Genomic DNA, 115,343 nt, shown 5'->3' with positions numbered 1-115,343 from the left:
ATAGCGATAACGGGTAGCATTTGTTGACCATCTCGATTAGGTATAACGAGAAGAAAGACGATTTTTTCTATGTAGAAAAGTTCGTCTTTTTTTCATACCCAGTAATAGCTGATCTCATCGTACATGTGGGATGAACACTATCTGCTCCAGTTCTTTGACCACGAATGTCCTCCACAATTTCTGCATAATTAATTGGTAGGATGGATGTAAATGTTAAAGGAGGTTTTATCGATGATGAAAAAAAGAACCAAAATCCCGATGATTTTCTCATTATTAGCTGCCCTGCTTTTGGTCCTCGGCGCATGTTCCAACACCGATGATAAAGAAGAAAAGGAACATCATGAAATGGACATGGACCATTCTAGCTCAGGGGATGTTCCTAGCGGCTTAAAAGCTGCAGAAAACCCAACCTATGAAGTTGGAAGTCATGTGATTATCGAATCAGGTCATATGGAAAGTATGAAGGGAGCGAAAGCAACGATAGTGGGTGCCTTTGATACGACTGCATATGCTATTTCGTATACGCCAACGACTGGCGGAGAAAAAGTGGGAAATCATAAATGGATCATTCACGAAGAGATTAAAGATGCAGGTGAGAAAACGTTTGAGCCTGGAGCGGAGGTTATAGTAAATGCCTCACATATGAAAGGGATGAATGATGCAACCGCTGTAATTGAATCAGCTGAGAAAACGACTGTTTATATGGTTGATTTCACACCGACTAATGGTGGAGAAGAAGTTAAAAACCATAAATGGGTAACAGAAAGTGAGTTATCAGCAGCTGAATGATTTAAGAAGAATCAAAAGGAGTGGCAAACCAAGCCATTCCTTTTTTGTATACTATGTTTTCTTTGTAAAACTTTAATATCTGTTAATATAGAATCATCCGTTGAGAGGTATGAAAAACATAAGCAAAATCATGGGTTGGTTACGATAAATGGTTTATTTTTGACAAATCTCTAGCGAGGATAGAGGTCCAGATTATAAATGATGGTGGTGAAGGTATGGTAACTGGATTACATATTAGACCTTTTATGAAAAAAGATTATGCAGCGCTGAACAACTATTGTTTACCTATAGAACAAGCAATCTATACTTCTTTACCCATGAAAGTTATCGAAGACTTCAGGAAGGATCAATATAATCTCCCCATGGTCATATATGTAGATGATGATTTGATTGGTTGTTTTGCTTGATATACGGATAAAGCGGGAAATCAATATACTAGTAATGAGCATGCCATTCTTCTAAAATCATTCTATTGGATTCACGTCATCAAAAAAAGGGGTTAGCTTTTAAAGCTTTAAAAGTCTTGCCTGATATGATCAAACGAGATCATCCTGATAAAGATGAGATAATTCTAACGGTGCACCATACGAATATTCCAGCGATCAACTTATATAAAAAAGCTGGATTCGTTGATAATGGATACAGATTTAATGGGGAGGACGGGGAAGAATTGGTTTTCCATTATGCTCTGGATTAAGGCAGCTTTAGTTAATTTCCGGAATAAATAGTGGTAAGGATCCAGACGTGGCATCTTTCATTGATTGTCATGAAATAGGTTTGTTACTAAAGCTCCCGGACAGCCCGCGGAAAGCGAGTGCCCTATGTTCCAACCAACGTTCGAATTCTTACAATCCCTCAAAAAGACGGTAGACAAACTCGATTTAAGTTTGTCTACCGTCTGAAATAAGCATCTTAAAGATGCCTTTTTTTTAAAATCCAAACCTATCATGCCGGAGAGTTTTCCCCAAATCGTCTCAAAGACAATGAGAGTCACAGTTATCCATTCACCGAAAAGTCCCCTGCTCGAAAGAAATGATATGGGCTGAAAACTCCTTTATTGTGCGTAATTATTGAAGACAATGCTGCCAAAGGAAAAAACATAGTTCTTTAAGCTCCGTTTTTTTTATACAGCTAAGGGGGGCAGGTTTTCAAATAACCAATATTCCATAAATTTCTTCAGACGGAATATGGATAAAAGATGAAAGTTTCGTAGAGATGTCATGAACATAAATCCCGCAATCTAGCAATACGTTCGTATGTTTTTTTAATAATATCGATATGTGTCTACTCTCACTTTGGCCGATAAACATCGTTTGATTCTTAACTGCTAAACCGCGAGTATAACCAAGGCCTTTAAAAATATCTTCCTCATTTCTTTTTACTAGGAACTCACCTGAAACACAATAATACAGGTTATTATCATGATGTAGTACACTGTGAGGTTGAAATAATTTATCATGACAAATCTTAACCACTTTTCTTTCCTGTAAAGAATATTCTAGAATCACACCTGGGCGGATTGTTTTAGGAGGGAAATAGCTTCCGAAAGAGGTCAATTTTTTCCTTTGAGGATTTGAAAACATTGATACATGTAACGTGTCATTTACTATATACAAATCGTTGACGTGGGAAACATCGTCATTTTTCGGTGAAAATCTAATTTCATCCATTCTTTCCAAATCGTTCTTTAAATCATAAATACCAATTGAGTTAGTTTTGGTTTCAACAATATAAGCTTTATCGTTGTCTATTGCTATACCATGTAAATCTAATTCTGTAGATAATACTTTATTTTTTATAACCTTTAAGTTTTCATCCAAAATAAAGATTCCATGAGAATTTGAAATTACGACGAAAGAGCTGCCGTATTTAGTAATACCTGTGCATCCAACATGTAAAACCTTTATTATTTCATATTGTTGTTGTATTATTTGGACTAAATAAAGACCACCTTTATGATTGCAGCATGAAATTAATAATTTACAATCGTCTATGGGTATCATGTAAGGTCAAACCACCTTTATGGATAATTCCTTTTTAATATAGTATGAATTTTTTTTGTCATGGTATAGACAAGCTATGTAGGAAAATAGTGGACTTTTTATACCAGTTTATAAAGGTTGTTCAGTTCACAAAAAATACAATAGATTATATGTACGAGGACGGTTCCGTTAATATGGATCGTTCTTTCTTTTTTTGTTAAGATTATCATCCTCTATTAAGGTAAATGCTTGAAATATTCCCATACTTGAAATAATTTTTAAAAATAGGTTCTATATTGCCCATTTCCTATACAAAAATATATAAAAGTTCATGAAAACTTTACTTTTATTTACATACTTCTCGTATTGATGTCAATATTCAGTAATACATGTTTGTTATAATCGATTCACAGTTTTAAAAGGAGAATGGACTTGGGAAAGATGTCTTATAAATCCTTTATTTACAGATGAATAAGCAGGCTGATTGAAGATGACTGAAAAAAGTAGGAGTGAACAAAAATGGAGCAATCTATAAACCTAAATGATCTTACATTTAGCGAAAAAGATAGATATGTAATCATTACGAATGCTTATCCACATGAAAAGCAGTTATATCGGAATGGGTTTATCCACCGAAGAGTCAAGGCTTATCAAGCAGAGGGTTTGAAGATTGATGTCTTTGTTTTACATCCTGCTTATAAAAAAGCAGAAAAGTATACCTATGAAGATGTGCCTGTTTATCGAGGAACTGAACAGCATCTGCGCATGTTCTTAAATCATAAAGTACATAAAAAAGCGCTCATTCATTTTGTTAATTCTACAATGGTACAAGCGATAAAAGAAACAAGCAAAGATTTACCGATTATTACATGGATACATGGATTTGAAACGGAGGCTTGGCATAGAAGATGGTTTAATTTTCTTGAAAGCCCTGAAAGCTTACGAAAGATACTTGAAATGGCGGACGACTATTATGTAGCACAGCTTTCTTTTATGAATTGGTTTTATCAAACGAATGAACTGAATACTACTTTTGTTCATATTTCCAAATGGTTCAAAGAACATATAGCGGAATGTGACGCGAGGGCTGAATCGGAAAATTCAGTAATCATTCCCAATGTAATAGATGATAATCTGTTTACCTTTATAGAAAAGCCAGTTGATATGCGGACAAAAGTCCTTTCAATCAGGCCATACGCTTCTCGAAAATATGCCAATGATTTATCGGTGAAAGCTGTGCTGGAACTTTCAAAAAGACCCTATTTCGATAAACTGGAATTTGCTTTTTATGGTGATGGGAAGTTGTTCGATCAAACAGTTGAGCCAATATGTAATTTTGAGAATGTAACGATTCATAAAGGCTTCATATCACAAGAGCAAATCGCTGCTCTACATAAGGAGTATGGAATTTTCCTTTGCCCAACCCGTTTGGACTCTCAAGGGGTTTCAATGTGTGAGGCCATGTCCAGTGGGCTAGTGCCGATTTCAACGGATATCACGGCAATCCCGGAATTTGTTAAACACGATGTTTCTGGCCTTCTTACAAAGCCTGAGTCTCCTATTGAAATTGCGGATGCAATAGAACGTTTATATTATAATCCGGACGTATTCTTAAGGGTATCAAAACAAGCATCGCAATCGATTCGAGATAAATGCGCCGTAGATGTTGTTATTAAAAGAGAATTAGAGATAATCCAAGGTTAATGGAGGGGAGTTTTTTCAATATGGACGATCGAAACGAATATTGGAAAACTATGTATGAAGAACTGGAATTACAAATGAAAGACATGATGTCCATGACATTAGAACTCATAGAAAGCAATGGTACTGAAAAACAAAACATCATTGAGAATCTTACAAAAGAAAATGCTAGGTTGCGAGAAGAATTAGAAAAAAGTAAGTTTGCCCAAAAAGAAAACATTCAGTTGAACAAAGAGATACGTAGACTTAAGTCATTAGAACATAAATTCAACGTTACTTATATAGGGAAATTCACGTTAAAATACCTTGCACTCAAATCATCTATGAAAGAACAAATGAAAAAATAGAAATTCATATAACATTTCAATCATTGGAGTGAATACTTTTGAGTTCACATGAATTAGTGCAAAACAGAAAAATGAAGGTGCTTCTATTTGGCTTTATTGACATGAATTCAATGGATGGTTCTGCAGTATTTTTATCTTCCTTAGCTTCGACTCTTGCGTTAGATTCCAATATCGAGATAGACTTACTTTTAGCTAGTCCAGTTAAGCGAGATATATTAATTCGTCCTCTTGAGAAATGTGACAATATAAAGATTCTTAATCCATTTGTTGATCCTTTTTTTAATGCCACCGATGAAGAATGGGTAAAAAAAGGTGTGATGAATTTTGATATTGCTGAAATGCTCATTTCTCATTATTGGAGCCAAAATGAATATGATTGGCTATTTGTAAGAAGCATTGAAACTGTTGAAAAAATAGCAAGGCATAAGCATATCATAAGGAATACATTAGTGTATGCTACAGGATTGACTCATATAGGTCAGGATGTTAATGGAGAAAAGTTTGAGAGCATCAAAAATATATACAATCAATGTGCCTATTTCTTATGTCAAACAGAAGAGATGTGCGAATTTGTCATCGAGATTCTTAATTTAGATAAAGAAAAAAACAAAGTTTCCCTGCTTACCCCGATGATACCAAACGTTGAATCAGCAGGAGGGGACGCCAAGTTAAAACATAAACTCGTATATACAGGGAAGTTTGATCCTGATTGGAAGACGATTCCTATCATTACGGCTTTTAAAGAATTAAAACGCGAGATTCCGAAACTTTCACTTAATGTTGCCGGGGATAAATTCAAATGGGTTCAAGGTGATTCTCAGTTTAAAGAAGAAGCTAAATATCTCCTGGAAAATACAGAAGGGCTTGACTGGTACGGGGCATTGACCAGGGAGGACGCACAACAATTAATCGTGAACAGTGATGTTGGGATAACCTGGAGAAGTGAGGAAATGGACAGCAGTCTGGAACTGTCCACGAAGCTATTGGAATACGGAATTTTAAGAAAGGCCGTAATAATGAATCCAACCAAAATGCATGTAAAGCTTTTTGGCGAAGATTACCCGTTATATGCAGTTACAGAGAAGGATTTCCGTGATGCAGTCAAATTAGCTTTATGCAATAAGGATATATATGAGTTTGCAGCCAAACGAATGTATCATGTTAGCAGGCAGTTTTTGTTTTCGGAAGCAATAAAAAAACTGCAAGGGCTATTATGGAGCAGGCATATTACTGATTATTTAGATGAAAGTGGAAACGTGTATTATATGGATGAAGATGACTTTTATGAGCTGAATAAGCATGTACGATCACATCAGGTAAAAAAATTGCCTGCAGATTTACATGACGAAGAAGTTTTCAACTATATTTTTAATAACATGCCTGAAGAATTAAAAAAAGTAGAAAAACTAGTCAAACTATCTGGCTTTGGTCAAATCATTCAAGCAGAAAAAGCAGGATGCTTCACTTTCCTACAAATCCATAAAAGTGATCAAAGTTTTGAACAAAATTTTCAAAATAACTTGCCATATCTAAAAACTATAGGATTTGAAACAAATAGCAGTCCGAAATTAAGACCAAAAGACATGGAAATTCCATTGAAAGAACGGATAATTGTCGATAATAAAAACAATGAAATAAAAGTGAAAAACAAAGAATTGGTTAAAGAAGTAAAGCAATTAAAAAAATTGAACGCAGTGCAACTTAAACAAATGAGCAAGTTAGAAAAACAAAACCTGGCGATTGGACGTAAATACGATTCACTTTCGAAGTCAAAAATGGGTAAGATGACATTTAAATATTGGGATTTAAGAAAAAGGCTTAATTTTTAACAAGAGGGGAAGACTTCAGCATACCTATTAAAATCAAAATCAACTCTTTTCCAGACAAAAGCCCCTGAATGCTATTGAGCGTTCAGGGGCTTTTGTCAGCAGGATAATTCACTAAAGAAATAGAATAAAATATATATCGATTATATTTAGAGATGAATTATGGGGATTGAAAAAGCAAAGATAGAGGATTGGAATTCATTTCAGAGTTGCTAAACCAGCTGGAATCCAGATACTGAAACCTTATATTCCTTAGGGGAATTGGACATGAGATTGAAGAAATTTATACGGATTTAGCTAAGAAAAGTGTAACACACTTGAAGTTCATTGCCATTCAAGAAGAATGGATGTACATAGTATTAATACTCACTGAATCACCAAATACTTTAGAAAATTAAGGGGGAGAAATGATGGAGGAGAAAGTGCTAAAAGCGATTCAAGATGATTATCCAGATGCATTTGCATGGTGTTATGGATGCGGTCGATTAAATAAAGAGGGTCATCATTTTCGAACAGGTTGGCAAGGAGAACAAACAAGGACAATTTATACGCCACTCCCAGAACATATAGCGATTCCAGGCTTCGTTTATGGCGGTATAATTGCATCATTAATTGATTGTCACGGAACAGGTTCTGCCGCTATTGCATTGCATCGGAAAAATGGGCATGAAGTTGGGGATGGTGTCGAGCCACCCAGGTTTGTAACTGCTTCATTAAAAGTGGAATTTGTAAGGCCAACCCCAAATGATGTTCCATTAATAGCGATTGGGAAGATTCAAGAGATTCATCCTAAAAAGTGGAAAGTTGAAACAGAGGTATTTGCAAATGATACACTTTGTGCTCGTGGAGAAGTTGTTGCTGTGGTGATGCCAAGTACTTTTACAACTAAGAAGTAAATGTAACTGTAAAAAAGGTAAAGGTGTAAACGCATCCATCGTATGCATTAAGGTTTTTCATATTGAAAAGACAAGGGACCGTCCAGCTATCTGGACGGTTATTTAGTGTATTTGAGTGCTCATTTCAAACAAGTTAGAGCTGTTTAGTAACATGTGGCTGGAAATTACAAGCGAAATTCCAGTTTTTCAATATACTTAAACTATAAGCAAAGGGAGGTCGCAAAGATGAAAATACAGGTAGAGATAGATGAGGAGGTCCAAGCGATAGAGGTGCTTATCCGAAATCATGAATGGAATGAAGAAGTCCAGGAACTGATGGAGCGCTTAAAAGAGAGGAAAAGACCGTATTTTGTTGGCAAGAAAGGAGAGATGCAGCATGTTTTCCGGCCAGAAGAAATAATCTGTTTGTTCACAGAGCAGGATTCCATAATGGTACGAACGAAACAGGGGACTTTCGAAATGAAAGAAAGATTATATGAGCTTGAAAGGGATCTTCCTGGTAATCAGTTCGTTCGATTATCCAAGTCAGTGATAGCCAACCTTGATGAGTTAAGCAGATTTGAGGCATCTTTCAACGGGACGTTATGTGTGTATTTCCGATCGGGAGAAAAAGAATATGTTTCTCGGCACTATGTTCAAGGAATCAAGAAAGCATTTCAATGGAAAAGGAAGGGATTATGATGAAAACACTTTTATTCCGTAGCTTTGTAGGGATTTGCTTTGGTGCACTCGTGATGGTGTTGACGTGTTTTGGGGTCATTGGCTTTGGGGAGGTCCCATCATTAGACAGTGGAATATTCGTGAAAAATGCGATAGGATGCCTAATATGTGGCTGGTTTTTCAGCACAGCAACCATTTTATTCGAAATGGATAAATGGAGCTTATTATTTCAGACCATCCTGCACTTCCTGACTGTCAGTATCCTATACTTCCTGCTATCTTTTTTTGTTGGTTGGATTCCATTCAGTGCAAAAGGATTAATGACTGGAATAGCGATTTTCGTGCCATTCTATATGATCATCTGGTTCATTTTCTATCTCTATTTCCGCTATCAAGTGAAAATATTGAATGATGGACTTGATAAAAGAGGGAACTGAGGGGGAATGGCCAGTAATTTTTTTAGGTAAGAGAGGTAGAGCGTTTCAGATAGCAAATGCATAGAAAATATGATCAACGAAATGCCTCTAAATAGAGAATGAAGGAAAGGTGCTGTAGCTTTAATAGAAGAAAAAGAACCAGGCCCAGCGAAAAAATCAGCTGATGCCTGGTTGGAAAGGTTGTTTATATACTTATGAATTGGTCTTTCCACTATTACTTGCTTCACTAAGTGATAGTGATTTAGTTTCAGGAGCCCAAGCCATTGATACAATTGCTCCAATAATAAGTACACCTGTGAGACAGAGCATGGTAAATTGAATTCCAATACTTGCAATACCAATTGGAAGTAGGAACGTACCGATTGCTGATCCTAATCTGCTTATGGCTGTCGCAAGTCCAACGCCGGAAGATCGAATCTCTGTTGGAAAGCTTTCGGCTGGAAATACGCCAACCAAGTTGCTAACAGCAGACATAATCAAGGTGAAGATGGCAAAGGAAAGAATCATTAATACTGTTGCACTGCTAGGTAAAACACTTAAAAGAGTAAGAGCGACGATCAATATCACGAATGAGCTGATCAAAAATCCTCGGCGAGTAAATTTAACCGTAAACCAAATACCTAAAAGGGCACCTATAATGAGCAGCCCATTTAATAGAAAATCGGTTCCATAACCTTCACTCAGTCCGATTGCATCTAGAATGCTTGGCAAAAAGGTGTAAATGGCGAAGTAGGGGATAACGAGACAAACGAAAAATATACAATTGAAAGCCGTGCGTTTTCTTATATCTTTACTGAATAAAGTGGCAAAACTGCTATTCGTTTGTACAGGTTTTTCATCATCAAGCACTATATTGGGACCGACATGTTTCTTGACAATTTCCCTGGCTTCTTTAACCCTGCCTTTACTAATTAGCCATCTAGGTGACTCAGGTGTACCCATTCGCAAAACCAAAATGATGACAGCTGGAATCGCAGATGAAGCAAGCATCCACCGCCAAGCGTCCGGAGCGGAGTCAACCGCAAGAATACCGATCAAGTTTGCCACTACGTAGCCAAACGTCCAGACTACACTGAATGATCCTAATAAAACACCCCGATGTTTACGCGGTGAAAATTCAGCTAACATCGTGTGTCCTACGCTATAGTCGCCTCCAAGCCCAATTCCAAGTAAAATTCTATATAATACAAGCTCTGTGGGGCTGTCTGCGAAAAACTGTAAAATGGATGCCGTGGTAATGAGGACGAAACTAAAGACAAATATTTTTTGCCTTCCAACATAATCAGATACCCATCCTAATACCAAACTGCCTAGAAAAAGCCCTATTAAAGCAGAACTTCCGATTAATCCTATCCAAAGTGGAGTTAAATCCATTTGCGGTGTCAGCAGGGATAGCGCAAATGCAATGATCCCTAAAATATATCCGTCAGTGAAATGTGCCCCGAACGTAAGTCCTGCAATTTTAATATGGAATTTATTTAATGGTGCATCATCTAATTTAATTGTATGGCTACCGACATTATCATTACGTGCTACATTCTTATTTTCCATTGAATCTCCTCCTGATTGATGCTGCTAAACCTCGACGGTTACTTGTAGATGAAAAAAGGTGTATATGAAGCCGCTTATAGAGGGAAGCGTTTTCATTGTGGAGAATAAATGATGTTCATAATATGAACTCTAAGTACGTTATATGAATATATGAATTATAATTGCGTATTTGAGTTTTTGTCAAACTTTTATAATAAATTAAAAATCTTCAGTTTAAAGGATTAAAATGAGAAAACCAAACAAAAAGAAAACGATGCAGCCATTTACCATCAGTAATTGGCTGTATCGTTTATTTTGTTTCAAATGCGATTGTTTAGCCCTTTTTAGTTCAATCTAACTGCTCTTCAATTTTTTTAGCGGCTTCTAGCATTCGATCACTTAAAAGTAAGAGATCTTTTTCTGTTAGGCGAAAACTCGGACCACCTAGCGTGATGAAAGCGACTAGATTCTTTTTCCTGTCAAAAATAGGAGCTGAAATGGCATTTTCATTTTCATCTAGTTCACCAATCGATGTTCCAACCTTTTGAACGGAAATTTTATCAAGTTCTTTACGCAGTTCTTCTGGATCAGTAATTGTATATTTGGAAAATGGTGTAAGAGTCTGCTCTAAAAAAATATTCAACTCCTTCTTGGGTAGCAAACTTAATAAAATTTTTCCGTTGGATGTGCAGTGTAAAGGTGACATGGTATGGGTATAGTCGACTAATCTTACGCTATGGTCGGTATCTATTTGATCAATGGTAAGAGTCCCATCATGCTTAGGGACACTAAGTAAAACCGTTTCCCCCACTTCTTTTTTCAATTCTTCCAGCGTTCTTCTAGCTCTTCGTATAAGTGAACCATATGGATCATGTTGTGAAGTTAAACGATAAAGGGCATATCCGAGCTGGTACCCTTTTGAGACAGGATCCTTTTCTACAAAGCCCTGATTTTCGAGTGTGCCAATCAAACGCCAGGCTGTTGTACGATTCAAATCAGCTTGTTTGGCCAAATCACCGACTGAAATGGGTGAGGGGCTCTCTCCGATAAACTTCAAAAGCGATAAAGCACGTTCAACGGCCTGTACAGAAGAACTTTCTTTATTATTGGTTTGTTTAGTTGTGGTCTGATTATTATTTTCCATCTTTTTATTATAGCGTAAGGGAACGAAGGAGTGTCAATCATTTCAATTTGAAAAAGAGGGCATTTAATTCACCCTAATCAAAAATATTTAGAAAAATTCATTAATTGTCATTGACTGATAAATTCCCTGGTCATATAATAGCTATAAGTTCTCAATATGAACTTTATGTTCGTTATATGAACAAAAGGACGATTGTGGTCATCTTGTAGAATAGAGGCTGCATCGATGACATCGCTTATAGAATAAAAGAAGTTTTGTAGGAGGGATTTCAATCAGTCAGAGTGACAAGTTTGAAAAACGGACAGAAAGAGATAACTTCGGCAAGGTAGATATTCCTAAAAATGCTTTATACGGCATCCAAACAATGAGAACAGTTAAGAACCTGTCTTTCTCGGGTCAATTATTAAAGAATTATCCTGAATATATTGTGTCACTAGCCATGGTAAAGAAAGCGGCAACATTAGCTAATCTGGAGGCTGGCATTTTAGCTCCATCTATTGGAAGCGCAATTGTAAACGCTTGTAATCAATTAATTCAAGGGAATTATCATGACCACTTTATTGTAGATATTTTGCATGGAGGAGGTGGGATTGGTACGAATATGAATGTAAATGAAGTGTTAGCTAATCTAGCAAATCAATCTTTAGAAGGATCTTTAGAAGGATCTTTAGGTATATATACGCCAGTTCACCCTATAGAACATGTAAACGCTTCCCAGTCTACATCTGATGTATGTCATACATCTATCCGGCTGGCAATCGTACGCGGATTTGAACGGTTGGATCAAGAATTAATAAAAATGCACGATACGATGGATAAAAAATCACAAGAGTTTATGGGGGTTACTACCATTTCGAGAACTTGTCTACAGGATGCGATGCGTGTTCAGCTGGGCGAGGTTTTCAGTGGTTTTGCATCTGTCCTCAAAAGACGTCACCATTCTTTGAAAGAATCCGTCCTATCATTACTCACTGTTAATCTTGGAGCGACGGTTATTGGAAATGGTGTAGGGGCGTCGGGGAAATATAAAGAAGTGGTAATCCGGAAATTGCATGAAGTCACAACTTTGAATGTAAAACTGCGTGACAATTTATTTGATGCAGCGCAAAACATCGATGACTTGGCTCACATGTCGAAACAATTAAGCTTATTAGCAACATCTCTAATTAAAGTTGCCAAAGATTTAAGATTACTTTCATCTGGGCCGGAAGCGGGATTTTCAGAAATTACCTTACCATCTGTTCAGGCTGGTTCTTCCTTTTTTCCAGGAAAAGTGAATCCAGTCATCCCTGAAACGATGATTCAAAGCTGTTTTCAAGTCCTAGGGTGTGACCGGGTCGTTCAAGCAGCATTGGAACATGGTGAGCTTGATTTGAATGTTTTTGAAGGAATGGCCGGTGCCAATATATTGAATGGGTTACAAATGCTGACGAACTCTGCTCATTCCTTTACGGAGCTATGCCTTAAGGACATAGCATCCAATGAAGAAAGGTGTACAGAGCTTTCAAATACATTTATTCCAGTCATCACGGAATTGAAGGAGAGATTGGGATATTCGGCAGTTTCTAAATTAATGTTAGAGCATGATCGGGAATCTATAAAAAACTTACTAAAAAAAATGGAGGTCTAGACACATGATACAAGAAAACAAACAGTTTGAAGGAATTGAACAGCCTAAACTAGAGTGGGCATATGAGTGGCTTAAAACAACGAAAAAACTTTATATCAATGGAAAATGGATGGATAGCTCAGGCAATAAAGTGATTGAATCGATCAACCCGGCTAATGGAGAAATTTTAGGTGATTTTCAACAAGCAGAAGTACAGGATGTAGATACAGCTATACAAGCGGCTAAAGCAGCGTTAGAACAAGGTTCATGGAAAGAAATGAGCCGTAAGGAAAGAGGAAGGGCCTTACTGAAAATCTCAAAGCTTATTCATGAGCATCATGCAGAGCTTGCAACACTGGAAGCTCTTGATAACGGAAAATTATATACAGAAGCTTATAACGATGATGTGCAAGAAGCAGCGGATTTATTTGAATATTATGCAGGATGGACTGATAAGTATTATGGTGAAAATAATCCAGTAGAAGGTAATTTTCTAAGCGTCACTACGAGAGATCCAATCGGTGTATGCGGACAAATTGTACCATTCAACTTTCCAATTCAAATGGCTGTCTTAAAACTATCACCTGCCTTATCGATGGGGAATACGGTTATTTTAAAACCAGCCGATAAAACCTCTTATTCTGCTATTCGCTTGTTTGAGATTATTGATGAAGCAGGCGTATTGCCAAAAGGAGTTATTAATCTAGTCCTTGGAGATGGTGAGGTTGGTTCTTATATTAGCCGTCATATGGATATTGATAAACTATCATTCACCGGCAGCACAAATATCGGGAAAAAGTTAATCCACGACTCTGCAGATAGCAATTTAAAACCGGTGACATTAGAACTTGGCGGTAAGTCACCAAACATCATTTTTAGTGATTTTCAAGATTTGGATGCAGCGATCGAGCGTTCTTTTTATGGGCTATTTACACATAAAGGGGAGAAATGTTCAGCACCAACCCGGTTATTTGCCCAACGTGAAATCTATGATGAAGTTGTGGGGAAAATTGCCGAATACGCAAAAAATTATAAGTGTGGTGATCCATTCGATCCAGAAAGCGATCAAGGTGCACAAGTGTCCGAACAGCATATGGAGTCAATTTTAAATTACATTGAAAGCGGCAAGGAGCAAGGCGCACGAATAGTAGCTGGTGGTGAACGGGATACAACTGGATCAAATGCGAAGGGCTATTTTATCAAACCAACCATTTTCGCTGATGTTGATAATAATATGAAAATTGCACAGGAAGAGATTTTTGGACCTGTCCTTTGCATCATCCCATTTGAAACAGAAGAAGAAGTTGTCAAGAAAGCAAATGACACGATTTATGGTCTTGGTGCCGGACTCTGGACAGGTGATGCTTCCCGTGCGCATCGTGTAGCTAATCAGCTTGAAGCGGGTATGGTGTTCGTTAATAAATATGGATGCTATGACTTTGCAAGTCCATTTGGCGGGTTGAAGCAAAGTGGATGGGGCAAAGAATATGCCATTCATTCATTACAAGCATTTACAAAAACAAAAGCTATTTGGTTCGCATATTAAAAAATACACATAAAAGAGGGATACGACAATGAAAATAAAAGCAGCTATCATGACTGAAGTGGGCAAACCATTATCGATTCAACAAGTAGATCTAAATGAACCAAAAGCGAATGAAGTTCTGGTGAAAATAAAAGCAACTGGGGTTTGCCATAGTGATTTAAATGCTCTAAATGATCAAACGACCCCAACACCGACTATACTTGGTCATGAAGGTTCAGGAATTGTTGAAGCGGTTGGTTTTAATGTAACAAGTGTCAAAGCAGGTGATAAAGTAGCCTTGAGCTGGGTTCCATATTGCGGGAAATGTGAGTTTTGTGTAACAGGAGATGTGCATTTATGCGAGGCGGCATTTGGCCCAATGTTCGAAGGAACACTGCTTGACGGTACTTCAAGGCTTAGTAAAGATGGTAAGCAAATATACCACAACTCTTTATTGTCAACGTTTGCAGAATATGCCGTTGTTCCCGAAATGGCATGTGTAAAGCTGCCGGATGAAATGCCTTTGGCACAAGCCTCCTTAATCGGATGCGGAGTGGCGACAGGATATGGAGCCGCTGTGAATGCAGCACGTGTAACACCTGGTTCTACAGTCGCCATCTTCGGTATTGGCGGAGTAGGGGTAAATGCAATTCAAGGAGCGCATATAGCTGGTGCCTCTAAGATTATAGCCTGTGATGTAAAACCTGCCAATCTGGAAATTGCTAAACAGTTTGGTGCTACGCATACGATCAATTCAGCTGAAGTGGATGTAGAAGCAGCGCTAAAAGAGCTGACAAAAGGTTTAGGGGTTCATTTTGCTATTGATTGTTCGGGGCATACTGCTGCGACCGAAAGTGCTTGGAAGAGTACGAGAAAAGGCGGTACTGTCGTTGTCGTTGGCGCATTTAATCCTGAAAAAACTTTGAATCTTCCAGCGGGAGGTTTTCATAGAGTCGGGAAGATATTAAAAGGAAGTTTTTATGGAGATACGCAGCCATTCCGTGATTTCCCGATGATTGCACAAATGTATTTGGATGGGAAATTTAAATTGGATGAGCTTGTGTTAGATCGTATTGAATTAGATAATATCAATCAAGCTTTTGATTCTTTCCATGACTGCAGTTGTGTCAATGTGGGAAGAGCAGTGATCGAGTTTAACGATTAATTTTAATACGTAATTCCTTAATTAATTCCATAAAAGTGAAGGGTGTTTAAATTGCTGTCATGAATCAATTTAAACAACCTTCTTTTTTTTCTAAAAGAAAATGAAGGGATGTTGAAAAATGCGTGTAGAAAAAGATTTAATGGGAGAATTGGAAATTGATGAGGATGTTTATTATGGAATACAAACGGTTCGTGCCTGCCAAAACTTCTCAATTTCTGGTCGGACGATTGAATCATATCCTCACTTAATTAGAAGTATGGCTTATATAAAAAAAGCAGCAGCGATTTCTAATCACAGTGTAGGGGTTCTTGATCAAGAAAAGAAAGACGTAATTTGCAAAACTGTAGATGAAATAGTAAATGGGGAAATGAAAAATCAATTTCCTGTCGATATTTATCAAGCTGGTGGCGGAGTCTCCATAAATATGAACGTTAACGAAGTCATTGCTAACCGGGCAAATGAATTACTGACTGGTCATAAAGGGTATAATTTCATCCATCCGAATGAACATGTTAACATGTCTCAATCCACGAACGATGTGCTTCCAAGCGCAATGAAGATGGCTTGCTTTTCCTATATAGATGATTTATTAATCAGTTTGGATAAAATCGAATGCTCATTGGCGAATAAAACGAATGAATTTTCGAGCGTTGTAAAAATGGCAAGAACATGTCTTCAAGATGCTGTACCCATTACTCTAGGTCAACAATTTAGCGGGTATCATACTTTTATCAAGAGACAGATAGTAGAAATGAAAAAACTACAAAAAGAATGCTTATCTATCGTAATTGGTGCAACGGCAGTAGGCACTGGTATCGGGGCTGCTCCTGGTTACACAGAGAAGATGTATGAATATTTGCCAGAGGTATCAGATTTAGCTGTTATCAAAGAGGATAATTTCTTTGATGCACTGCAAAATGCAGATTTTTATTTAAAAGTATCTTCTTGCTTAAAAGGATTATCGAGTGGATTATCGAAAATGGCCAGCGATTTAAGATTACTTTCATCAGGACCAAGGGCAGGATTTGCTGAAATCAATTTGCCAGCGGTACAGCCGGGTTCTTCCATTATGCCAGGTAAAATCAATCCATGTATACCCGAAATGATGATCCAGGTTTGTTTTGATGTATATGGAAATGATCAAGCGATTACTTTCGCTGTAGATCGAGGTGAACTGGATTTGAACATCTGGGAACCGATTATTTTGAAAAATATCTTTGACTCGTTTTCTATTTTGACAAATTGTATTACGCTGTTTACTGAAAAGTGCCTAAACGGTATTGAAGCGAATAAGGCGGTTTGTTTGAAAAACGCTGAGAATTCGTTATCTTTGTCCGTCGTTATTTCTTCTAGATTCGGGTATCAAGCAGCCAATAATATAGCCCTGGAGGCCTACGAAAGAAATCTAACAGTAAAAGAAGTAGCAGTAGAAAAAGGTTTATTAAATGAGGCGGAAGCGGCTGAGTTGCTTAATCCTGAAAACTTAACTGATCCCGTAAAAATGAATCAAGTATTAAACCCAAAACCACATTAGTGGGACTATGACCACGTTTCATGACAGGCTAAATGAAGACGAAAAAGAAATGGAGCAGCCGTATTGGTTGCTTCTAATTGGAAGAATAAGGATCCTATCTAAATTTCAAAACAAACTTGATTGGAACGGGTGTACGAGACTCCTGCTTAGAAAAGCGCGTCTACGGGAGATCCAGGCAGGCGAAAGCCGAGGGCGGACCGCCCGCGGAAAGCGAGTGCCCTACGTTCCAATCAACGTCCAAATTGTACAAGCCATAAAAAAATGTAGACAAACTCGATTTTGATCGAGTTTGTCTACAGTCTGGAGCAGCCATTAGGCTGCTTTTTTGATTTAATCCCCAGTTCCTTGGCATTAAAAAGGATTTCCTCCATGTGTCTTTTAATTTTCAGTTGGTGGTCCTTTTCATTATGAAAATTATGTTATGTGAGTTTCAGGACTTTCTGTATAAAATACCCTTAATGAAGAAACATAGAAAAATGGAGTTAGAGCGACCTGCAAAAAAATGGGGGTAACCGGCTTGATTCGTAATGTGGGCAAATTGTTAAGAAAAACGAAAGAAAAAAAATCCTTGATACAAAATGATTACCAAGATTCTAAGCCTGCAGATGAACTGGATGTGAGCTTCAGTCAAAATGTAGAAACACTTCGTTCTGTTTATGATAATTGCTCGGATGTCATGTTCCGCTCGTTCTTACTTTTTGGAAAGACGCGGGCGATGCTTATTTACATTGCGGGACTTTCAGACATCGAGGCGATAGAGCAATATGTGCTATCTCCACTCATGCAAGAGGCATCAAAAGAACCACAACCATTAAATGAGTTTATTGAACATAAAATGCCCGTCCCTAAAGTGGTGAAAGTGAATATGTTGGCGGATTGCATTGAATCGATTTCCTCTGGAAACCCGATTCTTCTATATGAAGGGGAAAGCGATGGATTTTCTTTAGGATTGTCCAAATGGGAAAAGCGGGCGATTGAAGAACCTGTGGCAGAGGGTGGAGTTAGGGGGTCACGAGAGGGATTTATTGAATCGCTAGAGGTAAATACGTCCCAATTGCGACGTATTATTAAAAGTCCTGCCCTTAAAATACAATCGATGAAGATCGGAACTCTCACCAGGACGAATGTTTCAATTGCTTATATTGATGGACTTGTGGATAAATCACTGATTGAAGAGATTACAACTCGGTTGGAACGAATTAAAATAGACGGTATTTTAGAAAGCGAATACATCGAGGAAATGATTGAGGACAATCCGTTTTCACCTTTCCCTCAGATCATGTCGACAGAACGGCCGGATGTAGCCTGTTCTAGTTTGCTGGAGGGACGGGCTGTCATTCTTGTAGAAGGAACCCCTTTTACTTTAATTGCACCAATTTCCTTCTTTTCTTTGATTCAATCACAAGAGGATTATGCTCAACGTTTTATGGCAGGCACTTTTATCCGTTGGTTACGTTATTTTTTTATGGGATTATCTCTTTTGCTTCCTTCCCTTTATGTTGCTATTTTGACGTTCCATCATGAGGCGGTCCCAACCGCACTCCTGCTAAGCGTAGCAGCATCACGGGAATCGGTCCCTTTTCCTGCAATAGTAGAGGCATTGGCCATGGAAATTACGTTTGAAGCACTAAGAGAGGCAGGGGTTCGATTGCCGAAGCAGGTAGGTTCTGCTGTCAGCATTGTTGGAGCGCTAGTGATTGGTCAAGCTTCCGTACAAGCGGGGTTGGTTTCAGCGCCAATGGTCATTGTGGTTGCAATTACGGGAATCGCTTCTTTTATGATGCCTCGTTATATTGCCGGAATTACTTTTCGGATGCTTCGTTTTCCAATGATGCTGCTTGCCGGTACCTTAGGATTGCTTGGCATCATGATGGGGATTATCGCCATAGTCATTCACTTATGCAGCTTGCGTTCCTTTGGCGTTCCATACTTAGCGCCACTGGCACCGTTAAAAGGTAAAGAGCTGAAAGATGTGCTGTGGAGAGCTCCTTGGTGGATGATGGATACACGCCCGAGTTTCACAGGAGATTCTAATGTATACCGTCAAGCGCCGGAACAAGGACCAAATCCAAAAAGGGGGAGTGAAACGGAGTGAATAATAGCTGGAGGCAAACAAGGATACTATGGAAAGTAAAGAGGCGTCATTTCACGAAAAGTGTCCTTCTTTTGCTCGGTATTTGTGGAGCGGCCCCTTTTCTAAGCGGTTGTTGGGACCGAACAGAAATCACTGATTTGGCGATTGTCACAGCAGCCGCCATCGATAAGAAGGATAGTAATCAAATCGAACTATCCGTCCAAGTCTTTATTCCAAGTTCAATAAGTAGTGGTGGCGGTCAAGGCGGGACCAGTCAAGAAGGGGGTGGGGTTACGACATTGGTGAGATCTGAAAAAGGCTCCAATATTTCAGATGCATTGTCTAAGCTTCAAAGCAAGCTTCCTCGAAAAATATTTTGGGGACATTGTAAAGTATTTGTATTCGGTGAAAAGTTAGCGAAGGAAGGAATTCAAGAGCAGCTGGATTTTTTGCTGCGCCATCCGCAGCCAAGAGAGAAAGCAAATATGTATGTCAGCAAAGGGAAAGCAAAGCCCATCCTTGAATCTTTGCCACCTCTAGAAAACTATTCAGGGGAAGTGCTTAGAGAACTATCTGATTTACATATTGGGATGCTGGTCACATTACAGGATTTAGATGAAATGTTAACGGGTAAACCTCAAGCTGCCGCACTTCCAGTCGTTAAAATTTTACCACCTGGAAAAGGGCAAAAAAAGTTACAGGGAATTCCTTACATTGTCGGGACAGCCGTACTAAAAAAAGATAAGATGACCGGGACGATGACGGAAAAAGAAACAAGAGGGCTATTGTGGTTAAGAGATGAAATGGAATCATACACTGTGACCTTCCAACCAAAAGGTGTGAAAGGGGAGATATCTTTAAATCCAGTGACAGCCCAAGTCAAGATCATTCCGCAAATTATCAATGAAAAATGGAAAGTATTGGTGAAGGTAAAAACAGAAGGAGCAGTTATACAAAATGGAACGAATTTAAACCTTTCAAGTCCAAAATCTTTAAAAGCTGCCGAACGAGCATATCAAAAAGATATAGAAAAACGTATCGAGATGGCTTTTCTGCATACTCAGGATAAGAAAGCGGACATTTTAGGGTTGGGTAAAGATTTCTATAGGAAATATCCTAAACAGTTTAATCAAATCGAAAACCACTGGAATGATATATTCGCGAAAATGGAAGTGGAAATCGATGTTGTGGCCCATATTCGAAGACAGGGCTATATAAACAAACCGGCGGGTTTGTCTGAAAATGAGGTGAAGGACAAGTGAGATGGGGGGCTTTTTTGTGTACATCCGTGATTGTAATTCTAATCATTTTGTATGAATGGCCGAAAATGAAAAAAAATCCTAAAAAAGATAAAGTGGCTTTTCTTACACTGCTCCTCACTGGCTTGGTTCTGGCCATGTTCAATCTCCCACAGATGGCAGGACCGACTCAATGGATGGTAACTCTTTTCAGGCCGTTTGGAGAGTTTATGGAAAAGTGAGTCTATTAGTGAGTGTTGCGTAATTCAATTCATACTATTAAAGAAAGGGGGAAGATGATGGAGAAAGGGAAAATTTCATCCCTACAGATGGCATTCATGATGTATCCGACGATTGTGGCAACGGCTCTTCTCGGGGTTCCAAGCATCACAGCGAAATATGCCAAAACCGATTTATGGCTTTCCCCCATTTTTGCTGCGCTCATAGGGTATCTGACGGTGTATATCGCTATTAAACTGCACAAGCTTTATCCGAAACAAACGGTGATCCAATTCAGTGAACAGATCATTGGTCGGATTCCGGGGAAAATTCTCGGTTTTTTATTCTTGTTTTTTTATATCCAGAACACGGGGCTAATCCTTAGAGGTTACGGAGAATTTGTTGTCGGCTCTTTTCTGGTCAATACCCCGATTAGTGTGATCATGGCATCAATGGTGCTACTGTGTGCTTTCATCGTACGCGGGGGAATAGAGGTGCTGGGGAGAGCTGCTGAATTATTTGTACCTATTTTTATTTTTCCAATCTGTATCTTAATCCTCTTACTGATCCCTGATTTTGAATATAAGAATATATTCCCGATATTGGGGGATGGAATTATGCCTCCAATCAAGGGTGCGATTGTACCGGGGGGATGGTTCAGCGAGTTTTTCCTGATCATTTTTCTTCTTCCTTTTTTGGCGGATATGAAAAAAGGGATGAAATCCGGGATGATGTCTGTGTTTGCTGTGATGATGACGTTAATTGTGGTGAATCTTTTGGTTCTATTTGTACTTGGGTCAACCACATCCACAAAGCTTTATCCCCTGATGAGTGCATCTCGATACATCAGTTTGGCAGACTTTTTTGAACATGTAGAGTCCGCCGTCATGGCGGTATGGATAGTAGGGGCGTTTGTGAAAATTTCCGTTTTCTATTATGCAACTGCTTTAGGTACAGCGCAGTGGCTGAATCTCTCCGACTATCGCCCTGTTGTATGGCCGATAGGGATTTTGATTGTCATATTCAGTTTTTGGTCGTTGCCTAGCTCTATGGATGTCAGTCGTAATGATATCAACGTCTTTCCTTTTCAAGGAACTTTGATGCAAACGATTATTCCTCTGTTATTGTTGGTGATTGCTATTGTTAGGAAAAGAAATCATAAAGGAACCGAAACCAGCTGAATGGATTGAATAAAGCCGTTTGAAGAGTTTATGAAAAAGTAAATCTATCAGTGGGTTGCGTGATTTCAAATTTACATACTATCACAGAAAGGAGGAAGATGATGGAGAAAGGTAAAATTTCGTCTCTACAGATGGCGTTCTTGATGTATCCGACGATTGTGGCAACGGCTGTTCTCGGTGTTCCAAGCATCACAGCCAAATATGCCAAAACTGATTTATGGCTTTCCCCCATTTTGGCGTCTCTCATCGGGTTTGCGACGGTGTATATCGCTTATAAACTGCACAAACTTTATCCGAAACAAACGGTTATCCAATTCAGTGAACAGATCATTGGTCGGGTTCCGGGAAAAATTCTCAGCTTTTTATTCTTGTTTTTTTATATCCCGATCACAGGGCAAATCCTAAGAAGTTATGGGGAATTTATTGTCGACTCTTTTCTGGTCAAAACCCCGATTAGCGTGATCATGGCATCAATGGTACTCCTCTGTGCCTTTATCGTACGCGGAGGAATAGAGGTGTTGGGGAGAGCTGCCCAATTGTTTGTTCCTGTTTTTATCCTTCCACTCCTCCTCTTAATCATCTTACTGGGCGCTGACCTTGAATTTAAGAATATATTCCCGATATTGGGGAATGGAATTATGCCTCCAATCAAGGGGTCAATTATACCGGGTGGATGGTTCAGCGAGTTTTTTCTGATGATTTTTCTCCTCCCTTTTTTAACGGATATGAAAAAAGGAATGAAATATGGGATGATGACTGTGTTTGCCGTGATGATGACGTTAGTTGTGGTGAATCTTATCGTTCTTTTTGTACTCGGATCAACAACATCCACAAAGATTTATCCCATGATGAATGTATCTCGGTACATCAGTTTGGCCGACTTTTTTGAACATTTGGAGTCCGCCATCATGGCCGTATGGATAGTAGGAGCGTTTGTCAAAATTTCTGTGTTTTATTATGCGGCTGCTTTGGGTACTGCGCAGTGGCTGAATCTCTCCGACTATCGTCCTGTTGTATGGCCTATAGGGATTTTGATTGTAGAGTTCAGCTTTTGGTCGTATCCTAGCTCTATGGATGTCAGTCGATATGATATCGTCGCCTTCCCTTTTCATGGAGTTTTGATGCAAACGATTATTCCTCTGTTATTGTTGGTGATTGCTTTGATTGGTAAAAGAAATAGACAGAGAAAGGGAAGCAATTCAAGCTAACCTTTTCTGCCACTGCTTTGATTTAAGAGGCTTAAAAAAGTAGATTAGAACGGAAGGTACGAGACTTCTGCTTAGAAAAGCGCGTCCAAGGGAGTACCCCGCAGGCGGTAAGCGAGTGCCTGGAGGGAATGCAACATTCAAATTAAATACACCTCAAAAAACTGTAGACAAACTCAATTATTAGCGAGTTTGTCTACAGTCTGCAACCATTCCGTTTTCGAATGGTTTTTTTGTTGAGAAAAAATAGAAAAGCTTAAGATCATCAGATGTATTTTGCAGCATGTTAAAAAAATTATCAATTTTTTTCAAACCGTTTTGAGGTTTGTCCCGTTATCTATAGTACAAAGGTTTTTAGAAAGGAGTGAAGAAGGAAGTGAGGAAAAGGGTCATTTTTGTTGGGTGGATATCATTGATGGTAGTACTGTTAGGATTTTCACCGGAAATGGGTTCGAAACGGGGGCAAGCTGTTAACGACATCGTAAAAGTATATGGACCAGGTGGACCTCTTGGACCTATTAAGGAAGTGGCGGAACAATTCACCAAAGAAACGGGGATAAAAATTGAAGTAACAGCAGGACCCGAGGAAAAATGGATTGATCAAGCCAAACAGGATGCGGATATCATTTATGGAGGGTCAGAGTATATGTTAACTGAATTTATGCATGATCATCCGGATATCCTTGAAGAAAAAAACCGTACAGAATTGTATGTACGGTCAGCTGGAATTCTGGTTAGAAAAGGAAACCCAAAGAACATACGGTCTTTGGAGGATTTAACGAAAAGGGGTGTAAAGATTGTGGATGTTAATGGAGCAGGGCAACTGGGGCTTTGGGAAGATTTGGCGGGAAGAAAAGGATTGATTCCTGGAATTAGCAGGAATATTGACATTTCAGTGAAGTCCAGTGCAGAAGCTATCGATCTATGGAAGACAAATTCTAAATTAGACGCCTGGATTACATATGAATCCTGGCATTACCGCCTGTCGGATGTGACGGACCTGGTTCAACTCCCTGAAGAAGAAAAGCTCTATAGAGGAACCCCGATAAGCATAACAAGTAAGAGTGAAAACAAGAAAAAGGCAAAACAATTCATTGATTATCTTAAAACGGAAAAATCCCATCAAGTGTTTCAAAAATGGGGATGGAAGTAAATTGACGAGGAGTGAGAGTATATGAAAAAGTGGATGTTTTTTTCGGTAATTATGATGGTATTAGTTTTGGCGGCTTGTGGAAATGAAGCTAAGGATTCACCCGAAAAGGATCAGGCTGTTAGTGGTACTTCCGATGAAAAAGCAGTAACCCTAAAATTATTGGAAAGTGAAAAAACAGGCGAATACTTGGCTGATTCTAAAGGAATGACGCTTTACTTTTTCAAAAACGATAAATCCGGAAAAAGCAATTGTGCGGATGAATGTTTGGAAAAGTGGCCGCCGTTCATGGATAGGGATTTTGCTGTTCCTGAAGGATTTGAGGAAAAAGAATTTGGAACCATCAAAAGGGAAGATACAGGGGAAGAGCAGGTAACGTACAAAGGATTTCCGCTCTACTATTTTGCGAATGATAAGGCAACGGGAGATGTCAATGGTGAAGGTGTGAAAAATGTTTGGTATATTGTGAATAATGAGACGGTTTTTCCAAAATAAGAAAAAGGGACGATCAGTGATGGTCGTTCCTGTTATTCGTTTTCCAAATTTACTTGGTGAGGAGTTGCAGGTGCGATTGAAAGAAAAACTTGATAAGGAATTGATGGGATTAGTAATGAAAAAGCATCGTCCTGCTCTGGAAGAACTTTATGACAGGCATATTAAATTAATCTATGGTTTTATTTTTAAGTTCACGAATGGAAATACTGAAAAAACTAAAGAGATTGTTCAGTTGGTTTTTTTAAAGCTCTGGACCACAAAAAGCAGTTATAATTCCGAAAAGGGGCACTTTGTAAGCTGGCTTTTGACCGTTACACGGAATGTGTGTGTGGATTATGTCCGTAAAGACAGCGTTCATATTCGGAATAACAAACACATGGACATGAGCCATCCAATTGACATGGAAGATCCGAATAATGATATAGAAAATGGGCTATTATACAGTGAAATTGCCAATGCCAAAAGTAAGTTAAGCAAGCCGCAAAAAAGGCTGATTGATTTACTGTATTGGAAAGGGTATTCGTTAACGGAAATTGCCAAAATTGAAAATGAACCGATTGGTACCATCAAGAGCAGACTTCATCAGTCGCTTAAATTGTTGAAAAAGTATTTGGAAGTAGGTGGTTTGTAAATGAATACAGAGTGCGCTAACCTGCTTTCATTTTTATCGGGTGAACTGGGAGAAAAAGAAAAAAAGGCATTCGCGGAACACTTAATTCATTGCCCTGAATGCGCTAGGGAGTATGAACAAATGACGGAAGCCTGGAATTCATTGAAATGGGATTTCGAAGAAATGGAACCTTCTTCTTCCCTGAAAGCAGAGGTTATGAATTTTGTCTTTGAGCCTGATGATGAAGTTCCGATGAGAAAGGAAAAGAATTGGAGTAGTTTTTTCTTTAAGCAGTTTACACCAGTAACTTCAGGTCTCGTGCTGGCCTTTCTAGTTTTGGCTGTTGCGCTGTTATATTCCAATATTCAACTAAAAAAAGAACTTGCAGCTATCAATCTCCCAATGGAGGTTAAAACGTCACTATCATTGCAGCCTGCTCACAAGACCGCTGTAAATATGAATACGGACGGTGCTGCATACATTTTGCAGCAAGGGGAAGAAAGAAGGTTAGTCGTTCAGATTCAGAATTTGCCTAGCCTTCAAGAGTCCGAGGTGTATCAGGTGTGGTTGCTGAAAGATGGAAAACGGACAAATGCAGGAACTTTCAAGCCTGATGAAACAGGCACAGGATCATTGACATACAAACTGTCAATGAATGATCAATTCAATCAAATTGGCATCACAAAAGAACCAGATTCAAATAGTACAAAGCCGAGAGGCGAGAAAATAGTTGGATCTTCATAAAAATAAGAGACTTGCCCGCAGTGGGGAAGTCTCTTATTCGTTTCGTATTTGGAATGATAGCTAAATTAGTGAAAATGGAATATCTCATGAATTTGAATATCAATGTTTGTCTTTTGCTTTTCGTTCTATCAAAAGCAACGTAAAACCCCCAGCAGGATAAGAGTGCTGGGGGTTTTACAAAATATCATGATCGTATACCTATTTATTCATTAAATCCTCACAGTACTCCCGGATCAATGCCGAGGCTTTCGTTTGGCTGATAGAGAGGTCCTTCGCTACTTTCCTGGATGATTTGTAGGTTTGGAAAGATTTCCTTATCAATATCCGCTTCGTTTCATCAACCGCTTTATCGAGCGAAGTGGGGAGATCGATCTGGGTCACTTGTTCAACATTTTCGGTAATCATTTCAGGCAAGTCGGCCATTAGGATAACGGAGTCACTTACTAACACTAACCGTTCAATCAAGTTTTCAAGCTGGCGGACATTGCCTGGCCATGAATAATGAATTAATAGGTTCAAGCATTCTTCCGAAATGACTTTATTTTCATGATATCTTTCATTGAACTTATTTAAAAAATTGTACGTAAGGGGAATGATATCTTCTTTACGTTCTCGCAATGGAGGCAATTGAATATCAATCACATTCAAGCGGTAAAATAAATCTTCCCGGAATCTTTTATCATTGACCATTTCTATTAAGTTCTGATTGGTTGCAGCGACGATGCGGATGTCGACTTTTTTCATTTCACTGCCCCCGACGGGAATGAATTGTTTGTCCTGGATTACTTGGAGAAGCTTTGCCTGCAGAGCGAGCGGTATTTCCCCAATTTCATCAAGAAAGACAGTGCCACCGTCTGCGGATTCAATCAATCCGCGTTTTCCAGTTTTGTTCGCACCCGTAAATGCACCTTTTGAATAGCCGAATAGTTCGGATTCGAGCAGCTCTTCCGGAATGGCAGCACAGTTGATTGTCAGGAAAGGTTTGCTTTTCCGTTTACTGATCCGGTGGATGAAATGGGCAAGCACTCCTTTTCCTGTTCCAGATTCCCCCTGGATTAAAATCGTGGAATCGGTCGGTGCCACCTTTTCACAAAAAGTGAGGATGCGGTTGATTTTACCGCTATTAGTAATGAATCTCCCCGTTTCATCTTCGTTATGAGTCGATTTTGACTCACTACTCGCTTCATTTGCTTTTAACATTTTATACGTTTGGGTTTCTGTGGATGTAGTGACGACCAGTTCAATTTCCCCCGCATCATTTAAAATCGGAATCGCTGATGTCATCAATTCTGCGCCAATATACGTTTGTTGTTTAATGTAGCAAGGCTTTTTTCTTTTAAATACTTCAGGCACGATGGAGGGTGTCCAGTACCCTTTTTCAAATAAGTCCACATTATATTTGCCAATGACTTCAGTAGGTTTTAGCCCATAATGGCGCTCACATGCCTTGTTGACGTAAAGAATCCGCTTTTCGCCGTCAAGGACGAAAATCTCATCTGAGGAATGATCAAGAATCTTTAATAGAGTTTGGAGAGTCATTTCCACACTTTCAGTAGAATCCGGACTTTTCATAAGGTAATCCTCTCTTTTCAAAAGGGAATGAGTGAATTTTGAATACTGTTCTATCAATTTCGAGTTAATTATAACTCGATATGATAACGTTTTCAAAACTAATTTTGAATATTTCGTTTATTTAGGCTGGTTTCCAAGGTTGGCACACATTTTGCATTATATTAAATTGACAGTTGGTTAAATTGTCAGTTGGTTAAATTGTCAGTTGGCTAAATTATCAATTGGTTAAATGAACAATTGGCTATGTTTGCATGTCGATAATTATTGCATGAATGGACACGTTGGCCTAGCAGAATTCTAGTCAATAGAATTATCTAAAAGCAAGTCATCTAGGGGGGAATGAGTATGGAAGGTAGGTATGAAATCTTTGACATTACTATTATCGGGGGAGGACCGGTTGGTTTGTTCACCGCTTTTTATGCGGGAATGCGCCAAGCTTCAGTGAAAATTATCGAAAGTCTCCCTCAACTGGGAGGACAGCTGTCTGCTTTGTACCCTGAAAAATATATTTATGATATTGCGGGCTTTCCGAAAATTCAGGCCCAAGAGCTCATCGATCGATTACTGGAACAAATGGGTCAATTCAAAACGGATATTTGTCTTAATCAATCTGTAGAGACCATTGTTCGTACTTCGGATGGGATGTTTGCCATAACGACACCCGAAGAAACACATTATACGAAAGCGATAATCATCACTGCTGGAAACGGGGCGTTTCAGCCACGGAAACTGAAAATCGAAGGCGAAGAAAGGTTTGAAAAAGCCAACCTTCATTATTTCGTCCAGAATATGAGCCAATTCGCTGATAAGAGAGTTGTTGTGTTTGGTGGCGGTGATTCAGCGGTCGACTGGTCGCTAATGCTTGAACCGATAGCGGAAAAAGTGACACTTATCCACCGCAGGGATAAATTTCGTGCACATGAACACAGTGTAGAGCGTTTGAAACAATCCAAGGTGGAGGTCTTGACTCCTTATCTCCCAGCCGGACTGATCGGAGATGAAAATATAGAAAAAGTGATTGTGACGGATGCGAAGAGTGGAAAGCCGCTTGAAATGGAAGTCGATGACGTTCTTGTCAATTATGGATTCGTATCATCAATAGGCCCAATAAAGGATTGGGGTCTTGAACTTGAAAATAATTCCATCGTTGTCAACTCTAAAATGGAAACGAATATCAAGGGCATATACGCGGCAGGAGATATTTGCACGTACGAAGGGAAGGTGAAGCTGATTGCTAGCGGGTTCGGTGAAGCGCCAACAGCTGTGAGTAATGCGAAAGTTTATATCGATCCAAGAGCGAAAGTTCAGCCTCTTCACAGTACGAGCACAATGGGGGGAAAAGAGAAAAGCACCTCGACCGTTTAATTATGTAAAAAGGGGGAATCCACATGGTTAAATACACAGTGGTTGACCAGGAGACATGTATCGCTTGCGGGGCTTGTGGAGCGACGGCACCGGAAATTTTTGATTATGACGATGAAGGTATCGCTTTTTCAATCCTGGATGCAAACAGAGGGATAACGGAAGTATCGGAAGAATTGGAAGAGGACTTGGAAGACGCCTTTGATGGTTGTCCGACAGATTCGATTAAGTTGGGTGCGGAACCATTTACCAATATACCAGTGACAGCCGGTTAACTCGGCGGAAATGAATCCATTAAGAAATAACCGTTTCTATTAAGTTCAGGAAAGCTTGTAATCATATTTTATTTTAGGGGGAAATGAATGATGGCTTTTAACAAGGTGGAAAATTTAGCAAATCGTAGTTTTGAAAGAACATTGACATATGACAAATACACGGATCCTAAAGTACTCGAAAAGGAAATCGATCTAGTATTCTCTAAAACTTGGCAGCTTGTGGGACACGTCAGCCAATTGGAAAAAGTGGGAGCTTTCTTTACGACAGAAGTAGCTAACGAGCCGATCATCGTGACCCGCGGACAAGATGAGGTGATCCGCGCCTTTTATAACGTTTGTCCCCATCGTGCGACTAAGCTTGAAAAAAGTGACTCAGGCAAGAAGAAAATTCTACAATGCAGTTATCATGGTTGGACATTTAAATTGGATGGGAAATTGAACAAAGCGCCGAATTTTAAAGGCGAAGATGCGGCCTGTGTACAAGATGCCTGTTTACGCTCCGTTCGCATGGAAATCCTGGAATCTTTAATTTTTGTCAACTTGGATGATAATGCAAAACCGCTTAGCGAATCGTACGGTGATTTCTTTGACCGTTTAAGTAAATATCCATTTTTAAGTGAGTTAAAAAGAACAGGCCAAAAAACCAGGGTGATTAAGGCAAACTGGAAAGCGTTCATAGATAACTATTTAGAATGTGACCATTGCCATGTAGCTCATCCAAGCTTTGTTGCAGCACTCGATATGGAAGATTACCAAATCATTACATGTGATAACTATTCACTGCAAGGCTCAATGGTAAAACCGGATAAAAATTACGGAACGGTCGATTTAAATAAGGCGGAAATGCAAGGCGGCTCTTTTTTCTGGCTGTGGCCTAACCTGATGTTGACCATTTATCCGGGTCCCGGAAATATGGCTACCATTCAAATGGTGCCGATTGATCACGAAACGACTTTGGCTGTTTACACCTATTATTTCCGCGATGAGAATTTGACTCAGGAAGAGAAAGACCTTGTTGCTTTTGCCGAACAAGTCCGACAGGAAGATGTGGAACTTGTAGAGCTGGAACAAATAGGTTTCCGTTCCCGTGCCTTTAACAAAGGTAGATATTCCTCTTCGGAAATAGCAATTGTTCAATTTCATGAAATGGTATTGGAGGCCCTAAATGAGTAGAGTAGAGAATCAAGTGAAATCGATGAAACAATTTTTGATGATCAATGGTGAAAAAGTGGAAACGGAAAGCTATGCTCCTCTATTTTCCCCTTATTCCGGGGAAGAAATCGCCCAAATAGCCATGGCGGATAAAGAGCTGACGGAAAAGGCGATTGGAGCTGCCTACAACGCTCGCGAAGTCATGGCAAAAATGCCCGCTTATCAAAGGGCGGATATATTGGAGAAGGTTGCCACGTTATTAATGGAGAATGCGGAAGAAGCGGCAGAAATCATATCCCGTGAATCAGCCAAACCGATCATGTTCGCAAAAGCGGAAGTTGGGAGAACCATTGAGACGTATAAGTTCTCGGCTGAAGAAGCTAAAAGGATTCACGGTGAAACGATTCCTTTTGATGCAGCCACTGGCGGGGTTGGCCGAATTGGTTACACGTTAAGAGAGCCGATCGGGGTCATTGGTGCCATCACTCCGTTCAACTTCCCGATGAATTTGGTGGCGCATAAAGTCGGTCCGGCCATTGCTGCTGGAAACACCATCGTTTTGAAACCAGCTTCGCAAACTCCGCTGTCCGCACTTTTCATCGCAGATATTTTTGAAAAAGCGGGTCTGCCGGCTGGCGCATTAAATGTAGTGACAGGTCCCGGCAGCACGGTCGGAGAAGTGATTGTTGAAAACGACCAAGTAAGCATGGTGACATTCACCGGAAGCCCAAGTGTTGGAATCGGCATCCGGAGCAAAGCCGGCCTGAAAAAGACGACTCTGGAGCTTGGCTCGAACTCTGCTTTAATCATTGATAAAGACATTGAAGTTGATCAAATTATCGATCGTTGCATCATGGGTGCCTTCTCCAATCAGGGGCAAGTTTGTATTTCACTGCAACGTGTATATGCACATGAAGAAGTGTATGAAGAGTTTGTAGCGAAATTCACTGCAGCTGCGAAAAAGCTTAGAATTGGCGACCCATTGGATCCGGATACGTATATTTCCGCCCTGATCTCCAAAGGAGAAGCGACCCGTGTACTGGGCTGGATTGATGAAACTAAAGGAAGCAAGGCAACAATTGCAGCAGGTGGAAAATTGCAAGGCGACATTCTTGAACCGACCATAATTACCGATGCGGATCATCGGCTAAAAGTTTCATGCCAGGAAGCATTTGCTCCGGTTGTCATTGTAAATAAAGTGAGTTCAGTGAAGGAAGCGATTGATTCTGTGAATGATTCCCGCTTTGGCTTGCAGGCAGGAATATACACAAACAATGTGAAAAACGCTTTGTACGCATCACGTGAATTACACGTAGGCGGTGTAATCATCAATGACGTGCCAACCTATCGTGTCGATCAAATGCCATACGGCGGTGTAAAAGAAAGCGGGACTGGTCGTGAAGGCATAAAATACGCCGTGGAAGAAATGACTGAAATGAAATTGGTCGTTTGGAACCAAGACTAAAAATCGAGGAGATCATTTATGAAACAATTCAAAATAGCGGTCATCGCAGGAGATGGCATTGGACCTGAAGTGATTAATGAAGGGATAAAAGTATTAAAAAAAGTGGCTGAACTGGATTCCAGTTTTCAATTGGATTTCACATACTTCCCATGGGGCTGCGAATTTTATGCCGAAAATGGTAGAATGATGGATGATGATGGGATCGATAAGCTGAAAGCGTTTGACGCGATTTATTTGGGGGCGGTCGGATTTCCGGGCGTTCCAGACCATATTTCACTATGGGAGCTATTGTTGAAAATCCGTAAAAGCTTTAATCAGTATGTCAATATCAGACCTGTGACACTGTTAAAAGGGGCTCACTTGCCTCTCGTAGATGTGCAACGTGAAGATATTGATATGCTGTTCATCCGCGAAAACAGTGAAGGCGAGTATTCAGGCGCAGGAGACTGGCTGTTTAAAGGGCAGGAACATGAAGTGGTTTTGCAAAATGGGGTGTTTTCACGTAAAGGCACGGAAAGGATCATCCGTTATGCTTTTGAAACCGCGAAAAAAGAAGGCAGATCGCTGACGAGCATTTCTAAAGCGAACGCCCTTAATTATTCGATGGTTTTCTGGGATCAGGTATTTGAAGAAGTGAGCAGGGACTATCCTGGAGTTGAAACGGCTTCATATCTTGTCGACGCAGCGGCGATGTTGATGATCAAAGACCCGAAACGCTTTGAAGTCGTTGTGACTTCGAACCTGTTCGGTGATATTTTAACGGATTTAGGGGCTGCACTTGCTGGGGGAATCGGGCTTGCAGCCGGTGCCAATATTAATCCTGAGAGGGAATATCCTTCGATGTTCGAGCCAATTCACGGTTCAGCTCCAGACATTGCAGGCATGGGTATTGGAAACCCGCTCGCCTCCATTTGGTCAGCAAGTCAAATGCTCGATTTTTTTGGCTATGAATCTCTTGGAAAGACTGTTCTTGAGGCGATTGAGCAACTTCTGCTGGAAAATCAGGTGCTCACCCCCGATATGAATGGCACGGCCTCCACTTCCGAAGTGGGAGACAGGGTAGCGGAAATCATCGAGTCAATCATTATATCCAAAGGTATGACGGTGAAAAGATAAATGATCGACCAAGGTGATTGAATGGTCATAATAAAAGAATGCACCAAGTATGAAGCCGATACCAGAACCCATTAGGTATATACAAAAGGAAGAGGCCAAGGCTTGGAATGAAAAGCACTTGGTCTCTTTGTTTTACAGTATGAAGAAGATTGTTGTTAATCATTGTAATGAGTCTAAAGTAACTCAAATCCATGATAGAGCTAAGGAGCAGTCAGATGAAACAAGTTGAAATAATTGTTAAAAAAAATGTTCCATGCACTATGAGGGACGGTACCGTACTTTATGCGGATGTATACAGACCTAATTCTACTGGACAATTTCCAGTGTTATTGACAAGGCTTCCGTACAGTAAGGACTTACCGCTTTATTCCCATCGTTATTTGGACACCCACCGTCTTGTTGAAAATGGATTCGTCGTCATCATTCAGGATGTGAGAGGACGCTTTAAGTCAGAAGGGGAGTTCCAGCCATTCAGCCAGGAAGCAAATGATGGATATGACACGGTGGAATGGGCAGCTTCACTCTCGTATTCCAGCGGAAAAGTGGGTATGTTTGGCCTATCGTATTATGGATATACACAGCTGCTGGCTGCAGAAAAAAAGCCTCCGCATTTAGTCGCCATCTTTCCGGCAATGACACTGAATGATCAAAGAAATGGAACGGTTTACCGTAATGGTGCCTTTGCTCTCGGACTATTTGAAACGTGGACATTGGAATCGATTTTGCCTGATTTGCTGAAGCGGAAATTTGAAAAAAGTGTGGACATGACTTCAGCTGTCCGGGAGCTTGCTGACTCCCTCAATAATATTGAGGATTGGTATTCGTATGCACCAATTAATGATTGGCCGCCATTAAAAGTTCTGGAAGAAGATAATTTTTTCTTTGAACATTTGAAGCGCCCAATTGAAGACGAATCCTACTGGCAAGATTCCAGTATTGCTGATAAATATGATAGGTTACAGCTTCCTGCTTATCATATGGGTGGTTGGTATGATTGTTTTATCGGCCCTACTCTGGAGAATTACGTGGAAATGAACAAGGTGAATGACCAATCAAGCAATAAACAAAAACTTATTGTTGGACCCTGGGGCCATGGCCACTTTTCCTCTATCCAGGGTGAACGTTCTTTTGGTGTGCACGCATCTGGGGAGTGGATGAACCTTGAAGAAGATATGACCAACCTACATATTCGCTGGTTTGATCACTGGTTGAAAGGAGTCAGCAATGGCATTGAGAAGGAACCACCCGTGAAAATTTTTGTAATGGGGATTAATGAGTGGCGCAATGAAATGGAATGGCCGCTTGAACGGACTGAATATACGAGTTACTATTTGCACAGTATGGGAAAAGCGAATACGAAAACAGGCGATGGTTGCTTACGAAAAGGTATGCAAGCGGAGGATACGGCTGATTCATATATATATGATCCCAAAAAACCTGTCCCCACAAAAGGTGGAGCCACGCTTTTTTCCGGTCCACTTACAATGGGGCCATATGATCAGAGCGTAATCGAAAAGAGGAACGACGTGCTCGTTTATACTTCTGATCCGTTGCAAGAAGCACTCGAAGTAACTGGACCGGTTAAAGTGAAGTTGTTTGCATCAACTGATGCAGTGGACACCGATTTTACGGCAAAGCTTGTGGATGAATCGCCGGATGGCACCGCGATTATCTTAACCGAGGGAATCGTCAACGCCAAATACCGGAACGGCAATCAGGCAGAAAAGGAACTGAGAGGCGAAATCGTTGAATACGAAATTAACTTGTGGGCGACAAGCAATGTTTTTCTTCCAGGACATCGAATCTTGCTTGAGGTTTCATCAAGCAGTTTTCCACAATATGCACCAAATCCGAATACAGGGAAATCAATGATTGAAAGCAGTGAAACAAAAACCGCCAGGCAAACGATCTATCATAGCCAGGAATTTCCGTCTCATATTCTTTTGCCAATCATACCTACAAGGAAAAATTCATGATAAGTGAAGGGGGAGAAAATGCTCGAAGAATTACATTTTTACCATTACAACCAGTTCTATGAGTGAATTACAGTTCGGGTGAGGTGATTAAAACTCAAAAAGCAGATGATTAAAGCCTTACTTCTCTAGTATTTATAAGAATAGTAGTAGGTGGAGTTCTTGTCTTTACGTCTGAAATCCTTGGCATAAAACTTGCAATTAATAAAATGAAGGGGGATCGTTAATCCATTAGATGGATTCAGGCATCCTTGATGTAATTGTGAGCCGAGAAGTAGAAGCTTGTACTGGAAATGGATCTGTAACCTTGGACTATTAAAAACCGTTATTAATAGTTTGAAATTTCTTAATGTTTTTTCTATTGAATGGTATAGTAGCGAAGGTTAATGTCGCGATGGAGTTGTTTTTAGGAACGAGATTATTGCAACCATAATTTAAAGCGCCTTCAATGGATCGTTTCATTAACATAAGAGGGGGAATTCAATTGAAAAAAATCATTGTGCTGCTCAGCATCATACCCGCAATTGGCTCATTATCTGTGGTTAACCGTGTGGAACCGTATATATTCGGTTTACCTTTCATTATTTTTTGGGCTGCAGCCTGGCTTATTTTAACATCCATCTGCCTTTATATTAGCAGTGTGATCTTTGATAGACAGGAGGAGAATAAATGAACAGTTCCATATTAATCATCATCATGACCCTTGTCTTGGCTTTTTACTTAGGTATCCGCGCAAAGAAAGGGAGGGAGATGAAGCTTGATGAGTGGGCTGTCGGGGGGAGGAGCTTCGGTTCTTTAATCATGTTTGTCCTGATGGCGGGAGAGATGTTTTCGACTTTTGTGTTTCTTGGAGCCAGCGGAGCTGCCTACCGTATGGGTGGCCCCACTATTTATATATTTTGCGCTCTTACTTATATCGTCCCTTTTTGGATTTTGCCCCCTATTTGGCGCTATGCGAAAAAACATAACGTGCTGACGCAATCTGACTTTTTTACAAAAAAGTATAACAGCAAGTCATTGGGACTACTGGTTGCTGTTATTGGAGTCCTTTCAATGATTCCCTACATCGTTTTACAATTAAAAGGCTTTCAGATCATCGTTTCCGAAGCGTCATATGGATTGATTCCCCCCACGGTTGCTGTTTGGATCGGAATGCTCTGCGTAACTGTTTTCGTATATGTGTCAGGAATTCACGGTTCGGCGTGGACGGCTGTATTGAAAGATATCCTCATTCTTGTCGTTATTCTATTTATGGGCATTTATTTGCCAATACATTACTTCGGCGGTATACAACCGATGTTTGAAACTCTGGAAGCAACAAAACCGGGATTCTTATTGCTTCCGGATGAAGGGCTTAGCATCTCTTGGTATATTTCCCTTTGCTTGATCATCGCATTGGGTCAATATATGTGGCCACATTGCTTTGGGGCGAGTTTATCTTCCCAAAACGAATCAGCTCTGCGCAGGAACTCTGCCATTTTACCACTGTACCAAATCATTCTAGTATTTATTCTTTTTATCGGTTTCACGGCCGTTTTACAGATACCGAATTTACAAGGCGGAGATACGGACCTTGCCTTATTTAAAATCGCGAAAGACGCTTTCCCTCCTTGGATTGTCGGAGTTGTCGGAGCGGCAGGTATGCTTGCAGCACTTGTACCATGTTCGATGTTGATTCTGACGGCAGCCACTATTTTATCAAAGAATATTTATAAAGCGGTCAAGCCTGATACATCGAATGAGCAGCTTGCCAAACTAACCCGTATATTTGTTCCAATCGTATCATTAGTCTCCTTAATCTTTACCTTTTATGGAGGTAATACGATGATAGCGTTATTAACCATGGCTTACAGTTTTGTCCTGCAACTTTTCCCACCTTTAGCATTCAGTTTGCTTAAGAGAAATCCGGTCAGCAAAGCTGGAGCTTCTGTAGGGATGATTTTAGGGGTGGTTTTGGTTGCTTACTTTACGCTGGCAGAGGCAACAATGGCCACTTTATTTCCGAAGGCACCACACTTCATACAAGATCTTGATATAGGAATTGTTGCCATTACTTTGAACCTTATCGTGATGCTTGCTGTCAGTGCTTTCACAAGAAAAGATCAACAAACGATTCAGGAAGAAGAACCGGTCAAACGAATCATCATCTCATGATCATTAGGAAGCAAGTGCCAGGTTTATAGCCCTCTAGGGAGGCAGCCTCTGAAAATGATACAAAGCACTACAAAAAGGATAGCGTATGAAGCTATCCTTTTTGTAGTGGACCAAGCATGAAAGAGAAATGGAGAAGCAGATAGTAATCACTTTTTACCCTTACGATAGTGACATTATCTGTGTGAACGTAGTGACGAAAAAAATAGATTTGTGTTAAGTTGGACTAAACTGATTATTGGAGGCAGCGATGAAATACGAGATTATCTTTTTTGATGTGGATGATACATTGCTAGACTTTGGCATATCGGAAAAAAGGGCACTGCACAATACCTTTCTAGAGTTTGGGTTGCCAACAGGGGTCGAGGAGTATGAGGGAAGTTATCAAGAAATCAGTAGGGTATTATGGAGAGATTTGGAACAGGGCATTATTCATTTAACAGATTTGGGAGTGGAAAGATTCAAACGGTTGTTCCTGAAGCATGAGCTTAAAATCCATGCGGATGCGTTCAGCCAAGCGTATCTAAGATATTTGAGCAAGGAAATCCACCTAGTACCAGGGGCTGCAGAAGTTTGCAGGAATCTTGAAGGATGCCGGCTGGCGATTATCACCAATGGCTTTACGACTGTGCAGACGGCAAGAATCGGGGGTTCCCCTCTCTGCCAGACTTTTGAGCATTTGATTGTTTCCCAAGAGGCTGGGTTTCAGAAGCCGGAAAGAGGGATTTTTGATTATGCATTTTCAAAGTTAATGATTACAGAAAAATCGAAAGCGTTGATCGTGGGTGATTCCTTGACCTCTGATATACAGGGGGGATTGAATTATGGAATGGATACATGCTGGTACAATCCCCATCAAAAGGATAATAATTCGGGTATCAAGCCAACCTATGAAATCAGCAAGCTGACAGATCTTTTAGAGGTTGTAGGATGTAAGGTTTAAGGATTAACAAGCATTTGAATATGTTCAAGCCATTCTAACAAACCATAGGCTGCATATCCCGGTGATGGGAACATGCAGCCTATGGTTTTATTTATTTCATAGTTTGAGTATCAGTTCAAATCCAGCTCGTTGGGTTTTAGAGTTTGATCTTTTTCGATGATTCTACTGGATTGCGGTATTAATAGACAAAGCGCTAGGGAGATTGCGAGACCAGCCATCATGAATCCGCCAAATACCAAAGGGGATGGACCATATGAATCCGCCATGGTGGTCCAAATGAGAGGACCGAAACCGGCAATGGCTGCCGCGACCTGATATCCGACAGATAATCCCGTATAACGGACTTTTGCTGGAAAGAGCTCTGAGAATAATGTTCCTTGTGTAGAAAAAATCGCTCCCCAAACAACGCCGAGTACAACTGCCTGCATAAAGTAGAACCAGCCTATCCCTTGTCCGATCATAGTGAAGTAGGGGATAGACAAGACGAAAAGGAGTATCAGGCCACACACATAGATGATTTTTCGACCGATGAAATCAGAAATGTAACCAATGACGGGAATGGTAATGAGCATTGTAGCGCAGCCAATCGTTAAAGCGGTCAGGGCTGAATCTCGTGAATATCCAAAATACATTGTGGTAAAGACGAGAACATAGGACATGATGAATACATTGAAGAACCCGTCCCCGATTTTTAGTCCGATCACCTGCATTACACTTCTCCAATCATGCTTCAACGTGTCAATAATGGGAATCTTCGCAAGATCACCGCTATCTTTCTGCGCTTGAAATTCTTCCGTTTCTTCAATTCCACTCCTTACCCAGATTGCCAATGCGATCAGTACACCACTTAAAAGGAAAGGAATCCGCCAACCCCAAGATAAAAATTGGGCATCGGTAGTCAAAGAACTAATAAGGGTAAGGCTGAACGAACCGGCAACTAAACCAATGGGTACCCCTAGTTGGGGAATGGATCCATATAACCCACGGACCCCCTTTGGGGCAGATTCCGTTGCCAATAGGATGGCCCCGCCCCATTCACCTCCCAAGGAAATCCCTTGAATCAATCTCAGCACCACCAAGATGGCGGGGGCTGCCAGACCAACCTGGGCATAGGTGGGCAGAACCCCGATAAGCATTGAACTTCCGCCCATACCAATGAGGGTGAACATGAGTGCCGCCTTCCGTCCAATGCGATCACCCATATGTCCGAATAGGATGCTCCCGATTGGACGGGCCGCGTAACCTGCCCCGAAAGTGACAAAGGCAAGAAGAAGTGATATCGCTGGATCTTGATTGGGGAAGAATAGTGTTGTAAAAACTAATCCCGTCGCTGTCCCATATAAATAGAAATCATACCACTCAATAACGGAACCAGCTAAACTAGCGAAAAGAACTCGGCTTTTTTTCATGGGAAATGCTCCTTTAATATTGTTTTCATTTGTAAAAAAACGCTTACATCGAAGAGTGTACATTTACATGAACAAAATGGATGGCTGGTGAATATAAGTAAAAAAATGGATTATTTAGATTATTTTAGAGAGGTTATCCATATCCGTCAATATATATCTGATTTTTCTGAAAAAATGAAACGTTTAACATAGCTTATTTCACCTGTATTGGAATATAATTAATTCTAAAGTAATGGAAAAATGAGATCAGCGCTCACGGATAAAATAAGTGTAGTTTTAAGTAAAAGGAAAAAGTTTTAACTCCTGAGGATCATAAGATTCAATTTGATCATTTAGTATTTTTTATGTATAGAAGAGTGGCGATGTGGGAATCATGTGAATAAGGAAATGAAAAAAGTGGAAAGGATAACATTTTAATAAATAGATAATAATCTCCAAGTTACTTAGTATAATAGAAAAAAGGTTAAGGAGTTGGTTTCGTATGGAGAAGCAATTGCCTGGAACATCACTGGAACCTGAAGAGATGGCTGAGATGGTTTTAAAAAAGGCGCTTAGTGATTACCGAAAAGCACAAATCGAAAAAGCCATCGATGACTCATTGAAGAATCGTGATAAGGAAGAGTTCATACGTTTAACTGAAATATTGAAGAGCATTTCATGAAATTTTGCACACTGCAAAAAAGACAAGTAGTTATGATGTAAACGAAAAGCTCCCGTGCACGAAAAGCCAGTGAAGCTTGATAATATATGTAAGATGAAGATGAAATTTTTTTAGCTGAAACATTCTTCGTTAATAGGAATCTATAGTATTATAATATTTTACATTGTAAGCGCTTTCTTGTATAATAGTCAGATAAAGAGAACGACGGAGAGAAGATCCAAGAGATTTTTAATGTAAGGGCGCCAATGTCAAAAGCTATAGGCATAAGAGGCAAAAGGTTTATGCATCAGGATGAAATGCTAAAAGGGGGAAAAGAAATGAAAAAGAATGGAGTGTCGTTAGCAGAATTTGTTCAGGAGGATCGATTCGAACTCAACTCCTACATTACTTCTTTATTTAACAAACTGAATGACTATGTTCCCAAAAGTCGTAAAGATAAAAAGTAATCAAAGAAAATAAAAGATGAATCAGGAAGAGCTGTATAACTTCCTGATTCATTTTTATTTTGTTTTGGCATTTTAGTTTTAATTCCGAGAGGGCCCTTATGAAAAACTTCAATTATTGACAATTGGAGCTGTCTCGATTGATAAGATGGCAATGCAGACAAAGTGGTGAAACAGGGAAGGGGTCATGGAGAGGAAGGATGGTGAAAAAAAGTGGTTATCGTCATTTCAATTATCGTGCCGCATAGAGAAGCGGAATCGTGGCGGTTCACATACAATAGCTTTACCTTCACTAAAATTCAGGCTCCCATTATGGGTGCCTCTTTTTGTTGATGAATTCATCTCGGAATAGGTTATGTAATTCCTAGTCTGTTGGTATAGTAAAATATCTTTTGTTTTTTAGAATGGAGACAGGAAGATCGTTTAGAAATTAAAGGGGCGTAGCTCTAAGAATAGCTGGAATACCAATGCCAAAGTCCATTAAGACAAGAAATATTAATATTCAAAAATATCGTTAACGATATCTTTAAAGTAGTGGTTAGTTCATATAGAACCAAGATTGGTTTATATGTTTATATCTTAGCTGGGATTTCGATTACACGAAGAGGTAATCACTTGTCGAAAAAACATTAATTGAATTTCTAGTCCATTTCCATACCCATCCATGTTTTAAAGTGCGAAGAAGATAGAATATTATAAAAAATCCGAAAAAAAGTGTTTACAAGGAAAAAAGCTTGAATGCATAAAAATTTTCGGCAAGATTGCCATGTTAGTAAATGAAGGCTTCCTTTTATGGGAGCCTTTTTGTATGTGAAAAATAATTAAAAAAACCTGATTTATTTTTGGCTACCGTTGTTTTAACAGGTAGGGAAGGGGCATCACTTACAATCATTCGTTTGAATTAATGTAAGCTTTAACATTAATAATATGGAAATGTGATATTTGTGAATCCCATTCAACTTGAATATGGATTTTTTTATCGATTGAAGTATTTTGACCGCGAGCATACATAGTTTTATAATCGCCCTTAGCTTGAATGGTAACTATTACTAAAAGCCAAGGTCCATGCATGGTTTCGAGGGGACCTCAAGCCGAATCTAAAAATATTTTTTGTATTTCTTTAATTTATAGATGACTGTTGGCTGACTGATTCCCAAATGATCTGCCATTTCGTATGTGGTTTTACATTGTTTCCATGCTTTTGCAATCAGTTGCATTTCAATTTTTTCCAGTGTCTGCTTTAAATCGAATTTCTCCTCACATTCCTGTTCGATTTCAAGGAAAGTGGAATCTTCAGGCTGTTCCATTTGCCCAGTGATGGATTGGGGAAGGTGATCAGGATATATATTGGTTTCTTCAATTGTGAGGATTAATCGTTCAATTAAGTTTTCTAATTCTCGAATATTTCCTGGCCAATTATAATGAGTCAATACTTCATAAGTCGTTGGATGGAATTTTTTAAATTTCCGGTATTTATCATTGATCTTCTGTAAGTAATGCTGTATTAAGAGAGGTATATCTTCTTTACGTTCATGTAGAGCCGGAATTTGGATGGGAATCACATTCAATCGATAATATAAGTCTAGCCTAAACTTGCCTTCACTTACCATTTTCTTTAAATCTTGATTTGTTGCGGCAACCAGACGGAAATTAATATGGTTTTCTTTTTTTCCACCGATACGCTTTATCTTTTTTTCCTGCAATACATTCAGTAATTTGGCTTGCATGGCAAGTGGGAGTTCCCCGATTTCATCTAAGAAAAGAGTTCCGCTATCAGCCTGTTCAATCAGGCCCTGCCGTCCTTGTTTGTTTGCCCCTGTAAATGAACCAGGTTCATAGCCGAATATTTCTGATTCGAACAAGCTATCAGGTATCGTGCTGCAATTCACTTCAATAAAAGGTTCTTTCTTTCGGTTGCTCTGATCATGAACGGCGCGAGCAAATGTACTTTTCCCTACACCAGATGGTCCTAATAAGAGAATCGTCGCATCGGTTTTTGCAACATTATGGATCGTTTTTAAGAGATGCTTTGTTTCATAACTTCTAGCATTCATGTCATGGTAATCCAATTCCTTTTCTCTTAAATCCTCGACTTCCGTTTGATAGCCCTTTACCTTTCGTTGTAATTGCGCAAATTGATCTTGCAATTGCAGGATCTCGGTTTGATCCTGACCATAGCTGATTACCCTAACGAGAATGCCTTCCTTATTAAAAATGGGATAGCCTGTCGACATGACAACATGACCCGTTTTTGTTTGTTGCATGATCCGCTGCGCTTTCTTTTCTTTTAAAACCAGTGCGTTAATGGAAGGAGTTAGAAGTCCTTCTTTTTCTAATTGATAGACGGATTTTCCGATGTAAGAGTCACTTTCCATACCATAAATCTCCCAAAGCTTTGGATTGGAATACAGAATGATTCCATCCTGATCGGTAATGAGGATGTTATTATTCGATGTTTCAATGATCTTATTTAATTCTTCCTCGAGCATTCCGTCGTACATGAATTCCACTCCTTTGGATATAGGGATATTGCTTAATTAAAATATAAATCAAAAAGTCGGAATAATCAAAAATTAAATCAAAAAATATGAAATTGATTAAGTTTTTAATCAAATGATGTAAAAGGATAACGACAATCCTCATTAATGGCAGGGAAATAGTTGGCGCGAATCTTGCTTAAGTAAAAGGTATGATTAAAAATTCCGAACGCTTATTCAAAGCTTTGGAATGAATAAAGAAAATTTAGGAGGATGTAACATGATGAAGTATCAACCGAAAGACTCATTCAAATCGCCCCGCTTTTGCGGAGTTCGTACGTTCATGCGGCTTCCATTTGTTGAACAGGTAGATGAACATATGGATTTTGTCATTACGGGTATTCCATTTGATTCCGGGCAATCATTTAGAACGGGTGCGAGATTCGGACCGGAAGCCATTCGCGATTTTTCCATCCTTTTACGCCCTTATAATCCAGAACAAGATATTAATATTTTTGATTATATATCAGGGATTGATTATGGGGATATTCCGATCATACCGGGCTATATTTCAGAAACGTATAAAAAGATCGAGGAAGAGCTTACTCCTGTCATTGAAAAAGGGATCATTCCCATTTCATTAGGAGGCGATCATTCTATCACTCTAGGGGAGCTGCGTGCAATCGCAAAAAAACATGGACCGGTTGCCCTGCTTCAATTCGATGCTCACTCAGATACGTGGGATAGTTATTTCGATCAAAAGTACAATCATGGAACCGTTTTTCGCCGCGCAATAGAAGAGGGTCTCATCGATGTATCGCGATCTCTCCAAATTGGTATGAGGGGCGGTCTGTACGGGCCGGAAGACCTTCAGGACGCTCGGGATTTAGGCTTGGGTGTTTATACGACGAACGATTATAAACGAATCGGTGTCGAAAAAATGCTAGAGGTCATTCACGAGCGAGTTGCGGACGGCCCTGTCTTTTTATCTTTTGATATTGATTTTTTAGATCCCGTTTATGCACCGGGAACGGGGACACCGGAAGTTTCAGGGGCCAGCATTGATGATGCTTTAAGCTTTGTAAGAGGATTGACGAATATAAATTTTGTCGGATTCGATCTTGTTGAGGTTTTACCTGCATACGATCATGGACAAATCACCGCTGCCGCCGCGGCTAATATTGTCTATGAATTCATTACACTAATCGCTCTCGCCAAAAAAGGAAAACTGGAGGGGAAACAGAAAGTGGAAGATTTGGAAATGCAGCTTAACAACTAGTTTTCATTCAAGTGGAAGGGGTTGGAGAAAAACCTCTTCCTTCCATCTTTTAACAAAAAAAGGGATATAAAATAAAACAACCTTAAAAGGAGATGTGTACATGCATATTTTGGATATATCGATCATGATTCTATACTTTTCTGTTTTAATCATAGTGGGAGTAATTGGATCTAGACGGGCAAAAACAGCAGATGATTTCATTGTAGCAGGGCGTAATCTCGGTCATTTTATGTATTTATCCTGTTTGGCTGCTGTGATATTAGGGGGCGCTTCTACACTTGGAACAGCAAAGTTAGGTTATCAGTTTGGGATATCCGGTATTTGGTTAGTAGTGATGATCGGACTCGGGATTATCGCAATCGGATTGTTTTTAACAAATAAGATCTTTGATTTAAAAGTACTGACGATCAGTGAAATGCTTGAGAAGCGTTACAATTCTCAAACGCGATTAATCAGTGCATTGGTCTCGGTTATCTATACATTCATGCTGACTGTAACGCAAGTGATTGGGATGGGGACGATATTACATGTTTTGGCTGGTTGGAATTTAACGGTTTCCATGATAGTCGGGGGTGGGATCGTTTTATTTTATACAATATTAGGAGGAATGTGGTCAGTCACCATGACCGATGTCGTGCAATTCGTCATCATGACGATCGGGATTTTCTTTATCATGCTTCCAATGAGCATCTCTAAAGCAGGAGGGTGGAGTTCAATTCAAGAAAATCTCCCAGCCTCACATTTTGAGTTAGGCAACATTGGCGGAGAGACAATTTTTCAATATTTTTTACTATTTACCTTAGGGGTAGTCGTAGGACAAGATATTTGGCAGCGACTTTTTACCGCACGAACCAAAGCGGTTTCTCGAGGAGGAACGGTTGGAGCTGGAATATATAGCGTTTTTTACGCGATTGCAATCAGTATCATTGGAATGTGTGCTTTCATTATCCTTCCTAATTTAGGCGATCCACAAACTGCATTTACTAGTATAGCGATGGAAACCCTGCCTGTAGGTCTACTGGGCATTGTCATTGCAAGTGTAGTCTCAGCCCTAATGTCCACTGCTTCAGGAACATTGCTCGCTTCATCCACTTTAGTTGTTAATGACATCATTAAAAAATATTTCGGTTCAGGGATGAGTGAACGTCAATTTTTAAGAACTTCTAGGATTACAACTTTAACGATTGGTGTATTGGCCATAATCGTTTCGATATGGATTCAAGATATTTTAGTTGCACTGGATGTGGCTTACGCAATCTTATCCGGAGCTGTGTTCTTTCCAATCATTCTTGGATTCTTTTGGAAGAGAGTTACGGCTACAGCCGCTTTCTACTCCATTCTGGCTAGCATGATCGCTATTATTGTGGGATTGGTCATTAATGGGCCTTCCTCCACTCAACCCATTCTATACGGACTCGCTACTAGTTTTGTCGTCATCACTACCCTTACTTTCCTAAGTCCCAATAATGAGGTAAAGCAAGAGGTAAAGGAGAAAACGGATATGGACACCTTGGCTAATTGATGGTTCACCTAAAAAAGCAGAAAAAGAATCGAGGAGGAAAGAAATATGACAAAGATAATTTCCCTGCAACCCGCGACATTCGATACAATGGAAGAAGAGCGTAATCACAGGAAAGAACGGTTGGCAGCTTCCTTCCGTCTTTTTTCAAAGTTTGGTTTCGATGAAGGGATAGCTGGCCATATTACGGTCCGCGATCCTAAATATACAGACCATTTCTGGGTCAATCCGTTTGGGATGCATTTTAGTCAAATTTCGGTTTCCGATCTTATATTGGTTAATCATAAAGGTGATATTGTAGAGGGGGAACATTCGGTGAATGGTGCTGCCTTTGCCATTCATTCGGAAATCCATAAAGCACGACCGGATGCCATTGCAGCGGCACATGCACATTCGGTATATGGAAAGACATGGTCTTCTTTAGGGAGACTGCTAGATCCGATTACGCAAGATGCCTGCCAATTCTATAAAGACCATGCATTGTTCGATGATTTTACTGGTGTGGTTTATGCATCTGAAGAAGGGAAACGCATCGCTAGGGCTTTAGGTCAACACAAAGCAGTCATCCTCCGCAACCATGGTCTGCTTACGGTGGGCCAATCTGTAGATTCAGCTGCTTGGTGGTTCATAACGATGGAACGTTCATGTCAAGCGCAGATTATGGCCGAATCTGTCGGTAAGCCTATTTTTATAGAGGAGGAGTATGCAAAATTAACAGCAGAACAAACGGGCACGGAATATGAAGGCTGGCTGAGTTTTCAACCACTTTGGGATAGAATTAGAAAAGAGCAACCAGATTTCTTGAATTGATCATAAAGCACAGCATGGCATTTCGACTTGACATCTCATTAATTAAAGAAAAAGGAATCGTAGGTTCTTGAGGAGGTATTATCATGTCAGAATCAAAGAAAGCAGCTCCTTCACTTTATATAAGGGTCGATATACCCGAGAAATACATCAATGAGTTGAAGGAGTTTTGTTCTGATGTCGTTGTCGAACCATGGGAATTCGGCGAACCTGAACCACAGCCAGCCGTAGATCTATCTAAGTTTGATGTTCTTTATACGATGGGACTTCATGATAACCTCAGCATTCTTAAAAAGGCTCCAAAGATTGAATGGGTCCATTCAGACAGTGCGGGAGTGGAGGCCATGCTTAATGAAGATATTCAAAACAGAGATGTCACCATCACCAATGTCAAGGGTTGCACATCTGTCCCGATTGCCGAGCATACAATTGCCATGCTATTTTCGTTAGCAAGAGGTATGCCGACAATGATCAGAAATCAAATGAATAAAAAATGGGTTGAAATTCCTGTGACAGACCTTGAGAATTCGACAGTGGGGATAATTGGGTATGGTGACATTGGCTTTGAGATAGCAAAGCGATGTAAAGCACTTGGAATGACCGTTATTGGCTGTCGCCGAAATCCCGCCAAGAGGAACGAAGGATATGAGCCTGCTGATTTGATAATGGGTATGGATCAAGTGGATGAGGTCCTTTCACGGTCCGATTTTGTCGTCTTGGCTCTCCCGTTTACGAAAGAGACATCATATTTTTTAAATGAAGAACGATTAAATAGAATGAAAAAAGGCAGTTATTTAATTAATGTCGGCCGTGGCAATACGATTGTGGACGAAGATTTAATTGAATCATTGAGCAACGGGCACATAGCAGGGGCCGCGCTCGATGTGTTCGAAGTAGAACCATTACCTGAAGATCATCCTTTCTGGCAGCTGGAAAATGTCATCGTTTCCCCACATAATGCCTACAACTCTGCCAAACACCTAGATCGTGTGATGCAATTATTCTTGAAAAATTTAAAGCTTTTTTCTGAGGGTAAACCATTAATGAATGTTGTTGAAAAAAAACTTGGTTATTAACAGCAATGGGATATGTTAAAAAGAAAGATTCAACTGAATGGGGAATTTCGATTTTCCAAGAATATGATGAGTACGAGGGCAGACTCTAATTGGGTTTGCTTTTTTTATGGTTTAAATGCCACTGCATCATGTTTTTCTTGTATAGGACAATCTCTGATCAGGAAAAGCTGAATGTAAGGAGGCGATGTATGAATGGGTACTTTCGAAGTTATTTCCCTGATGCTAAGCTTTGGCATGTTTGTAATTGCTATTCTTGATTTTAAAAATCAAGACAAGAATCCTTGAAGATAACGAAATATGATTATGAAAAGTTTGATTAATGGAGCGTTTTTAAAAAGAAGGTAATGAATTCTGATTTCCAATTTGCAGAGAACACCAGTTATGAGGTGTTCTTTTTGTTGTATAAGTATTTAAGCCAGCCAACTTTGACAAAACAATGAAATGCCAGTATAGTACTAATAGACCAGTTGGTATAATGATGAGGAGTGATCAAGCTATGGCCGATAAAAGAAACTCTAAAGACATTCTTATTGAAGTTGCTTCCCGACTTTTTCGAATACGTGGATATTATGGGGTAGGGCTTAAGGACATTATTGAAGAAAGTGGCATTCCAAAAGGTTCGCTGTATCATTATTTTCCGAAAGGCAAAGAAGAATTGGCGATTGAAGCGATCAATCATACTAAAGAATTCGTCATTAATGAAATTAAACGGGGATTTGATGAGATCGATGACCCTATTAAAGCCATTCAGGCTCATATTTTTCAATTATCCGAGGTCTTTGGTGAAAGTGAAAATCTATTAGGACTGCCGATCGGTACGATAGCGGCTGAAACATATACGACAAGTGAGCCGATAAGAACGGCCTGTCAAGAAGCGATAGAAGAATGGCAATCCATTTATGTGAAAAAATTGCTTGAGGCGAAATATAGTGAGAAACGGTCAAAGGAATTGAGTATTGTAATAAATGCTTTAATTGAAGGGGGCATCCTGTTATCTTTAACGGCGAAAAATGGGGAACCTCTCCAAGCCATTGCGGAACAAATACCTTTATTGTTGATAAATAAATAAGTCATACGGAAACATTATTATAAGCTTTGGTCGATACGGTTAATTGGAGGAATTATTTTATGTCTACAAATGCAACACAGCAACAAAGCCCAGTCATAAGAACGACCCCTATATTAATTTCATTTTTAATTGCGGGGTTCATTGGGTTATTCAGTGAGACGGCCTTAAATATGGCGCTAGGGGACTTAATACAGGAATTCACTATCAGCCCATCCACTGTACAATGGCTGACAACAGGTTATTTATTAACCTTGGGGATACTGGTTCCCGTTTCCGGGCTCTTGATCCAGTGGTTCAATACTCGTCAATTATTCATTGCCTCAATGGTGTTCTCGATCTTCGGTACACTCCTTGCAGCCATAGCACCTGGGTTCGGACTCTTGATGCTGGCTCGCGTCATCCAGGCAGTCGGAACGGGTCTTTTACTGCCGCTTATGTTCAATACCATTTTGGTTATTTTCCCGATCCATAAAAGGGGAGCGACGATGGGATTGATGGGACTTGTAATCATGTTTGCACCTGCCATCGGACCGACAGTTTCAGGTCTGATCATCGAAAATCTGAAGTGGAATTACATCTTCTGGGTGACTTTACCGTTCTTTGTGATCGCATTATTATTTGGTCTCAAGTATATGCAAAACGTTTCTACGATCACCAAACCAAAAATCGATGTACCATCCATCATTTTATCGACAATCGGGTTTGGGGGAATCGTTTATGGCTTTAGTATTGTAGGAGAATCAGGATGGAGGAATGCCATTGTTTTATCCTCTATCATTGTTGGCCTTATCGCGTTATTCCTGTTTGCAGTAAGACAATTCAATATGGAGAGACCGATGATTGACTTGCGCGTTTTTAAATATCCCATGTTCACGTTAGGGTTAATTACCGTTTTCATTACCTTCATGATCATCATGTCTTCCATGATTCTCTTACCGTTATACCTGCAAACTGGGCTGGCATTAGCTGCATTTTCAGCTGGGCTTGTACTATTACCGGGAGGAGTGCTTAATGGTATCATGTCCCCGTTTACGGGACGCATTTTTGATAAGTTCGGACCAAGAGGATTAGTGATCCCGGGCTTCATTATCATGATTGTAATGTTATGGTCTTTGACGAACGTGACGACCGAGACTTCTATCATGATGGTAGTCGTCATGCATACTTTCCTTATGATTGGTGTTTCGATGGTCATGATGCCCGCACAGACAAACGGCTTGAATCAACTGCCGAAAAATCTTTATCCGGATGGAACGGCTCTTATGAATACATTGCAACAAGTGTCGGGAGCCATTGGTACGACGGTTGCGATTACCATCATGTCAACAACACAAAAAAATTATATGGCAAATGCGAAGGATCCGTTAGATCCATCCGTCATTAGCGGATCATTGACTGCAGGCGTTCAAGATGCCTTTATTTTCGGCCTACTCCTTGCAATCATAGGTTTGATCGCGTCGTTCTTTATCAGAACAGCACGAGATTAATAGGAACATATATATAGAAAAGATAAGTCCAGCAGGGAAAAGGTTTTCCCTGTCTGGCTTTTTTTGTGTAGAATTATCTCGTTGAAGGCCGGAATAGATGGGTTGCAGGCCGAATTAGATGGCAGTCCGCCAACAAATTGGAATTTTGAATAGTTTTGTTGGTCTTTTTTACCATTTTTACGAAATGACGTAATTACAAGAGTGAATTATTTGTAAATTAACCCTTTATCGGATAGTCTTACAAAATGATAGTTACCAAAAGTTAGTTTGTTCTCAAAAAAAACAAAGTTTAACAGGAGGAATTTTAATGAAGCAAATTAAAACTAAAATTTTTGAACCTGTAACAGTTGGTGCATGGAATTTAAAAACGAGAACAGCGATGGCTCCTATGACACGGGCGTTTGCTGATAAAGAAACTGGTGTTGTGAATGACCTGACCGTAGAATATTACCGTAAACGGGCAAAGGATGGAATCGGACTTATCATTACAGAAGGTGTTGTGATTTCTCCAAGAGCAAAGGGGAATCCAGGAGTTCCGGGGATTCACACTCAAGAGCAAATCAACGGGTGGAAAAAAGTAACGGAAGCTGTTCACGCTGAAGGCGGAACGATCATTGCACAAATCTGGCATGTCGGCCGTGCAAGCCACAACGAACTTGCAGGAGGACTTCCACCGCAGGCTCCGTCTCCTATCGCTGCTGAAGGAAAGGTTTCACGATTCGGGAAACCCTTTGATATTCCTGAAGAAATGACTGAAGCGGAGATTGCAGAAGTAGTGAGCCAATACAAACAAGCTGCACAAAATGCAATGAATGCCGGCTTTGACGGTGTGGAAATTCATGGTGCACATGGCTACTTAATAGATCAGTTTAATTCTGACACTTCCAATAAAAGGACGGATCGGTACGGCGGTGATTTAAAACAGCGTCTGACATTTATGAAGGAAGTGTTAAAAGCGGTCATCGACGCGGTTGGAGCGGACCGTACCCTTATTCGTTTCTCGGCTTTGAAGATTGACCAGCCAGCTTACATGTGGGATGACCCTGAAGCAGCGATCGAAACATTTATTGAGGCTTTCCATGAAGCAGGAGTCAAAATGATTCACCCTTCCACGATGGAATTTACCAAGCCGATTGCCAAAGGATTGACCATGCATGAATTGGTACGCAGTCATTGGGATGGAGTTATAGTTGGTGTAGGTGGGCTTGATGTGAAAACAGCAGAAGCCGCACTCGAAAAAGGCATCATTGACGTTGCTGCAATTGGACGTCCGCTTATTGCCAATCCGGATTATCTGGCACGAATTAAGCAGGATGAAAAACTTGTTGAATATGATGCAAAGAAACATTTAGGGCAATTGATTTAAAAAGCAAATAAGACTATCGCTTGTTTCTGTAAGTATACCGTCTTGACCATCATTAACTGATGCGATTCTTCAATAAGAAGGATCGCCTTTTCCTTATGGAGCAATTGGGAAGAAAGGAAATATATTTTGCAAATCTACTAGAAAGAGAGGGGATACCAATGGAGCGTATTATGGTTATAGGAGTGTCCGCGGGTGTTGGAAAATCTACTTTTGCAAGAGGGCTTGGAGAATATTTAAATATCGAAGTACATCATTTGGATACATTCTACTGGAGACCTGGCTGGGTGGAAGCTCCTTTAAATGATTTCATTTCTGCTCAGAAGGAAGTATTGAGTCATAGCAAGTGGATAATAGAAGGAAATTATAGTGATTCTTTTGCTTTACGTTCGGAGCATGCCGATACGATCATTTATTTAGAACTACCTCTACATGTTTGTCTTTACCGTGTTGTAAAACGTCGATTGTCTTATATAGGTAAAACACGACCTGATATGTCTGTAGGCTGCAATGAAAAATTAGACTGGCAGTTTGTTAAATTTATAATGATCACCTATTTTCCTCGCAAGAAAAAAATGAAAAACATACTTGGAGAACTTCAAAGGACGAAGCCGGAAAAGCTAATAGTCATTTTAAAAAGTAAGCAGGAAATTGAAGGATATTTGCTAAATAGGAAGGATTAAGCCCTAAGGTTGTCTTGGGGCCATTTTCATTTCATCGTAACCACCGTTTTCTGACCCGGCTGCAACAGCCCTTTTTGTTTTTTTTGAAAGTCGCGATCATTTTGACTTCAGTTAGTGTCACATTCATAAATCTTATACATATTATGTAAGCTTGTACATACATATTTATTAAATAACTTTGGGACAGGAGGACACTGGTTAAAATATATTTGAATTTGGGTGATGGATAAAAATGTTTAAAACACGAAAGGTTAGATCCGATAAAAAATATACTATTAAACCAACGATTCCAGTAAAACTTAAAGAAACATTAATTAAAATATCATATATCACGACTACACCGGTTAAAGATGTTGGAGCGTTTATTTGTGAATCAGGTTTATATTCAAAACAAGTCATTGAAATGTTATCCGTACATTTCAGAAGAACGTATCAATTTAATAATACGGTGTATTTTGGAGAACTTGAAAGAAGGTCACTTCAAAGAGAAAAGTATAATGTACCAACGGATAGAGCTACAATTCGTTTCATCGAATCTACTAATGAACAAATTAATGCTTTGGCATACTCCTTAGATGTTACTCCATCTAAAGCAACCGCCCTGTTATTGGAAACAAGCATCAAGAATCCAATCATAATCAACGAGTGTTTTAACTATTATTTACAGAAAAAGATAGATCCATCAAGAATTATAGAGTTAAAGAAACTTATAAAGTTTATCAATGATAATAATCCTTATGAGGAAGAAATTTCTTGGTCCGAGATATTATCCACTGAAGTACAACAACGATGATGTTGTTTGAAAAAATAAATAGGTGAAATCAAGTATAAGAATTTAATAGAGTGGATAGACTAATAAAAAAGGAGTGGGATATTATGGAAACTAAAACTAAAGAAGAAACGAAAGAAATGTGGAGCGAAATTAATCAATGCATAACGCGATTAATTGATGAAAAACATGACTTGTCCTTTCAGAAGAAAAGCAATGATAATTATATCAATCTATATATTCAAACAGCCGTATTACACACCTTATTTGGACTCTCGGATGAACTTAGGAGAATTGAAAGGAAATATACTGACTTGTGATGTTAACTAGAAAGGTCTCGTGATTGTGAAACAGTAACCCCCCTAGGTTAAATGTCTGACAGACAGTCACCTAAGGGCTAGGAGCAGGAGTATACCTGACTCTATGTCCAGTATACTCTTATCACTTCCAAGTGGAGTAAATGCAAAAACTTTCATGCGTGCATAGAACATAGCACACCTGTTTTTCCAAACAATGGCTTTTTAAAGAAACAAAATCATATGCTCTTCATCATAATAGGTATGATCTATCTTCAATGCTCTTTTCTCTTTTCCAAAAACCTCAAAACCCAAATCAGAATAGAGTTTTTTTGCTGCCTCATTAGTTGTCACGACAGATAAATAGATCTGCTCGATTCCTTCCGTATTTTTGGCCTTCTTAATGACTTCTGCCATCAAGCGCATTCCAATTCCATTACCACGTTTTTCAGGAGAAACGTACACGGCAAAGATAGTGGCTTTATGCTTTAGTTTAAGCTTATTTTCTTTAACTAAAGTAACTACACCGATAAGTTTTTCGTTTTCAAATGCACCTAAAGTAAAAGACTCGTCCGATTGAAACCTGCTCTTATATGTTTCTAAAGGATTTTTCTTTTCCTCCTCAAAGCTTGAACCGAATGACTCAGGATTGTTTTGTAAAGCTTCTAATCTTAATTTTCGGTAATTTTCAGCATCCAGTGGATTCAAGATTCTTATATTCATTATTTCCTCCTATTTAAATGAAAAGTAATTCGTTCTATTTTTTTATCTACCGAGGGAGACCAAAAGGAAAATCATAGACAGTTTTCGGTATCATTTTAAAGGATTCAATAAATCCTGTTAATCTTCCTTCACAAAAAAATTACGTCTTTGAAGAGAGGGAATGCTGAGACGTTGTATTAAATTGAAAAGAAGCTCTTAGTGCTTTGCTGGTACTATAAAAAAATAAGAACAGATCCTCAGATGGATTTGTTCTTATTTTGGTTGGCTATTCGGTTATCCTAATCCTTTTTTTGAATGAAAAAAATGGCACATAATAGGTAATAATAAGTTTGGGATTTTCAGTAAGAGGATACATACAGAGTGTTAATGGAAGCATTAGGAAATCTTAATCTTTGACCGATGAACTTCATCAGTGATACGCTTACTTTTCGATATTACATATTCAAAATCAAGGAGGAATGAAGGATGACACAATCCAAACAACAAAAAATCACCTTGGCAAACCGTCCAAAAGGTATGCCTTCGAAAGAGGATTTTAACTTTGTGGAGAGTGAAGTTCCCACACCAAAAGATAATGAGATTTTAGTACGGACGCTATATTTATCTGTCGATCCATACATGCGTGGAAGAATGCAAAATACTAAATCATATATTGCTCCATTTGAATTGAATAAGGTCATCACAGGCGGCGTTGTTGCTGAAGTGGTAGACTCCAAATCGAATTCCTTTAAACAAGGGGATGTCGTGGTTGGGAATATAGACTGGGCAGAATATACAGTGGTCACTGAAAAAGAAATTCGAGTAATTGATCCTAAGGTGGCTCCGGTCACAACTCATTTAGGGGTTCTTGGAATGACCGGTTTAACAGCTTATTTTGGTTTGCTTGATATTGGCAAGCCTCAAGAGGGTGAAACGGTCGTAGTATCCGGAGCAGCTGGGGCTGTTGGTTCAGTTGTTGGACAAATAGCTAAGATTAAAGGTGCTAGGGTTGTCGGTATCGCTGGTTCAGATGAAAAACTTGAGTACTTAACGAAAGAACTTGGCTTTGATGGTGCCGTAAATTATAAAAAAGATAGTTTTGCGACAGATTTAAAAAATGCCGTTCCTGATGGTGTCGATGTTTATTTCGATAATGTGGGTGGCGAGGTGACTGATGCTGTTTTCACACTTTTGAATACAAATGCCCGAATTCCATTATGCGGGGCGATTTCATCATATAATGCAGAAGGAAAAGATTTAGGACCGCGTTTGCAATCAGCCATGATCAAAACGAGTGCACTAATGAAAGGTTTCACAGTTGGAAATTATGCCGCTCGTTTCCAAGAAGGCGCAACGGATTTAGGGAAATGGCTCCAAGAAGGAAGACTGAAGTATGAGGAAACCATAATTGAAGGGTTTGAAAACACACCTGATGCCTTTCTAGGCTTGTTTAAAGGAACGAACCTCGGTAAACAACTTGTAAAAGTTGCGGAACCCGAATTCGCTCAACTATAAGTTTATGGGAACATAGTGGAGGCGAGATCTTGTTTGATCTTAGAAAATGAGGGTGTATTAAAAGAGCGTCATTTCAAAAAAATCTCGTCAAACCAATAATAATAGAGGTCGAAGCACATCTTCCAGCTAAATCGATGTGCTTCGACCTTTTTTTTGATTGGATATAGGGTTGTCCATTCAGGAACAATTACAAAGCATGTCCTTCATGAGAGATAATCAACCATAGGAATAAAATATGCAGTGGAATTCTCTGGATTTTCATATGTTGGGATCAATGTCGTTTTGGGAGTTTTTGTCGCTTGAATAACAAACGAGATAAGATAGTTATATAGATCATCAATAATTTCGATGCAAGTCACTGACACAAGAATCGATGTGCAGATATGGGCCATGTTTGTCTACATATTTGTTGAAGTCATGACAGTGATGTTCCTTCGTGAAAGTCATACGAAAAGTAGGTGAAAAACAAAGGCATTCAAGAATTACTTACCCTTTACGGTATCTTTTGTTCCATATGAAGGATATTAAAAAAGGGTCTCCTTAAACATAGAACTCAGCATAATGTTATGATAAAGTAAATATAATAGTTACCTAGGTAATCATTTAATGAAAGGATAAATCTGAAATGAATGAAAAGCAAAGGACATCTTCAAAATCTCTGAAGTTGGATGTAATACATACGACATTTAAACAGGCTTTTGAATTAAAAAAGAATCCATTTCCATGGATAAAAGCATTAAGTGCAGGGATAGCGGCTGCCTTACCCGTTTTCATTGGCTTATTATTCGGCAATTTAGCGTACGGTTTATTGGCAGGAATAGGCGGTTTCACTTATTTATACGTATTTAACCAACCGTATCACCAAAGAGCTAAAAAGATTTTCTGTGTGATGGTGGGTCTTGCATTATCTGTTGTATTAGGGACGCTTTTGGCTCCATACCAATTGGGAACAGCCATAATGATGGGGATCATCGGGGCAAGTGTTTTTTTTATTTTTGGTGCATTAAAGATTCCCGGTCCTTCGGCGGTTTTCTTCGTCTTGAGTTTTGCGCTAGCGACAGGTATGCCCATTGATCAGACTCTTGCGCCGTTGCGTGGAGGCCTAGTTTTATTGGGTGGGGCACTGTCTTGGATAATCTGTATGTTAGGTTGGTTCTTCAATCCTCATGGACCAGAAAAGCTTGCGGTGGAAAAGGTATACAGAGAATTGGGGGCTTTCTTTGATTCACTAGGCACCGGGAGATTCAATGCAGCAAGACAAAGAACGGTATTGGCGATGAAACAGGCGGAAGATACATTGTTAGCAGGATTTTCAAACAGGCGAAGTCCAGACATGTTAAAGCGGTTGTTTCTATTGAACGACCATGCGAATGTCATTTTCTTGGAAGCATTGGAAATATCCTTGCGTAAAAAGGTTGTACTAACGCCAGAATTAGGACAATCGGTACGTGCCTTGGCTGACTCCATTGCATCTAAAACTAAAAATGAATCAAAGATTCTCCAGCCGGACCAAATGGAACTAGAGGTGGAAAAGCTATTCGTTGAAATTTACAATGCAGATGCCATCATGAATGAACCGGTTAGTAAAATCCACCAAGAAGCATCAATCTCAAAGCCTTCTTTAAAAACGATTTTTCTTGGGGCGTTCGATAAGAACTCAATTGTCTTTCTCTCTTCCATTCGATATGGAACAATCCTTACCATTGCAGCAATCATAGCCTATTCCGCTGATTTTAACCGTTCGTACTGGATTCCCTTATCCTGTGCAGCCGTTATGTCTGGTGCGTCCATCGTTGCCACATTTCATCGGGCGGTCCAAAGGACTTTCGGGACAATCATGGGACTCCTAATAGCAAGCTTAATTCTTGCATCCGTTCATAACGAGTTCATTATCGTTCTGATCATTTTGTGTTTGACAATCATTACTGAGCTTTTCATCGTACGGAATTATGGATTGGCGGCGATGTTTTTTACCCCTTCAGCTTTAATCATGGCGGAATATTCAACTCAAAGCTATGATTTTAGTTTTTTTGCGACCGTAAGAATAACCGATATCGTCGTTGGGAGCATGATAGGTCTTCTTGGATCGCTGTTAATCGGCAGTCGATCGGCATCAAGTCTTCTCAATCATTTGATGGCCAAAACGATTCGAAGCCAGGGTCAATTTCTATTGGTGGCGTTCTCAGAACATGATAATGAACTTGCAATCGATGAAAGCAGTGAAAGGAACAAAATGCAAACCAATATGGTAAATCTATTAACGGTCTACAATACGGCTCTTGGTGAGATATTCAAAAACAAGGACAGGCTGGAATCACTGTGGCCCGTCATATTTTCGATAGAACAGTTGGGATATTTATTAAATGCAAGCTTGAAATTCTCTGATAGGTCGGTACTTTCAGAGCGTGAACTTGCTCAATTACTGTATGTTTTTGAAACGATGGCAATCGCTGCAGATAAGGGGCGGTCACTTACTAACAAAGAGGTTCCGGAAATTGAAGGGTACTCAAAAATCCGCCATGAAATTTTGGATCTTCAAAAAGCACTTCGGTTTAGCGGTGAAGCAACGAGCTAATCAATCTCCTCAGGGAGTTTTTATTATGGGCTTCCATTCATTAAACGAAGTGGTTCATTCCCTTAATTAAAAGACGGAAAATAAAATGTATATAGAAAAGTCTGTGAAAATGCCAATTTTCATTATAAAATGTACTTACATACAGAAAGGTGATGAACCATGTCAAACATTGCAAAATTTCGTGATTTTTTAACTAGTGAGAAAATCTATATGAATGAGTTGAATGAAGATGGCACCACCTTTTTTAGAGCTGAGCAGAAGTTAAAGGATGGGTGGAAGGTTCTTTTAGTTTTTGCATTCAATCAAGATGAAAATGTGGCGGACTTATTTTGCTTTAATGTCGCCGAGTTGAAGAATCCTGATAAAAAGCAAGATGTACATACACTGTTGAATGAATATAATGCTAATTTTAGGTATTCAAAGCTGTATGAAGAAAAAGGGACCATTTCCATTCGTTATTCATACTCCCTAGAGGGGGATTTTGTACCGGATCTAGCGTTCAGGAAGTTAATCATGTTGCTTGAAACGGCACAGCAGGTTTACCCTCGGCTAATGGAAGTCATTTGGTCTTAAATCATGCTATAGGTTGAAAAAGTTCTCTGATTCAGGGGACTTTTTAACATCTTTGCTAGAGTGAATGAATATATTATCGTTACTATCCATAAATTTAATTTTTTTTAAAAACAACTATTGCATTTTTTCACATAAAACTATATAATTAATTTTGTTGGTAATACGATTCGACAAAGTTCTACAAGGATATGCGGGTGTAGTTTAGTGGTAAAACCTCAGCCTTCCAAGCTGATGATGAGGGTTCGATTCCCTTCACCCGCTCCAATACATACTCATAACGTAGGGTTTCGTTACCTGGAGAACGAAGCTTTGCGTTTAAATATTATAATGAGAATTCTACTGTTTACAGTGGGATTTTTTTATTGTCCAAATTTGTATATCTATCTCTTTTACCTTTAATTTAAGGAAGTAACAGTCTGGGAAGCAAAGGAGCTGGGACACATATAGGTGGCAGTAACGATAACTTGCCAGCCCGCGATTGCAGCTGTAAGAATGAACTCGGGGATATAGTGTGAATCTCAGGTGAATCCAAACTGGAGCATCTATAATTATGTTTAAACGGATCATGTAATAACCCCTTCCGAATTTGAAAGGGGTTTATTTCTGGTCAATTTTGATCATCCTTCTACAATTGAGTAAGTCCCTTCACCACCGTGGATTTCAAGGAACATGTCCATCAACGATTTTGTTAGCTGATGGGCTTCCGTGATAGGTGTGTTGGGTTGTAAATAAATGATTTGGATGGCCTTTTTCGTTTCTTCGGTGACTTTCGTTCGGTTTGAATCAACGTAAGGACTTCCGAATGTGCCATCACGATCAGCTGAAGTAATCATATGTTCCATGGAATTCAATCGGCCGTTCAAGCCTTCATAACCGTCAGAACCATCGCCAATTTTAATCGAGATGTCACCTGCTAATTTATCCCCGTCATAAATGCCGATCGGCACTTCATATAAAAGGGAGAAGAAGTTATTCAAATCGATGGCGGAATGGACGGGGGTTAAGTAATTTTGTTTTTTTACACGGCGGTAAAGGGCTTCAACGGAAGGGCGATAACGAGAAGGGTTGGTTCCTGTCGTCTTGAAAATCTCTCGCCATACTTTAATGCCGGAAAAGTCGGTCAATTCCTTTTCTTCAAGGTCGAAGTAAAGAGCTTCCTGAAATAATTGAAGTCTTCCTTTCACCATTTGTGGGGAGGGACCTACTTCGATGTTTTCATATGTAATGATACCAACTTTGAATTCAGGGATTTTACTGCTAAGATTAGCCGATATGGTAATTTCCAAGCGTTTCACCTCCAAAAATGATTGCAATTAGTTTATCATAGATAGCAATGGTTTGAAATGGATACAAGCCTGGGAATACTGAATGAACGAAGGTGATAAACATGGATATGAATACATTCAAGCAAGAAGTGATTATATATAGTAAAGAAATCGGCATCGATAAAATCGGTTTTACATCGGCCACGACTTTTACCGATTTGAAAAGTCGGCTGATACGTCAACAGGAACTGGATTATCAATCAGGGTTTGAAGAAGCCGATATTGAAAAAAGGGTCAGGCCTGAATTGATTTTCGATAAACCGCAGTCCATCATTTCCATTGCGCTGGCATATCCTTCGAAATTGAAGGATGCCCCGCAAAGTACAAAAAGTGAGCGGCGTGGGATTTTTTGCCGGGCTTCTTGGGGAACGGATTATCATACCGTTCTTCGTAATAAATTGCAGTTACTTGAGGATTTCATAAAAGATAAAGTACCAGGTGCAATGACGAAGTCCATGGTTGATACGGGTGAGTTATCAGATCGAGCAGTGGCAGAACGTGCAGGAATCGGGTGGAGTGCAAAAAATAGTATGATCATCACTCCGGAATTCGGGTCTTATGTATACTTGGGAGACATGATTACCAACTTGCCATTTGAACCGGATCAGCCGATGGAAGATCAATGCGGGACATGCAACAAATGTGTGGATGTTTGCCCAACAGGTGCGCTCGTACAGGGTGGCCAACTGAATTCCAAACGTTGTATCGCGTTCTTGACGCAAACAAAAGGGTTCCTGCCGGATGAATTCAGGACGAAAATAGGCAACCGTTTGTATGGATGTGATACCTGCCAGACCGTTTGTCCGAAAAACAAAGGAATGGATTTTCATTTTCATGAAGAGATGGAACCCGACCCTGAGTTAGCGAAACCGCTGCTGAAACCTCTGCTTACCATCTCGAATCGGGAATTCAAAGACGCATATGGCCATGTATCCGGCTCTTGGCGCGGTAAAAAACCAATCCAACGAAATGCCATTTTAGCATTGGCCCACTTCAAAGATGAAACGGCATTGCCCCAATTGATCCAGGTCATGAAGGATGATCCAAGGCCTGTGATTAGGGGAACGGCCGCCTGGGCGGTTGGGAAAATTGGTCGGGAACAGGTTGTTTCCATTTTGGAAGAAGCACGAATGAAGGAAACGGATAAAGAGGTACTGACAGAAATCGAGAAAGGACTGCAGTTTTCCTTGGAACTACAATGATATATATAAAGCAGCCGCTCCGTGAATCATTATGGGGCGGTTTTTTTGTGTGGGCTTGGTGTGTCCCTTTTGAGTATTTGATTGATTAGGAGTCTCCGTATATTTTTAATAATAGAAAGGATTGATACTCCACTTTTAATGAAGTTGTGTTTTGTCCATGCCCTCACACATACACATTAGCATAGATGGAAAGAAGGAGGGCATGAACTTGAAGGAACAGTTGCAACGCCTTTTACAAGAAAGAGTAGAGTTTTATACTTCCGATAATCAGGAACGGAGTGAAAGGAAATTACATCTGAAAAAGGAATTGATGAGGAACCGTGCTGCGGAAATCGTTCGAGTGAATGCTGCAGGCAAGGTTCATTCAAAGAAAAAGGAAGACAATGATACAGTCCTAACTTATCAGGTGCACCTGCAGTATTTATTGAAACAGGAGGATTCATTTTATATAGAAGAAGAAATGGAAGAAAGGGAGGCAAGGTTTCGAAATGGGTACATGGTGGATGAACGTGAACTTGTGCCCAGCTTTGAAACGGAAGAGGGAACACCAAAGTGGGATGCAGGCGCAGAGCGTCTCGGATATAAGTATGAGCGGATGAAGGCCGTTCAATACGCCGAGCGTTGGTGGAATGAATTCAATCCGGGATACCATAAATTCACTGATGACTGTACGAATTTCATTTCACAATGTTTACATGCGGGAGGAATTCCAATGTGGGGGGCGCCGAACAAAAATAAAGGCTGGTGGATTAGAGGAAAAAGCTGGAGCTACACTTGGACGACTGCCCATTCTTTATATCATCTGCTAAAAGCCGGGAATCTCATCAGGACGAAGCAAGTGGAATCGGCATATGAATTGAATTTAGGTGATATCCTCTGTATAGATTTCGAAGGGGATGGTCGGTTTGATCACAACTTGATCGTAACGGCAAAGGATCAGGATGGGATGCCGCTTGTGAACGCACATACGATGAACAGCCGGCACAGGTATTGGACATATGAGGATTCGACTAGGTATACACCGAACATCGTTTATAAATTCTTTGTGATTTTAGATGGGAGGTGATAGGTTTTTAGTCTTTTTTGTTTAATGCTATAATTAAGGTGAAATTTAAACTAGAGGTGAAAATGAAGTGGCAATACATGTAGTTTTATATCAACCACAGATTCCAGCAAATACAGGCAATATCGCAAGAACGTGTGCAGGGACGGATACGTCTTTACATCTCATTCGCCCGCTTGGTTTTTCTACCGATGACAAACAGCTCAAACGGGCCGGGCTCGATTATTGGGAGAATGTAAAGATCCATTATTATGATTCACTAGAAGAGTTTTTTGAAAAGAATGCGGGCGGTGAATTTTATTATTTAACGAAATTCGGGGAGCAGCCGCATTCCAGCTTCGATTACAGTGATCAGGACAGTGAGATATATTTCATTTTTGGCCGTGAAACGACGGGTCTCCCGAAAGAGCTGATCCAAGAAAATATGGATCGGTGCCTGCGGATTCCAATGACGGATAAAGTACGCTCGCTAAATCTGTCAAATACAGCAGCCATCTTGATTTATGAAGCATTGAGACAGCAAAATTACCGTGATTTGGATTTAAAAACTAAAGGTTGAGTTACACGCATACTGTCATCGGGGGCATTTCAGCCCCGATGATCGATGTTTTACTTTACATACTTATTAGGGGTGGGAGCTTTGAATAATATTATTGAGAAGATCTTAGATCACCGTTCCATTCGATCTTTTGAGGACAAGCTATTGTCTGAGGAGCAAATTAATACGATTGTGGAATGTGCCCAGGCTGCATCGACTTCAAGCTATATTCAAGCGTATTCAATCATTGGGGTAACAGATCCGGAAAAGAAAGCCAAGCTTGCTGAACTTGCCGGTCCACAACCTTATGTAGAGAAGAATGGACATCTATTTGTCTTTTGCGCCGATTTATATCGCCAGGATATGGTTTCGGAGATGGAAGGCAAGGACCTTACCGAATCGATTGAAAGCACGGAGAAATTCATGGTTGCCTGCATTGACGCTGCTCTAGCGGCTCAAAATGCAGCATTGGCCGCAGAATCGATGGATCTCGGCATTTGCTATATAGGCGGGATCCGCACCCATCTCCCTGAAGTGTCCGAGATTTTGAATATACCGCATCGGGTTATTCCGTTATTCGCTCTAGTGGTTGGATATCCGAAAAACCGTTCCGATAAAAAGCCGCGTTTGCCGCAGTCCAATATCTATCATGAAAATGGATATCAGGCGGATAAGCAGGAGTTCATCGGACAACTTGAAGAGTACAACGAAACGATCTCAAGTTATTACGAGCAACGGACGAAAGGGAAACGAAAAGACACCTGGACAGGGCAAATGGCTGACATGCTTGGAAAGAAAAGCAGGTTGTACATGAAAGATTACGTGGAAAAGCAAGGATTCAAAAAACATTAAATGATGATAATGGCCAAGTAGGAATCATTATTCCTAAAAAAAGAGCCATCCTGAAAGATCCCGGAATTATTTCTGGGATCTTTCAGTTTTGACAAAAACAATTTCAGCTCAAACTTCCCATCAGAATTTCTTCTTATTTACCCATGAATTACTATTGACAATATATTTAGATAGAATTATAGTATTTAAGTAGTGGATAATGATAATCATTTTCATTTAGATTTTTACTTACTTATTATTTAAGTAAATGGAGGTTAAATAATGGTTCGCCTATATACAGAGAATTTAAATATTGGCTATGGTGAACGTTTAATTGTAAAAGATCTCAGTGTGGAAATTCCAGATAAGAAAATCACAACGATCATTGGTTCAAACGGATGTGGGAAATCCACACTTTTGAAAGCGATCACCCGGATCATTCCAAATCAATCGGGTACGGTTGTTTTAGATGGAGTGAATATATCAAAAGAAAGCACGAAGATCCTTGCAAGAAAAATGGCCATACTTCCTCAGACCCCTGAGAGTGCAAGTGGATTGACAGTTGGAGAGCTTGTATCATATGGGCGCTTTCCCTATCAAAAAGGTTTTGGACGGCTGACGCCAAAAGACTATGATGTGATTGATTGGGCACTTGAAGTGACTGGCACGAAAGACTTTAAGTTCCGTCCGGTGGATGCTCTCTCAGGAGGACAGCGCCAGCGTGTTTGGATTGCCATGGCCCTTGCCCAGGAAACGGAAATCATCTTCCTTGATGAGCCGACCACCTATTTGGATATGGCGCATCAACTAGAGGTTTTAGAACTTTTACAGAGGTTGAATGTAGAACAGGAACGGACGATTGTCATGGTCCTTCATGATTTAAATCAGGCTGCTCGATTTGCTGACTATATCATTGCCTTGAAAGACGGGGAAATAGTCAAAGCGGGAGATTGTGAAGAAGTCATCACGCATGAAGTGCTTAAGGAAGTTTTCCATATTGATGCGGTAATCGAAAGAGATCAACGAACAAACAAACCAATGTGCAGCACATACAATTTATTAAAAGGAGATAGGACAACAAATGAAAAAGATATTGATTCCGTTTATACTGCTGTTAGTGTTAATTATTAGTGCTTGTGGTAACGAGTCGACCGAAAAAGAAAAAAGCTCCGATTCCAAAAAGGAAAAATCAGGTACCATCACATACCAATCTGAAAATGGGCCTGTCGAAGTGCCTGCAAATCCTAAGCGTGTAGTCGTACTATCTTCTTTCGCAGGTAGCGTACTGGCTTTGGATGTTAACCTTGTAGGGGTTGATTCGTGGTCTAAAATGAACCCTAATTTTAAAGAGTTAAAAAACGTCGAGGAAGTAACGGACGAAAACTTGGAAAAAATCATCGAGTTGAATCCGGATTTAATCATTGGTTTATCAACGATTAAAAATGTCGATAAATTAAAGGAAATTGCTCCGACCGTAACATATACATACGGAAAAGTGGATTATTTAACACAGCATATAGAAATTGGTAAACTTTTGAATAAAGAAAAAGAAGCGCAAGCTTGGGTGGATGATTTCAAAAAACGGGCAAAAACCACTGGTGATGAGATTAAGGCTAAAATTGGAGAAGATGCTACCGTTTCCGTTTTCGAAAAGTTTGACAAACAGTTCTATGTATACGGCGATAATTGGGGCCGTGGAACGGAAATCCTTTATCAAGAAATGAAATTGGGCATGCCTGAAAAGGTAAAAGAAGTGGCATTGAAAGATGGTTACTTTGCTTTATCATTAGAAGTCCTAAAAGACTATGCCGGTGATTATGTCATTTTGAGCAATAACAAAGATCAGGACAGTTCATTCCAACAAACAGATACGTTTAAAAACATACCTGCCGTTAAAAACAATCAAATATTTGAAGCTGATGCAAAAAAATTCTACTTCAATGATCCAATAACATTAGAATACCAATTAGACTTCTTTTCCAAAAGTTTTCTTGGAAAATAATACAGCGAGGGAGAGGGATTCCAATACCTCTCCTTTTATTCTATAAAAAAAGAGATGAGAGAGACAGATGACTAATGAAAATCAACGTTTCATCCCATTTATATATAAACTGATCATAGCGATCGTTGCCTTTATCGGCATTTTCATCATATCGATGGTTTTTGGTGCAGCCGATGCCACCCTCAAGGATGTATGGCAAGCACTGATGTCCAATGCTACCGGTGAGAAGATTTTAATCATTCGTGAAATCCGTCTCCCTCGCGAAGTGGGGGCAATGTTCGTCGGTTCGGCACTTGCCGTTTCAGGTGCCATCATGCAGGGGATTACAAGGAATCCACTTGCTGATCCGGGGCTGCTTGGATTGACGGCAGGGGCCAATGCAGGCCTTGCCATTACGCTGGCATTCGTTCCTTCGGCTAATAACTTGGGGATCATGGGTGCGTGCTTTATTGGTGCCGCTGTCGGAACAATCATGGTTTTTGGAATTGCTGCGATGAAGAAGGGTGGATTTTCTCCTTTACGAATCGTGTTAGCTGGTGCTGCGGTCTCTGCATTCCTATTTGCTGTATCACAGGGGGTCGGTATTTACTTTAAAATATCAAAAGATGTATCGATGTGGACTGCCGGCGGTAATATCGGAACATCTTGGGGACAGCTTCGAGTAATCGTCCCGTTTATTTTAATAGGCATCCTGATCTCCATTATCTTTTCTAGACAACTCACCATCCTTAGCCTCAGTGAAGAAGTGGCGGTAGGATTAGGTCAAAAGACCACACAAATTAAGGCGGTTCTTTTCGTCGTCATCATTTTGCTTGCCGGTGCTGCGGTTGCCCTAGTCGGAAATATGGTATTCATCGGGCTTATGATTCCCCATATGGTACGGGCTATCGTAGGTACGGATTATCGATTCATCCTGCCCATGTCTGCAATTTTAGGAGCCACCTTCATGCTTTTGGCCGATACGATCGGCCGTACAATCAATTCTCCATATGAAACACCTGTGGTAGCGATTGTTGCGATGATAGGTTTACCTTTCTTCCTCCTAATCGTCCGTAAAGGAGGTAAAGCATTTTCATGATCCATTCAGCATTAGTCAAAAAACAGCGATGGCTAATCGGTGCCTTAACCGCACTCATCATCGTTACCATCATTATCGGGACATGTTTAGGATATTCGAATCTTTCAATAGGGCGGCTGATTCCCACGCTTTTCGGACAAGGGACGTTTAAAGAGGAATTCATATTATTTTCCGTCCGATTGCCACGAATCATCATTACCCTTTTAGCAGGCATGGCCCTTGCACTGTCAGGAGCCATTTTACAAGGAATTACACGTAATGATCTAGCTGATCCCGGGATCATCGGGATTAACTCGGGAGCAGGTGTTGCCATTGCCGTGTTCTTTCTGTTTTTCCCGATAGACGCAGGTTCATTTGTTTATATGGTTCCACTTGTCGGGTTTATCGGTGCGTTACTGACGGCCTGTTTAATATATGTACTTTCCTTTAAGCGAAGGGTTGGCCTTGAACCCGTTCGGCTAGTATTGATTGGCGTTGGTTTTTCAATGGCGCTTTCAGGCTTGATGATCGTCCTCATTTCTTCAGCGGAACGAGCCAAAGTCGATTTCATTGCGAAATGGCTGGCAGGAAATATTTGGGGTGCGGATTGGCCGTTCATTTGGGCAGTCCTTCCTTGGCTAATCATCCTCATTCCATTCACTTTATATAAAGCGAATCGCTTGAATCTGCTTGGTTTAAGTGAACCTGTCGCAATCGGAGTGGGAGTATCGATTGAAAAGGAACGGATCGTCTTGCTCATAACAGCTGTCGCACTTGCTGCTGCTGCCGTTTCCGTTACTGGCGGAATAGCATTCATTGGACTCATGGCCCCGCATATAGCAAAATCCTTGGTCGGACCTCGAAATCAATTATTCATTCCAGTTGCCATTTTGATCGGCGGATGGCTATTGTTGCTTGCCGATACGGTAGGCCGTAATATAGTTGAACCCGAGGGAATCCCTGCAGGTATCATGGTTGCCTTGATTGGTGCTCCTTATTTCATGTATTTATTGTTGAAAAAATAAGATCTTGCTAAAATCCCTTGATAATTCTCAGGGGATTTTATGCTTTTTGGGAGAGCTTCCGTGGTCTTTGTTTTTATTCATGGTTTATCTATATCTAATTATTTCATCAGGATTCAATCGTTTAGCTTCGAAATAAAATACTTGAATAAACTTTTTTGTATTTACCCGGGTAGGTGTAAGAACTATAGTTGAATCATTTTGCAGCTCTTTCATTTTTTGGCGAACGACTGTGAAATCAAAAAATTTAGAAGCGTAATTTTCAAACTTCGGATTTGAAAAATCCGTTAAACCGAGGGAAGCAAAATGATTTAACGAATGGTTAATCGTTCTGCGTATTCGCTGTTCGGCAGCCTTTATTTCTCGATTGATATCAGCCTGCAATGCTGAAGCACCGAGCTTTTTCTTTGTGATTTCTACAAAAATATCTTTAAGAGTGGGGAAATGCTGTTTAAAAGTATTAGTCCGTTCATACATAAATAAATATTGAAGCATTTGTATTAAATCTTTAGATCCATTTTCCCCCACAATCCCTAATTCCGATAAAAGAAATTCGCCTACCTCTATTATGCTTTTTTCATTGGAATTATTTGATTGGTCAACTTTTGGCTGCTCAAAATTCAATACACTATTTAAAGAGGCTTGAATAGTAGTGATCGATCTTTCTAAATGAATGCGTTCCATAACTTTTCGAATTACTGTTAATATTTCAATCCGATTGATTGGTTTAGTAATATAATAGTCTATTCCAAGCGAGTATGCCTCACCAATCAGTTCCTTTGATTCAACCTGCGAAATCATTATTATTTTCCCGTTAAATGTACTTTTTATATGGCGAAGTGTCTCAATGCCATCCCGGATGGGCATTAATAAATCAATGAATAATATATCAATTTGCTTTAAATTCAAAATATGTCCTTCTAATAGACTTCCATCTTCTGCTTCCTCCACCACTTCTCCTAAATCTTCGTTCTCAATAATTTGGCTTAAATTTGAACGTATAGCACAATCATCATCTGTTATAAAAAAACGCATGAAAAATCATCCCTTCTGGATCAACTTATGAATGGGTAACTTTATTGAAAAAACGGCGCTGTTACCCTTATTCTCAAACAGGATATCCCCCTCCAGTTCTTTCACAACTTCTTTAACATATGAGAGACCAATTCCTGTTGAAGGTGTCCCGAATTGATCATATTTTGAAGTGAATCCAGGTTGGAATATAACAGTCTGGTATTTTTGGGGGATCCCAGGTCCATTATCTGCAACTTTAAATTCTACATTGTCACAAATTTCACACAAACTTAAACGGACAATTCCCTTTTCTTTAATTGCTTCCACCGCATTAGCGACTAAATTATTGAAAAGAGATAACACGGTATATACATGGTAATGTGAATCATTATTTCCATCTAATGTGTATTCAAATTGAATATCCTTTCCTAGTGATAAGGCATATTTTTCATTAATTCGGATAATTAAATGAAAAAGTTCAGCAGCATCCATATAATCTTTAAAACTCTCATTGGAGATCAATTTGGAGAGACCAGCAAAAATTCGTTGATTATCTTTCTTGACTTCATGCATTTCACCCGCGATGCGCAATGCTTTTTGACTATAGAGCTCTGTAAGGGCATGAAGTGGCTTTTCAGGTTTTTCCAGGGCTTTTAAATCGCGATACAAATCATACGACTTCTTAGTAATATCCTCTGCGTTTTTTAATGTTTTTTTTAAATGAATCGTTTCCTCATATAAATTGGAAATGAGCATCAGCATATGTTCATTTTGTTTTATAATTTGCTTTTCCCTTGATTGTGCTTCATAAAGTTTCATCATATTAAAAAAGCTTAAAACGATAAAACTGTGGCCGAATGCGATCACGATCATCTCATTTATTGAATCTAATGTAATTGTTGTTTCTAATACAAAATATTGAAAGATTAATTCTATAAAATCGGACAATATTTCGATAATGAGACCAATTAACCCAATGATCAAAGATCGGTTTTGAAAACGGTTGATTTTCACTAAATGAAAAAGAAAGGAATAGGTGAAATAAAAGAAAAAACTAGGATAATGAGTTTGAAACGCGGAAGTCCATGAAAAATTATCTTTCATAAAAAAGTCTATTAGAATACGAAATACCACAACCATTGTTCCTGTCAGGAAGCCCGAAAAGGTGGCAGGTGTTTTCTGTAATAATAGTAGAAAGAAGAAAAATGCAGGCGCACCAAAACTTATACGAAACGTTTCATTTAGAGGATAAAAACTCAATTCGCCTGCTAATGGCACTGTTAACAACATCAAAACAAGGATATTGACCTCTTTTTTCATTAACGTACTAAGATTCAAGGCGCTCACCTCCAATTTGTTTAAAAAATCAGTATACAGTTTCAACGGCTTCAATACAACGTTTACTTTGTTCTTGAACAGAACGGCTTTTTCCAATTATGGCAAAACCCTTCTGTTTCTCTATCTACAAAAAATGGTAACCGATCATGTGAAATGATCGCGTTTTTTTTAGTGGATTTTTATTTTTTAGATTTTGTAGGTTTTCGTATGATTATGTAGTTCCCACTTTAAAATTAACAGTAGATAGAATTTTTTTGAAAGCGCTTAACGATTATTTGTGATAGTCATCAAATCGAATAAAGTGAGCACAACAACTAATGAGGTGGAAGAATGTGATTGGAAATTTGACAAAGGATTATAACATTCACGTTAATAGTCAAAAGAAAGCCTGCTTAGATGAATGGGTAGCACATTACAGATCCCATGCTGCTGAAGGACAAACCGCCAATTATATACCGGCATTGAGAAATGCACACTTATCGCAATTAGGTATTTGTATACTTGAGCCGGGTGGAACCATGATCAAGTCAGGGGATTGGGGAGTCCCCTTCACGCTGCAAAGTATTTCAAAGGTGCTCAGCTTTATAGCCGCATGTTTGGGTTGCGGCATTTCTTATGTGTTGGATAGGGTCGATGTGGAACCAACTGGGGATGCTTTCAATTCAATTATTCGTTTAGAGATGCATAAGCCGGGAAAGCCGTTTAATCCTATGATAAATGCTGGAGCGATTACCATAGCTTCGCTTCTTCCAGGGGAGTCTTCACAAAAAAAATTAGAATTTCTCTATGCATTATTTGAAAATTTGTTAGGAAAGCGCCCGACGATCAACGAGGAAGTGTATCAATCAGAGTGGCAAACCTCTCATAGAAATAGAGCTTTAGCTCACTATTTAAAAGAGACGAATTATTTAGAATCGGATGTAGAGGAAGCATTAGAGGTTTACCTGAAGCAATGTTCCATAGAAGTAACAACAGAAGACATAGCCCTGCTTGGACTGATTCTTGCACAAGATGGATACCATCCTATTCGTAAAGAACAAGTTCTCCCTAAAAAAGTGGCTAAACTGGCCAAAGCATTAATGCTTACTTGTGGTATGTACAATGCTTCGGGTAAATTTGCGGCTTTTGTAGGGGTGCCAGCCAAAAGTGGAGTATCTGGCGGGATTATGGCTCTAGTTCCTCCGAGTGCCAGAAACGGACTTCCTTTTCAAGATGGATGTGGGATTGGTATATACGGGCCAGCCATTGATGAATATGGGAATAGCGTAACAGGTGGTATGTTATTGAAACAAATGGCACAAGAATGGGACCTAAGTATTTTCTAAAAGCAGAGAGAATTTGTTCATATAAAAAACAAAAAAGGAGACGTCCTAATGATGTCCCTATTTACAAATGTGAAGTAATGCCGCCAGTACTTTAAGATTCAATTGGGTGTACGCAGCACAAATCATAAATCCAGATACTTTAAGAACGTCATGATAAAGGAATGAATTTAGGAAAGCATGGTGATGAACATATGAATAATTTGCAGCGAAAGATGGGAACGTTTTCGTTAACGATGGTAGGACTTGGGTCCATTATTGGCTCAGGTTGGTTATTCGGAGCATGGAGGGCGGCACAAATCGCAGGACCTGCTGCCATTATCTCTTGGATTATCGGAATGGTTGTTATTTTATTTATCGCACTTTCTTACAGTGAATTAGGGGCTATGTTTCCTGAAGCTGGAGGAATGGTAAAATATACGCAATACTCTCATGGTTCGTTTATAGGGTTTCTTGCAGGTTGGGCAAACTGGATTGCAATCGTTTCTGTCATTCCAGTCGAAGCGATTGCATCCGTTCAATATATGAGCTCATGGCCATGGAAATGGGCGGAGTGGACACATGGTTTGGTGGAAAATGGGAGTCTTACAGGGGGAGGCTTGGCAATTGCCTCTGTATTATTGGTCGTCTACTTTTTATTAAATTACTGGACAGTTAGTTTGTTTTCAAAAGCAAACTCATTTATTACAGTCTTTAAGGTTATTATACCTGGACTTACGATAGGCTCCCTTTTATTCGCTGGTTTTCATGCATCCAATTTTACATCTGCAGGGAGTATCGCCCCAAATGGCTGGGCAAGTGTACTTACTGCTGTAGCAACTTCTGGTATTATTTTTGCATTTAACGGTTTTCAAAGTCCGATTAATATGGCAGGTGAGGCAAAGAATCCTGGACGTTCGATCCCAATTGCAGTAATTGGCTCCATTTTAATCGCAACGGTTATCTACGTTTTATTACAGATTGCATTTATTGGAGCGGTTGATCCGTCTATGATTGTGAACGGATGGCATCATTTGAATTTCAATTCACCGTTTGCTGACTTAGCAATTGTTCTAGGCATAAACTGGTTAGTTATATTACTATATGTTGATGCTTTTATTTCTCCTTCTGGGACGGGAATAACATACACGGCGACAACATCACGAATGATTTATGGAATGGAAAAGAATAAATACTTACCAAGCGTTTTTGGAAAACTGCATCCTCTTTATGGTATCCCGCGTCAGGCAATGTTTTTAAATCTAGGTGTATCTTTCTTATTTTTATTCATGTTCAGAGGCTGGGGCGTATTAGCAGAGGTTATTTCTGTTGCGACATTAGTCTCTTATATAACAGGTCCAGTTACAGTCATGACATTAAGGCGCACAGGTCCGAACTTGTACAGACCATTACGTCTTAAAGGATTAAGTATCATTGCGCCACTTGGATTTGTTTTTGCGTCTTTAGTTCTATATTGGGCAAGATGGCCACTGACAGGACAAGTATTATTTATCATTATGATTGGCCTTCCCGTTTATTTCTATTATCAAGCAAAAATAAATTGGAGGGGATTCCGTCAAAATTTTTCAGCAGGGCTTTGGATGGTTGTTTACTTACTCTGTATGATGACCATTTCATACTTAGGTAGTGAAAAGTTTGGTGGTCTAAACGTAATCCCATTTGGTTGGGATATGGCCATCATTACATGTTTATCACTAGGGTTTTATAGTTGGGCAATAAAGAGCGGATTCCAAACGGAATATTTGGAACAAGGACAAAAAGTAAACGACGACTTGAAATCGATGGAGAACAGCAACGCTTCACAATCGGATAAAAAGAACGCAGTATAAAATATGACGACACCTCATTGATTGGCATGCTCCAAGAAGCATGATTAAGCTATCTAATCGTCATTTCCCTTTGTTGCTTTCGGTTCTCATAAGCTATTGATATTTTTCGATTCCAGAGTAAGCATTTAATGCCATACTCATTCATTAAAGATGACTTCGAAAGTGCTTCTTTCCATTTATATTGATGGTGGGGGCCAAAAAGGGGACGGCAAATTTAATTTGCTGTCCCCTTTTTTGAATTTAAGAAAGGCTGTTATATTCTTTATTTCACACCTGGTTTATCGTCATACCCAGCAGTGAAGATAGCGGCTAAAAATGTAATAGTAACTGCAACGATAATAACTGTGCCCATGTTGTGACCTCCCTTTACCCAAATTGTCCCACTTAAGTATAGGCTTAGTATACCCTAATTTTTAGCAGGAGTGCACACAATTTTTAATGCCGGCCATTATTGTCATCGACTGTTCTTAGGATTTAGCCCTTTTCAATACAAGGAAAGTGGTAGGGATTTTTAAAGTCTGACATGTTTGTCAGACTTGGAGCATAGATTTAAGTATTCTCTGAAAGTGACAGGGGGAGGTTCCTTAAATGGATATTTTAAAGAAAATCGAAAAATTTAGAGAAGATGAACAGAAGCTGAAGTGGGAAGGCACCTTCGCAGAGTACTTAGACGTATTGAAAGAAACACCATTAGTTGCTCAATCTGCTCATTCACGTGTATACAACATGATCAGAGATGCAGGGATAGAAGAAGTAAATGGATCAAAGAAATACAATTTTTTCAGCGGTCAGTTGTTTGGCCTCGAAGATTCACTGGAAAGACTCATCGAGGAATATTTCCATCCGGCGGCTAAGCGGCTGGATGTCCGTAAGCGGATATTGCTTCTTATGGGTCCGGTCTCAGGTGGTAAGTCTACACTCGTTTCTTTACTGAAGCGTGGACTTGAGAATTATTCGTTAAAAGACACAGGTGCCATTTATGCAATAAAAGGATGCCCGATGCATGAAGATCCACTGCATCTCATTCCGCAAAATTTACGGGATGATTTTTATGAGGAATATGGCATCCGGGTTGAAGGAAACCTATCGCCGCTGAATGTCATGAGATTGGAACAGGAATATGGAAGCAGAATTGAAGATGTGATGGTCGAGCGTATTTTCCTTTCAGAGGATAAGCGTGTTGGAATTGGAACATTCAGTCCTTCTGACCCTAAGTCACAGGATATTGCTGATTTGACGGGTTCAATCGATTTTTCGACCATAGCCGAATATGGATCTGAATCTGATCCGCGTGCCTATCGCTTTGATGGCGAGCTGAACAAAGCGAACCGTGGGATGATGGAATTCCAGGAGATGCTGAAATGTGACGAGAAGTTTTTATGGCATTTGCTTTCATTGACACAAGAAGGGAATTTTAAGGCCGGTCGTTTTGCATTGATCAGTGCAGATGAACTCATCGTGGCCCATACGAATGAAACAGAGTATAAAGCGTTCATTTCCAACAAGAAAAATGAAGCACTGCATTCCCGGATCATTGTCATGCCGATTCCATATAATCTGAAGGTTACTGAGGAAGAAAAGATTTATGAAAAAATGATTCATGAAAGTGATGTCTCCGATGTTCACATTGCACCGCATACATTAAGGGTGGCGGCAATATTCAGCATCATGACCCGCCTGAAGGACCCGAAAAAGGGCGATATCGATTTAGTGAAAAAAATGAGGCTGTATGATGGGGAAAATGTGGAAGGCTTTAATTCCGCAGACATCAATGAATTGAAAAAAGAATTTCAGGACGAAGGCATGAGCGGAATCGATCCACGTTACGTCATTAACCGAATTTCCTCTACGATCATTCGTAAGGAAAATCCGTCCATCAACGCATTGGATGTACTTATGTCATTAAAAGCTGGTCTAGATCAGCATCCGTCCATTACGAACGAACTTCGGGAGCGGTATTTGAATTTCATTTCACTGGCACGTAAAGAATATGATGCCATTGCGAAAAATGAGGTGCAAAAGGCATTTGTCTATTCATATGAAGAGTCGGCGAAAATCCTTATGGATAATTACTTGGACAATGTCGAGGCATACTGCAATAAATCAAGGCTGCGCGATCCATTGACCGGGGAAGAAATTAATCCGGATGAAAAACTGATGCGCTCGATTGAAGAGCAGATTGGAATTTCTGAAAATGCAAAAAAAGCATTCCGCGAAGAGATATTGATCCGTATTTCTGCATATGCGCGTAAAGGGAAGCGATTCGATTATAATTCACATGACCGATTAAGAGAAGCGATCCAGAAAAAGCTATTCGCGGATCTGAAAGATGTTGTTAAAATCACTACTTCAACGAAAACACCAGATGAAAGGCAACTGAAGAAAGTGAATGAAGTCATTACGAGACTTATCGATGAGCACGGTTATAATTCCACTTCAGCCAATGATTTGCTGCGCTATGTAGGCAGCTTGTTAAATAGGTAATCCATACTTTCTTGCCCCTACCCCCAATCGGGTAGGGGTTTATATTTTATAACGGACAGTAATTTGCTTGAAATGTGAATGAGAAAAGGAAATGGACAAGCCTTTTTGGAGATGTTAAAGGATGAATTGACAGTCTTAAGGGAATTTTAAATCAAAAAATACGGGCCCCCTTCTTAATCGATGGGAGCCCGGTATTTTCTATAGATTGCCATGGATGCATTCATTTAGTTACATTCAAGCCATACTGTTCAATAAGTGTGATTATTTGGTCTGGTGAAAGCATGTCTTCGCTATGATCGATTTTAATTTCCCCGTCATCAATATCGATGATCGCACGCTCCACACCTTCAGTTTTCAATAGTATGGACTCTAGATTTAAAATCGGGCCTTCAGACGTTGCTTCCTTTACATATAGTGTAGTTGTTTGCATAAACCTTACACCTCCTTAGATTTGCTCATCTGTCTTATCTATACCCCATCTTCCCAGCGGATATGTTATGTTTTGAATATGGAAAAATTGGGTATCAATAAATAGAGGTGATGGAAAATGAGTAAAGAAGAATTGAAAAAAGATCATGTTCCTGAAAATAGTTCCATGGCTAAGGATTATGAAGAGATGAAAGAACTTGGCAAGCAGATGGAAAATCAAAGGACGAATGAAGAATTGAAAGAGTGGGATAAACGCCCAGGTACGGTTCAGCATGAAGTAGAGGAAGATAAAGATTGACGAATATCACAACAAGAATCATTCTATCTGTGTGAAAAGGGTGTCCAGAAAAATACTGGAGCACCCTTTTGTTATGTATGAATTTAGTTTTATTGTTTTAGTGGGTCTGCCTAAGAAGTAGGCAACGACCATTCAGCTTAACATGTACACGCTTTTCCCAACTCATTTGTTTGATTATGTGCTTTGTACATAAACAGCAAATGAATCCTGCTGAAAAACGAACAGACCTGTTGATCTTCATGTCTGTTCGTTTTCATGGGAATTCCTTATTTTTGTAGTTTCGTTAGGAAAAAATCTTAAAAAAACCTGAAGGCCATATATTGGCTTGTCTAGTTCGTAGGCAAACATCCATTATTGAATTTTGTTGTAAATTATCCTGTATCGCTGCATATGATAGAGTAATACATTTCTTTTAGTATGTTTTTTCAAGGTTGTATTTTTTTAAAAAGAAAACCGAGTGCTGTGGGTTTTCTCACACTAATTTATTATATGAAGGAATGATGAAAAGCGTGCAAACATTTTTAAGGGGGGAAGAGAATGTCGGAAGAGAATAATCAACAATATGTTATCTCACAGGAAAATTGGTCCCTCCACCGGAAAGGCTATGATGATCAACAGCGTCATCAGGAAAAGGTGCAGGAAGCGATAAAGAACAATTTACCTGATTTAATTTCAGAAGAAAGCATTGTCATGTCAAATGGCCGGGATGTCATCAAGATTCCCATTCGCTCCTTGGATGAATACAAAATTCGTTATAATTATGATAAAAACAAACATGTTGGTCAAGGAGATGGAGATAGTAAAGTGGGGGATGTGGTGGCAAGGGACGGCTCACCATCCGATGCCGGAGCAGGTAAAGGCCAAGGAGCAGGTGACAAGGCGGGTGAAGATTACTATGAAGCCGAAGTATCGATGATGGAGTTGGAAGAAGCGCTGTTCAGCCAATTGGAACTGCCTAATCTCCAGAAGAAAGAACAGGCGGAGCACACGCTCGAACAAATTGAATTCAACGATATTCGCAAGACAGGCTTAATGGGAAATATCGATAAAAAGAAAACAATGATTTCGGCCTTCAAACGAAACGCTTTAAGCGGTGACCCTGGTTTCCATCCGATTTATAAGGAAGATTTTAAATTCAAAACGTGGAATGAGATCCAGAAACCTGATTCCAAAGCCGTTGTGCTGGCAATGATGGATACTTCTGGAAGTATGGGGTTATGGGAAAAATATATGGCCCGAAGCTTTTTCTTTTGGATGAACCGTTTCTTGAGAACAAAATATGAAACAGTTGAAATCGAGTTCATCGCCCATCATACAGAAGCGAAAGTGGTTCCGGAAGTGGATTTCTTTTCAAAAGGGGAAAGCGGCGGTACGATTTGTTCGTCTGTATATCGAAAAGCATTAGAACTTATAGATCATAAATATGACCCTGCGAAGTTTAACATCTATCCGTTTCACTTTTCCGATGGTGATAATCTGACATCAGATAATGTCCGTTGCGTAAAGCTTGTAGAAGAACTCATGAAGGTTTCCAATATGTTCGGGTACGGGGAAGTCAATCAATACAACCGTCATTCGACACTGATGACAGCCTATAAGAATATCGATAATGAAAAATTCAGGTATTATATCCTTAAGCAAAAGGCTGATGTTTTCCACGCGATGAAAAGCTTTTTTAAAGACGAGGAAAGTAAGAAATATGCATAATGAAACAAGGTAGCTTCTTCGGGATTGTAGAGAAAGTATATTTCTCTCTACAATCTTTTTTTATTTAAGGTGAGATGGTTGGCATACCCCCCATTATAAATCTTATCCTGAGAGCAGGACAGTGCATCTAAACTAAGGGAGCGGCACTGAAAAATAAGGGGAGTTTGAAATTTAAATCATATCGTTTCATTTTTGGAACGATATGGTTGACTAAATATAATAGAATAAAATAGAAGTGCGGAAACACTTCCCCAAACCCATTGTTAAAAGAATAAGCCTAATCCTCTAACTGAATGGATCCAAGACAACGAGGCTTGGTTCAATACTTAAACTGCCTGTTCCTTCATTAATGGGGGCAGTCAGTTTAAGTTTTTTTCTGAATGGAGCATGTGAATCTAAGTAAAGTTTCGTTACGAAAGCTTTGCTTTTACTGAAATTGCAACACTTGCCTATATGTATATAGTTGCCATCATATTAAAGGAGTAAGATTATGTCGAAGCCATTTGCCTTTTTTTTATTATGGATGTCACCAGCATGGACTTTCCTATTAAAAAATCGGATGTATTTCATCCAAGCCTTTTTAGTCCTATTTTTAATGTACCTACTATTAAATAAACAAGAAATAAATACGTTAAAAATCACACTCATTATCGTTACTTCACTCTCCTTCCTTATAAGTGCCCACAGAAAGTAACGGGTAGAGGGAGTAAATCAGACTGACGGGAAATCCCACTTAGCAAAAAGACAGCATTCAACGGACGAAGCGAGGGAATTTAAGGGATGGGAAATGCGCTAAATTCAATCTGATGACCACTCATGCTTTATATCCAACGTGCCAATCAACTTCCCCAACCTTAAGATACAAATGTGGTTATGTAAAAGAACACAATTCATGCCAGTTGATAATAAAAAAGAATGGAACTAGGGGCACAAGATACTTGATATGTAGCTGTGCTTTTTTTTTTTGCCGAAAGATTGGTATCTACATTTTTTGTTTACCCTCCTTCACCTTTATATAAAACAGATTCACTATATTTGAATTTTTTTACATACATGCAGCTTCAAAAATGAATTTATATTCAACATTATAGGAACGAGGAGTTTGTCGAAAAATAGTAATATTAATTTGTTATCTACCAAATCTACTATTTTAGGAGGCAAGGTCCATATGAAAAAAAGTAAGATGTTAAAACCTATTAACGTCATGACCACATCATTTCTGTTAGCAAGCTCTCTATTAATACCAAGTGTCGGACTAGCGGAAGAACCATCGACAGTAAAGAATAAGGAAAGTTCGAATGCAAAAGAGTCGGGGGTTAAAACTCAGGAAGGTCGTAAAACAACTGAAATTCAAGCACCCAATAAAGCAGTTGCAGCAATCAATGCTAACGAAAGGGTTGTCAATAATTTTACGGAGTTAAAGGCTGCTTTAGAAGGTGATAACGGAATTACGACAGTCATATTTGGGAAAGACATTGATGTAAGTGGATCTATTAAGATTCAAGCGAAAAAAACACATATCGTGATAGATGGAAATAACCATACGTTAACGCAAACTGGAGGAACAGGAGGATTGGATAGCATATATTATGGTTATGCCTATGAATTACAAAGTACCACTGTAAAGAACTTGAATGTTAAAGGTAACAACCCTTATGGTGTCATTGCAATTGGGGATGGATTAAATAATGTAGAACAAATATTTGAAAATGTATCATATAGTGGACCGCAAATGATTTATAACAGAGGTGGAAAAGCAACTTTTAAGGATTTTAACGCCATAAACATTACCAGTCAAGAAATGGCTGAAACTGGAAGTGTGGAATTTCATGATGAAACTATCATAGCTCATAATAGTGCCTATTCCCTTATTTGGTCTGTTTCAGAACAACCGGATTTTATAGTCGCACCTAATGCGAATGTGAACATTACTACTCTTCAAAGTGGGCAAGGAATATTTTATCCGACAAAAGGTTATGGAGCTTTCATTATTGGGGAAAATGCAAAGGTGAATATTAATGGGCATAAAGGTTTTACAGGCCAGGGGATATTGAGAAATTTCATCGTCGATTCAGGGGCAGAGTTGGATATGAATAGAACGGGTAAAGATACATTAGCAATGATCTCGTTTCATAATGATGCAAAGATTAATGAAAAGGCAAAACTTAATGTTAGTACAGAAAATGGAGTTGCAGTGTATGCACCATATGTAGGGAAATTGTTTTTTAACAATCCAAAGAAGGTTGTAATATCCTCGCTTAATAGTCAAGCCTTTTATAGTGCTGCAAGCTTAGATTTTAATATGGTAACGGATGAGCTGAAGATTTGGGAGAACACGTCCAATACCCCTACCAAAACGTTTGCAGGCAGGGAAGGTCAGCCTTTTAAATGGTCAGCTGTTTATCACAAAAATCAGCTCTGGTCAGAGGCTCCTACAGTAAATATGTACATGGGTAAAACCAAAAAGATTGAATTAGGAGATAGGCAAGCCGAAAAAGAATTGGCCGATGCGAAAAACAAAGCCGAAGGGCTATTTACGGATGGCAATTTCAATACGTTGAAGAACACAACAAACCAGTCAGCCATTGATGAAGCTAAAAACGCGGTTGATGAGCTTCCGGAAGGTGCAGAGAAAAACCGCTTGAAAGATTTAGTAAACAAAGCACAAGATTTATTAAATAAAAAAATTCAAGCCGAAAAAGACTTGAACGATGCAAAGAACAAAGTAGAAGATCTGTTCACGGATGACAAGTTCGACACGTTGAAAGGAAGTACCGATCAAGGAGCGATTGATGAAGCCAAAGAAGCGGTCAGTAAATTACCAGCGGGTCCTGAAAAAGACCGTTTGCAAGATTTATTGAACAAAGCGCAAGATCTATTAAATAAAAAAATACAAGCCGAAAAAGAGCTCAACGATACGAAAAACAAAGTAGAAAGTCTGTTCACGGATGACAAGTTCGACACGTTGAAAGGAAGTACCGATCAAGGAGCGATTGATGAAGCCAAAGAAGCGGTCAGTAAATTACCAGCAGGGCCTGAAAAAGATCGCCTTGAAGAGTTACTGATTAATGCTCAAGATTTATTGAAGAAAAACGAACAAGCTGAAAAAGAGCTGAACGATGCGAAGAACAAAGTAGAAGATCTGTTCACGGATGACAAGTTCGACACGTTGAAAGGAAGTACCGATCAAGGAGCGATTGATGAAGCCAAAGAAGCGGTCAGTAAATTACCAGCGGGTCCTGAAAAAGACCGTTTGCAAGATTTATTGAACAAAGCGCAAGATCTATTGAACAAGAAGGAACAAGCGGAAAAAGAGCTGAACGATGCGAAGAACAAAGTGGAAGATCTGTTCACGGATGATAAGTTCGACACATTAAAAGGGTCGACGGATCAAGGAGCGATTGACGAAGCCCAGGAAGCAGTCAACAAATTGCCAGCAGGTCCGGAAAAAGAACGACTTGAAGAGCTACTGAATAATGCCCAAGATTTATTGAACAAGAACGAACAAGCCGAAAAAGATTTGAACGATGCGAAGAACAAAGTGGAAGATCTGTTCACGGATGATAAGTTCGACACATTGAAAGGAAGTACCGCTCAAGCAGCGGTTGACGAAGCTCAAGCAGCAGTCAGCAAATTACCAGCCGGTCTTGAAAGAGATCGATTACAAGCTTTAGTCGACAAAGCCGAAGAACTATTGAATAAGGATGTAACGCCACCGGCAGCGCCTAGATTAAATGGAGTTACTACAGCAAGCAAAGAGGTAACGGGAACTGGTGAACCAGATGCAAAAGTGACTGTTACCATTAATGGCAAAACGTATACAGGGGTTGTAGGTCCAGACGGGAGATTCAAGGTTGATATTCCAAAACAACCAGTCAATACGGTTATGACTGTCACCCTTACAGACGCGGCTGGGAATATCAGTGAACGATCAACTGTCACAGTGTCTCAGTTTATGCCGAGTGAACCTGTCAAGCTTAACAGTGTATACCAAAATGCTGAGGCGATAACAGGTACGGCTCCTGAAGGGGCAACGATTGTTCGCTTATTGGTAAATGGTGTACCTCTTCGTACAGCACCTGTCAATGAAGATGGATCATTCAGTATTTACAGCAAGTATGTAGGGGTGGATGATAATGGGGAAAATAAAACCTTGCAAGCAGGCGATGTCGTAACGGTTGACTACGGTATTCGGACTCCATCGAACATACAAGCCCATACTACGGTACTTAAGGAAATAGAGAAACTGCAGGTGAATCCAGTGGCTCCTAATGCAGATTATGTTACGGGTAAAGCACCTGAAGGAACTCAGCTTCTTCGTTTGAAAGTGAATGGAAATCCATTGAGAACAGTGAGTACTGTTCAGAGTGGAGCCGGGGTGATTAATCCTGATGGAAGTTACCAAATATACAGCCGGTTTATCACTGAGGATGGTGTGCAAAGAAGGCTCCAAGCAGGTGACGTCATTGAAGTGGATTATGGCCCTAATGTTGTAGGAGGGGACATAGCCAAAACGATTGTCCGTTAATCAATGTACTAAATATGTAAGAAGCCCTTTCCATTAGGGTGTAGGTCCTTCTTGCCTATTTGATTATCAAATAGAGTGAGATGTATATAGAAAAAAGGAAAACAAGAATCTCTCTTTAAAGGAGTTTGAGATTTTTAAAGGGGTGACATTTATGATCATAAAGAGAAGATTCAGAAGTATCTCCATCAGTATGTTGGCTATAAGCCTATTTTTGACAGGCTGCACGTCAGCAGAAAAGGATGAACCAAAAGGTGGACCGAAAGCGATACAAAAACAAGAAGATTCATCCGCTAAGGATGAAGGACAAGAGAAAGACGTATCTGGGGTAGGTATTCAGATTGAAAAAGCTATGCAGCTTGAACATCCAGAAAAAAAAGGAAAAAAAGTTTTACAGTTACAGCTGAAGGCAACGAATAAAACGGCAGAAGAGCGACATGTTGACGCTTTTGAAATGTCGGTATGGAATCAAGAGAATAAGAAACTAAGCATCTATCCTGGAGATAATTTAGGGACAAAACTTGCACCCGGAAAAAGTGTAAAAGGAAATGGCTACTATGTGATAGAAGGAAAAGGCCCGTTCAAGGTGCAGTATGAAAATACTGACACGAAGGAAAAGCAAGAATGGACAATTAACAAAGTGACAGACATGACAGCTGAAGCTACTGAGAAGAAGTAGTATGTAATCTTGATAGCTTGACTAAATTTGAATTCCCCCGAGACCTGGCACCGTGAAAAAGGCCAATCAATCGGGGGATTTGTATTTCCATTATGCGGATATACTTGTACTCGTAATCTTAAAGTATAAACGCACTGCTTTGATAGGTGTGAATATCAAGCCGAAAAACGTGGATATTCAGGTTTTGCTGGGTAGATGAATCAAAAACAGAACGGTTCATTCGAAATCTGGAATGAGCATCAAAAATAATTATGATAGTTTATTAATGTTAACGAAAAAAATTAAAAGGAATCTTACAAGCGAACTTCTAGTATGTATACCAACCATAACATTCAAAATGGCGTATCTGGTCGGTTTAGCAGACTCGAATCTATAGCATGATAAGTTTGCAAGTCCATTTGTGGTGAATATTCATCATGGCCTGTTAGTTTTTAGATACTCGTTATGTTTTATAAGTGAAATGAAGGAGTTGTGACCATGATAACAGCGGTAACTCAAGAAGAGGACGAGCAAATAGATAATGCTCGATACTCGCTACAATCTGCTTTGCGGAAACGAATAATGAATAAAACGGCTAAAGTCGGAGTGATTGGATTGGGATATGTGGGTCTCCCAACAGCTTGTCATTATGCATGTAAAGGGTATAAAGTGACCGGATTCGACGTTTCCGAGACAAAGGTTCAAAGTTTAAATAAAGGAATCAATTATATCAATGATGTAGATAATGACGAGCTTACACAATTTATTAACCAAAACCGATTTACAGCGACAACGGATATGAAGCAGCTTGGAGAGATGGATGTCCTTTTGATTTGTGTTCCTACCCCTGTTAATAAGTTGAAAGAACCTGATATCTCGTACGTGAAGGATGTAGGAGAAATTGTGGCTGAACATGTGAAGGAAGGTACAATGGTGATTTTAGAAAGTACGACATATCCAGGAACGACAGAAGAGTATATCTGTACACCATTAACAGTAAGAGGATATGTCTTGGGGGAGAGCCTTTTTGTAGCTTATTCCCCGGAAAGAATAGATCCAGGAAATAAAAAATTCAACTTAAGCAACACACCAAAGGTTGTCGGGGGAATAACGGAAACCTGTACAGATCTAGCTTGCATGTTTATCGGAAAGACCGCCCAGCGTGTTAATGGGATCCGTGTTGCTGAATTAAGCAAAATCTTTGAAAACACATTCCGATGGATTAACATGGCTTTGGTCAATGAAATGACAGTTCTATGCAAAGAATTGGAAATTGATATATGGGAAACGATCGATGCAGCTTCTTCGAAACCATACGGGTTCATGAAATTTACCCCAGGTATTGGTGTTGGGGGACACTGCATACCGGTCGATCCATACTACTTGCTTTATAAAGCAAAAGAACATGGTCATCGAACAAAAATGATTGAATTGGCAGGGGATATTAACGACGGGATGGTTCACTATTCCTATATGCGAATCCTCGAATTGCTTGCATCCAAGGACAAGCTCATGAAACATTCACATGTTGTGGTATTAGGGGCAGCTTATAAAAGTAATATTGGTGATTTAAGGGAAAGTCCGGTCGTTCGTTTACTTGAACGGTTACAAAACAAGGTCCAAAAGCTGACCGTCATCGAACCTTATGCAAAAGAAATCCGGATCAATGAACAAATTCAACTGGTGGCAGAATACGATGTTACCATTCTTCAAAAGGCCGATTTAGTTGTCATTGGAACACCACACACATGTTTTGACTGGAAAAGCGTCCATGATCATGCTTCATTAATATTCGATTCCAAAAATGTGTTGGAAGAAAGTGGTCTGAAATCTGATAAGATTGCAAAATTATAGGCACCAAGACTAGAAAGGTACAAGCCAAAGTGATGTAAAGAATGGATTGGAGTTGATTGAATGAGGGAGACACTCAGTATAAAAGATCTTTTCCAAATGGTAAAAAAACGCATAGCACTCATTTTTATCATCACAACCCTAATAACGGCAATAACAGGAATCGTTAGCTTTTTTATTCTGTCACCTGTTTACCAAGCTTCTACACAAATCTTAGTCAATCAATCCAAGGAAAGTACAGAACTTTACAATGTAGGTGAGATTCAAACCAATATTCAATTGATTGAAACGTACAGCGAGATCATAAAAAGTCCTATGTTGTTAGAAAAAGTAAAAGATCGACTGAATCTTGATCTATCAAATTCAGCAATATCGGAACAAATCAATATCGTCAGTAAAGGGAATTCACAAATATTTACCATTAAAGTTGAAAGTACGGATCCAAAACTCGCTGTAGATGTCGCCAGTGCAATAACGGACATATTCCAAGATGAAATAAAAGCGCTTATGAATGTGAACAATGTCAATGTCTTATCAAAAGCAACTATAGGCGATAATTCTTCACCTATAAAACCGAATCCAATCATGAATATGATTCAAGCATGCTTTGCAGGGGTGATTATAAGTTTAGTTCTAATATTCTTGCTCGAATTTTTTGACAATACAATCAAGGTTGAGTCAGATATTGAAGAACATTTAAATATGCCGATGCTAGGCATCGTTAATTTAATGGATAGTAAAAAAAAGCGGAAATAATAGATCTGTAATCACAACCTCAAGAGGTGAAAAGATTGGCACGCAATGAAAGGCATAAAATGACAGAGATTAAAAAAAGAAGCAGTATCTCTATGTTGAAGTCGAAATCTCCGGTTGTGGAGCAATATAGGACGATTCGAACGAATCTTCAGTTTTCCGCTGTGGAAAAAGATATAAGGACCATGATTTTCACCTCAGCCAACGCTGGCGAGGGAAAATCAACCACTTCGATCAATGTCGCAGCAGTTTTTGCACAGCAAGGGAGACGCATTCTCATCATTGATGCAGATTTGAGAAAGCCCAGTGTTCATACTAACTTAAACATGGAGAACTACCTAGGATTAACGAATGTCATCTCAAAGCAAAATCCATTATCTGATGCTGTACAACCTTCCATTTACCCCAATTTGGATGTGTTGACAAGTGGACCTATTCCTCCTAACCCATCGGAGTTGCTTGGGTCAAACGGAATGGTGACATTGTTGGATGAAGCCAAGATGAAGTATGATTTGGTTATTTTGGATACACCGCCTGTCAATGCAGTTACAGATGCTCAAATACTAGCGAATATGGCAGATGGAGTTGTTTTAGTGGTTAGCAGCGGAAGTACTGAAATACAGCAAGCGAAAAAAGCGAAGGAATTACTTGAAAATGCCAATGCAAAGCTTTTAGGAGCAATCCTAAATAAGAAAAAACAAAAATATCCTGACGAATACTACTACTATGGTAAATAAAAAAGAAATTTAAAAGAATGTATGGGTGGGCTGAAGGGGGATAACAATGATAGATATTCATAGTCATATTTTACCAGAAGTGGATGACGGTGCTGGAAATATCCAGGATAGTATAGAAATGGCGAGGAAAGCCGTAGAGCAAGGAATCACTGACATCATTGCAACTCCTCATTATATTAAGGGGAAATATGAAAATGATAAAGAAAAAGTTGAGGAAGAAACTAGAAAATTGAACCAAGTGCTGGATGAAATGGAGATCCCGCTGAAAGTATGGCCAGGGCAGGAAATCAGGATATCCGATGAGCTTATGGATGATTATGATAATAATAAAATCATGGGCTTGAATGATTCGCGGTACATCCTTCTCGAACTTCCTTCAAACCATGTGCCGAGATATACGGAACGATTGATCTATGATTTGCAAATGAAAAGAATGACACCGATCATTGCTCATCCAGAGCGGAATTTGGAAATAATAAAAAATCCGCAACTTCTAAAAGAACTAATATGGAAGGGAGCGTATTCACAAATAACGGCAGGGAGCATCACAGGTAAATTCGGATGGAGAACAAAAAGATTTTCCAAATTTTTAGTTCACTCAGGTCTTTCTCATTTTATTGCATCAGATGCTCATAATGTTGGAAACAGAGGGTTTCAAATCCGGGAAGCAAATAAAATAATTGAAAAGAATTTTGACAAAGAAGCAGTGAACGGCTTTAAAGAAAATGCCGAGAATGTACTGTACGGAAAGAGAGTCAAGGAACTCTTGTTTCATTAAAAATAATAATATAGGGAGAAGTAGATTTGACATATTATAACCGGCTTTTCACATTAGTCTTACTGGACGCCATGATTGTTGTGACAGCTGTATTTTTAAGTTATTGGTTATTACATCCATATGATGAAATTCCAGCATTCGCCCTGACTAGTACGTTAATTTTACTTGTGTGTCATTATTTCTTTACTGCTTATTTGAAACAGTATAAGAAGGCTTGGGAGTACGCCAGTATCAGTGAAATGTTCAATGTGTTTAGAGCGACGACCTTTTCCATTGCCATTACGACGATCATTCAGCTGTACTTTACCCATTTTCTATATATGAGGGAACTGTTAATTACATGGATCCTTTATATGGTCATGATAGGGTGCTCACGATTGGCATGGAGAGTCTATTCTAATCGATGCATTAAGCAATCACCCAATAAAAAAAGGACGTTGATCGTCGGAGCTGGATCTGCCGGGACGATGATAACGAGCCAGTTGTTAAAGTCCAGCAATATAAAATTAGTCCCAGTTGCATTCGTAGATGATGATAAAACGAAGCTAGGTTTAGAAATCTTCAACATACCAGTGGTCGCAGCTACAAAAAATATCGCTCAAGTGGTAGAAAAATACAAGATCGAGCATATCGTCATTGCAATTCCTTCTTTGAAAAGGGAGGAGATAAATGCCATTTTCTCGGAATGCACGAAAACATGTGTAAAGACTCAAATTGTCCCTAGCCTTGAAGCGATAGTTCAAGTTAAGGTTTCAATTAATGAATTAAAAGATATCCAAATGGAGGACTTATTGGGGCGCTCACCGATTCAACTGGATGATAAAGGGATTTCGGAAAAAATTGTTGATAGTACTATTTTAGTAACGGGTGCGGGCGGTTCGATTGGATCTGAAATCTGTCGTCAAATCATGAAATATAATCCCGCTAAAATTGTATTGCTTGGGCATGGCGAAAACAGCATATACGCGATTGAGTTGGAAATGCTCGAAGCTTATGCAGATACAATAGAGATTGTGACCGAAATTGCAGATATTCAGGACCGCAGGAGAATGTTTCAGGTCATCGACCACCATCGTCCAAACATCGTCTATCATGCTGCGGCTCATAAACATGTACCACTTATGGAGTCCAACCCTAAAGAAGCGGTGAAAAATAACATCATAGGCACGATGAATGTTGCGGAGGCATCGGAAGCTAGCAAGGTGAATATTTTTGTCATGGTTTCTTCTGATAAAGCCGTAAATCCGACAAGTATTATGGGTGCCTCTAAATGTTTAGCCGAAATGATGATCCAGAATAAGAGTTTGTCAAGTTATACAAAATTCGTGACGGTTCGTTTTGGGAATGTCCTTGGCAGTAATGGCAGCGTCATCCCACTTTTTAAAAGGCAAATTAAAAAAGGCGGGCCTTTGACAGTTACGCATCCGGACATGATTCGCTATTTCATGACCATTCCCGAAGCTTCGAGATTGGTCATTCAGGCAGGGGTTTTGGCCAAAGGAGGAGAGGTCTTTGTATTGGATATGGGTGAGCCTGTCAAGATTGTCGATTTTGCGAAAAAGCTCATCCAACTGTCAGGTTACAACGTTGAAGATATCGGGATAACCTATACAGGAATTAGGCCTGGTGAAAAATTATATGAAGAACTACTTGGAGAAGATGAAGTTTATGCCAATCAGATCTATCCGAAAATTCATATTGGTAAACCTAGAGAAGTAAATTGGGATGCAATAAAAGATATTATCACAACATATGATGTCTTGAGCGAAGAAACGTTAAAAGAAAGAATGTTGGATTTGGCGAATTATAGGAAGGTTCACAAAATCCCCGTAACGTGACAATTTCCTGAAGAGGGTTTTGTGAAGAAGGTAAAGCAAGTGTTATAAATGGTTTTTGAAATCGCATCAAATAACAGGTTGGCAGAGTGATGCATGAATACAAATAGAGCGATGAATTCAATGTGTTATAAGAGTTGAAGATAGTGAAGAATTATAGAAAGAAACGAGTGGAAATTCGATAAAAGCAGCAAAGCAAAAACTATGATTCTGTGAATTTATCCGAAGAATTCCCTCGATACTGGTAACCATACACAATGATGATTTGGGAGGGAAAAATGAAACGGGCTTTTGAATTATTGATATCTTGTCTGGCGATCATATTCATTTCTCTTCTTATGATACTTATCGTCATCCTCATCCGTTTGAAATTGGGTTCACCTGTCATTTTTAAGCAGCAGCGCCCAGGTCTTAATGGGAAACCCTTTTATCTGTATAAGTTTAGAACGATGACAGACGAAAAAGATGAAAAAGGGAATTTGGTTCCTGATGAGAAGAGATTAACGGATTTCGGCAAATTACTCAGGAAATTAAGTTTGGATGAATTACCGCAGTTGATTAATGTCATGAAAGGCGATGTGAGTTTTGTAGGTCCACGGCCATTATTAATGGAATATCTCCCATTATATACTGCCGAACAAGCAAGAAGGCATGAAGTCCGTCCAGGAATGACGGGTTGGGCACAGGTAAATGGCCGCAATGCAATCTCATGGGAGAAAAAGTTTGAGCTTGATGTTTGGTACGTAGAAAATCAATCCTTTTTGTTGGATTTGAAAATCATCTATCTTACCTTGATTAAGGTATGTAAACAAGAAGCCATTACACAAGAAGGGCATGTCACAACCCAAAAATTTGTTGGATGATGGGATGAATGATTTGCCAGCATAATACCTGAAAGAAGTATTGAACCTGGAGGGAACGACGAGAAAACCTCTAGGTTCCGTAAATATTTTTCTTAAAGAAACTCTAAATTAGAAGATATGAGAAGTGATTTGGATTGAAGAAAATCGTGGTAATCGGTGCAGGCGGCCACTCAAAGGTTGTTCAAGATATTATTGCAGCAATGGGTGAGTATCGCCTCATGGCTATTTTGGATGATCAATATAGCGCGCTGAAAAAAAAAGGAAATGTGTATTTTGGTCCCATCTCAAGCTTTAAGAGCTTGTTCATCCATTTTGAATGTAAGTTAATTATTGCGATAGGTACGAACGATTTGCGATTTAAAATCGTAAACGAGCTGAGTTTAGATGTAATGGATTATGAGACAGTCATTCATCCTACTGCTGTCATAGGTCAAAATGTCTCGATAGGAAAAGGAACAGTCATTATGCCGAATGTCGTCTTGAACGCAGGTGCGAGAGTGGGGAACCATGTCATTCTTAACACATCTTCAGTCATTGAGCATGATACTCATCTGAATGATTTTGTTCATATAGCACCAAGCGCAACCCTGACAGGAGCTGTCAAGATCGGAACTGGAACCCTGATGGGAGCTGGATCCACAGTCATACCAAGCATCACGATAGGGGAATGGTGTACAGTTGGGGCCGGATCAACCATTATTAAAGACATTCCTCATGCATCAACCGCTGTGGGATCCCCAGCAAGGATAATAAAATAAGGAGTGTGTAGGATGGAGTATAAAAGGATTTATCTTTCGCCTCCCCATATGAGTGGAATTGAACAAATGTATGTAAACGAAGCATTCGAGTCGAATTGGGTTGCACCTCTAGGACCGAACGTAAAAGCTTTGGAAGAAGAATTTGCCAAATATGCAGGTACAAAAGGGGCCTTGGCAGTAAGTTCAGGCACAGCTGCCATTCATTTGGCATTGCAAGTATTGGGAGTCACCACTGGTGATACCGTATTCTGTTCTTCATTAACTTTTATAGCAAGTGCAAATCCTATCGTCTATCAAGGGGCGGAGCCTGTTTTTATTGATTCTGAACCTGATACATGGAATATGTCTGCTAGAGCATTAGAAAGAGCATTGGAAGACGCGAGAAAAAAACAGAAAATTCCAAAAGTCGTCATTTTGGTGCACTTGTTTGGTCAGAGTGCAAAGGTGGATGAGATCATGAACATCTGCAGGAAATATAAGGTTGCTTTGATAGAGGATGCAGCTGAATCCCTTGGTAGCACTTATAAGGGGAAGCAAACCGGGTCGTTTGGTGATATAGGGATTTATTCGATGAATGGAAATAAAATCATTACAACTTCCGGTGGCGGCATGCTGGTATCGAATCAAGGAGGATTTTTGGATAAAGCTCTCTATTTATCTACACAAGCACGTGATCCAACCATTCACTATCAGCATAGCTCTATCGGATATAACTATCGTTTAAGTAACATTCTAGCTGGAATTGGTCGTGCCCAATTAGAAGTGTTAGATGAGCGTGTAAAAGCGCGAAGGGAAATTTTTGATCGGTATAAAAAGTCGTTGGAAAACATACCTGGCATTACCTTCATGCCAGAGTTAAAAGGTACGATGGGGAATCGCTGGTTGACGGCTTTAACAATAGATGACAAAGTCACGGGAGTACGAAACCTTGACGTAATCAATGCGTTAGAAGCAGGAAACATTGAATCAAGACCTGTATGGAAACCGTTACATTTACAGCCTGTCTTTAAAGATGCAGCCATTTTTACGGAAAGCGATGATAAAAATATTTCTAATATGTTATTTGAACAAGGTCTATGTTTGCCATCCGGTTCCGGTATGACAATAGAAGATCAAGAACGTGTAGTGGCAATTGTAAAGGAAGTACTTGAACCGTCCAAAATAAATGGGTGAGTTGTTGATGCGTTACGATACTTGTGACATTAAAGTTACATGGACAAGATATACTAAAGCCTGCTTAATAACCTTCCTTACAATGAAAAGGAGGCCATACGAAAATATGAGAAGGACATTTAAACTGATCTATCAAGATATCGACAGGTTAGCATGTTTATCAAATAAACGAAGTGGTTTGTATGAGAGAGAGATAGAAAATACTAGAAAAAGACTAGTTGAAAATATAAAAGCGATAGAACTGCATTGCATCGTATTCAATAATGAAGATTTCAGATAAATATTTCCTTATGTTTTCTGTACCTTCTGAAAAAAGGTGATTGTATTATTAATTTTTGAAGTCTGTTTTATTCTACAATAGAAATGAGCGTGCTTATGAGGATTGGTGATAAAGTGATTTATAAATCAAGAAAATATAAAATTATTTACATCTATAAAAATGATTTAAAAGTCGAACTTCTTTCGCTTGATTGTAAGTACGGAAAATTCGAATTGGCCCATATTTCTCATTTAAAAAAAGACAAACAGAGAGCATTTGAATATTCCACATGAGTGACCCCATTATTACGTTTGATGTGTAAAGGGTTGCTGTTTAAGAGAATAACAGAAGACGCACCGCTTTAAGATGGTCAGACTGGCGAGAAACCCTCCACATTCTTTTTCGTCCCTTTATTTCGATTCTTGCTTTCAGTGGAATCACTATAAAAAGGTAGGCTATTCCTTTTTTTGATTCACCATATACGGTCATCGATATTGCTCCGTTTAAAGTGTTGCTCTAACTAATAGGAGGCGCCTCATTCTTTTTATAGTGAATGCTCTACAAGTCCACTATAAAAGAATGAGGTTTTTTAATATCTTTTATACGAAAAAGAAAACCTTAATTGCTCATCGATACATCATGAAAAAAAAGTAACATGTTCCATAAATGAAATGATTCATTGTTAATTTGAAATGTTCTAGCTGATTAAATATCTTTTAGAGATATATGACTCGTAAGCAACTAGACATACTATTTGAAGGACATGCTTCCTTGCTTATGGAGATAAGCAAGGAGAGGATTCCGACAGAGTCAAGGTTACTAACAAATATGGAAACTCCTGCGGGAAGGTAGTGTAAAAAAGTCTAAAAGCAGGGTTAGGTGCAATGTGCTTTTTCAGATAAACATGTAAATGGTATTAACTTAATATATGTACTTTTTGAAATTTCAAGGATTAGCTGACTTCAAAAATTAATTTCTTCGTACCAAATATGAAACGACACTTGGATGAAACTATGTTACGTTTGGGTAGTAAGTAGTATTTGTTTTCTACCATTCTAAAAAAACATGTATAAACACGATGGGTAAGTAGGTATTAGTGCTTAAATCCAACTATACAATAGTTTAATAAGAAAATATGAAAATCCATTGAAGTTAAAGGTGATTTTATGAATAGATTTAATGACCGTTATTCAAACCTTTTATATTATTTATTCTATGAGGATAATTGGTGCAGTTTAAACGAACTATCAAAAAAAACAGGTTTTTCGAAAAGTACATTATGGCGGGATATTTTTCATATGAGTTCAAATCTCCCACCTGAATGGAAAATCGAAAAGAATGAAGTACAGGGCGTAAGATTACTGAAACCTAAAAACGGTACATTGGAAGAACTTTGGTTTCATCTGAAAAGTGAAAATACGTATTTTCAAACACTGGATTTAATTCTTTTTAACAATGGAGTAACGATAAAATACATGACTCAAAGAGTTCATGTCAGCCGCTCAACAGTTTACCGACAGTTAGAGAAAATTGAAGAAGTAGTACAAAGTGCCGGAGTTCAATTATCAAAAAGCCCATATAAAATTGTTGGCGATGAAAAAAAGATTAGAAGATTCATCATGCAATATGTAGAGTATATGTCCGTCAATTTAAATGATTTTATTACATCCTTCGATCTTAAGGAATTTCAGGACACACTATTGGAGCTATTAAAAGAACATGCAACTTCTTTACACATGGGGGCGATACAAAGGTTAGCTATCATCCTTCACATTTCAAACATCCGCATATCCCATAATTGCTTCGTATCATTCTCAAAAACGGTTTATATTGAAAATGAAAAATCAAAAGCATATGAAATATCAAAGCAACTATTCAAGTTCATGAAAAAATGTTCAAGCAGGGAGAAACAGATCCACGAAATCTTATTTTTATCTTTATATTTAATAAGCGAAGAAATGTCATTAAATCGTACGCAGGAGCTTAGGCACATTCGTTCCAGGCTTAATTCGGACAGTGGTAAGCCTTTAAGTCACTTTTTAATTACCTTATCAAAAAAAATAGGATTGGATGTTTCCCAAGATGATATTTTCATGTACGAATTTGCACAAACACTTCGTGGGATCTCCTTTGATTTACAACTAAAAACAGATACTAGAATAAATAGCATTTTACAATTCGTACCATATTTCGAAAAAAATCCGTTATTTGCTATTATTGAAGAAATAGCAAATAATATCTCGAATGAATTCACAATATCTTTTGAAAATATTGAAATATTGGAAATCTTCATGTTGGTCCAAGCCTCTATATTAAGAAAAAAAAACCAAATGGTCATAGAGACTGCGTTAGTATGTCGATCATATGTAGAGAAAGATTATATTCGTGAAGTATTGAAACATCATTTCGGAAACCAGTTAAATATTTATGTAATGGACTTATCTGATATAGATTCACTTTTCAGGAAAAATGGATTCGATATTTTAATAACAACAGATTTAGGGCAGTTAATTAATATTGAACACATTCCCATTTATAAAGTTTCTTCCTTTCCAACTCCTTCCGAATTAAAAGAAATTAAGATGTTTACTCGAAAGAATTTTATTGATAGGTATGGTTTAAACCCAAATATCTTATATCCATTTGATGAAGACTTTGATTGAGTTTAGTCACAGTGCTTAAAATAGAGCAATGCCCCGCTTTGATGTATTTAGGCATTTAATCACTTTCTACCTTTACCCCCTGATAATGAACAGTAATATTCAGCTAATAAATTACCACGTCATTAAGCCCAGGTGTTTTGTTTTTTCTCCAAAGGGAGAAGGTGAGTCTATAACAATATTTACCAGATCATCCTTTCGAAATTAAAAACTATGTGAAATGGTTTTATAAGTTTCATCAATGGAGCGATAGGCTGCAAACCATCCATAATTAAATGATGGACATTATCATTTAATCTTGTTTTGCAAGGTGTTCGTTGAAGATGAATATGGAATTGGCTGTGACCGAGTAAGCAACATAACTACCGCTGCTGCTAAAGAAAATGGCCCCGGTGCAATACCGAGACCATCGCCGCTTAAGGCTTTTTATATTATTTAAATAATGTGTCACTGTTCTCTTGTAGTATGTTGTTTTAATAAAAGGTCACTAGCAGCTTTAATGAGTCGATACATATTCGTTTTTTCCTGCACGCATTCCAACAATGAAAATAAGTGCAGATACAACGACTAACATCAATAAGGGAATCGTCCAACTGTGAGTTACGTCATGGAGCCCTCCGAATAAAACTGGCCCAACGGCAGCCAAGAGGTACCCAAATGATTGAGCCATTCCTGATAATTCCGTCGCCTCATGGGTACTTTGTGTTCGAAGACTAAAGAACATCATCGATAAACTGAATATGGTTCCGACACCAATCCCGATCAAGATCATGCATACTGGGATAAACAACTTGCTTCCGTACAATATGCCGAAGATCCCTACAACAAGGAAGATGACCGGTGGGACCACTAACAAGCGCTGACTTTGCATGTGTCCAGCTATAATTGGCATAATGAATGTTATCGGAATGACGGCAAGCTGCATGATGGAGAGCATCCAGCCAGCATCATCAGCGCTCAGGCCTTTTTGTTCCAGGATTTCCGGCATCCAGGTAATTACTGTATAGAAAATAAATGATTGCAATCCCATGAAAAAAGTGATCTGCCAAGCTAAACCAGAACGCCACAAGTTCATGTTTTTTATGACGGCCGTTTGTACATCCTTGTCTGACTTGAATGGTCGTCGTAATTGCGGGATCCAAAAGAAAACGGTAATAAGAGATAAAATTCCCCAACATCCAAGGGCACCAGCCCATCCTAATCCAGATGACGAAGCAATCGGAATGCTGATCCCAGATCCTATTGCGCCACATAAATTCATGGAAACGGCATAAATCCCTGTCATCAAACCGATCCTGCTTGCAAAATTATGTTTAATTAGACTGGGTAATAATACATTGCCGATGGCGATGGCTAACCCAATTAAAATGGTCCCTAAGAACAATGATGGTACTCCTCCAATGGAACGGAGCATAATCCCGATCGTTAATAATATCAAAGACACGAATAGGGTGAGCTCCATTCCAAATCGCCGTGCTATCCTAGGGGCAAATGGTGATAATAATGCGAAAGAAAGCAAAGGCAATGTCGTTAAGGAACCTGATAGTGTATTGGATATACCCAGATTATCACGTATTGAAGTGACAAGTGGGCCTACTGATGTTAAGGGAGCCCTTAGATTGGCCCCGATAAGAATGATTCCGATAATGAGAAGTCCCATTCTCGGTTTAATATCTATTTTTGGTTGTTCCAGTTGATCTGCCGCTTGATGAATGCCCATAATATGTCCTCCGTATTTACTTTAAAGATTTTTTAAATCGTGCAATGTATTCATTCACTGTTTCGATTGCCCGATTTACATCTTGTTCGATGATGGCCTCGACAAGACTACAATGAATGTTTAAATGAAAGTTCTCATCAGTACTCATCTCAACGATCTGATGGATGGAGTCATGCAGGGAATCTTCCATATGTTCGTACAAATCAATCAATAAATCATTATGTGATGAGCCCATAATCGATTTATGCAACAGTATATCTGCTTCTTCATAAGCCTTGATATCCTTCGCTTCAGCAGCATTCCGACATGCTGTTATATGAATCTGCAACTTTTCTATATCTTCTTTGTCACGTCTTAGTGCGGCTAACTGGGCTCCCTCTCGTTCAAGGGCATGACGGACCTCTAACGTTTCTAATAAACTTGACTGCTGGATCCTTCTTTGAAATGCAGCCCCCAGGGCACTTGATGACTTTACGAATGTTCCTTTTCCTTGTTTAGTTACTAAAAGACCTGCATACACAAGTGATCGTACAGCTTCTCTTAATGTATTTCTGCTTACATCGAATTGTTTGATCAAATCCATTTCAGGAGGAATCTGATGTCCGATCTTCCATTCGCCTGATTCAATTAAAGCTTCGATTTGTAAAACCACTTGCTCTACAAGTGATAAACGATTTGTTTTAGATATGATCAATATGTACACCTCGAATTTGTAGGATGATTGGGTCATTGGTTATCTTAACATATGTATGTTGAAAAAATAAACAAAGAATTTTGTTCATATACCTTCCCCTTCAATCGCCACTTCGGCTGCATAGTGGACAAAAGTCCATAGAAGAAAGCCCTGAAATCAAGTTTCAGGGCTTTCTTCTAACATTTTCTATTCTTAAGCTGCTTTTTTTTGTTTGACAATAAAAGAGAGAAGGATCAATATTCCTAAAGTGACGAGACATACAGTGGTACCAATAATATTTTGTTTATTAAAGATGAAAGCCAAAAAGATAAAGCTTAAAGCTGTGATAGCAAATATAGTTGTGTATGGGAACCACTTTACCCGGAAACCTGATTTGTCTGTATATTGTTTACGGAGCTTCAGTTGCGCAGAACATATACTGATCCATAATAGTAAAACTGTGAAGCCAGGGATAGCCATTAGATAGCTTAATATCAGATCGGGAGTCAAATAGGATAAAAACACACCAACTAATATACATAATGTCGTTAAAATTATCCCATTAATGGGGATGCCCTTTTTGGTTATTCTTAAAAATGGCTTAGGGGCTTCTCCGTTCTGAGAAAGAGTGAACAATGTCCTTGATGTAGCGTATATACCTGAATTTGCAGCTGATAAGACAGCTGTTAAAAGAACGAAATTCATAATATCCGCTGCTCCAGGGAGACCTGATAGGCTGAAAACCTGAACGAAGGGACTTTCTACAGTGCTAACTTGGTTCCAAGGTATCACTCCGCAAATAATAAGAATGGGCAAGACGTAAAAAAGGACCACCCGCCATACTGTTCCTTTAATGATTTTTGGTATAACCTTCTGGCTATCTTTTGTTTCCGTGACGGCTACACCAATTAATTCTGCACCCCCATATGAAAACATGACAATTAAAAGTGCACCTAGCATGCCTTCAATGCCTTTCGGGAAAAAACCACCATGTTCTGTGTAATTAGCAAATGAAGCAGAACTAGGGAAAATTCCAAGTAGGATCAAAGCTCCTAAAATGATAAAAGCAATTAACGTTATTATTTTAATACCTGCAAACCAAAACTCTAGTTCACCATAGTATTTTACTTGAAACAAATTTATTCCGATTACAACTGATGCGCAAAGTATACTTAACAGCCACAATGGTACAGAAGGAAACCAATATTGTAGAAAGCTTCCAGCCGCTACTATTTCTACGATGATCACGATAATCCAGTTAAACCAATAGAGCCATCCGACAATGAAGGATAGTTTAAATCCAAAAGCTTTATTTATGAGATGTTGTACGTTCAAATTAGGAAAAACGGTTGCCATCTCTCCTAAAGCCGCCATTACTATAAATAAAAGTAGTCCTCCTATTAAATAGGCGATCACAACACTTGGACCAGCCATATTTAATGTTTCTGAACTCCCCTTGAAAATCCCTGTTCCTATCATTCCGGCCAATGCAATAAACTGGACATGCCTTGGCAATAAGCCCTTTTTTAAATCTGGATGAGTCTTTTCCATTTTATTCATGCCTTTCATGCTTTATTTTAATAAAATATTATTTTAGACTAAATTATATCTTCTGTAAGTGAACGCTTTTGCGTACTAAAGTGCTATATTAATATATCATGATTAGGCAAAATGTCAATTTAGGTAGAGAAGCGGAAAAAAGAAAGATTGTGTAATTTTAAAAAAATTCAGTTGTTTATTCTTATTAAAATATCATGCTTTCTAAGTAAATTTATTTATTGGATCAGAATCCAAGTTGATTTTACAGGAAAATATTATTCAAGTGTTAATTTTTTTCTTTTGTATCTTATGTATAAACGGTCATGAAACTTTACTTCAAGAAGGGAAGTCTAATAGGTGAATAAGGATTTTGGGGCGGATCCGCCTTTATAGACGTTTTTGTTTATTATTTTGTGACTAACCGAGCCATCATTTGGGTACCCTGAATAACAAAAAACCGACCTTGATGGCTCGGTTTTTCTAGAATATGGGCAAAGCTAATGAGACTACCCGTTTTCAAATAAAAAGGGGAGAGGAAGCGACTGTAGGTTATCGGTTTCTTGTACCGGTTCAATATTCATTAAATATTCTAAATAACCGGAATATACCTGCGAGGCCATTCCTAAATAGTGCAATTCAGTGTGGATGGTACCCATACTATGTGAATGGAGCATATACATTTTTCATCCCTCCTTTCAAAAAAATAGGCCAGTCCCTTTAAAGGAGTCATAATCATGCATACTGGAATGGAGGTTTTGTTCGTAGGATATAAATTGATTCATTTACATATTAGAAGCCAGATTGAAAGTCTTTTACCTCTCTTTCTTCTATTACCATGCGCAATCCGCCCTTAGGCCTGAGTGAAAGGGACGTATAGGGTGTAACTTCATGATGGTCATCTGCAAGCCTTATCCTATATCGTTGAGCAATGCAAGCTAGGACAAGCACCGCTTCCATCATGGCAAAATGATTGCCAATACAAACCCGCGGTCCTCCACCAAATGGAAAGTAAGCGAACGCAGGCAGGGTTTTCATATGGTTGTTTTCAAATCGCTCAGGAATAAAAGAATCTGGTTGATGAAAATACTCTGGCTTGTGCTGCATCACAAATGAGCTTAATACAATCATATCGCCTTTTTTAAAGGAATATCCTCCTATTGTGACATCCTCCGCCACGCCCCGTGACAGGATATAAAGTGGCGGATACATACGGAGCGCCTCATGAATGATTTGCTGAGTGTATGTTAATTTCATGAAATCGTCAGGCTTGGGTGTCCGAGAACCAATTATGCTATCTACTTCATTGAAAAGCTTGGTCTGAATGTCAGGATGCTGCGAAAGGGAGTACAGTGCCCAAGAAAGTGCATTTGCTGTCGTTTCATGTCCGGCTAGAAAAATAGTCATTAACTCATCACGTACCTGTTGGTTTGTCATCCCCAATCCATCTTCATCATCACGTGCATCCATCAGAATTCCAAGCATGTCTTCATGTTTTACTGTCTCACTCTTACGTTTTTCAATGATGCTGTAAATGATTTTATCAAGTTTTTGTATCGCATTTTTATATTCTCGGTTGATTTTAGTTGGCACCCATAATGGCATACGGAAAATCGTTCTCATCCTTTTGACTGCGATTCTTAAAGCAGTTTCCATCGATTTCCCAACAAGTTCATAGCCATCCTTGAATTCCATGCTGAACATGGTCTTGCTGATGATCCCGAGAGTGATGTTCATCATATCCTTCGTAATGATCCGTTCATTATTTTGTTCCCAAGTTGAAATATAATCCATTGTAGTATCAATCATATCCTGGGCGTAATGGCTAATATGAGACTTTTTGAAAGATGGTTGAATAAGCCTTCTCTGACGCATGTGAAAATCTTTTTCACTTGTAAGTAGACCTTCACCGAGAAGTGGTTTTAATGCATTGAAGTCCTTTGATTTAACGAAGCAATTTTGTTTTGTTACGAGTATTTGTTTTATTAAATCAGGATTTGAAACAAGGTAAACATCTTGAAGTGGTCCAAATCGAAATTTAGCTATCTCCCCATATTCCTTTGCTAATCGGGAAAGAAAGCCAAGTGGATCTGTTTGAAACTCCTTTGTATGTCCAGAAATAAGCCTTCCCTTTGGAACTTTTGGAATATCGCGTAAGTCATCATCCGTATCGTTCAATATTGCCCCCCCTTTCTGTAAAAGTATTACATGTAATTATTCTATGAGGATAAGCTAAATTGGTTTGGACAAGTCAGTCGTTAAAGAAAGATGAATTATTTCTTATGGAAGGAAACCGGATAAATAAGCGAAGTAAATTTGCAACTAGCCAAAAAAAAGACCCTGGTTAAAAACACCAGAGTTTTTTTGAGATTATGACAATTGGCTAAGCGGTTGAATCAGTTTTCTGAGAAGAGGGAACGTCCAGTTGAAGACAAGGGACGCATTCAACATCTTCGTTCTTCATCGTCCCCATGTTGGAAACGATCGTTTTTTTCATTAATAGGACCACCAAATTGTTGATTGATTTCTTTAGCCACTTGATCTAAAAATTCATCGGATATTATCGGATTATTCGCATTTTTGGGCATGTGATTATCTGCAATCCTTTCTGGATACCATATGTTTGGGTCACTATAGGACGTATACGTTATCAACATAACCTCACTTACAATATATTATTCCTTTTGTGTGCAAATATTCAGGTAGGGCAAAATCCAATGGCTAGCCTTGTAAGTGTTCTTTGGAAGGGATGTTATATAAACGATAGGGGGAATTCATTCCTCATTGGGTCCGTTATGACTTGGAATTCATAGGAGATGGGGCTTAAGTGGAAATCTTTCTTAGAGGATAGAAAGTGAATAAAAGTGGAATGAAGGTAAGAAAATAATCCCATTACTTTTTAGTAATTAGGGGATATTAATATCTGTAATCCTAGTTTGTACCACTTCGATATATATTGAATGGTTGGCTATTTTTTTGTGGTCATTTGTTGCTCCATTTCAGGTGAAAATAAATCCCTTGAAAAGAATAGATTTACCATTAAAGCAAATATTAATGATACTTGAATCCATCAAGAGGTGTATATATTGCCAATTGAAAATCAAGAGCGAAAACTAATTCTTTTTGCTCTTCTTGTCATTATTTTATATCTTTCTCCCTTATTCACCCTTGGAGAAAATGCACATATTCGTGTACATGATAATTTGGATTCCAATCTTGCCTGGTATAAAGTGCTTTCAGAAAGCGGTGAGTTATTCGGAGCAATAGACGCCAAAATTCCACAAATCATGAATGGGTTGCCCCGAAATGCGTTTGGCAGTGAGTTCAGCATTATCGTGTGGCTGTATGCCCTTTTTCCGACCATGCTTGCATATACAATAAGCCAGGCATTAACAAGACTAATCGCTTTCTTTGGTATGTATATCCTATTGAGGAAACACTTGGTTACATGGCGCCAATTAGGGTGGATTAGGGTTGGCACATCCTTAGCCTTTGCCCTTACCCCATTTTGGCCTTCAGGAATGCTAAGTACTCTTGGGATGCCGCTGGCGCTTTGGGCTTTTTTGAATATTCGCAGCAAGGACCATTCGTGGAAGAATTATTTGGTCCTTACCCTTTTACCGCTTTATTCAAGCATCGTGCTTGGCTTTTTCTTTTTTCTTGTTGCAATGGGCTTTCTTTGGATAACGGATGTGATCAGGAGAAAAGGGTGGAATGTAAGATTTCTTCTTTCAATCGTATATATGACCTTCATTTTTGGTCTTGTGGAGTATCGTTTGGTCGCTTCATTCATTGTTGATTCCGAGCCAAATAGCAGAGATGAGTATTTTCACGCAAGACTTCCGCTCGAGTGGGTCATCGAGCTTACGTTCAAAAATTTTGTTTTTGGACATACGCATGTCATGACTGTGCATGCTCTCATTATCTTACCGCTTACAGTCTTTGCTCTTTATATTATTTTGACCAAAAAACTGTGGAGGCAGGAAAAGGTATTTGTTTTTTTGTTTGGCTTGAATTTTATACTCTCCGCATGGTATGCATTTTGGTTTTATAAAGGATGGCTTCCTTTAACAGAAAGGTTTCACACCTTGGATACCTTTAATTTTGCAAGATTTCACTTTTTAAGGCCGATGGTCATTTACTTAGGTTTTGCTATCGCGTTAAAAATCATCTGGGAACACAGCGATTATGCTAAGAAAACCCTTTCTATCTTCATAGCTGTTCAAATTATGATATTAATGGGTTTCAATGAAGAAATCACTCACAATAAAAAGCCATCTTTTAAAGAGTTCTATGCTGAGAGCCTTTTTCAGGAAATAAAAGAGCATATTAGCCTTCCACAGGAAGACTATCGAGTTGCGAGCATTGGTCTTCATCCTGCCATCGCTCAATTTAATGGATTTTACACGCTCGATAGCTATAACAATTTCTATCCGCTTAGATACAAACATCAATTTCGTCAAATAATTGAAAATGAATTGGCTAAGAATAAAAATATTAGAATCTACTTTGATGAATGGGGAGGGCGCTGTTACCTATTTACCGATGAGCTTGGGAAGCATTATATGTTCAAAAAAGGCTCGAAAAGAGAGCTGGAAAATTTGGAGCTGAATGTGGATGCGTTTAGAGGGCTGGGAGGCAAGTATATATTTTCTGCATTACCTATTAAAAACGCGAAGGAAAACGAATTGGTACTAGATATGATCTTCACAAAGAAAGACACCTTATGGAAAATTTATTTATATAAAGTCATGTGAAAAGGGGGGGTATTGTGAATTCACCAATATTAACGATTGTTGTACCTTGTTATAACGAAGAATGTGTTTTGCCAGATACGATTTCCCAGCTTTGTAGATTGTTGAGGAATTTAGTCGAAGAGAAGGTTGTTTCCGTTCAAAGTAAGATTTTGTTGGTTGACGATGGAAGCAAAGATCAAACGTGGAAAATCATTTACAAGGAAACGATAAACAATGAGCTTGTTCGCGGGCTAAAGCTTTCTCGGAATGTAGGTCATCAAAATGCACTCCTGGCAGGATTGTTTACAGCAAAGGAAGCGTCGGATTGTGTGATTTCCATCGATGCAGATTTGCAGGATGATATTCTGGTCATCCCTGAATTCATTCGGAAATTCACTGAAGGATGTGAAATTGTATACGGTGTCCGCCAGAAAAGGGAGCTTGATTCATTTTTTAAACGTACTTCAGCGAAAGCGTTTTATAAAATGATGAACAAGATGGGGGTTAACCTTGTCTATAACCATGCTGATTTCCGACTAATGAGCAAAAGGGCAATTGTAGAGTTGGAACGATTTGAAGAAACGAATCTTTTTTTACGAGGAATCGTTCCACTCATTGGGTTTAAGACGGCCTCTGTTTATTATGATCGAAAAGAAAGATTGGCTGGTGAAACGAAGTATCCATTGAAGAAGATGGTTGCATTTGCACTGGATGGGATTACTTCCTTTTCAGTTACACCGATCCGGCTTGTATTATGGCTTGGATGTCTTTCTTTTTTCGTAAGCTTACTTTTTGGATCATACTTTTTATGGTTAAAGTTTTATGGGCAAACAGAAACTGGCTGGACCTCATTAATTACCTCTATATGGTTGATCGGTGGACTACAGTTGATTGCTGTCGGCTTGATTGGGGAATATATCGGTAAAATCTATAATGAATCCAAACGTCGGCCTAAATATATTGTGGATTTGGATCTATTTAATCCGCTTGATTTAAAAAAACGGGAGCAACTAGACAATGAACGAAACAGTTTGGAAAAACTTTCTGGAACGCACTAATTCCTTTATCCGCTTTTTACTGGTTGGAATAGTCAATACAGCGGTTGGACTTTCCATCATGCTTTTTTTTATGAATGTTCTTGGTTTATCTTATTGGATCTCGACCTTTTTCGGCAATGGTATGGGAGCTGTAACAAGTTTTCTGTTAAACAGGAACTTTACCTTTAGAAGCGATATAGAGTGGCGTAGAGGGGCTGCCCGTTTCTTTTGCGTCATCCTGATTAGTTATTCAGTCGCGTATTCTTTAGGTCAAGCCATCGCAGAATCTATGGAAGGGTCTGTTCGTTTGTCCATACAACAAAATGTGGCTGTACTGATTGGAACAGTCTTTTATACAGTACTTAACTATATGGGACAGAAATACTTTGTTTTTAAAAAAAGTATTTTGAAACCAATTCAAGAAGGCAGGAATTAGCAGATCGAAAGGTGAGTTAGATTGAATGGAGAGGTGTTCAGGTTTGCCTTGGCGATTTCTGCGAGGCTGGTCATTTTTTCTTTTTAGGACAACCAAAATGTTCAATAATCTCTTCAATCACACTTTCTGAAAATTCAACAAAATAATATTTTCACTTTCTTTTTTAGCCAGGTATTCATCATTTTCCTTCCTTCAAATCATGTGTTTGGGTCACATATGAAGTATGCGTTATCAACATGACCTCACTATCAATAAATTATTGTATTTATGTGCAAAATTTTCATTTACTTTTCCAATTCACGGGAGTATGATAATCAACAGTTTCATATTTCTAAATCGCTGAAGTCTTTTGGCACGGGGGAACCGTTATTGGGATTGTTTTACAATTCAAGGGGTGAATCCTTAATAAGGTAGGGCTACTCAAAGGTCCGAATCCGACAGCTAACCTCGTAAGCGTTTATGAGAAGGAAGGTGGAGCTTGTGAGACAAAAAAATGATGTCTGCAGGTCTATTTAATTATGGATTGCAGGCATTTTTATTTTCTTTTTTTTTTTTTCACATGGCTGGGCAACATAAACTTATAATTTATTAAATATGGCGGTGAGTTCTTAATGTTATCTTCTTTAAAGAGGTTTTTGATAGGCAGGCCCTTAAAATCAAATGCACTTGGTGATCAAAAACTGAATAAAACAAAAGCTTTGGCGATACTATCTTCCGATGCTTTGTCTTCGGTGGCATATGGTCCGGAACAAATATTGATCGTGCTGATCACAATCGGTGTAACAGCATTCTGGTATTCCATCCCGATTGCCATTGGAGTATTGATCCTGTTAACTGCTTTGATTTTGTCTTATAGGCAAATTATTTTTGCTTATCCCCATGGTGGAGGAGCCTATGTCGTTTCAAAAAACAATCTAGGTGTCAACCCAGGGTTGATAGCTGGTGGATCTTTGTTGGTCGATTATATATTGACTGTGGCGGTAAGTGTTTCTGCCGGCACTGATGCCATCACATCTGCTTTTCCTAGCCTGCATTCCCATAATGTGATCATTGCTATCATTTTTGTCATTCTGCTTACCATCCTAAACCTAAGAGGAGTAACCGAGTCGGCCTCTGTTTTGGCCTATCCGGTGTACCTATTCGTTTTAGCGTTATTCATTCTGATTGGTGTAGGATTATACAAAATCTCGACGGGCGAAGTTAATCCTGAATTGCATGCGTCGATCGGAACACCAGTAGCGGGCATCAGTTTATTTATACTGCTAAGAGCTTTTGCATCAGGCAGCTCGGCATTGACAGGTGTTGAAGCCATTTCCAATGCGATTCCGAACTTTAAAAATCCGGCTCCTAATAATGCGGCTAAAACCTTAATAGCGATGGGTTCCTTACTAGCTGTATTATTTTCAGGAATTGTATTCTTAGCCTATTATTTAAGCATTGTTCCTAGCGCAGAGGTAACGGTCGTCTCGCAGATTGCTGAAGAGATCTTTGGACGGAATTTCATGTATTTCTTTATTCAAGGTACGACTGCATTGATATTAATCCTTGCTGCCAACACTGGCTATTCTGCTTTCCCTTTGCTTGCGGTAAATCTTGCAAAGGATAAATTCATACCAAGGGCGTTCACGATTAGAGGAGACCGATTGGGATATTCCAATGGAATTATCATTCTGGGGCTTGCGTCAATCATCTTGATAATCGCATTTGGAGGACATACAGAAAATCTTATTCCACTTTATGCGGTGGGAGTATTCATTCCATTTACGTTGTCTCAGACCGGTATGATTCTTAAATGGATACGCGAAAAGCCAAAAGGTTGGATGACGAAATTAACCATTAATTCAATCGGTGCCTTTATTAGTTTTATCGTCACGATGATATTCTTTTTAACTAAATTCAATCAGGTGTGGCCTGTATTGATTTTCTTGCCAATCATCATTATTATTTTTCATCGTATTAGAAAGCATTATGAAGCAGTTGGTGACCAACTTAGGATTACAACTTGTGAGCCTATCTTACCAATAGAAGGGAATATCATTATTGTACCTGTGGCGGGTATAACTCATGTGGTTGAAAACTCCTTAAATTATGCTAAATCCCTTTCAGCACATCAGGTTATTGCCGTTTATGTTGCGTTCGAAAGAGAGGATGAAAAAAAATTCGAAGAAAAGTGGAAGAAGTGGCAACCAGATGTTAGACTCGTCACACTGAACTCTTATTACAGGAGTATCATTCAGCCATTAACGAAATTTGTTGATACAGTTGAACATAAAGCAAGGGAATCTAACTATAAAGTTACTGTCATCATTCCGCAATTCATTCCGAAGAAAGGCTGGCACAATATTCTTCATAATCAATCTAGTTTACTGATCCGTGCCTACTTGCTTTACAGAAGGAATGTAGTTATTACGACAGTACCATATCATTTGAAAAAGTAATCTCCATTATGTTCTAAATGAAAAGAAGCAAACCTTCACACGGTTTGCTTCTTTTCATGTTTACCGCAGTTCAAGGCAGTATATGTAATAAATTTTATCACTTAAAAGGGTTTTGGAAATGCTTGTCGAAAACAATAAAAACAACACGCCTATGCTGGAAATGCCAGGCATTGAAATAATGATAAAGTTCCTGAAATGTGAAGTATATAGATGACCATTCAACCGTTGACACGTGCAGTCAATTACATGAGGTAAATCCGCAAAAAGAAAATAGGTGCGTTCCGCATTAAGAATTCCAGTTTTATCCTTCAGAGGGCTGGTCTGATCATGTAATATAATAGGAGCGTGATGATCGTTGAGCATCATTCAGAGTTACAACAACTTTGATTATTTTCCATTTCAACCGGCATTCGAGACACTTACGGATTACTATATAGAATATAAACAAAGAAATTCGGACCATTCAACTACATTATTCTATCAATTTAAAATTAATCAAGATTTAATAGAACCAATGTCTGTTATTCCAGATGGGTGCATCGATATATTATTTTATTGCGATCCCGTTAGACCCTCCGCAAATGTATGCGGGACTGTCCTAAAGTACAAAAGGATAAACTTTCAGGCTAATTGTGAATATTTCGGTGTGAGGTTTTTACCTAAACAAGAAACCCAGCTTTTTAAATATTCCATGAAGGAAGTGATTGATTGCCAAATTCCATTAGCCGATATGATCACAATTGAACCTACCATTATGGAAAGGTTAATAAATGAACAGGATTTTCGTGGAAGAATAAAGCTTTTCAAAGAAGAAATAGGGAATAATATATTTGCATGTAATGATTTGCCGGCAATTATAGATTATTCCTTGAATAAAATATATTCTACTAAAGGAAATGTAAATATGAATCAGTTGGCCGTTGAGACAGGATATTCTACAAGATACTTGCGAAAGCAATTCGACGCTCATGTAGGAATGCCGCCAAAATTATTTAGTCAAATAGTGAGGTTCCAGAACTCCCTGCATATGTTATTGAACAAACATTTCTTTACAGTATGGGATGTAATTAATGAGAATGGATATTATGATCAATCACATTTAATTAATGAATTTAAAAAGTTTGGTTACCTGACCCCTAATAAATTCATGCATACCGTCTCAAAGAAATTGTCTGACCCAACCAATTAAGTTCAATATAAGGTTTCCTGGTATATATAGATTCTAGTGACAAGATCCCGTTCAAGATGACGAGGATCTATTTTGTTTGGTTTTTTATTGTGTTATCAATAATCAGAATGTTCCGCTTTTTACAATAAAAATAAAGTGTGTAGCCTTATTGTTTTAATAGAATTGGTTGTTAAAGAAATTTCCACTCGAAAGGGGAATGATGATGGGGAAGAAGTATCAATTGTTCATTGATGGGAAATGGGTTGATTCTTTATCCGGAAAAACATTTGAATCACTAAATCCTGCAACGGATGAAGTGAATGCTGTAGTTGCCGAGGCTGGTCCGGAAGATGTTGATTTGGCAGTAAAAGCTGCACGAAGGGCATTTGAATCAGGCCCGTGGGCTGAAATGGCACCGGGAGATAGAGGGAGATTGCTAAATAAAGTGGCACAGGCCCTTTGGGAAAAAGCCGATATGCTAGCCGAAGTTGAATCACAGGATAACGGGCTGCCAATCAACGAAACGAAATTCATTGCAATGCCAGCCATGATAGATGTACTTGAATTTTATGCAGGATTAGCAAATAAAGTCCAGGGAAGCACCCTTGCTTCTCCTAATAACCGGTTCAATTTTACCCTGAAGGAGCCCATCGGCGTCGTTGGAGCCATAGTACCTTGGAACTTTCCTCTAATGTTGACGATGTGGAAGCTTGCGCCTGCTTTAGCGGCAGGCAATACGATCGTAATCAAACCAGCAGAACAAACTCCGGTGAGCATTCTGGAATTGGTTAAAATCTTTCAGGAAGTCGGAATTCCAAATGGAGTCATCAATGTCATTACGGGATATGGGAAGGTGGCGGGTGAGGCCCTCTCCTCCCATCCTGACGTCGATAAAATCGCTTTTACGGGCTCAACTCAAACTGGCCGCCTCATCATGCAAGCAGCAAGTAAGAACTTAAAACCGATAAGCCTTGAATTAGGGGGCAAATCACCAAATATAGTTTTTGATGATGCTTCCATTGAAAATGCAGTGAATGGATCCATGTTTGGCATCTTCTTCGCCCAAGGTCAGGTTTGCGCCTCCGGTACAAGACTTTTTGTGCAAGAAAGCATATATGATCGATTCATGGATTCATTCGTGAAGAAAGCACAATCGATCCGTGTAGGGAATCCTTTAGAACAAACGACCCAAATGGGTCCGCAAGTTTCTTTACAACAATTAAACAAAATTGAACAATACGTAGCGGCTGGTCTGGAGCAGGGTGCTAATCTTGTCATCGGCGGCGAAAGAAACAGGGAGGCAGGAAATGGCTATTTCTTCACGCCCACTGTTTTTGAGAACGTCACAAATGATATGACAATTGCCCGTGAAGAGATATTTGGACCGGTTTTGTCGGTGATTAAGTTTAAAGATGAGGAGGATGCATTGAGCAAGGCAAATGACACGTTGTACGGGTTGGCTTCAGGAGTATGGACCAATGATTTAAAAAGAGCGCATCGTATGGTAAGGGGACTCAAAGCGGGAACGGTTTATGTGAACACGTTTAGCATGCTCGATAGCGCAGCTCCTTTTGGCGGAAGGAAACAAAGCGGTTTTGGGAGGGAACTGGGTATCCAAGCGATGGATATGTACACGGAAACAAAAAATGTGTGGATCGATTTGAACGAGCAAGGCTTGAACTGGTATGGGGTGTAAAGGGAGTGAGCGTCTAGTCATCGCTTTCTCGCTTGCAGGTTAACTAAGTTTTCGTTTCCAGCATTCCGCTTGATAAACCGTATGATTGGGGTGGGTTCACTGAATATTGGCTATATCTTCATCATATTGAATATGGTTGTTTTAGGTCTCTCAATCCCGGCCGGAAGTGTTGCAATGGCGACCATTCCCGTATGGCTGTTTACAACCATAACGCTTGCCATCGCTTGTATCATCTTACTGCCATCAGCGAAAATATACGAGAAAATCAAGTGGAAAGAGTTAGGGTATAAAACGTACTTTGGAATATTCATGCAATCTCTTTTTACCGTTACATTATATACGGTATTCCTCCTATATGGTTTGAAATACTCTAGTGTAATAGCTGCTGGAATCATCAATAGCATGGTGCCTGCCGTAACTTTAGTTCTTTCCTTCATATTATTGGGAGAGCGGTTGAACATCCGTAAGAGCATAGCCATCATACTAGCTGTTTCAGCTGTTCTGATAATGGAGCTTGCAGGTGCGAATACGGAGGGGGAATCCAGTGAATTAGGGATTACTTTCATGATATTGGCGGTAGTTTCATTAGGATTGTTTTTTGTATATGCAAAAAAATTAGCAGTGGAAGTGCCCCCGGTGACGATGGCAGCAGGACTATGCTTAATGGGGCTGCTAACTACCTTGCCAATGGCTACTTATGAGGCAATATCTTTTGATTGGGGAAAACTGACGCCCGGTTTATGGAGTGCTGTCATTGCGTACTCATTGCTTGGTTGGGTGCTTGCTTATGTATTTACGTACTTAGGAATTCCAAAGGTACCAGCAAGCACCATAGGGATGGCAACGGCAATCATTCCGATTACGGCGACGCTATATGCCGTGTTATTCCTAGGTGATGAATTACGAACGGTAGATATCATTGCTACTTTACTATTAATTATTTCAATATTCATAGCTGAATCAAAAGAAAGAGAAAAGGTAGGAAATGAGCTAACGCCAACTTTCGAAAAAAAGGATGCAATAGGAAAATAAAAAACGTTGGAATTTGGAAGTCAGTTTGTAAGAAAAGATGACCGTAATAGATAGAACGAATATTTTACCTAAAAGGAGAGGGTACGATGGAAAGAACATCAAACTTGAAAGTAGCGAGGGGAAATCATCCGCTTGATCCATTATCGGCAGAAGAACTTGAGTTGACGGTCAAGATTTTAAAACGTGATAAAGAAATGGATGACCAATACCGTTTTGCTAACATTAGCTTACTGGAACCGGCAAAATCCATTGTTTTGAATTATCAGGATGAAGAACAAATCAAGAGAGAAGCATTCTGTATCGTTCTCCATAATAAAGAGGGAAAGACATATGAGGCTGTCGTTTCTTTAACGGAAGGCAACATAAAATCATGGAAACTGATTCCGGGAGTGCAGCCATCCATCATGGCAGATGAATTCATGGAGTGTCAAGAAGTCGTGAAAAGCCACCCGGAGATGATAGAGGCCCTTGCTAAAAGGGGGCTTACGAATATGGACAATATTATGGTAGATCCATGGTCTGCGGGGAATTTTGGGATTGAAGAAGAAGAGAACGTTCGAATCGTAAGGGCTTTATGCTATTACCGTACATCATTATATGATAATGGGTATGCACGCCCCATTTCAGGATTATATGTCCTAGTAGATTTAAATAAGATGGAAGTCATCAAGATTGTGGATAAAGGTGTCATACCGTTTCCACCGCTTGATGGAAATTATACACCCGATCAAGTCGGGAAAATGAGGCAGGATGTAAAACCTTTAGAAATCATCCAACCGGAAGGTCCAAGTTTCACGACAAAAGGCCATGTGATCGATTGGCAAAAATGGAAGATTCGTTTTGGTTTCAACTCTCGTGAAGGTCTTGTTCTTCATACGGTCAGTTACAATGATGACGGAGTGCATCGGCCAATCCTCTATAGAGCATCTTTATCCGAAATGGTGGTGCCTTATGGTGACCCAACAGATCCGGTGAACAGGAACAATGCTTTCGATGCAGGGGAATACGGAATCGGCATGTTGGCTAATTCACTGGAACTTGGATGCGACTGTCTAGGTGAGATCAAGTACTTTGATGCGAACCTGGTGGACAGTAAAGGGGATGTCATTCATATCAAAAACGCCATTTGCTTACATGAGGAAGACTTTGGAATTGGTTGGAAACATACGGATTGGAGGACCGGTCATGTTGAAGTCCGCCGTTCAAGAAGACTGGTCTTATCAAGCATCTCGACAGTCGGAAATTACGAATATGGATTTTATTGGTATTTCTTTCAAGACGGGACGATACAGTTTGAAGTGAAGTTGACAGGCATATTGCATACACAAGCCATCGAACCAGGCCAAAAGCATCCACACGGCAATTTGGTTGCTCCTCAATTATTTGCAGCACACCATCAGCATTTCTTCAATATGAGGCTGGATATGATGGTTGACGGAAGCAATAATTCAGTCTATGAGGTCAATACAAAAAAGATGGAGAAGGGGCCGGACAACCCATATGGCAATGGTTTCTACCCGGTTTCGACTCTGCTAAAACATGAAACGGAGGCAGTTCGAGATCTGGATTTGCGAACTGCGCGCTTCTGGAAGATTGTCAATCCATCAAAAACGAATAGATTGGGAGAACCTGTTGGTTATAAATTGTTCGCAGGTGAAAATTGTTTCCCGTTCGCCGATGATGATTCGCCCCTTTTAAAACGGGCTGGATTCTTAAAGCATCATTTTTGGGTGACGCCATTCGATCTGGAAGAAAAGTTTGCATCAGGGCGGTATCCAAACCAACATGCAGGGGGAGAAGGTCTGGAAGAGTGGGTTAAAGCCGATCGCTCCATTGAAAATGATGACGTTGTGGTCTGGTATAACATGGGTCACCATCATATAACCCGGCCTGAGGATTGGCCGGTCATGCCGACTGCATATATTAGCTTCATTTTGAAACCAGTAGGCTTTTTCGATCGGAATCCGGCTCTTGACGTGCCTCCATCAAAACCAAAGAATTCGGCTTGCCATATGGATAATAACACTTCCTGTCATTGAAGAATCGGCCGTCTCACAAAAATAGCTCTTACTAGAAGGGGAGCGAATCAAATGATGCTGCTTACCAGTTTTATCATAGTCGGGGCATATACGTTTTATTTTTCCAAAAAAGCCAATCGGAATAAAGGTAATATTGGCACGAGCCTGGGTAAATGCATGGTCATGATGTTAAGCATGACGACAAGTTTAACCTTGAGTTTAATCCTGGCATTTTTGTTACCCGGCATGCTGGCGGTTTTAACTGTTGTAGCCATCGCAATATGTGCCATAACAGCCTTCATCATTGGAAGGCCATTCGGTTTAACTGCGGTAATGGAATCTCTATCAACAACTCTGATGGGGGCGATGATGGGCGCTATGCTTGGGGTCATGCTGCGTATTGATTCACAAACTTTCATGCTCGTTTCGATGGATCTGATTTATCTTGCCAGTATATTATTTGTGACATTTAATATAAAGAGGCATGATGTAAAAGAAACACATCCAACAAAAAGACTGAGGGAACTTGCTCCTTTCTTCCTGACTCTCTTGTTCTCCATCATCATTATCGGAACGACGGCTGCTTGGGAAAGTGATTTTTTCAAGGTCGGGAATGATCCGGAAATGGACATGCAGCATCATCAACATGGTGGATAGCTGCTATGGAGACATGGAGAAATAATATTTTCACTCATCAAAAAGGGCTGCGAGGGCAGCCCTTTTTGTGTTGAATCTATTTGTGGCGGATGTGTCTAAATCCAAATCAATCTTCCCTTCATAAAAATGATACTTCATAAAATTACCAAGACTCAATTCAAAGAATGCGAACATATTAAAAGAAGACAAAAAATTTCCTGCATTGGATTTGAACTTACATATGGGGGTTGAAGATGGATATATTATTAGCTCTCTTACCGGCATTATTCTGGGGAAGCATCGTTTTATTCAATGTGAAACTAGGTGGGGGACCCTATAGTCAAACATTAGGTACAACGATTGGCGCCTTGATTTTTTCAATTGGGGTTTTTATTTTTGCTGATATTAAGTTGTCTCTTTTGGTGTTTGGAGTAGGGGTTGTCTCTGGTCTTTTTTGGGCTGTTGGACAAGCTAATCAGCTTAAGAGCATTGATTTAATGGGCGTATCCAAAACGATGCCGATCTCAACCGGGTTGCAGCTCATATCGACCACCTTATTCGGAGTCATTGTTTTTCACGAATGGTCCACAATGAAAGCGATCATTTTAGGGGTTTTGGCCTTAGTTTTCATTATTATTGGTATTGTCCTGACTTCATTGGAAGATAAAGAGTCAAAAGAGGGTAAAAAGGGCAACTTGAAGAAAGGAATCGTTATTCTCCTCATCTCGACGTTTGGTTATTTGGTCTATGTGGTCGTTGCCCGTCTTTTTGATGTTAATGGCTGGTCGGCGTTGTTCCCTCAAGCGATTGGTATGGTGATAGGCGGTCTGTTATTGACTTTTAAACATAAACCGTTTAACAAATATGCGATTCGGAATATCATTCCCGGATTGATATGGGCTGCAGGTAACATGTTTTTATTCATTTCCCAGCCTCGTGTGGGAGTCGCTACGAGTTTTTCCCTATCTCAAATGGGCATAGTCATCTCAACTCTCGGCGGGATCATCATTTTACGTGAGAAGAAAACAAAACGCCAACTGATTGGAATCATTATTGGAATTATCTTGATCATCATAGCCGGGATTATGCTAGGACTGGCAAAAAGTTAATTGGAGGGCGATGAAATGTATACA

General features: G+C 39.3%; 102 protein-coding genes, 1 tRNA gene and 1 riboswitch (2 of these 104 cut by a window edge). Of the genes, 86 read left to right on the top strand and 17 right to left on the bottom strand.

All coding sequences use genetic code 11. The annotated features are described in order from the left end of the window. The 4 genes from LQ203_RS09220 to LQ203_RS09205 all read left to right on the top strand — a co-directional run. A protein-coding gene (locus LQ203_RS09220) for an anti-repressor SinI family protein (protein ID WP_230157380.1) crosses the window boundary here: on the top strand, positions 1–17 show its end. Its footprint begins 121 nt before the window's first position; 17 of the gene's 138 nt are visible here — the last part of the coding sequence; the start codon falls outside the window, past its left edge; the stop codon is at positions 15–17. A 214-nt stretch (positions 18–231) separates the two neighbouring features. Next, complete coding sequence (locus LQ203_RS09215; protein ID WP_230157379.1) at positions 232–789, top strand: YdhK family protein; 558 nt, start codon at positions 232–234, stop codon at positions 787–789. A 215-nt stretch (positions 790–1,004) separates the two neighbouring features. Beyond that, positions 1,005–1,196 (top strand): hypothetical protein, encoded by a 192-nt coding sequence (locus LQ203_RS09210; RefSeq protein WP_230157378.1) that lies wholly within the window; start codon positions 1,005–1,007, stop codon positions 1,194–1,196. 65 nt (positions 1,197–1,261) lie between these two features. Continuing rightward, positions 1,262–1,486: a GNAT family N-acetyltransferase gene (locus tag LQ203_RS09205; RefSeq protein WP_356714177.1), complete on the top strand. Its 225-nt coding sequence runs from the start codon at positions 1,262–1,264 to the stop codon at positions 1,484–1,486. A 451-nt stretch (positions 1,487–1,937) separates the two neighbouring features. On the opposite strand, the gene LQ203_RS09200 is transcribed toward LQ203_RS09205, so the two are convergent. Beyond that, positions 1,938–2,792: a DUF4915 domain-containing protein gene (locus tag LQ203_RS09200; protein WP_230157376.1), complete on the bottom strand. Its 855-nt coding sequence runs from the start codon at positions 2,790–2,792 to the stop codon at positions 1,938–1,940. 498 nt (positions 2,793–3,290) lie between these two features. On the opposite strand from LQ203_RS09200, the gene LQ203_RS09195 reads away from it, so the two are divergent. The 6 genes from LQ203_RS09195 to LQ203_RS09170 all read left to right on the top strand — a co-directional run bounded on the left by LQ203_RS09195 (position 3,291) and on the right by LQ203_RS09170 (position 8,638). Further along, entirely contained in the window at positions 3,291–4,475 is a 1,185-nt protein-coding gene (locus LQ203_RS09195; protein ID WP_230157374.1) for a glycosyltransferase family 4 protein, read from the top strand. A gap of 20 nt (positions 4,476–4,495) precedes the next feature. Continuing rightward, a complete protein-coding gene (locus tag LQ203_RS09190; protein WP_230157372.1) occupies positions 4,496–4,819 on the top strand; it encodes a hypothetical protein in 324 nt (107 codons plus the stop codon). Positions 4,820–4,857: 38 nt separating this feature from the next. Next, a complete protein-coding gene (locus tag LQ203_RS09185) occupies positions 4,858–6,648 on the top strand; it encodes a hypothetical protein (protein ID WP_230157370.1) in 1,791 nt (596 codons plus the stop codon). Between the two features lie 407 nt (positions 6,649–7,055). Next, positions 7,056–7,541 (top strand): PaaI family thioesterase, encoded by a 486-nt coding sequence (locus LQ203_RS09180; RefSeq protein ID WP_230157368.1) that lies wholly within the window; start codon positions 7,056–7,058, stop codon positions 7,539–7,541. 225 nt (positions 7,542–7,766) lie between these two features. Further along, positions 7,767–8,222, top strand: a complete 456-nt coding sequence (locus LQ203_RS09175) for a LytTR family DNA-binding domain-containing protein (RefSeq protein WP_230157366.1) — start codon at positions 7,767–7,769, stop codon at positions 8,220–8,222. Beyond that, positions 8,222–8,638, top strand: coding sequence for a DUF3021 domain-containing protein (locus LQ203_RS09170; protein WP_230157364.1), 417 nt, complete (start codon positions 8,222–8,224; stop codon positions 8,636–8,638). The genes LQ203_RS09175 and LQ203_RS09170 overlap by 1 nt, the downstream gene beginning before the upstream one ends. Positions 8,639–8,830: 192 nt before the next feature. Here LQ203_RS09170 and LQ203_RS09165 read toward each other — a convergent pair whose 3' ends face one another. Then, complete coding sequence (locus LQ203_RS09165) at positions 8,831–10,189, bottom strand: MFS transporter (protein WP_230157362.1); 1,359 nt, start codon at positions 10,187–10,189, stop codon at positions 8,831–8,833. Positions 10,190–10,517: 328 nt separating this feature from the next. Continuing rightward, positions 10,518–11,312, bottom strand: coding sequence for an IclR family transcriptional regulator (locus LQ203_RS09160; protein WP_230157361.1), 795 nt, complete (start codon positions 11,310–11,312; stop codon positions 10,518–10,520). Between the two features lie 265 nt (positions 11,313–11,577). On the opposite strand from LQ203_RS09160, the gene LQ203_RS09155 reads away from it, so the two are divergent. From LQ203_RS09155 to LQ203_RS09095, 13 genes are all read left to right on the top strand, one after another. Then, positions 11,578–12,942 carry a lyase family protein gene (locus LQ203_RS09155; protein ID WP_356714187.1) on the top strand — a complete coding sequence of 455 codons (1,365 nt, stop codon included), beginning with the start codon at positions 11,578–11,580 and terminating at the stop codon, positions 12,940–12,942. Positions 12,943–12,946: 4 nt separating this feature from the next. Further along, on the top strand, positions 12,947–14,467 hold the full coding sequence (locus tag LQ203_RS09150; protein WP_230157359.1) for an aldehyde dehydrogenase family protein: 1,521 nt from the start codon (positions 12,947–12,949) through the stop codon (positions 14,465–14,467). 28 nt (positions 14,468–14,495) lie between these two features. Next, positions 14,496–15,611, top strand: a complete 1,116-nt coding sequence (locus tag LQ203_RS09145) for a Zn-dependent alcohol dehydrogenase (protein ID WP_230157358.1) — start codon at positions 14,496–14,498, stop codon at positions 15,609–15,611. 118 nt (positions 15,612–15,729) lie between these two features. Further along, positions 15,730–17,145, top strand: a complete 1,416-nt coding sequence (locus LQ203_RS09140) for an aspartate ammonia-lyase (protein ID WP_230157357.1) — start codon at positions 15,730–15,732, stop codon at positions 17,143–17,145. Positions 17,146–17,647: 502 nt separating this feature from the next. Then, a complete protein-coding gene (locus LQ203_RS09135; RefSeq protein WP_230157355.1) occupies positions 17,648–19,240 on the top strand; it encodes a spore germination protein in 1,593 nt (530 codons plus the stop codon). Further along, positions 19,237–20,481, top strand: coding sequence for a Ger(x)C family spore germination protein (locus LQ203_RS09130; RefSeq protein WP_230157353.1), 1,245 nt, complete (start codon positions 19,237–19,239; stop codon positions 20,479–20,481). Before LQ203_RS09135 ends, LQ203_RS09130 begins: the two co-directional genes overlap by 4 nt. A 14-nt stretch (positions 20,482–20,495) precedes the next feature. After that, the gene (locus LQ203_RS09125) at positions 20,496–20,699 is read left to right on the top strand and encodes a hypothetical protein (protein ID WP_230157351.1); all 204 of its coding nucleotides are present in this window, start codon (positions 20,496–20,498) and stop codon (positions 20,697–20,699) included. Between the two features lie 57 nt (positions 20,700–20,756). Next, positions 20,757–21,857, top strand: a complete 1,101-nt coding sequence (locus tag LQ203_RS09120) for an endospore germination permease (RefSeq protein ID WP_230157349.1) — start codon at positions 20,757–20,759, stop codon at positions 21,855–21,857. 101 nt (positions 21,858–21,958) lie between these two features. Further along, on the top strand, positions 21,959–23,065 hold the full coding sequence (locus tag LQ203_RS09115; protein WP_230157347.1) for an endospore germination permease: 1,107 nt from the start codon (positions 21,959–21,961) through the stop codon (positions 23,063–23,065). Between the two features lie 412 nt (positions 23,066–23,477). After that, complete coding sequence (locus LQ203_RS09110; protein WP_230157346.1) at positions 23,478–24,215, top strand: extracellular solute-binding protein; 738 nt, start codon at positions 23,478–23,480, stop codon at positions 24,213–24,215. A gap of 21 nt (positions 24,216–24,236) precedes the next feature. Next, a complete protein-coding gene (locus LQ203_RS09105; RefSeq protein ID WP_230157345.1) occupies positions 24,237–24,707 on the top strand; it encodes a hypothetical protein in 471 nt (156 codons plus the stop codon). A gap of 76 nt (positions 24,708–24,783) precedes the next feature. Beyond that, positions 24,784–25,338 carry a sigma-70 family RNA polymerase sigma factor gene (locus tag LQ203_RS09100; protein ID WP_230157441.1) on the top strand — a complete coding sequence of 185 codons (555 nt, stop codon included), beginning with the start codon at positions 24,784–24,786 and terminating at the stop codon, positions 25,336–25,338. After that, positions 25,339–26,061, top strand: a complete 723-nt coding sequence (locus LQ203_RS09095; protein WP_230157344.1) for an anti-sigma factor — start codon at positions 25,339–25,341, stop codon at positions 26,059–26,061. 198 nt (positions 26,062–26,259) lie between these two features. On the opposite strand, the gene LQ203_RS09090 is transcribed toward LQ203_RS09095, so the two are convergent. After that, a complete protein-coding gene (locus LQ203_RS09090; RefSeq protein ID WP_230157343.1) occupies positions 26,260–27,633 on the bottom strand; it encodes a sigma 54-interacting transcriptional regulator in 1,374 nt (457 codons plus the stop codon). Between the two features lie 345 nt (positions 27,634–27,978). Between LQ203_RS09090 and LQ203_RS09085 the strand changes: the two genes are divergently transcribed. The 9 genes from LQ203_RS09085 to LQ203_RS09045 all read left to right on the top strand — a co-directional run bounded on the left by LQ203_RS09085 (position 27,979) and on the right by LQ203_RS09045 (position 38,070). Next, positions 27,979–28,998, top strand: coding sequence for an NAD(P)/FAD-dependent oxidoreductase (locus tag LQ203_RS09085; protein WP_230157342.1), 1,020 nt, complete (start codon positions 27,979–27,981; stop codon positions 28,996–28,998). Between the two features lie 23 nt (positions 28,999–29,021). Further along, on the top strand, positions 29,022–29,270 hold the full coding sequence (locus LQ203_RS09080; RefSeq protein ID WP_230157341.1) for a ferredoxin: 249 nt from the start codon (positions 29,022–29,024) through the stop codon (positions 29,268–29,270). Between the two features lie 90 nt (positions 29,271–29,360). Then, a complete protein-coding gene (locus tag LQ203_RS09075) occupies positions 29,361–30,443 on the top strand; it encodes a ring-hydroxylating oxygenase subunit alpha (RefSeq protein WP_230157439.1) in 1,083 nt (360 codons plus the stop codon). Beyond that, positions 30,436–31,887: an aldehyde dehydrogenase family protein gene (locus tag LQ203_RS09070; protein ID WP_230157340.1), complete on the top strand. Its 1,452-nt coding sequence runs from the start codon at positions 30,436–30,438 to the stop codon at positions 31,885–31,887. Before LQ203_RS09075 ends, LQ203_RS09070 begins: the two co-directional genes overlap by 8 nt. 18 nt (positions 31,888–31,905) lie before the next feature. Beyond that, the gene (locus LQ203_RS09065; protein WP_230157339.1) at positions 31,906–33,003 is read left to right on the top strand and encodes a tartrate dehydrogenase; all 1,098 of its coding nucleotides are present in this window, start codon (positions 31,906–31,908) and stop codon (positions 33,001–33,003) included. Positions 33,004–33,218: 215 nt separating this feature from the next. Next, entirely contained in the window at positions 33,219–34,979 is a 1,761-nt protein-coding gene (locus tag LQ203_RS09060; protein WP_230157338.1) for a CocE/NonD family hydrolase, read from the top strand. A 481-nt stretch (positions 34,980–35,460) separates the two neighbouring features. After that, positions 35,461–35,649, top strand: coding sequence for a DUF3311 domain-containing protein (locus LQ203_RS09055; protein ID WP_230157337.1), 189 nt, complete (start codon positions 35,461–35,463; stop codon positions 35,647–35,649). Beyond that, a complete protein-coding gene (locus LQ203_RS09050; RefSeq protein ID WP_230157336.1) occupies positions 35,646–37,130 on the top strand; it encodes a sodium:solute symporter in 1,485 nt (494 codons plus the stop codon). The genes LQ203_RS09055 and LQ203_RS09050 overlap by 4 nt, the downstream gene beginning before the upstream one ends. A gap of 247 nt (positions 37,131–37,377) precedes the next feature. Further along, positions 37,378–38,070, top strand: a complete 693-nt coding sequence (locus LQ203_RS09045) for a YjjG family noncanonical pyrimidine nucleotidase (RefSeq protein ID WP_230157335.1) — start codon at positions 37,378–37,380, stop codon at positions 38,068–38,070. Between the two features lie 110 nt (positions 38,071–38,180). Here the strand turns inward: LQ203_RS09045 and LQ203_RS09040 are convergent, their stop codons facing one another. Continuing rightward, on the bottom strand, positions 38,181–39,479 hold the full coding sequence (locus LQ203_RS09040) for an MFS transporter (RefSeq protein ID WP_230157333.1): 1,299 nt from the start codon (positions 39,477–39,479) through the stop codon (positions 38,181–38,183). A gap of 481 nt (positions 39,480–39,960) precedes the next feature. On the opposite strand from LQ203_RS09040, the gene LQ203_RS09035 reads away from it, so the two are divergent. The 3 genes from LQ203_RS09035 (at position 39,961) to LQ203_RS09030 (ending at position 40,935) form a co-directional block, all read left to right on the top strand. Continuing rightward, on the top strand, positions 39,961–40,140 hold the full coding sequence (locus tag LQ203_RS09035; protein WP_230157331.1) for an IDEAL domain-containing protein: 180 nt from the start codon (positions 39,961–39,963) through the stop codon (positions 40,138–40,140). Between the two features lie 317 nt (positions 40,141–40,457). After that, positions 40,458–40,586, top strand: coding sequence for a hypothetical protein (locus LQ203_RS27490; protein ID WP_290370553.1), 129 nt, complete (start codon positions 40,458–40,460; stop codon positions 40,584–40,586). 184 nt (positions 40,587–40,770) lie between these two features. Beyond that, positions 40,771–40,935 (top strand): hypothetical protein, encoded by a 165-nt coding sequence (locus LQ203_RS09030; protein WP_230157330.1) that lies wholly within the window; start codon positions 40,771–40,773, stop codon positions 40,933–40,935. 745 nt (positions 40,936–41,680) lie between these two features. Here LQ203_RS09030 and LQ203_RS09025 read toward each other — a convergent pair. After that, positions 41,681–43,093 carry a sigma 54-interacting transcriptional regulator gene (locus LQ203_RS09025; RefSeq protein WP_230157329.1) on the bottom strand — a complete coding sequence of 471 codons (1,413 nt, stop codon included), beginning with the start codon at positions 43,091–43,093 and terminating at the stop codon, positions 41,681–41,683. 247 nt (positions 43,094–43,340) lie between these two features. Here LQ203_RS09025 and speB point away from each other — a divergent pair, with 247 nt between their 5' ends. From speB to LQ203_RS08970, 11 genes are all read left to right on the top strand, one after another. After that, positions 43,341–44,339, top strand: coding sequence for an agmatinase (gene speB / locus LQ203_RS09020; RefSeq protein ID WP_230157328.1), 999 nt, complete (start codon positions 43,341–43,343; stop codon positions 44,337–44,339). 100 nt (positions 44,340–44,439) lie between these two features. After that, positions 44,440–45,861: a sodium:solute symporter gene (locus LQ203_RS09015; protein WP_230157327.1), complete on the top strand. Its 1,422-nt coding sequence runs from the start codon at positions 44,440–44,442 to the stop codon at positions 45,859–45,861. Between the two features lie 45 nt (positions 45,862–45,906). Further along, entirely contained in the window at positions 45,907–46,668 is a 762-nt protein-coding gene (locus LQ203_RS09010) for a class II aldolase/adducin family protein (RefSeq protein ID WP_230157326.1), read from the top strand. Positions 46,669–46,751: 83 nt separating this feature from the next. Continuing rightward, on the top strand, positions 46,752–47,741 hold the full coding sequence (locus LQ203_RS09005; RefSeq protein ID WP_230157325.1) for a D-2-hydroxyacid dehydrogenase: 990 nt from the start codon (positions 46,752–46,754) through the stop codon (positions 47,739–47,741). 192 nt (positions 47,742–47,933) lie between these two features. Next, positions 47,934–48,026 carry a putative holin-like toxin gene (locus tag LQ203_RS09000; RefSeq protein WP_230157323.1) on the top strand — a complete coding sequence of 31 codons (93 nt, stop codon included), beginning with the start codon at positions 47,934–47,936 and terminating at the stop codon, positions 48,024–48,026. Between the two features lie 211 nt (positions 48,027–48,237). After that, complete coding sequence (locus tag LQ203_RS08995; RefSeq protein WP_230157321.1) at positions 48,238–48,810, top strand: TetR/AcrR family transcriptional regulator; 573 nt, start codon at positions 48,238–48,240, stop codon at positions 48,808–48,810. 59 nt (positions 48,811–48,869) lie between these two features. After that, a complete protein-coding gene (locus LQ203_RS08990; protein WP_230157319.1) occupies positions 48,870–50,297 on the top strand; it encodes an MDR family MFS transporter in 1,428 nt (475 codons plus the stop codon). 307 nt (positions 50,298–50,604) lie between these two features. Beyond that, positions 50,605–51,663 carry an alkene reductase gene (locus LQ203_RS08985; protein WP_230157317.1) on the top strand — a complete coding sequence of 353 codons (1,059 nt, stop codon included), beginning with the start codon at positions 50,605–50,607 and terminating at the stop codon, positions 51,661–51,663. A 95-nt stretch (positions 51,664–51,758) separates the two neighbouring features. After that, on the top strand, positions 51,759–52,343 hold the full coding sequence (locus LQ203_RS08980) for a topology modulation protein (RefSeq protein WP_356714163.1): 585 nt from the start codon (positions 51,759–51,761) through the stop codon (positions 52,341–52,343). Positions 52,344–52,575: 232 nt separating this feature from the next. Further along, positions 52,576–53,136: a hypothetical protein gene (locus LQ203_RS08975; protein ID WP_230157315.1), complete on the top strand. Its 561-nt coding sequence runs from the start codon at positions 52,576–52,578 to the stop codon at positions 53,134–53,136. An 83-nt stretch (positions 53,137–53,219) separates the two neighbouring features. Next, positions 53,220–53,432 (top strand): hypothetical protein, encoded by a 213-nt coding sequence (locus LQ203_RS08970; protein WP_230157314.1) that lies wholly within the window; start codon positions 53,220–53,222, stop codon positions 53,430–53,432. A gap of 201 nt (positions 53,433–53,633) precedes the next feature. Here the strand turns inward: LQ203_RS08970 and LQ203_RS08965 are convergent, their stop codons facing one another. Further along, positions 53,634–54,131: a GNAT family N-acetyltransferase gene (locus LQ203_RS08965; protein ID WP_230157313.1), complete on the bottom strand. Its 498-nt coding sequence runs from the start codon at positions 54,129–54,131 to the stop codon at positions 53,634–53,636. Positions 54,132–54,596: 465 nt separating this feature from the next. Here LQ203_RS08965 and LQ203_RS08960 point away from each other — a divergent pair, with 465 nt between their 5' ends. From LQ203_RS08960 to LQ203_RS08945, 4 genes are all read left to right on the top strand, one after another. Continuing rightward, entirely contained in the window at positions 54,597–55,625 is a 1,029-nt protein-coding gene (locus LQ203_RS08960) for an NADP-dependent oxidoreductase (protein ID WP_230157312.1), read from the top strand. 625 nt (positions 55,626–56,250) lie between these two features. Next, on the top strand, positions 56,251–58,200 hold the full coding sequence (locus LQ203_RS08955) for an FUSC family protein (protein WP_230157311.1): 1,950 nt from the start codon (positions 56,251–56,253) through the stop codon (positions 58,198–58,200). Between the two features lie 159 nt (positions 58,201–58,359). Then, positions 58,360–58,773, top strand: coding sequence for a YbjN domain-containing protein (locus LQ203_RS08950; protein ID WP_230157310.1), 414 nt, complete (start codon positions 58,360–58,362; stop codon positions 58,771–58,773). Positions 58,774–58,963: 190 nt separating this feature from the next. Further along, positions 58,964–59,037: transfer RNA gene (locus LQ203_RS08945), tRNA-Gly, on the top strand. A gap of 353 nt (positions 59,038–59,390) precedes the next feature. Here the strand turns inward: LQ203_RS08945 and LQ203_RS08940 are convergent. After that, entirely contained in the window at positions 59,391–60,059 is a 669-nt protein-coding gene (locus tag LQ203_RS08940; protein ID WP_230157308.1) for a phenylalanine--tRNA ligase beta subunit-related protein, read from the bottom strand. Between the two features lie 101 nt (positions 60,060–60,160). On the opposite strand from LQ203_RS08940, the gene queG reads away from it, so the two are divergent. From queG to LQ203_RS08900, 8 genes are all read left to right on the top strand, one after another. After that, positions 60,161–61,300, top strand: a complete 1,140-nt coding sequence (queG, locus tag LQ203_RS08935) for a tRNA epoxyqueuosine(34) reductase QueG (protein WP_230157306.1) — start codon at positions 60,161–60,163, stop codon at positions 61,298–61,300. A 208-nt stretch (positions 61,301–61,508) separates the two neighbouring features. Beyond that, the gene (locus tag LQ203_RS08930) at positions 61,509–62,366 is read left to right on the top strand and encodes an amidase domain-containing protein (RefSeq protein ID WP_230157304.1); all 858 of its coding nucleotides are present in this window, start codon (positions 61,509–61,511) and stop codon (positions 62,364–62,366) included. 67 nt (positions 62,367–62,433) lie between these two features. Beyond that, positions 62,434–62,922 (top strand): tRNA (uridine(34)/cytosine(34)/5-carboxymethylaminomethyluridine(34)-2'-O)-methyltransferase TrmL, encoded by a 489-nt coding sequence (gene trmL, locus LQ203_RS08925; RefSeq protein ID WP_230157302.1) that lies wholly within the window; start codon positions 62,434–62,436, stop codon positions 62,920–62,922. Positions 62,923–63,003: 81 nt separating this feature from the next. Then, entirely contained in the window at positions 63,004–63,753 is a 750-nt protein-coding gene (gene nfsA / locus LQ203_RS08920; protein WP_230157300.1) for an oxygen-insensitive NADPH nitroreductase, read from the top strand. Positions 63,754–64,014: 261 nt separating this feature from the next. Further along, a complete protein-coding gene (locus LQ203_RS08915) occupies positions 64,015–64,863 on the top strand; it encodes an ABC transporter ATP-binding protein (protein ID WP_230157298.1) in 849 nt (282 codons plus the stop codon). Beyond that, positions 64,814–65,734 carry an iron-hydroxamate ABC transporter substrate-binding protein gene (locus LQ203_RS08910; protein WP_230157296.1) on the top strand — a complete coding sequence of 307 codons (921 nt, stop codon included), beginning with the start codon at positions 64,814–64,816 and terminating at the stop codon, positions 65,732–65,734. The genes LQ203_RS08915 and LQ203_RS08910 overlap by 50 nt, the downstream gene beginning before the upstream one ends. A gap of 67 nt (positions 65,735–65,801) precedes the next feature. Continuing rightward, on the top strand, positions 65,802–66,812 hold the full coding sequence (locus LQ203_RS08905) for an iron ABC transporter permease (protein WP_230157294.1): 1,011 nt from the start codon (positions 65,802–65,804) through the stop codon (positions 66,810–66,812). Next, entirely contained in the window at positions 66,809–67,816 is a 1,008-nt protein-coding gene (locus tag LQ203_RS08900) for an iron ABC transporter permease (RefSeq protein WP_230157292.1), read from the top strand. The genes LQ203_RS08905 and LQ203_RS08900 overlap by 4 nt, the downstream gene beginning before the upstream one ends. A gap of 84 nt (positions 67,817–67,900) precedes the next feature. Here the strand turns inward: LQ203_RS08900 and LQ203_RS08895 are convergent, their stop codons facing one another. Together LQ203_RS08895 and LQ203_RS08890 are read right to left on the bottom strand one after the other, a co-directional pair. Continuing rightward, a complete protein-coding gene (locus tag LQ203_RS08895) occupies positions 67,901–68,848 on the bottom strand; it encodes a response regulator (RefSeq protein ID WP_230157291.1) in 948 nt (315 codons plus the stop codon). Between the two features lie 6 nt (positions 68,849–68,854). Continuing rightward, the gene (locus tag LQ203_RS08890) at positions 68,855–70,174 is read right to left on the bottom strand and encodes an ATP-binding protein (RefSeq protein WP_290370555.1); all 1,320 of its coding nucleotides are present in this window, start codon (positions 70,172–70,174) and stop codon (positions 68,855–68,857) included. Between the two features lie 335 nt (positions 70,175–70,509). On the opposite strand from LQ203_RS08890, the gene LQ203_RS08885 reads away from it, so the two are divergent. The 3 genes from LQ203_RS08885 to LQ203_RS08875 all read left to right on the top strand — a co-directional run bounded on the left by LQ203_RS08885 (position 70,510) and on the right by LQ203_RS08875 (position 75,800). Beyond that, positions 70,510–71,490 carry a glutaminase gene (locus tag LQ203_RS08885; protein ID WP_230157432.1) on the top strand — a complete coding sequence of 327 codons (981 nt, stop codon included), beginning with the start codon at positions 70,510–70,512 and terminating at the stop codon, positions 71,488–71,490. A 191-nt stretch (positions 71,491–71,681) separates the two neighbouring features. Beyond that, a complete protein-coding gene (locus LQ203_RS08880; protein ID WP_230157290.1) occupies positions 71,682–73,316 on the top strand; it encodes an APC family permease in 1,635 nt (544 codons plus the stop codon). Positions 73,317–73,904: 588 nt separating this feature from the next. Continuing rightward, entirely contained in the window at positions 73,905–75,800 is a 1,896-nt protein-coding gene (locus LQ203_RS08875) for a PrkA family serine protein kinase (RefSeq protein WP_230157289.1), read from the top strand. Positions 75,801–76,020: 220 nt separating this feature from the next. On the opposite strand, the gene LQ203_RS08870 is transcribed toward LQ203_RS08875, so the two are convergent. Then, on the bottom strand, positions 76,021–76,230 hold the full coding sequence (locus LQ203_RS08870; protein ID WP_230157288.1) for a hypothetical protein: 210 nt from the start codon (positions 76,228–76,230) through the stop codon (positions 76,021–76,023). Positions 76,231–76,347: 117 nt separating this feature from the next. On the opposite strand from LQ203_RS08870, the gene LQ203_RS08865 reads away from it, so the two are divergent. The 14 genes from LQ203_RS08865 (at position 76,348) to LQ203_RS08800 (ending at position 95,087) form a co-directional block, all read left to right on the top strand. After that, entirely contained in the window at positions 76,348–76,527 is a 180-nt protein-coding gene (locus LQ203_RS08865; protein ID WP_230157287.1) for a hypothetical protein, read from the top strand. A 537-nt stretch (positions 76,528–77,064) separates the two neighbouring features. Next, a complete protein-coding gene (gene yhbH, locus LQ203_RS08860; RefSeq protein WP_230157286.1) occupies positions 77,065–78,234 on the top strand; it encodes a sporulation protein YhbH in 1,170 nt (389 codons plus the stop codon). Positions 78,235–79,402: 1,168 nt separating this feature from the next. Next, positions 79,403–82,762, top strand: a complete 3,360-nt coding sequence (locus LQ203_RS08855) for a toxin Cry1Ac domain D-VI-related protein (RefSeq protein ID WP_230157284.1) — start codon at positions 79,403–79,405, stop codon at positions 82,760–82,762. Between the two features lie 151 nt (positions 82,763–82,913). Next, on the top strand, positions 82,914–83,438 hold the full coding sequence (locus LQ203_RS08850) for a hypothetical protein (RefSeq protein WP_230157282.1): 525 nt from the start codon (positions 82,914–82,916) through the stop codon (positions 83,436–83,438). 477 nt (positions 83,439–83,915) lie between these two features. Continuing rightward, positions 83,916–85,271 carry a nucleotide sugar dehydrogenase gene (locus tag LQ203_RS08845; protein WP_230157280.1) on the top strand — a complete coding sequence of 452 codons (1,356 nt, stop codon included), beginning with the start codon at positions 83,916–83,918 and terminating at the stop codon, positions 85,269–85,271. Between the two features lie 60 nt (positions 85,272–85,331). Beyond that, complete coding sequence (locus LQ203_RS08840) at positions 85,332–86,024, top strand: Wzz/FepE/Etk N-terminal domain-containing protein (RefSeq protein WP_230157278.1); 693 nt, start codon at positions 85,332–85,334, stop codon at positions 86,022–86,024. A 26-nt stretch (positions 86,025–86,050) separates the two neighbouring features. After that, a complete protein-coding gene (locus LQ203_RS08835) occupies positions 86,051–86,758 on the top strand; it encodes a CpsD/CapB family tyrosine-protein kinase (RefSeq protein WP_290370551.1) in 708 nt (235 codons plus the stop codon). A 46-nt stretch (positions 86,759–86,804) separates the two neighbouring features. After that, positions 86,805–87,536, top strand: coding sequence for a CpsB/CapC family capsule biosynthesis tyrosine phosphatase (locus LQ203_RS08830; RefSeq protein ID WP_230157275.1), 732 nt, complete (start codon positions 86,805–86,807; stop codon positions 87,534–87,536). Between the two features lie 26 nt (positions 87,537–87,562). Continuing rightward, complete coding sequence (locus tag LQ203_RS08825) at positions 87,563–89,374, top strand: nucleoside-diphosphate sugar epimerase/dehydratase (protein ID WP_290370550.1); 1,812 nt, start codon at positions 87,563–87,565, stop codon at positions 89,372–89,374. A 275-nt stretch (positions 89,375–89,649) separates the two neighbouring features. Then, the gene (locus LQ203_RS08820; RefSeq protein WP_290370549.1) at positions 89,650–90,234 is read left to right on the top strand and encodes a sugar transferase; all 585 of its coding nucleotides are present in this window, start codon (positions 89,650–89,652) and stop codon (positions 90,232–90,234) included. Positions 90,235–90,368: 134 nt separating this feature from the next. After that, a complete protein-coding gene (locus LQ203_RS08815; RefSeq protein WP_230157274.1) occupies positions 90,369–90,992 on the top strand; it encodes an acetyltransferase in 624 nt (207 codons plus the stop codon). Positions 90,993–91,004: 12 nt separating this feature from the next. Continuing rightward, complete coding sequence (locus LQ203_RS08810) at positions 91,005–92,165, top strand: aminotransferase class I/II-fold pyridoxal phosphate-dependent enzyme (protein WP_230157273.1); 1,161 nt, start codon at positions 91,005–91,007, stop codon at positions 92,163–92,165. Between the two features lie 106 nt (positions 92,166–92,271). Then, positions 92,272–92,445, top strand: coding sequence for a hypothetical protein (locus LQ203_RS08805; protein WP_230157272.1), 174 nt, complete (start codon positions 92,272–92,274; stop codon positions 92,443–92,445). A gap of 1,277 nt (positions 92,446–93,722) precedes the next feature. Continuing rightward, complete coding sequence (locus LQ203_RS08800) at positions 93,723–95,087, top strand: helix-turn-helix domain-containing protein (protein ID WP_230157271.1); 1,365 nt, start codon at positions 93,723–93,725, stop codon at positions 95,085–95,087. 493 nt (positions 95,088–95,580) lie between these two features. Here the strand turns inward: LQ203_RS08800 and LQ203_RS08795 are convergent, their stop codons facing one another. The 6 genes from LQ203_RS08795 to LQ203_RS08770 form a co-directional block, all read right to left on the bottom strand. Continuing rightward, a complete protein-coding gene (locus tag LQ203_RS08795; RefSeq protein WP_230157270.1) occupies positions 95,581–96,804 on the bottom strand; it encodes an MFS transporter in 1,224 nt (407 codons plus the stop codon). 16 nt (positions 96,805–96,820) lie between these two features. After that, positions 96,821–97,498, bottom strand: a complete 678-nt coding sequence (locus LQ203_RS08790; RefSeq protein WP_230157269.1) for a FadR/GntR family transcriptional regulator — start codon at positions 97,496–97,498, stop codon at positions 96,821–96,823. Positions 97,499–97,690: 192 nt separating this feature from the next. After that, positions 97,691–99,028 (bottom strand): amino acid permease, encoded by a 1,338-nt coding sequence (locus LQ203_RS08785; protein ID WP_230157424.1) that lies wholly within the window; start codon positions 99,026–99,028, stop codon positions 97,691–97,693. 494 nt (positions 99,029–99,522) lie between these two features. Further along, positions 99,523–99,696, bottom strand: a complete 174-nt coding sequence (locus LQ203_RS08780) for a hypothetical protein (protein WP_230157267.1) — start codon at positions 99,694–99,696, stop codon at positions 99,523–99,525. Between the two features lie 109 nt (positions 99,697–99,805). Further along, positions 99,806–101,191 (bottom strand): cytochrome P450, encoded by a 1,386-nt coding sequence (locus tag LQ203_RS08775; protein WP_230157265.1) that lies wholly within the window; start codon positions 101,189–101,191, stop codon positions 99,806–99,808. Between the two features lie 266 nt (positions 101,192–101,457). Further along, a complete protein-coding gene (locus tag LQ203_RS08770) occupies positions 101,458–101,667 on the bottom strand; it encodes a hypothetical protein (RefSeq protein ID WP_230157263.1) in 210 nt (69 codons plus the stop codon). Between the two features lie 438 nt (positions 101,668–102,105). Here LQ203_RS08770 and LQ203_RS08765 point away from each other — a divergent pair, with 438 nt between their 5' ends. The 11 genes from LQ203_RS08765 to LQ203_RS08715 all read left to right on the top strand — a co-directional run. After that, positions 102,106–103,770: a DUF6044 family protein gene (locus LQ203_RS08765; protein ID WP_230157422.1), complete on the top strand. Its 1,665-nt coding sequence runs from the start codon at positions 102,106–102,108 to the stop codon at positions 103,768–103,770. A gap of 14 nt (positions 103,771–103,784) precedes the next feature. Further along, a complete protein-coding gene (locus LQ203_RS08760; protein WP_230157261.1) occupies positions 103,785–104,807 on the top strand; it encodes a glycosyltransferase family 2 protein in 1,023 nt (340 codons plus the stop codon). Next, positions 104,767–105,222 (top strand): GtrA family protein, encoded by a 456-nt coding sequence (locus LQ203_RS08755; RefSeq protein ID WP_230157258.1) that lies wholly within the window; start codon positions 104,767–104,769, stop codon positions 105,220–105,222. Before LQ203_RS08760 ends, LQ203_RS08755 begins: the two co-directional genes overlap by 41 nt. 327 nt (positions 105,223–105,549) lie before the next feature. Beyond that, positions 105,550–105,693, top strand: a riboswitch (cyclic di-AMP (ydaO/yuaA leader). A 140-nt stretch (positions 105,694–105,833) separates the two neighbouring features. After that, positions 105,834–107,660 carry an APC family permease gene (locus LQ203_RS08750; RefSeq protein ID WP_230157256.1) on the top strand — a complete coding sequence of 609 codons (1,827 nt, stop codon included), beginning with the start codon at positions 105,834–105,836 and terminating at the stop codon, positions 107,658–107,660. A gap of 355 nt (positions 107,661–108,015) precedes the next feature. Beyond that, positions 108,016–108,849 (top strand): helix-turn-helix domain-containing protein, encoded by an 834-nt coding sequence (locus tag LQ203_RS08745; protein WP_230157254.1) that lies wholly within the window; start codon positions 108,016–108,018, stop codon positions 108,847–108,849. Positions 108,850–109,051: 202 nt separating this feature from the next. Then, on the top strand, positions 109,052–110,524 hold the full coding sequence (locus tag LQ203_RS08740) for an aldehyde dehydrogenase family protein (RefSeq protein WP_230157253.1): 1,473 nt from the start codon (positions 109,052–109,054) through the stop codon (positions 110,522–110,524). Between the two features lie 81 nt (positions 110,525–110,605). Then, positions 110,606–111,556 (top strand): DMT family transporter, encoded by a 951-nt coding sequence (locus tag LQ203_RS08735; protein ID WP_230157251.1) that lies wholly within the window; start codon positions 110,606–110,608, stop codon positions 111,554–111,556. 86 nt (positions 111,557–111,642) lie between these two features. Then, positions 111,643–113,595 (top strand): primary-amine oxidase, encoded by a 1,953-nt coding sequence (locus tag LQ203_RS08730; RefSeq protein WP_230157249.1) that lies wholly within the window; start codon positions 111,643–111,645, stop codon positions 113,593–113,595. Positions 113,596–113,646: 51 nt separating this feature from the next. Next, positions 113,647–114,231, top strand: a complete 585-nt coding sequence (locus tag LQ203_RS08725; RefSeq protein ID WP_230157247.1) for a hypothetical protein — start codon at positions 113,647–113,649, stop codon at positions 114,229–114,231. Between the two features lie 233 nt (positions 114,232–114,464). Then, entirely contained in the window at positions 114,465–115,319 is an 855-nt protein-coding gene (locus tag LQ203_RS08720; RefSeq protein WP_230157246.1) for a RhaT/GlcU family sugar-proton symporter, read from the top strand. A 15-nt stretch (positions 115,320–115,334) separates the two neighbouring features. Continuing rightward, a protein-coding gene (locus tag LQ203_RS08715) for an SDR family oxidoreductase (RefSeq protein WP_230157244.1) crosses the window boundary here: on the top strand, positions 115,335–115,343 show its start. The gene runs 777 nt beyond the window's last position; 9 of the gene's 786 nt are visible here — the first part of the coding sequence; its start codon is at positions 115,335–115,337; its stop codon lies beyond the right edge, outside the window.

It is taken from the genome of Peribacillus sp. Bi96, from assembly GCF_918698115.1.
In the GTDB taxonomy this organism is placed as follows: Bacteria; Bacillota; Bacilli; order Bacillales; family DSM-1321; genus Peribacillus.
Note: the sequence above shows the minus strand (reverse complement) of the source record. Positions and strands in the feature narration are given on the sequence as shown.

Bases quoted from the DNA above. Each gene is read 5' to 3' on its own strand.
- LQ203_RS09215 (WP_230157379.1), top strand. From the start codon at position 232: ATGATGAAAAAAAGAACCAAAATCCCGATGATTTTCTCATTATTAGCT.
- LQ203_RS09210 (WP_230157378.1), top strand. From the start codon at position 1,005: ATGGTAACTGGATTACATATTAGACCTTTTATGAAAAAAGATTATGCA.
- LQ203_RS09200 (WP_230157376.1), bottom strand. From the start codon at position 2,792: ATGATACCCATAGACGATTGTAAATTATTAATTTCATGCTGCAATCAT.
- LQ203_RS09195 (WP_230157374.1), top strand. From the start codon at position 3,291: ATGGAGCAATCTATAAACCTAAATGATCTTACATTTAGCGAAAAAGAT.
- LQ203_RS09190 (WP_230157372.1), top strand. From the start codon at position 4,496: ATGGACGATCGAAACGAATATTGGAAAACTATGTATGAAGAACTGGAA.
- LQ203_RS09180 (WP_230157368.1), top strand. From the start codon at position 7,056: ATGGAGGAGAAAGTGCTAAAAGCGATTCAAGATGATTATCCAGATGCA.
- LQ203_RS09175 (WP_230157366.1), top strand. From the start codon at position 7,767: ATGAAAATACAGGTAGAGATAGATGAGGAGGTCCAAGCGATAGAGGTG.
- LQ203_RS09170 (WP_230157364.1), top strand. From the start codon at position 8,222: ATGAAAACACTTTTATTCCGTAGCTTTGTAGGGATTTGCTTTGGTGCA.
- LQ203_RS09165 (WP_230157362.1), bottom strand. From the start codon at position 10,189: ATGGAAAATAAGAATGTAGCACGTAATGATAATGTCGGTAGCCATACA.
- LQ203_RS09160 (WP_230157361.1), bottom strand. From the start codon at position 11,312: ATGGAAAATAATAATCAGACCACAACTAAACAAACCAATAATAAAGAA.
- LQ203_RS09150 (WP_230157359.1), top strand. From the start codon at position 12,947: ATGATACAAGAAAACAAACAGTTTGAAGGAATTGAACAGCCTAAACTA.
- LQ203_RS09145 (WP_230157358.1), top strand. From the start codon at position 14,496: ATGAAAATAAAAGCAGCTATCATGACTGAAGTGGGCAAACCATTATCG.
- LQ203_RS09140 (WP_230157357.1), top strand. From the start codon at position 15,730: ATGCGTGTAGAAAAAGATTTAATGGGAGAATTGGAAATTGATGAGGAT.
- LQ203_RS09135 (WP_230157355.1), top strand. From the start codon at position 17,648: ATGGGGGTAACCGGCTTGATTCGTAATGTGGGCAAATTGTTAAGAAAA.
- LQ203_RS09120 (WP_230157349.1), top strand. From the start codon at position 20,757: ATGGAGAAAGGGAAAATTTCATCCCTACAGATGGCATTCATGATGTAT.
- LQ203_RS09115 (WP_230157347.1), top strand. From the start codon at position 21,959: ATGGAGAAAGGTAAAATTTCGTCTCTACAGATGGCGTTCTTGATGTAT.
- LQ203_RS09110 (WP_230157346.1), top strand. From the start codon at position 23,478: ATGGTAGTACTGTTAGGATTTTCACCGGAAATGGGTTCGAAACGGGGG.
- LQ203_RS09105 (WP_230157345.1), top strand. From the start codon at position 24,237: ATGAAAAAGTGGATGTTTTTTTCGGTAATTATGATGGTATTAGTTTTG.
- LQ203_RS09095 (WP_230157344.1), top strand. From the start codon at position 25,339: ATGAATACAGAGTGCGCTAACCTGCTTTCATTTTTATCGGGTGAACTG.
- LQ203_RS09090 (WP_230157343.1), bottom strand. From the start codon at position 27,633: ATGAAAAGTCCGGATTCTACTGAAAGTGTGGAAATGACTCTCCAAACT.
- LQ203_RS09085 (WP_230157342.1), top strand. From the start codon at position 27,979: ATGGAAGGTAGGTATGAAATCTTTGACATTACTATTATCGGGGGAGGA.
- LQ203_RS09080 (WP_230157341.1), top strand. From the start codon at position 29,022: ATGGTTAAATACACAGTGGTTGACCAGGAGACATGTATCGCTTGCGGG.
- LQ203_RS09075 (WP_230157439.1), top strand. From the start codon at position 29,361: ATGGCTTTTAACAAGGTGGAAAATTTAGCAAATCGTAGTTTTGAAAGA.
- LQ203_RS09070 (WP_230157340.1), top strand. From the start codon at position 30,436: ATGAGTAGAGTAGAGAATCAAGTGAAATCGATGAAACAATTTTTGATG.
- LQ203_RS09065 (WP_230157339.1), top strand. From the start codon at position 31,906: ATGAAACAATTCAAAATAGCGGTCATCGCAGGAGATGGCATTGGACCT.
- LQ203_RS09060 (WP_230157338.1), top strand. From the start codon at position 33,219: ATGAAACAAGTTGAAATAATTGTTAAAAAAAATGTTCCATGCACTATG.
- LQ203_RS09050 (WP_230157336.1), top strand. From the start codon at position 35,646: ATGAACAGTTCCATATTAATCATCATCATGACCCTTGTCTTGGCTTTT.
- LQ203_RS09045 (WP_230157335.1), top strand. From the start codon at position 37,378: ATGAAATACGAGATTATCTTTTTTGATGTGGATGATACATTGCTAGAC.
- LQ203_RS09040 (WP_230157333.1), bottom strand. From the start codon at position 39,479: ATGAAAAAAAGCCGAGTTCTTTTCGCTAGTTTAGCTGGTTCCGTTATT.
- LQ203_RS09035 (WP_230157331.1), top strand. From the start codon at position 39,961: ATGGAGAAGCAATTGCCTGGAACATCACTGGAACCTGAAGAGATGGCT.
- LQ203_RS27490 (WP_290370553.1), top strand. From the start codon at position 40,458: ATGAAAAAGAATGGAGTGTCGTTAGCAGAATTTGTTCAGGAGGATCGA.
- LQ203_RS09030 (WP_230157330.1), top strand. From the start codon at position 40,771: ATGGAGAGGAAGGATGGTGAAAAAAAGTGGTTATCGTCATTTCAATTA.
- speB (WP_230157328.1), top strand. From the start codon at position 43,341: ATGATGAAGTATCAACCGAAAGACTCATTCAAATCGCCCCGCTTTTGC.
- LQ203_RS09015 (WP_230157327.1), top strand. From the start codon at position 44,440: ATGCATATTTTGGATATATCGATCATGATTCTATACTTTTCTGTTTTA.
- LQ203_RS09010 (WP_230157326.1), top strand. From the start codon at position 45,907: ATGACAAAGATAATTTCCCTGCAACCCGCGACATTCGATACAATGGAA.
- LQ203_RS09005 (WP_230157325.1), top strand. From the start codon at position 46,752: ATGTCAGAATCAAAGAAAGCAGCTCCTTCACTTTATATAAGGGTCGAT.
- LQ203_RS09000 (WP_230157323.1), top strand. From the start codon at position 47,934: ATGGGTACTTTCGAAGTTATTTCCCTGATGCTAAGCTTTGGCATGTTT.
- LQ203_RS08995 (WP_230157321.1), top strand. From the start codon at position 48,238: ATGGCCGATAAAAGAAACTCTAAAGACATTCTTATTGAAGTTGCTTCC.
- LQ203_RS08990 (WP_230157319.1), top strand. From the start codon at position 48,870: ATGTCTACAAATGCAACACAGCAACAAAGCCCAGTCATAAGAACGACC.
- LQ203_RS08985 (WP_230157317.1), top strand. From the start codon at position 50,605: ATGAAGCAAATTAAAACTAAAATTTTTGAACCTGTAACAGTTGGTGCA.
- LQ203_RS08980 (WP_356714163.1), top strand. From the start codon at position 51,759: ATGGAGCAATTGGGAAGAAAGGAAATATATTTTGCAAATCTACTAGAA.
- LQ203_RS08975 (WP_230157315.1), top strand. From the start codon at position 52,576: ATGTTTAAAACACGAAAGGTTAGATCCGATAAAAAATATACTATTAAA.
- LQ203_RS08970 (WP_230157314.1), top strand. From the start codon at position 53,220: ATGGAAACTAAAACTAAAGAAGAAACGAAAGAAATGTGGAGCGAAATT.
- LQ203_RS08965 (WP_230157313.1), bottom strand. From the start codon at position 54,131: ATGAATATAAGAATCTTGAATCCACTGGATGCTGAAAATTACCGAAAA.
- LQ203_RS08960 (WP_230157312.1), top strand. From the start codon at position 54,597: ATGACACAATCCAAACAACAAAAAATCACCTTGGCAAACCGTCCAAAA.
- LQ203_RS08955 (WP_230157311.1), top strand. From the start codon at position 56,251: ATGAATGAAAAGCAAAGGACATCTTCAAAATCTCTGAAGTTGGATGTA.
- LQ203_RS08950 (WP_230157310.1), top strand. From the start codon at position 58,360: ATGTCAAACATTGCAAAATTTCGTGATTTTTTAACTAGTGAGAAAATC.
- queG (WP_230157306.1), top strand. From the start codon at position 60,161: ATGGATATGAATACATTCAAGCAAGAAGTGATTATATATAGTAAAGAA.
- LQ203_RS08915 (WP_230157298.1), top strand. From the start codon at position 64,015: ATGGTTCGCCTATATACAGAGAATTTAAATATTGGCTATGGTGAACGT.
- LQ203_RS08910 (WP_230157296.1), top strand. From the start codon at position 64,814: ATGAAAAAGATATTGATTCCGTTTATACTGCTGTTAGTGTTAATTATT.
- LQ203_RS08905 (WP_230157294.1), top strand. From the start codon at position 65,802: ATGACTAATGAAAATCAACGTTTCATCCCATTTATATATAAACTGATC.
- LQ203_RS08900 (WP_230157292.1), top strand. From the start codon at position 66,809: ATGATCCATTCAGCATTAGTCAAAAAACAGCGATGGCTAATCGGTGCC.
- LQ203_RS08895 (WP_230157291.1), bottom strand. From the start codon at position 68,848: ATGCGTTTTTTTATAACAGATGATGATTGTGCTATACGTTCAAATTTA.
- LQ203_RS08880 (WP_230157290.1), top strand. From the start codon at position 71,682: ATGAATAATTTGCAGCGAAAGATGGGAACGTTTTCGTTAACGATGGTA.
- LQ203_RS08875 (WP_230157289.1), top strand. From the start codon at position 73,905: ATGGATATTTTAAAGAAAATCGAAAAATTTAGAGAAGATGAACAGAAG.
- LQ203_RS08870 (WP_230157288.1), bottom strand. From the start codon at position 76,230: ATGCAAACAACTACACTATATGTAAAGGAAGCAACGTCTGAAGGCCCG.
- LQ203_RS08865 (WP_230157287.1), top strand. From the start codon at position 76,348: ATGAGTAAAGAAGAATTGAAAAAAGATCATGTTCCTGAAAATAGTTCC.
- yhbH (WP_230157286.1), top strand. From the start codon at position 77,065: ATGTCGGAAGAGAATAATCAACAATATGTTATCTCACAGGAAAATTGG.
- LQ203_RS08855 (WP_230157284.1), top strand. From the start codon at position 79,403: ATGAAAAAAAGTAAGATGTTAAAACCTATTAACGTCATGACCACATCA.
- LQ203_RS08850 (WP_230157282.1), top strand. From the start codon at position 82,914: ATGATCATAAAGAGAAGATTCAGAAGTATCTCCATCAGTATGTTGGCT.
- LQ203_RS08845 (WP_230157280.1), top strand. From the start codon at position 83,916: ATGATAACAGCGGTAACTCAAGAAGAGGACGAGCAAATAGATAATGCT.
- LQ203_RS08840 (WP_230157278.1), top strand. From the start codon at position 85,332: ATGAGGGAGACACTCAGTATAAAAGATCTTTTCCAAATGGTAAAAAAA.
- LQ203_RS08830 (WP_230157275.1), top strand. From the start codon at position 86,805: ATGATAGATATTCATAGTCATATTTTACCAGAAGTGGATGACGGTGCT.
- LQ203_RS08820 (WP_290370549.1), top strand. From the start codon at position 89,650: ATGAAACGGGCTTTTGAATTATTGATATCTTGTCTGGCGATCATATTC.
- LQ203_RS08810 (WP_230157273.1), top strand. From the start codon at position 91,005: ATGGAGTATAAAAGGATTTATCTTTCGCCTCCCCATATGAGTGGAATT.
- LQ203_RS08805 (WP_230157272.1), top strand. From the start codon at position 92,272: ATGAGAAGGACATTTAAACTGATCTATCAAGATATCGACAGGTTAGCA.
- LQ203_RS08800 (WP_230157271.1), top strand. From the start codon at position 93,723: ATGAGTTCAAATCTCCCACCTGAATGGAAAATCGAAAAGAATGAAGTA.
- LQ203_RS08795 (WP_230157270.1), bottom strand. From the start codon at position 96,804: ATGGGCATTCATCAAGCGGCAGATCAACTGGAACAACCAAAAATAGAT.
- LQ203_RS08785 (WP_230157424.1), bottom strand. From the start codon at position 99,028: ATGGAAAAGACTCATCCAGATTTAAAAAAGGGCTTATTGCCAAGGCAT.
- LQ203_RS08780 (WP_230157267.1), bottom strand. From the start codon at position 99,696: ATGTATATGCTCCATTCACATAGTATGGGTACCATCCACACTGAATTG.
- LQ203_RS08755 (WP_230157258.1), top strand. From the start codon at position 104,767: ATGAACGAAACAGTTTGGAAAAACTTTCTGGAACGCACTAATTCCTTT.
- LQ203_RS08750 (WP_230157256.1), top strand. From the start codon at position 105,834: ATGTTATCTTCTTTAAAGAGGTTTTTGATAGGCAGGCCCTTAAAATCA.
- LQ203_RS08740 (WP_230157253.1), top strand. From the start codon at position 109,052: ATGGGGAAGAAGTATCAATTGTTCATTGATGGGAAATGGGTTGATTCT.
- LQ203_RS08735 (WP_230157251.1), top strand. From the start codon at position 110,606: ATGATTGGGGTGGGTTCACTGAATATTGGCTATATCTTCATCATATTG.
- LQ203_RS08730 (WP_230157249.1), top strand. From the start codon at position 111,643: ATGGAAAGAACATCAAACTTGAAAGTAGCGAGGGGAAATCATCCGCTT.
- LQ203_RS08725 (WP_230157247.1), top strand. From the start codon at position 113,647: ATGATGCTGCTTACCAGTTTTATCATAGTCGGGGCATATACGTTTTAT.
- LQ203_RS08720 (WP_230157246.1), top strand. From the start codon at position 114,465: ATGGATATATTATTAGCTCTCTTACCGGCATTATTCTGGGGAAGCATC.